The following is a 99,911-nucleotide window of genomic DNA, read 5'->3' as shown; positions in this document are numbered from 1 at the left end:
CTGCCTAATCTCGTTGCCGAGCAGCTCGTGACGCTGACCCGCAGGTTGGGTCTCGTCTTCGCCGCGATCGACCTGATCGTCACCCCAGAGCACGATCACGTGTTCTTGGAGGTGAACCCCGGCGGCCAGTGGGCGTGGATCGAACACGAAACGGGACTGCCCATCGCCTCCGCCATCGCCGACTACCTGGAGAAGCCATGACCCTCACCGCCCAACTCCGGCAGCACCTGGTGGACACGCTCACCACCACTGGCGTCCTCACCGACCGCAGCGTCACCGAGGCGTTCGCCGCCGTCCCCCGGCACCACTTCGCGCCGGCCGTCTACCGGGTCAGCGGGCAAGGGCAGATCGGTGACGTGCTCGACGGCGCGGACCTCACCCACGCAGGTGACTACCTCAGCGCCGTGTACTCCGACGAGGCGATCGTTACGCAGATTGCCCCCGACGGCCGACCCACCAGCTCATCCACCCAGCCCGGGGTGATGGCGGTAATGCTGCAAGCGCTCGACCTCGCCGCCGGCATGACGGTGCTGGAGGTCGGCACGGGCACCGGCTACAACGCCGCGCTGCTGTCGCAGATACTCGGCAGCGAGCAGGTGACGTCCGTGGACATCGACGCTGGGCTTGTCGACCAGGCGCGGGTTGCCCTGGCTGCGGCCGGCTACCGGCCACGGCTCGCTGCGGCGGACGGGCTGTCCGGGTACCGGCCGTCGGCGCCGTACGACCGGATCATCGCCACCTGCTCGGTGCGCCGGGTGCCGGCGGCGTGGCTGCGGCAGACCAAGCCCGGCGGGCTGGTCATGGCGAACATGTCGTACGGGGTTGTGCCGCTGCGGGTGCGCCCGGACGGCTCCGGCGAGGGCCGGTTCCTGTCGCAGGTCTGCGCGTTCATTGAGGCGCGGCCGGCGGACGGGCCGCTGGGTCCGACCTCCGACCGGATGATCGAGGTGTGCATGGGTGGGGAGGGCGCCACCAGCGCCGGCACCGTGCAGCAGGTGGAGTGGTTCGCCGAAGATCGGTGCGAGTTTTTCTGGAGGTTGTCGGAGCCCAGCGTCTACCAGTGCACCTTGACCGGCGACATGGGGAAGATTCACTGCCTGGTGGACGCCGGCACCGACTCGTGGGCGCGGGTGCACCACGACCAGTCGGGGGTGACGGTGGTGCAGGGCGGCAGCCGTCGGGTGTGGGACGACATCATGCAGGTCTGTCAGCGTTGGGATGACGCGGGCCGTCCGGGGCACTACCGGCTGGGGCTGACGGTGTCCCCGGAGGGTCATCATGTGCTGTGGGTGGACCGTCCGGACGGCGCGCACCGCTGGCCGCTGCGGTAGATCTCACGCAGTCGTTGCCGGCACCGATGCCCGGCGGGTGGATACGTCCCCACCCGCCGAGCATCGGCGTCGGCACCGCACCGCACCGGGCTGAGTGCCGGTCATCCGCAGGCACGGCGGCAATCGTGGTGATGCGGCGCTGCCGGTGCTGGGTGCCACACACCCGAATCAGTGTCCTGCTTGCCGAGCACGTCCAGCGTCGGCGTGAACCGGGCGCGCAACCGATCGGCGTCGTCGCGTCGCTCTGACCCGCCGGCCCGGGAGGTGATGCGCTGCCGCAGCATCTCGTGTACATCCCGGTCAGCCATCGCCGGCCCGTCAGGCATTTCGGAGGCAGCCCGCTTCGCCTCCGCCCGGATGACCGGACGCCAGACTGGATCGGCGGCGATATCGGCCAGTTGTGCATGCAAGCTCATGTCGGTTCCCGTTCGCTGGTCGCAGGCTGTGTCGTCAACCGGACAGCATTCCGGTGGGTTGCGGGGCGACCGTGGCGCGTCTGCTGCCCGAGGATCGTGCGATGCGTCTTCGCCACAGCGCTATCGCCGTCACCGCCGTTGTCATGTTCGCCGCCGGCTGCGGCACGGACACACCCGCCAGCCCCGCCAGTGCCCCGCCAGCGCCCGCAACGACGTCGGCCGTACCCAAGCCAGCCCCGGCACCCGCCGAACCGCTCACCGCCAAGCAGGTGCTCGCCAAACTGTCGGCCTCGAAAATCGGCCTCACCTCCGGCGCTGTCCAAGATGAGGACACCGACCCCAACAACCTGCTCGGACGGCCCAACGGGTACCTGTCCCGGGCGTCCGCCGACCTGCCCGGCGGCGACAAGCAAGCCGACAAGTACGACGCCGGACGGGGACTCGCCATCGAGGTGTTCCCCACCAGTGAGGACGCGGACCGGCGGGCCAAGTACATCCAGGACGCGTTGAAAGCCGCCCCGATCCTCGGCACCGAATACCACTACCGGGCCGACAGCGGCAGGGTGCTCGTCCGGGTGTCGGGGAAGGTGAAGCCGACGCAGGCCAAGAAGGTTGAGGCCGCGGTCGCCGGCATGTGACCGGGGTGAGGTCATCCGGACCTAGTCGCGGCGGCGCGGGCGGTGGTCGCTTTCAGGATTCGCGGGGCACCGAACACATGGTCAAGCACCTCACCACAACGCGGGCATTCCCGGCCGTCGTGCTCACCGCAGTCCTCGCCGTCAGGGCAGTCCACGCGTCTTTCCGCCCACTGGTCGACAGGGCTGACAACCCCGCATTCGGGGCACGTCCACGTGTCGGAGGCGGGTGCGTCCCACCAGCCGTTGGTGCGGTCCTCGGCGGTCAATTGGTCGCCCCCTGACGCTGCTTCACGATCTCGTCGACCAGTGCGGCGATCACCACCCGAGGGTCACCGGTCGGGCAGGTGCACGACTGGGGCAGTCCGGCGTCACAGGACCCGCACAACTCCATCCACGGGGCGACCTCGGCCAAGTCCAACGGCGGTGACGGCGGCTGCTGGTCGGCGGTGATCGCGAAGTAGGCGACCCGCAGCCGTTCCCGCACCACGTCCCCGTCGGAGACGATGCAGCCCTGCTGGACGCGCCCGTGGGGGATGAGTCGGAGGGCTTGCATCATGGGCAGGGACAGTGCTTGGCGAATCCGCTCACGCTCGTCACGTACTGCCGCGTTCACGGCGTCCGCAACAGGGTTGCGCTGGGTGGCAGGCAGCCCCATCCGCGCCCGAGCTGCGGCCGTAATCGGAACGCCTTTGCATGAGTGGACGACGGGCCACACGTACTTGCCGCACCGCTGGCATTCGGTGCGCCCGTCGCCGGGGTCGGTGTGCGGGTGGTCGGCGGCGGCGGTCACCGGGCTACCCCCGTCCCAAAGTGCATCTCCACCATGGTCACGAACTGTTCGGCGGCCCGCAGCATGTCGTCCGCCTCCTGCCCGGTGACCACACGCGGAATCCCGGCTTCGGCGGCGGCCCGCTTGCTGGTGGTGTCGGCGAAGAACTGCGCCCACTCGGCCAACTCGGGGGCGGTGGTGGTCAGCTGCACCCACACGCTGGGCATCCGGTGCCGTTCCTGCCGGTTAGTCACAGCGGGGGTGGTGCGGGCGGCCAGGATCGCCGCTGCGGCCCGTAAAGCGGCCAGGTGTGCTGCCGCGTACCGCAGGCCGTCCGCGTCGGTGTGGGTGGCGTCAGCGATCCCCTGCCACGCCACGGTGAGGAGTTGGGTGGGGGTGCGGTGCGGCAACAGGTGGGCGGGGGTCGGGTGTGTCGTCGTGTCCGTCATGGTCATCTCCTTCGGGTTAGCGGTGCGAAACGGCGGAGGCGGGCTGGGCATGCTGGCGGGCGACCTGAGCGGCAGGCATGTGCGACAAGGCCACCGACCAGCGATGCCCACCCCCACAGGATCGCTGCTTCTGGCCGTGCCCGAAGTCGACGAACGCAGCAGGTTTCCCGCCGCAGTCGGGGCAGCGGTAGCCCTCCGCAACCTCGATCGCGCGGGCGATTTCCTCGGCCACCTTGCGGCGCTCGTCGCGGCGGATCTCGTCCTCGTCAGTCGGCGGCATCGGCCCGCCGTGAAGTGGGCACGTGGAGGACGCCCCGTTGGACATGCGTCGTCCGCCGCCCGCGCAGCAGAACGCGCAGTCCATGGGGTCGAACACGTCGCCTTCGCGGCCAGCGTCTTCGGTCATCGCCGGCCCTGCGTTCCGTCCACGCGGGTCAGCGACGACGTCTCAATGCCGTGCTCCACCCGCCCGCCGTCCCAACGCACCGACGCCCGCCAGTACGGGTCGGCGAAGTGCCCGAACCGGTCGCAGCGGATCACCGTGCCGACAGTGTCCGGGTAGCGCCAGGTGGTGACGCGCTCGTTCAGCTCGGACTCCCACTCTCGCAGCGGGGTTTGGTCCCGGTCAGTAGTGGCCATGCCTGCCCCTTTCGTCGTTGCGGTCAGCGGGGCTCAAGATCCGTCCAAGCTCGGCCCACTCCAACGCCTTCGCGTGGTGGGTCACCCGCAGTTCGGTCACCTCGAAGTCCCGTTGCAGCCGGTCACACACGGCGGACAGGTCGGCGGCGCACGCCCACGATGTGGCCACGTCACCGATGCGGGTGATCGACCACATGGGTTCGCCGTCGCAGACTTCGCAACGGAAGGCGAAGCCGGAACCGGTTGGGGCGGTCACCGGGTCACCTCCGTGTGGTGCTTGAGGAAGTAGTCGAGGTCGGCGATGCCCACACCCTTGTCGTCGCGGTCCGGCCATGACGTCTCGTACTTGACGTTCGGCTTGCCGTTGATCGTGGTGATGCCGGTGACGGTGAGAGTGCGAGGGTCCTTGCCGGTCCACACGCTGTTCACGGGCACGCAGTCAAGCGTCTCGCTCGTGCTCCCACACCGTCCGCAGGGAAGGTGGAAGGACCAGGACAGGTCGTGGGCGGTCACCGCTTGCCCTCCGTCCACGCTGCCGACATGCCCTGAATGGCCTCGGCGATCAGCCGACTTCCCGCCTCGTCGTCTGAGCGCATGAGAGTGCCGTCCTCGTCGATCTCACCGTCGATCAAACCCGCGCGAACGAGTGCTTCGATCAGTTCGTAGTCCCACCCGCTGTTGCCGAATGGGCGCTTCCCGTTGAAGCATTCCTGCTCCCGCCACACGTCGGCGAGGAGCTTGATCAGGTATTCGCCGACTGTTGCCGCCTCGGCGTCGTTGCTCTGCATCGGGGTGGCCAGCACCTGGGCGGGGGTCGCGTTGATCGTGTCGGTCATGATGTTCTCCGTTCGTCGTGGCGGCATGTGCCGTGGCAAGTGCCGTGGGGTTTGCTGTCGGTTTGCTGCACGGTTGCTACGGACTAGCCGCGAGACACGGCGGGGGCGAGCAAGTCCATGCGGCCATGCTCGATCAGGTACGCCACCAGGCGTTGACGTGCCTCGGGGGTGTCGTTGTGCTGGTGGTTGAACAGGGGGCGCTCCGACTCGATCGCGGCCTTCTCGGCGGCCTCAGCCTCGGGGCGCGACGGGAAGCGACGGATCTTTGAGTGGTCGGCGAACTCTGACCATGACGACCGCTTGGCGTGGCTGGACTGGCGGGTCGCCAGGTCACCGGTGATGCCGATGTACAGCAGTAGACCGTCGGCGTCGTACCAGAAATAGAGAGCAGTCGGCCTGGCGGCGGGAGACAGCGGCCACGGGGACGACGGCGCTTCTACATACCACGTCTCTTCGTAGACGCCGTCCGTTTCGCTGTGCGCCGCCTCCAACGCCTTCGCCAGGCGGCTGAATGCCGCGCTCGCTGGTTGGGCGAACTCTCTCGCCTCTGCGTCATCGGCTACACGCCTTCGCGCCTCGAACTCTGCCGGGTACTGACGTACGTGTCTCTTGCTGCGCAGCAGTCGGAGCCCAGGCTTGCGGAACAGGTCGAGGTCACGGGCGCAGACTTCGGCGTACCAACGGGCGAGCGCCGCCATTGCTTCGATCGCATCACTGAGTCCGATCACTGCTTCAACCATGGCGGTGGCAGAGTCGACTTGGCCCTCGCCGACAGTGTCCGCCAGCAGCGCCGTGAAGTGCCCGATGGCGTAGGACGCCCACACCCTTTGACCGGCGGTCAGCCCTTGGCCCTGCCGCCACTGGCGTCCAAGCTCAGCAAGAACAGCAAGGGCCTCTTCGTCGCTCTCTGCGAAGCCAGCGGTTGAGGCGCGCCCCTCGAAATCTACTGGAACGTTCACGCCGATCCTCGTTTCGTCGCCGGCCCGCGTCGCGAAGCGAGGCGGGGAGAGGTCTTATGAGTGATCTGATGAGTGGTTCTATGAGTGTTGGGCGGAAGTGACTTCCGGTATCGCCGGAACTGACTTCCGGTACATGGCGGAACTGACTTCCGGCATACGCGGAAGTGACTTCCTATGGCGGAAGTGACTTCCGGTATCTCGGCGACCGTCACCACTCGTCTGCCCTCGCTTGCCGGAACAGCTTCCACACGTCGTCGCCGAGGTTGCCAAACGTCGGCTCACCGCAGGCACGCTGCGACGCATTCCACTCCGTCAAGCAGTCCACGGCGTCACGTCCCCGCTTGGCCCGAGGTGTCGGGCAGAACACCATCCGCTGCACGTGGAAGCTCACCATCTCCTGGCCGCCCTCAACACGGACGGTGGAGTTGCCCTGCGGGGTGACGAGCTTCTGGCAGTAGAGGCAGTGGAACTTGCGGACGTGCGGCCCGTAGATCGGGAGGTTCCGCCAGTGGGACGGGATGATCAGTTGGTACTCGTCGGCGAGCCGCCGATGAGGCGAGCCATAGCCGACCCGTTCAGCCATGCCGAGGCCGCGTAGCACCTGCCACCCGCTCCGGATGGTTCGCTCACTCAGCCCCGACTCCCGCTCCATGCGTTCGTTGCTTGGGTGGCAGGACGACCCGTCGTCGAAGTCGCCGAAGTCCATGGCTGAGCGTGCCACGGCTTTCACGGATGGCTCTACCAGCAGGATGCGGGCGAGGACGTTCCATCTGGCGATGAACGGCTTGTCTTCGTCGTCGGGTGCGTGGAGGCGACTCACGGGCGGGCCAGCCGCAGCTTCGCGCCATGCCGATTCACCCGCACGCCTGTACGGGCATAGGCAGGCCGTATCTTTGTCATGGGCGAGGTGTTCCTTCTGTCTTCACGGGCGGGCTGGGGCATATCGCTTCTCGGCCCCGGGCCGGCGTCGTAACCGCCGGTCTGGGGTCGCTCAGTTCCTAGGAACTGGCAACCGGTGTGGGCGGCACGTCTGGCCGCTTGGGCAGCTTGGCTCCGGGCCTGCGTGCCATCCATCGCATGAACTCAAGGATCAGTGCGGTCCGGTTGGAGCCGAGCTGCACGGCCACCCCGCCGAACTCGTTCCACAGGTCAAGCGGAACGCGAATCGGCCTGGTCGGCGTGCTGTTGTCGGTCGTCGTCTTAGTCATCTTCACCCCCCTCCTGTAGCTACGCGATCCACTATACGCAGATGCAGCCGTAGCTACAAGAATCTTGGTTGAGTTGGACGGAAGTGCTTGCGCGCCCCGACGGCTGTAGCTACGCTGTGACTACAGCAAGACGAAGAAAGCCCCCGGCGGGTGCGTCAACACCTACCGAGGGCCCGGCATCAAGGAGCGCGTCAACGCTCCCAGCACCTAGAACCGACCGCCTGATAAGAGCAGGAGTCGATCCATGCAGCACCGTACCAACCAGTCGATCGCAATCGACGAAGCGATCCCGTACACCACGCCCAACGGTCGCGTCACCGTCACGCTCCAGCGCATCAGCGCCGACGTGTACACGGTCACCACCTACCAGGGCACCCTCCGCATCGACGCGAACTGCGGCAGCTACGACAGCGAGGCAACCGCCCGCCTGGTGGCCCGGGGTTACGCGGAGATGTACCGCAACGAGAACCCCGCCCAGCCCACCGCCGGTGTTCGCCGCCGGCAGGTCCCGCCGACCATGGCCGGGGCGCACCTCACCAACCCGTCCGACGCCGGGCAGCGCGTCCTGCGGGCCGCCCACGCTAACGGTGGCACCGTCAACCGGTCCGCTGCGGCAACGATCGTGCAGCTCAAGTCCCTGGCCCGCAAGGGCATGGTCACCCTCAACTACGCGTCCGGTACGGGCCTGCGGCGGGTTGTCACCTCCGCGACCCTGACCGAGCGTGGCGTGAAGGCGGTGGCCTGATGGACACGGTCACGCTGCGGTTGTCGAACCCGGAGGACCGGGACGCCGTCAACAAGGCGGGCGACGCCGCCCAGGTCATGCAAACCCTGATCAGCCTGGCCACCAACTACCGGGGTGTTCCCGGCTATGAGGCGCGGGTGGCCGAGTTGGACGCGGCCATGGATGAGGTCGACACGGTCACGGCCGCCGACCTGGACGCGCTGGCCGCTCACATGCGGGCGGGGGTGCGCTGACCATGGGTAAAACCACCGTCGAGTACGACGCCGAGTCCGCTTGGTGGCCGTTCTACTACCCGAAGTGCGACCGCCCCGCCTGCCCGCTCCCGGAGGGTTTCAGCCACCGGGAGTTCAAGGACGCCGAAGCCGAGGCGAAGCGCCACGACAAGTTGCACGCGGACGGGGTGATCAAGTGACCTCGGAGACGAACACCAACACCCCGAACGCCCAGATCAAGCGGGTGCGGATCCGCAACCACGCCGACGGGACTGTCGCCCAGCACGTCACCTACGCGGACAACCGGCGGGTGGATGTGCGGCAGGCCACGAACGGTTCGTACCGGTCGCGGGTGTCGTACGGCTACGACCAGCCGACCGGCACGTACAACGCCCAGGGCGTGACCCGGTGACCCCCGAGGTGCGGGCGATCCTGGCGGAGCTTCACGCCGAGTTCGCGGAGGCCGACGCTGAGGGCGCGTCGTCGAACGACATCGTTCAAATGCTCGACGACTTCCTCACCCGTCACGGGTTTCCGTCGGTGCTGTACGGCGGTGGTGACCGGTGAACGGCTGGCTGCGCGGAATGCGCGCCGGGCACAAGTCCCGCAACGACGGCCCCGCCTTTCACGACCTTCAAAAGCCCGACCAGGACACCCTGCCTGCCGACTGGGGCTTGCATCCGCTGTGGTGCCACCGGGCACCGCACGACGGCCCGTGTGTCGACTCAACGGCGGTCACCGACCCGAACGGCCGGCGGATCAAGTTGACGGTCACCGTCGACCGCGACAGTTCGGAGCCGCCCACCGTCACCGTGGAGGTTGGCGGTCAGGTGGCCACGCTGGACGCGGAAACGGCGAACGCCGCCGCAGGTCGGCTGGCGGGGCTGCTGTCGCCGTTCCAGCTGCCGCAACGGCATTGGGTCAAGCGGTGAGCCGGCCTGCCGAGGTGCGCAGCATCAAGGCGCAGGGGGACCGCAATCAGCGGTTCGCCGACAACCAGTTGCTGGACGCCGTGAACGAGGTGCGCGCCGACCTGGACAAGCCGGCGCCACGCACCGACAAGCAGCGCAACAACCGCAGGTAGCTCCCTGCCGGCCCCGTCGAGGGACGGGGCCGGCATCGCACCACTTCGCACCTACTTCGAACCCACTTCACACCTTTGGAGCACGCCATGTACGCCAGCGCCACGATCGCCCACACCAGCCGCGAGGTTCGCCGCCCCATCACCGTCGACTCGGGCGACGGGCAGCGCACCATCCGGGTTCGCACCGGCCGGTCCACGGCCCGCCGCGCCGCCATCAACGCGTCGTACGGGCTGGGACGCTGATGGCCCGCTGCGGACGGTGCCGTGTGGTCACAGTGCCCGACAACCAGGCGTGGTGCGCGGACTGCAACGAGAACGACGACCCCCGCGACTACGTGGGCGGGGTGCACATCTCGCAGGTCGAGTTGCCCGACACAGACCCGTGGGCGCCTGCGGCCGACTTCGACTTGGACGCCCTTCTCGATCGAGTGGCCGCCGACACGCTGCGCGAGCTGGAAGCCACCACCGACCTAGACGCCCGGTTCGCTGCCGTCATCGCCGGCGATGCGCCCGGCGCGGACGGGCCGCCCACGGACAACCCGGAGTTGGCCGTCCTGGAAGCCGTCTACTTCGACACGCCCATTGACCGCACTGACGAACTGGTCAACTTCGACGTCGTCAACGCGGTGAAGGCCGCATCTGCGGCAGGGCTGATCCGTGCGGACTTCGACCACACCGAGTTCGGGTGGCGGATTACCGAAGCGGGGGAGAAGCGTCTCGCCGGCCTGTGGGGTGATGACCGGGTGCCGCCGGGCAAGGGTGGGCACGTGGACTGCTGGATGCACGGCGTCTACATCGCAGCACCGGGCGACCTTTGGACGTGTCCCGAAGACACCCGCACCGACGATGTGGTGCTGCGGGACCTGGCGGCCGACCCGGTGATCGGCGGGGCGATGGTGCTCGCCGACGCGGAGGCGCAACGGGCGGTGGTGGAGCCGAAGCTTCGCCGGTCCGAGGCGTCGCGTCGGCGCCGCAAGGCGATCCGGAAGGCCGCCCGGATGGGTGTTCTTGCCGCCGCCGTCCTGACCGTGCTGTGGCTGCTCGCCACGGCCGCCCTCTGACCGTCTGCACGTGAGCCTGCCGGGCTCGGCCGATCCGCTGTCCGAGCCCGCGCAGGGTCACCACAGGCCCGCAACCGCTAAGGAGAGCCCATGAGCAACAGGTTCGAGTCCGACTCGGTCATTCCGTCCGTAACGGAAACCCTGCGCATGCAGGACCAGGAGCAGCGAGACAAGGCCGCCGGTATCGAGACCCCGGCGTCCCGACTCACCGCGCAGAAGATCGCCGAGCAGAACAACAAGCGCTGACCTTCCGAACAGCCGACATCGAAGGAGCACCAATGCAGATCACCGAAACGAAAACCACCCACCCCACCGACGGCTCGCCCCGCTGGATTGTTGCCGGACCCGCCGGGCAGGTCGTCTACGACGTGCTCGGCAACCACCTGGCGCTGATCTACCCGGACGGGGAGGTGGACGCGATGGGCAAGGAGTACGCCGACGAGGCCCGCAACGTCTCCGAGTACTTCGACGACAACACGGTGTTTCGGCTGCTCGGCGACCACTACGACAAGGTGCTGTCGAGGCGGGGCGGGAGCCGCTGACCTGTACGTGAGCCTGCGGGGCCGGACCTTGCTTTCCCGGCCCGCGCAGGGTCTTCACAGACCAGCACCGACGGATAGGGAGAGCGCCAATGCATTTCAAGCGATACCGCGACCTGCTCAGCGGCGATCAGGTGGTGACCAAGGACGGTGCCTGGGACCGGGTCCACGGTGTGAATCACGAGGACGGACCCCCGGGGAAGGTGCTCGTCACCACGGACCGTGAGTACCGCGTCGAGCACGACGCCAACGCGACCGTGGAAGTGGTCTGACTGATGTTCGCCCCAAGCGACCCGCCCCGGCCGATGCCCACCCCGTGGCCGCCCGGCGGCGGACACATCTGAACGAAGGGAGAACCGTCATGGGTTTGTTCAGCCGCACCCCGCAGCCGGAGCCGGTACGTCGGGACACCGTCATGAACCTGATCAAGCTGGGGATGGCGGAGACGGACGCCGCCGACCGTGACATCGACAGCACCGACTTCGACCAGGCGAAGGAACGCTTCGAGCTGGCGATGCGCGACGCCACCCCGGCGGAAACCACCGCCGCCTTCGACGCGCTACGCAGGCACGGCTACTGATGGGCCGCACCTACACGCACCCGAGCGTCCTTGCCGGCATCGCAGCCGGGGCGTCCTGGGCTGACCCGGAGATGGACCCGACCCGCATCGACTGGGCTGAGCGTCAGCGCCGGGCCGCGATCCCGTTCCCGGTCGTCGACGGCCGTCCGGTCAACCCATACGCGCCGACCGGCATCCGCTACGGCCGAAACGAGTTGGGCCACTGGGGTGAGGCTCAGGCCGCCGACGCCATCGTCATGGCGACCACCTTGCACGGGTGGCGGTGGCTGGTCATGGTCGAGCGCGACGACAACCACGGGTGGGCGCTGCCCGGCGGGCACATCGACCCCGGAGAGACAGCCCTGGCCGCCGCGGTGCGGGAGTTGGCCGAGGAAACCGGCCTGACCATCGACCCCGACCGGGAGCCGTACGAGGTGCTGCCGGCCCGGTACGTGCCCGACCCGCGCGCCTCCGATGAGGCGTGGATGGTCACCACCCCAGTCGTGTTCGACATGGGCACTTACGTGGGCGCGTTGCCGGACGTGACGGGCATGGACGACGCCCGGCGCGCCGTGTGGGTGCCCGCCGCCGACTACCGGGCGCTCACCCGGCACCTGGACATCAGCTACGGCGGCACCGTGTTCGCCGCCCACCGCGACCTGCTCAGCGACCTGCTGGGCTGAATCCGCCGATCCCGGCGCAACCGAATGGAGCACCGCATGGCCAACCAGACGCCCACCAGCCCGACCACCAGCAACCCGCTGGGTGACCTGTCGATCCGCACCCAGCAGAAGATCGGCGCGGCTAACGCGTCGGCTAGCGCCAGCAGCAACCGCAAGTAGCTGTACGCGGGGGCGGCCAACTTGTTCAGGGCGGGCCGCCCCCGCTGGACCCCAACCACGGAATCCACACCCGGCCAGGAGCACCACCTCCACGGCCGGGCCAGTCAACCCCCGAAGGAGGCCGACCATGGCCATGTTCTCGCAGAAGGCACGCGATTTCCAGGACGCGCAGGCGTACGCCAAAGCCAATCCGGGTAGCGCCGCAGGCCGTCGGGCTCTCGCCGACGCTGCGCAGGCGTTGCGGCAGTCGCCGGAGGTTGCGCAGGCGCGCGACGCTCACCGCCGGCAGGCGCAGCAAACCCCGACCGGGCAGAGCCGGTGAGCGCCCCGCAGCGCGTCGACCCGGCGCGGATCCGCCGAGCCAACCGGGCGCAAACCGTCGCCAACATCGCCACCGCCGTCATCTGGGCGGGCCTCGCCCTGATGGTCGCTGGCCTACTCGCGAACGCCGGCGCCATCAGCGGCAAGTGGATTCCGGCGGCTCCGCTCGGAATGCTGGTCATGCTGCCCTCGTTCGTCGTGTCGCTACTGGCCGGGCAGCTCGCCGACCGGTACCGGCAGCCGGTCAACGATGGCGAGGGCGAGCAGTGAGCAGCCAAAACGCCGACATCCACGCGTACGTCGTCAACCGGGCGCGGGAGGCCCGGCTGGCGCAGATGGCCGAAGCGCAGCGCCTGGCCGAGAAGCGCAACGCTGATCGGGCGGCACGTCAGGCGGCAAGATGAGCCGCCTGTTCGTCACCAACGACGCCAGCGCCGCCACGGCTGAACTGGTGGTCGACGACGACGGCAACTGGTCGGGGCGCTGCGACGCCAACGACTGGCGGTCGGAGTCGGGCCGCTGGTACGAGCTGCGGGACCTGGTCGAAGAGGCTGGCACCCACATGGATCAGGCGCACCGATGACCGCGGGCGAGCAGATCGCGGGGGTGTCCACATACGGCCGCCCCCGCCGCCGGCCGATCGTCGCACCACCCGAGCCGGTACCGACCGTCTGCCTAGTGTGCCTCACCGACCTGGCCGTCACCCAGTCATGCCCGCAGAACTGCCTCACCAGGAAGGACAACCAGCGATGACGCCACCCCTGCTCAACGCCGTCAAGCCGACCATTCACCACCGGCGGCTGCCGACCACCGTCGGCCGCACGAGCCCGCCCACGATCGTCAGGAGTTCCCCCATGCCCGCCAGTGCCACGTCCAAGCTGCCCGTTGATCCGCGTAAGGCGGCGGCTGGGGTGCAGGTCGGTGATCCGCTGATCGTTGATGTGGACGGGCACGGGTCCGGGTGGGCGATCATCGCCGTGTACTCGGACGCGTACGACCTGTACCGGAACGGCCGTGACCTGTTCGCGGTGCCGCACCACCTCGTGCACCAGGTCCGCTAGGAGGGCTGCCCATGCCGCTGCGACCGCATCACACCCTGTGTTGGATCGTCACCGCCGACCACCTGTGTGGGGACACGCAGGATTTTCACTCCGACGATGTGGACCGGTTCTTGCCGATCATCGCCGAAGTGTGGGCGCGGTTCCCGGACCGGGATCCGCTGGTGCCGTGGCAGCACGACGGGCGGTGTCTGCTGGTGGTGTGCCGGTGGTGTGGTGTGGCGGTGGGGGATGGGGATCATTTCGCCGACGCGGAGCATGCGTGGGCTGCGGCGGAGGAGGGCGGCTGGCTGGGGGATGTGTGCCCGTTCTGCCGGCCAGCGAACACGCCGGAATGATTACCCATGAGTGTTGACACAGTCATGACCCACGGGTAATGTTTGGGGTGTCGGAAACGACGCCAAACAACTCCACAGCGGACCCGCGCGAGCGGGACATGGGGCCTCCCCAGCGCCAAGGGCGCGAAGGGACGCGAGCACACACACCCAACCCAGGGAGGCGCCCATGTCCATCACCATCACCCCCGCCGCCACGCAGGCGCCCACGGTCAACATGGCCAACGGCAACGCCGCCCAGGTTTTCGACCTGCTCGGCCTCACCTACGACGGCGACTGGGGAACCACCACCGGCCAGGACTTCCTCGGCCGCGTACTGCTCGCACTCGCCTTCCTCAGCGAAGCCACCGGCGACAACGAGGGTCGACCCGCTGTGGTCGACGGCAACTGGGTCGAATGCGGGCGGCGCCCCGGCTACCTAGCCGAACGGCTCACCGACCTGCACGACCTGGCCGTTTGGGCGTGCGCGAACGGTGCGGACGTCGAGTGGTTCTAACCGTCCCGACGCGCGGGTCCGCTGTCCAGAAATCAACCACCCGGAAGGGGCGCAACCATGAGCGACGGCCAGGTCACCGCAGACCAGCTCGCACAGCTCGTGCGGGAACTACCTGCCGGCACCTACACGCTGTGGGGTGTGGAGTACGAAGGGCTCCGCGGCACTCACGTCACCGTCGCCCGTGACGGGCGCTGTGGTGGTGCGTCGACCCGCGAGGCCGCTGAGCGTGATCTGGCCGAGCTGACGAGCTGGCGGAAGGTGCCCGCTCGTGTTGTGTCCCGCACTGTCGTTGTCAGTGACGGCGGGTGGCAGTGATGGCACTGACGCCGGTGGGCGGTGACGAGAGTTCCCGGCTGACCACCGTTGAGGCGTACGCGGCCGATGAGCTGCGCCGGCATGTCCTGCGCGTCGCGGATCGGCTCGCTGAGCTTGCCGTCACGGTGCGGCGGTCTGCCCTGGATTTGGACCGCGCAGACGATGCGGCCCGGGTCCGCTATGCGGGCGTTGCTCATCGGGTACAACACGAGGTCATCACGGCCGTCATGAACCTGCACATGGGTTCGCTAATTACGGCTGCGGCGGAGGCTGATGTTGCACGAGCGAAGGGAGAGTGATGTGGCTGACATCAGCGCGGTTGACCGGGTGCGGGTTGCGCACGCCTGCGAGGACTACGCGGGGAGTTGGGCTTGCAATCCGGCGACTGGCGGTTCGGTTGGCTCGGTGGGCCGGTATGTGGCTGAGGGCAACCTGGCGAAGTTGTGCGACCGGTGCGGGTTCAAGACGGTCTGGGCTGCGGTTCGTGGGCACCTGGACGCCCATCCGGAGATCCTTGCCGCTGGTCGACTCACTGACGCCCAACGTGCGGAGCGTCAGGCGGGGCGCGATGCGGACTCTGCCGCGCTGCTCGCTGATGCTGAGGTGCCGTTCCGTGAGGGTCGGTGGGATGAGGCGTTGGCGCTGGTTGACCGCGCCGAGTTGGCGTCGCCGGGGCATGCCCAGTTCGACCGGTACCGGGAGATTGTGCGGTCGAAGATGACCGACTCGGTTGCGGCCGAAACGACCTGATCAACACATACCCTAGGGCAATGGAGAAGAGGCCGATGGACACGAACGAGTTGGCACGGATGATCGCCGGGTTGCCGAAGAAGCCGCCGATTGAGCGGGCTCGCCTTGCCCGGGACTTGGTGGATGAGGCGAAGCGCCTGCTGTCGACGTTGGCTGATGAGGCGATCGAGGAGGCGACGCGTTCGGAGTCGTATGCCTCGGTGGCGGAAAAGTTGGGCAAGACGGTGGCGACGGTGAACAAGGCGGTGTCTCGGCATCGGAATCCGGGGATGCGCGACCGCAAAAAGTGATTACCCAAGAGTGTTGACTTGGGCCATGACCCTTGGGTAATGTTTGTGGTGTCAGGGACACCAACCCGAGGGAGTTAAGATGCAGGCCAACACGAAGTACGCCGAGGCCCTGGCCCACGACATCGCCGACACCCTTAACGGCCCGCTCGGCGAGAACTACGCCCGCGCCGCGTACGACCACGACGCCGGCACCTGGGCGGTCAGCGTCACCCACCGGGGCAACCGGTACGACCTGCTCATGCCCGCCCCCGGTGCCCGGTACGGCCTGTTCCGCAACGAAGCGTGGTTGGGCGGCGTCAACCTCACCGCCGACGCGACCCCGGCTGAGGTGACGGTTGCCCTGCTGCGGCGCATCGGCGAGCAGGTTCCGACGCCGGTCGACTTCCGCGCCCGCCTCGCCGCCACCCCTTTCAACTCCTGATCGGAGCGCACACCATGCAGCCCAAGTCCACCAAGCACGACTGCACCGTCTGCGGGTTCACGTTCAGCGGCGGTCGGGTGCAGATCATCGGCGGGAAGGCGTACTGCTACGACGACGCACCCACCACCGACGCGGACCGCTACGCCCGCGCCTTCACCGCCCTCATCAACAACCGCTGACCGGAAAGGCCAACAGTCATGAGCGACACGACCGCCCGCAGCATCATCGATCAGATGAAGGACGCCGCCTACGAGCGAGAGAACGAGCAGCGCAAAGTCGAGCACGCCGTTGCAGAGATCGTTCTCGGCAAGAACCCGGGCGGCCGGAAGCGGGTCACCGCCGTCATCCCGCTCGGAGACGACCACCTCGTGGAGCTGAGCGTTGAGGGCAATGTTTGGTGGACGTTCGTCGCCAACGACATGCGCGGCAGCAGGTACCACTTCACGCAGGAGCAGGCGATCCTGCACCTGATCGCCACCCGCTACGACCACAACCCGGACACCAGCTACGCGATGGCTATTGCCGCCGGCCGCGTTCTCGACATCCCTACCACAACCGCCGGCAACTGAGCGCACCGCCGGTCGGCCGCCGAAGGCCGCAAGCCCGGACGTCATGGTCCGGACCGGCGACAACACCAAAACCCCGACCAGCAGCAGGGAGCCCCGACATGAACACCTTCCCGACCAAGTCGGCCGCCGACCTCACCCCCGGCGACGTAGTCAAAATCGCCGTCGGCGACTGGCGAACCGTCGCCATCGTTGCCACCGAGGCCGGCACTGTTCGGGTGTGGTGGAGCGGGCACATCAACAGCACCACGTTCCCCACCGACCAGATGTTGACCCTCGCCCAGCCCCTCTACGCCTGACTGACCCCCACCGGACACGCATCCGGCTACGAGCAGCAGGGAGCCCCGAGATGGCCACCTACTTCACCACCGCCGACGTCCTCAATGCCATCGGCGACGGGCACGTCACCGTCGACCAGCTCGCCGACCACTTCGGCGTGCCCGCCGCCTCCTACAACCTGCGCGCCGACCTCCGGAACCTCACCGCCGCTGGCTGCCTCACCGCAGCCGGCCCGGACGGGGCGCGGGTGTTCACGGTCGCCGACCCGGACCTGTCCCGCCTGCCCACCGACGACTACCGCTGAACAGGGAGAACCGACATGCCCACGACCAGGCGCAGCGAATCCTCGAAGCCGACAAGGTGGAATGACATGCCCAGACCGCACCGAACCGCGCTGATGCGCGTCGGCACCGTCATCGAGGAACACGACGGCACCACCTACAAGAAGACCGTCGAATCCCGGCGTGACCCCTTCCCGTGGGTCGCCGGGGACGGCGGCGAGTACGGGGATGAGCGGATGGCGCACCTGCTCGACGATGGCGCACAGGTGGTGGAGGAACACTCCTGCCGCAACTGCGAGGGCGTCGACCCGGCGTCGTGCCCGTTCGACACGAAGGGGGATGGCCGTGACTGACCGCAGCATCATCGACCAGGCCGCCGACATCATCGAGCCGCACCTCGCCGGCACGTTCAAGCTGCGGCAACGCGCCGAGATGAACGCCCGAACCCTGTCCACCTCGGGTCTGCTCGACGGCGGGTGGGCGAAGCCGCAGCCCGGCCTGAGCTTTCGGGAGCAGGCGGTGAACGTGTTGCAGTGCCAGCAGGAGTGGAAGACCGCCGAGAACATCGCCGCCGAGCTGGACGCGGCCGGACTACTGAAAGGGGCCAACCGTGGCTGACCAAAATCCCGCCGGGATGATCCGCCTTCCCGGCCACCCTGGCTTCGCTGGCGAGAACTGGCACTACACCGATCCGATCGGCAACACCGCCGAGATCACCGTGCAGCCCAACGCGCTTGTGTCAATCTCCACGGACGGTCAGGACAGCGGGTCCGTGGTTGCTCACTTCACGCCTGGCGCGTTGCGGTGGCTTGCCAATCTCGGCCAGCGGGTCAGCGAGGAGGCCGGCCGTGGCTGACCGAACTGTCACCCGCAACGAAGACCTGACCATGCCGAGCGTGCCGCCCTCAACGTGTGGACGTCCGGGTCGGCTCCCCGTGTACACGATTACGTCCGAGCAGGAACAGGATGCGATGTGAACCGGCAACGACAGTCGTTCGGGCGGGCACTACTGCACGCCCTCGCCGACCCGTACGGCTACCTCACCGGCGGCACCACAACCACCACCAACACGTACCTCGACCTTGACGCGCCGCAGATGCCCGCCACCAGCAAGGCCGGCACAGTGACCTTCACCCCCGAGCAGATCGAGGTCACCTACCACGGTGCGCGGTTCCGGCAGATGGAAATCAGCGGCCCGGCCAATGGGCACGAACAGTTCAACATCATCCGCCGATTCGACCGGGAACGGGACGTGCCAGAGTGGGCGCGCAAGTACCTTGGGGAGGATATGACGTGAAGACGTACACCACCGTCACCAACGCCAGCGATGTCACCGACGAAATCCTCGACGCAGCCACCAGCATCTACGACGGATGGCACTCCGGCGACAACCGGATCCGCTGGGATGACCTGATCGACCGGCTCGACGGTTCGCCGCTTGCGGACGGAACATCGATCGACCTTGGCAACGACATGGCGTCGGCGGCCATCAAAAAGATCAAGCAGCATGTGTCGGCCTACCGCAAGTCGTAGCCCGCGTAGCCCGCGCGAAGCCGCCCACCCCAAGCATCGACAGAGGGTGGGCGGCTTCGTCGTCACACCGCCTGTTCCGGGAGGCTGAACCCTTCTCGCAGCAGCCAGTTGTCCAGCGCATCCCCACCCTGCTTGTCGAGCAGCGACGCCACGTAGCTGCCAGGGCGGTCGATCGGGTTCTCTGACCGCTGCCGCAGCGCGTCGTAGACGGCGTTCGTCGGGAAGGTGCCCCGGTTCCAGTGCTTGACGCCCTGCGAAATGATCTGCTCGCCGAGTGTGGCCCGGAAGTCGTCGCGGTCGTTGAGGTACCAGTTCCCTCGCTGATGCGGGATCGCAGGCTGTTCGTCAACGGCAGCGGGTTGTAAATCTGTGTCTCCCGCCCCGAAGGGAGCGAAGCGAGTGGAGGGGGAGCGATTCTCTTCTGTGCAGGGTCGATCTAGTTCACCTTGATCTAGTTGTGGTTCTTCTAGTTCGTGTGCGCTCTGGCTCACTAGGGTGGTGTGCTCCAGCGCACTAGGGGTGGTGTGCTGTGGCGCACTACCCCCGGAGGTGCTTTCCTTCGGCCAGGAGACGCACAGCAGCGTGTACCGGTTGGTGTCGTTGACGTTCTTCCGCTCGTTGCGGCGGCACTCTTTCTCGACCAAGCCAGCGTCGGTCAGCTCCACGATGTACCGGTCAACGGCGCGGGCGTTCTTGAGGTTCATCCGCTTGGCGAGGTTGGCTCGGGACGGCCACACGTGGGCGTCGCCGCGTCCGTAGTTGATGTGCGTCAGCAGCAGCGCGTACACGTAGGCCGCGTTGATGGTCAGCGTCCCGGACGCTACGAGGTCGAGCAGTTCGACGGGGAGCCGGACGTGTAGGTCCGGGGGTGGGGTGGCGGTCATCGCACACCACCGGGTCGCACAGACGTGCTGGCAAGGTAGGCTTGTACCTTGAACATGGGTCGCCTCCACGCGGCGATCAAGAGCCCGGCCGGTGCGTCCAACACCGCGTCCGGGCTCGATTCTTTGTTGAGCTGTCGCCGTCTATCTTACCCGGCGTCCGGATCTTGCTGACCAGCGCCGATGCCTGCTCTGCTAGCCTGATCGTGCAGGGCGCTTCCCGGGATGTGCGCTCCGCACCGCCTTAGGGCCCGCCTCGTGCGGGCCCTTCGTGCTATCCGGGCATCGCCCGCCCGGTCTACCCTGGTCGCAGGCTCCGCTTTCACTACCGGGAAACCGCACGGCCGAAAGCGACAGCGGGAGAAATCGTCGACCAGGGCGAGAGGTGCGTTCCCGCCGAGGTAGGAGGGGTCTACCGGCACGACGAAGCCCCGGCCGTTTCCGGTCCGGGGCTTTCGTGGTTGCCACGCAACCCGTGTCGCAACGGCAGTCTACGGCAGCAGCACGTCTCGCCACCGCCACGCCAACTCCAGGCACCCGGCCCCGGCCGGCGCGACCGACCCGGAGTCGAGCAGCCCGCGCACCCCGGCCTCCGTGAACGCGAACCGCTCGCCCTCGATCTGGCCTTCGTCGTTGCGCTCCACGAAGTCCGCCGCGAGCCGATCGAACACGTCGGCGTCGACCACCAGCACCGTCAGGATCTCCCCAACCAAGGTAAGCGCATCCAGGGCAACCCCAAGGCAATGCACCGACAGGCGTCCGTCAGCGCGCGCCTGGTCGAGCACCGCGAACGGACCGCTGCCGTAGTCGACCGGACGCCCGTGCCCATCGCACTCCGGCATGCCCAACAACTCTTCGGAAAACTCTCGCTGGATGTTGCGCCACAGAGAGAAGTCGGCCGCCCGCGCCGCCGGCAGGATGCTCGACGGCTGGAAGATGCCCGACGGGATCACCTGCAACATGCCCCCAGCGGCAGCCACCGCACGAGGGTCACGCCGGTGCATCAGGAACTCGGCCCGGTCCCCGTCACGGCGGATCGTCAACGTCGAGATGGCCGGCATCACCGGGCGGCGGCCGAAGTTGAACGGCGACCCGATCAGCTTCCGGTACGGCAGGTCACGCATGTGCGGGTGCGCCGCCGCCTGCCCGTCCGCGTCCAACGCGACGTACGCCAGCTCGTGGGCCACCGGCTCGAACACATCCACCGCCGAGAAGTAGGTGGTGTCCGCGAAACCCATCGAACCCGCGCCCGGCGACCAGTCAACCCCCGTCAACCGCCACGACACCCTGTCCTCAAACAGGCGCGGCGGCGCCAAGTCCCGAACAGCCCGGGTGTACCGGTCGTACGAGCGGGTGAGCGTCTGGTCCGGTAGCGACCGGGCGGCTTCCCGTTCCGTCCCGTCCAACGCCGGTTCGGGTGCGCCCGGCACTTCGACAAGGCTGATGTCCGCCAGGTCCACGGGCGCGTCGGGGATCCAACCCGGGCCGGCAATCAGCCCAGTGCCGCCCAGGCGGTGATCCGGGTACAAGTCGGCCGCCACCTGCGACAGGCTGTGCCGGCTGCTGTTCAGCAGCGCGCGGGTGCGCCGCCACTCATCCTGCGACTTGACCACCCGCGGATCCTGCTCAACGTCAGTCATGAAGTCCTCTGCGCTCGACCGTTGACGGGGAACCGACGCGACGGGCGAGGGCTGGATGCCGAGTTCCTGCACAGACGACACCCCCAACACCTGCGCCAGAGCGCGCCGGGTCTTCGGGACCGGAACAACAACACCCCGCTCCCACCGGGACACCTGCCCAACCGTGACAGGCGGGCCAAGCCGGTCCGCCACCTCCTGCTGGCTGAGTGAAGCCCGCTCGCGTAGCTCGGCGAGCCGGTTCGGTGGTGCCTCGGTGCTGGTCATGGTTGCCGCCCCCGGGTGGTCAGCGCATTGACGTGCTGTTGCCAGCGTATGGGCAGCCAGTGATCAACGCCCATGAGCTGCCCACGCGATGCCGTTCCGGTGCTGTGCTGCCCGGAACAGGCTGGGGTCATCAGCAGGGCAGGCAGTCATCAGGAGGTGGAGGAGTGCGTCAGGTCGGATCTTCGGACTCGCCATGGAACACGCGGCGCCGCTCGTCGAGCAGCCGCAGCACGTCCACGGGGTTGCACTCGCGTTGCGGCTTCTGGGGGGCTCCGGGGATCTTCCGATGCCCGATCACGCCCGCCTTCACGAGGCTGTGGACCTTCGTTCGGCCCATCCCGAGCAGGGTGGCGACAGCGCCAGTCTTCAACCACTCGCCAGCCCGCGCCCGTCGTTCAAGGTCGGCGACCTCGTCCTGTGGGCGCTCGGCGCGCTGTTCGTCCCCCATCACCACTGCTCTCAGCCGCTGGAATTTGCGGTGAGCGTACCCACCGTTCGAGGTGTTCGCGATCACCGCCGTGGCCATTGATGCCCTTCCGCTCCGATCGTGCTACTGTTCCATCTGTTCGCACTGCGCGAACTGTTCGCAAGTCTGACACAGGCAAGCCGATAACGCGAACAGCAGACAGGCCAAACAGGGGAGGCAAGACGTGACCGACACGGAGCGACTGGACCGCGAACTCGCGTCCCTGCGGGGGCTCGTGCGAGTCGTGTCCGCCCTCGCCTGGGCTGTCGCCCTACTGGTCATGATCTACGGGGTCCCGATCGTCTACCGGTACCTCGTCCACCACGGCGTCCCGAAAGAAACCGCCTGGATCCTCAGCCTCGCCGTAGACGGAGCCCTCGCCGTCGGACTCGTCGCCACCCCCATCCTTGCCCAACACGGAGTCAAATCCGGATGGGTTGGTGTCCTCCGCTGGGTCGCCGGATTCGCCACCTGGGCGCTCAACACCGCCGAATCGTGGTTCGCCACCAAGGGCCCCGACCTTGGCGGAGTGTTCTCCCACTCGTGGGGTCCGCTGATGATGTTCTTCGCCGTTGAGGCCGCCGCCTACTTCCAGCGGCAGATGGGCGAAGTCATCAACAAGAAGCGGACCGCCCTCGACGACGGTGCCGCGAGACGCGCCGCCGAGCTGGCCGAGCTGACCGCCCTCAAGGATCAGGTGCGTCGGCTCACCGTTGAGAAGGCGGACGTTGACCGCCGGGAACGCGAAGCCGTTGAGCGTGCTGCCGCTGTTGAGGCCGACGCGGAGCTTGAGATCGCCTCAACGAAGTCCACCAACGACGCCACGGTCGCCGCGTTGACTGCCGAGCGGGACGCGTTGCGCGCCGAAACGGTGACCCTCGAAGCCGCCCTCAACAACGCCGAAGAGAGGCACAACGCGGCACTCACTGAGACGCGCAACGCACTCAAGGCGAGGCACACCGAGGCGATGGCTCGACTGCGCGCCGAACTGTCAACAACGAACCTCAACGACTTCCGCTCAACGAAGGGTGGCGCCGGTGGCGGTTCAGGTCGCCGCGGTGCCGCCGGGGGTGTCATCAGCGACGAAGACGCAGTTCAGAAGCTTCTCGCCCACAACGGCAGCGCCGAGCATGAGTGGTCGCAGGCCGAGGTGCGGCGGGTCACCGGCGTCGGGTTTCCCCGCGCAAAAGAACTCATCAACGCGCTCGCCGAACACCACCGTAACGCCGCCGCGTTGAGAACCACCAGCCGTGAAACCGCCTCACCTGTTGAGGCTGCGGTGACCCTCACCGCCGACGACAAGGAGGACCACCAAGTTGCTTGACCTACCCGGCGAACCGGTGCTGTCCGTTGAGGCACAACGACACATTCGCTCCGACGCCGCAGCCCTGTTGCGCCACGTGTGGCGGAGCTTCCCGAAGACCCTGACCAAACCGGAGGAGGACCCCGATGAGCGTTGACCACCTACCCGCCCGCACCACGCTGGCGGCCACCAACCTGCCCGAGATCAACATCTACTTCGATGAGGCAACCAACCCGGGGGACACCCTCGACCACGCCAACATCCACGCCCACAAGGACTGGCGGCACATCGCATCCGAGTGGGTCGGCTTGGCTGCCGCGTTCACCGCCTCCGCCGCCGTCGGCGGGATGGCCACAAACACGCTGCTCGCTGTGTCCCACACCCTCGCCGTCATCACCGGCGCCCTCGTCGGGCTGCTCGTGTGGCTACTCGCCGAGAAGTACCGGGAGGGCCGCAAGTGGGTGTACGCCGAGTCCGACGAACCGCACGACGGTAGCCCCGCTCTGACCCCCTGACCAGTGCAAACGCGAGGAATTCGAACCGCTATGGCATCGAAAATCTATGAGATCAGCGTCTTCAAAGATCAGCGACAGGTGCGGGACATGCCTGCGTTCCTGGCTCCCGTCGACCTCGAAGACGGCGCGACGACCATGCGCACCCTCAACCAGCACCTGCTCGGTGCGGTGCTGCGCGCCAACGCGCACCGCACCGACATGCACCGCTTCCACCTGGAATTTCGTGACATTGATGCCGGTGGCAAGGGGCACGGCAAGGTGCTGTTCCGCTGGGTGATGCCCGCATCCGAGGGGGCGTGATGGCCGGGCGTTCAACAAAACCCGAGGTCAACCGGCACCAGTGGCATGAGCGGCGTGTCGCCGAGGCGCGCACCCCGAGGGAGAAGTTGTGGGCGCTGTGCCACTGGCTGGTGGCGGAGGCGTTCCACGCCGGACCCGACCAACTCCAGGCCGCGACCGTGATGGTCCGCGACCGGATCACCGAAATGACTGACGCCCGGAAGGAGGCGGCCCGATGACGACGACTGTCACCGAGCGTGAAATTCGATCCCCCCACAACGGGCGGATTCCCAGGTTGGACAGCCCGCCCGCGCCCGCACGTGCGGGCGCGAGGCTACCGGTCACTCTTAGTTTCGGCAAGGCGTGGGCCGTCGCGCGTTCCGCGTGCGCGTCGTGGTGGGCGTGGACCGCCCGGCCTGCGTCTCTGCGGGACATGTGGGCCGCCTCAGCGGTCGACTCGAAGCGGATTCCCGCCAACGTGGGTGCCCTGCGCATCGCGTGGCAGGTATCGAACTGGACCGACCGGCTGCTCATGTTCGGGCTCATCGCGGTCGCCCCCACCTTCCTCACTGGGCTGCTGCGGTGGCTCGCCGCCCGACCCACCCGACGGTGGGCGTTCTACCTCATCCTCGCGGCGTTCGCCGCCACCTTCGCCCTCGGAAAGGGGTGACCTGCCATGTTCAACGTGGGTATCGGCTTCGGCCTCGTCATCGTCGCCATCACCGCTCAGTTCCTCATCTCGAAGCGGCTCAAGCACGCGAAGGTATCGCGGGCGTTCTCGTGGATCGCCTGGGGTGGGGCACTGCTGGGCGGGGTGGGCATGTCCTCTGAGTTCGGCAACGCCGTGGGGATCTCTGCCGGTGGGGCTGCCATCGCGTCCCTGGCCGCGCTGCTGTTCATCGTCGTGGACGTCGCGGACCGGCGCCCGGACTGGCCAGCGTTCATCCTGATCTGCCTCGCGCCAACGCTGATGCGGATCTCCGGCGGTGGCCTCGGCAACGTGTACGACGCGGTCCTGACCCCGTTTGACGGCATCATCACGGGGCTGCGCGCCTTCATGGGGATGTGACCTGTGAGCATCCTTCGCGGCGGCGTCACCGCGGCAGTTCATCGCGCGCTGTGCGGCAGCACGGCAGTCCGTGTGCCGGAGGACGGCTGCGTTGGATGCGGTGCCCCGGTTGCTGACGCCTACGTAACCAGCGGATGCGACCACTGCTCGGCCCCTGGCGAGGGGTTCTGCTGGGCGTGCATCGACAGATCATCGATCAGCCTGACCGACCTGACGGTCTTCGCAGGCCGTGGGCGGAAGGAGTAAGAGATGGATCCGATCTCAATCGCCGTGACGATCCTCGCCATCTACGGCATGTTGAAGCGGTCGCCGCAGTGGGCTGGGGAGATGGCCGAGGAATGGCGGGCCGCAAAGCGGGGGGACACATCCCCGGCGGCGCAGGCCCGCCGGCAACGGCTCATCGCGGCGGGTGTGGACCCGGCGGCGGGCGGACCGATGCGCCAGTACGTGGGTAACCGGTGGCGTGAGCATTGGCTTGACGCCGACGCGAAGGCAACCCAGCGGCGAGCCGGCCGTCTCGACAAGGAAGCCGCCGGGGAGGCACTGTCTCGGCGGGAGCGGTTGCAGTCGCGCCTGGACGACGAAACGACCCGCCTGGCAGAGCGGTGGCGGACCCGTGAGCCTTCTGATGTTGTTCCGCCGGTGTCCACCAACAAGGGTGGTGACAAGCCGGACCCCGGTACCCCGGATGGTGGCGGGGCCTCGCCTTCCGGGGACGTCGACCCGCCGAGCACCACCCCACCGGGTGGCAGCGCTGGGGGCACCAACACCCGCACCGACGACGGAGATCCCGACCCGATCCCCGACGGTTTCGACGGCGTGTTCAGCAGCACCGTCCACGACGACGACTGCTACACCAACCCCGGCCGCCCTCGGGAGCAGCCGCCTACCGCGAACCCCGGTGGCAGCACTCCCAACGACCGTGACCCGATCCGGGTGGACGCCACCGTTGGCGCACCCGCCCGCAGCAACACCCAACCCGCCGCAGTCGCGGCGATCACCGCAGGAGGAACCATGTCCAACGCCGTCGCACAGCAGGCCGTCACCGGTGTCGTTTCCGGCGCCGCTGAGGCCCGCGCCATACAAGCCGCTCTGATGCACGCCACGGATGAGTACGTGGCGCAACTCAACCGGCTGCGTGCCCGCATCTACTCCCTGGGCGAACAGACCCTGGGCACCGTTCAGATGTCCGGCAAGTCCCACGTCATCGCCAACACGGCCGCCGCCGCCGAGGCCGCCGCAGCAGCCACCGCGAACGCCCGCGCCTGCACCTCCGAAGTGGAGCCGCTGCTCGGCAACGTCGCCCGCGCTTTCGACCGCATCAACAGCTGACCCGCCGAGAAACGAGGAGGACGCCATGGCAGTGACGACGCACCGGCCGACGGCGCTGCCCACCAGCGCGCCCACCCCGACGATGACGAAGCCGAACCCCACGCCGGTACCTGTGGGGGCGGCGGCAATGCAGCCGTGGTTCATTGACGCCACGGACGACCGACGTAAGCGCATGCCTTACTTGGTGCCTGTTGACCACGACAACCACCGCACCGCTCACGTTCGCCACCAGTGTCCGAAGATGCGCAACGTCAACGGCGGCGGACGTGAGCGGTGCGCCGAGTTCGCGTGGCTGCTGCCCACGGACCCCCCGCTGCACTGCCAGCGGCACGGGGACAAGCTGGAGCCGCCGCAGGAAGCGCCGAAGGCGGCGCAGTTGTTCGCCGAGGCGAAGCGGCTGCACGGGCGCACCGCCGCGACGTGGGGGCTGCCGGCCGTCGCGGCAGCCACGGACCTCATCGCCGCGCTCGCTGACCTGCCGCCCTCGCACGTCGGCCTCACCGCCCCCGCAGCCGCCGTCGGCGTGTTCGTTGTGACGAAGCGGAAGCTGACCAAGCGGGCCATCGCCCGCAACCGCATCGAGAAGGGTCAGCGCACCGGCAAGCGGATCCAGGCCATCACCCGCCGGGCCCAGCGCGCCGCGCTCACCGCCGGGGAGACTGGCCTGTGGGCGACGGCCCTGGCCGCCACCGACATCAACACCTGGGCGGGACGCATCGTCGCCGCCGCCGGCATGGTCCGCTGGGCGTTCAGCATGCGCTCGTGGTGGGCCGCCGCCGAGGTCCGCCGCGCCCCCGCGCCCGCCCCCGCGCCGGTGACCGTGGACGTGACTGCGGTGGACCAGCCGGTGGAGGCACCCAACCCGCTGCGGCTGCGCGCCGTCACCACCTGGGCGATGCTCATCGGCCTCACCGGAGGCCCCCTCGCCGGCACCGAACTAGTCGACTACGAGCGGCTGCCCGCCTGCGAGGTTGGCGCCGCGACCCGCACCCGGCTGCCGAACTGGACGGCGAAGGTTGTCGCGAAGGTCCCCGGGTCGATCAACATGCGCGAGTCCCGCCCGAACCTGCTGGGGCGGATCGCCGCTGCGTACGGGTGTACTTACGCGGATGTGTCGTTCGCCGCCGACGAGTCGGACCTGTCCATCGGGTGGCTGCGGGTGCAGCCGGACAACCCGTTGGCTGAGACGAAGCTGTGGCCCGGCCCGAAGGTCGCCAGCGACTGGCGCAACGGCCGGTCCCGGATCGGCCGCTTCAACGACGGTCTTGACATCCAGTACCAGTGGTGGACGAAGCAGGGCGCCGTTCACGACCTGATCTCCGGGTGCACCGGTTCCGGCAAGTCGGAGTTGGTGGCGCAGCTGCTGCTCGCGTCGCTGCACTCTGAGGGCCTGGTCATCGACTGGGTGGGAGACCCGCAGGGCGGGCAGTCTTACGGGCAGTTGAAAAACGCCGTCGACTGGTTCGCCCGCGACACCTCCGAGATCCGGTTGATGCTGCTCGCGGCGCTCAAGGAGATGCTGCGCCGCAACGACGAGCTGTCCGAGCAGGACGTCAAGACGTGGCGTCCCACCGTGGACATGCCGCTGCTGGTCATCACCCTCGACGAGGTCCAGTCGGTCATCGAAGACCCGATCATCCTGGAACTGGTGGAGAAGCTGGTCGGGATGGGCCGCAAGTGCGGCATCAAGATGCGGCTAATCACCCAGATCCCGGCCGCATACAACCTGGGCGGCTCTACCTATATCAAGGAGCAGTTGAAGGCCGGTCAGACGCTGATCTTCCGGGCGATGACTGATGTCGCCGGCCGGTCCGCCGTCGACAGCGACTGCCCCGTCGACCCGACGGAACTTCCCTCGGTGTGGGGTGCGAACACCTGCGCCGGTGGGGAGACCACCGCCGGGCTGATGTTCGTGCAGGGCGTCAACGGCCGTGACGTGTACGGCCGCGCCGACTACACCGGCGACGACATGGGTGTGTGGCTGGTTGACGGCGCCGGGCAGGCCACCCTGACACCGGGGGTGTTCGGGCCGGAGGCGCAACAGGAGTCCGGCGTGCTGTGGGGCGACCGCAAGGAACGTGCCCGGCGACTGCTGGCTGCGGGCCGCTCCGACGCGGACCTGCTCTCGGGCGGGAAGGCCCTCGAACTGCTGGAGGCGGCGGCGATCACCCAGGTCACCCCGAAGGCTCAGCAGCCGGTGAAGGATCCCACCGAGCAGGCCACCGCCGAGAAGGTGGCGAAGGTGTCCCGCGATGTGGTGCGGGAAGCGGCGAAAGCCGCCGCGAACGCGCAGGGCATCGTCACCCGCGAGCAGGTGCTGGCGGAACTCGCGACCCGGAGCGAGGTGATGCCGCAGGGCACGTTCAACAAGGCGCTCACCGACTTGATGGCGGACGGGAAGCTGCGCCGCATCAAGAACGCCCTGTACGAGGTGCCCGGCCACCGAGGGGCACCCGACGCGCTGTTCGAGCCGGCGGAGGCGGGGAAATGACGACGCAGCGGCAGCGGCAGCCGCGGGTGCCCCGCCAGCGTCCGCCCGCAGGTGAGCGCCGCCAGCGTGCCGTGTACGGGATCATGACCCTCGACGTGAACAGGCAGGGTATTCCGATCCCCGGCGCCGCCCCGGTGGTCGGCTACATCGGGCAGTCGAGGCAGACGGTGTGGCAGCGGGAGCAGCAGCACCGCGATGAGCAGCCGTTCTCGGACCTGATCGTCGGCGGGTCGTGGACGATCGAAGAGGGCTTCTGGACTCAGCAGCAGTTGGATGAGCGGGAGCAGCACTACATCCGTCAGGGGGTGTCGTTGCTGCCCGGACAGAAGCGGCAGCGCCCGAAGTACAACATTGACTTCAATCGGGAGAACCCGGATCGGATCCCGCCGTGGGATGCGGTGACTCACCGTCAGGCCCGCGAGCCGGGTTGGCAGCCGGTGAAGGACGCCCATCGGCCACGGCAGCGCAGTGCGGGTTCGTTTGCTGGGCCAATCACCGTGCCAGCGTGGTCGTGGGAGTGGACCCCGCAGCGGATCCGGATCGCGGCGTGGGCGGCAGGGTGGCTGGTGATCGCCTGCGTGGTGGGTTGGCAGGCCGCCTCCGGCCCGGTCGCGACCGCCGGGGATGGGCTCGCCTACGGGTCGGGTGTCGCCACCACTGCTGTCGGGTTGCTGCTGCCGGGGAAGCGCCGCCGTCGCCGTAGGTCCCGCCGGTGATGACCTGGCGGTGGGAGGCGTTCGACCCGGCCGGGGTGCGGCAGGTCGCCGACGTTCTCTCCGACCCGTGGGCGATGACCGCTGATGTTGCAGCGGACACGGCCATGGCGCACCTGATGGTGCGGGTGCGACCCGAGTTTGGTCGGCTGGCCGGGTGGCGGGTGCGGGCGTGGGCGGCGGGTGTTGGTGAGGCATGGGCGGACGCGGACGAGTGGTTGCGCACGGTGGAGGGTGTGGGCGGCTAGCCTGCGAGGATGCAGCCGCAGCATCCGTTGGCGCCGGGGGTGACGTGGGTGGTGACCGGGCATCTCGGCCCGTTCAAACGGTGCGCGTGGCGGATGATCGGCCTGGCCGAGGCGGCGCAGCGGTCAGCGGCGTTGGACCGGCGTCGCCGGCAGGGTGAGAATTAGCAAATCCATCGGGGTTCCGTCCGGCATGTGCGACCCGGCGACCTGCTGCCATCCGGCCCGCTCGTACACGCGGCGCGCGGCAGCTAGCGGGTTCGATGCGAGGGTGGCGTAGGGCTCGGGTCGCCCGTCGAGCAGCCGGCGCATTAACTCTGAGCCGATGCCTTCACCGCGGCGGCCGGAGTGCACGATCCATTCCATGACGGCGAACTTGTCAACGTTCAGCAGCTCGGCGGGCGGTTCACGGTCGGCGCGGGTCCACCACCGCCCGGCGGGCATCGTCCACCCGTAGGCGGCCCCGACCAGTGTGCCGGCGTCGTCGGCGGCGACCAGCGTGAACCCGGGCCGGGCCGCCTCACCTGGTAGCCCGTCAGCGAACCCGGCCACCTGCTCCGGCCCCTCCCCGTACGGTGGTTCGGCGTACACGAGGGCGTACAGGTCGACGAGCGCCGGGAACAGGGGCGCGGCGGTCGCCCCCGCCCGCAGCGTGAACGTGACAGCCATCCCCGGATGGTAGGCGGCGGTCCGCGTCACTGGCGGGTCGGCGGCGGTGCGGGCAACCATGTGTACAGCCATGGCGGTCCCGTCCCGGCGACCGGCTCCAACTCGTACACGCCGTCAACGTCGGCGTCGAGGAGTTCCCCGCTGTAGTCGATCCACAGCCACGACTGGTCGATCACCGGTGGGGGAAGGCCGTCGTCGTCGAGGGGCACCAGCAGGGACCGTCCGTCGACTGGGCCGCCGACGGCGGGCACATCGAGGCGATCCCACACCGGTCGATCCTTAGCCGGGCGCCGGGCGCCGGGCGGGTCAGGCGGGTTTCACATATCAGGCGGTGACCCGGTCGGCGAGTTCCCCGAACACGGGCCGGCGCCGCTCCGCCGCTGGCACGGCGTCCATGGCTTGCCGGGCGACGGATCGGACCAGCGCGTTGTGCTGCTCTGGGGGTAGCCCGTCCAGCAGGTCGGCGGCCAAACGCAGCCCATCGGGAACATGCCCGCCCCGGATGAGACACGCCGCCCGGTGCAACTGCACTTGTGCGCGTAGCCGGCCCTGGGATTGGGGGTACAGCTCCAACGCCCGATCCTGCGCCTGCTCGGCCCGGTCCAACCGGCCGGCGTGCGTGAACACCCACGACTCGGTGTGCCGCAGCCGGTGCTCCGGCCACCCCCACAACGATTCGACATCCCCGACGATCGTGGCCGGCAACTGCTCGGCCAAGTCGGCGAGTTCCCGCACCGTCGCCACCGCCTCCGCATGCCGGCCAGCCAGGGACAGGGCTTGCGCCCTGCCGGCCAGCAGCCCGCACGCCGCCGACGTGGCCTGCCCGTGCAGCAGCGGCAACACCTGCTCCGACATCGCCACCACTGCGGCGGGGTGACGCCCGTCGTAGCAGCCGTTCACCACATCCCACGCCCGCACCAACACTCGCGTGTCCGGATCGCCGGATTCGTCGGCGACCCGCTGCGCCGTCTGCCACCAGCGGCGGCCCATCGCCGCCTGCCCGGACGCGACCAGGCTGAGGGCGACGATCACAGACAGTCGGCCGGCGGCCCGCAGTAGTCGGGGGCGTCGGCTGCCGGTGTCGGCGGCGAGCTGGTGTTGCAGCACTGTCATGTCGGCGCCCAACTGCGCCATCAACTCTGCCTGGGGCTGCCGGTAGTAGCCGTGGCCGTAGTCGGCGACGATCTGCTCCCACTCGTCGTGCTCCACGTCGACGGCGGCGCCCAGCCCGTGGCGCAGCGCCTCCAACCCGACCAGGGGAGCGACTGCGGGGGCCGCAGCGAGTGCGCCCATGGCCCGCAGCATGGTGCGTCTGTGCATGTCGGTGTCGCCTGCCTGACGGTCGTACGCCTCGGTGAGCGCACCGCCAGCGTTGAGCGCCCGGTCCACGGCGTCGGCGAACGACTTCGCGGGGCGGCGGGCACCTCGCTCCACCTGTGAGATGTAGCTGAAATCGAGGTGGGCGGTGTCGCCGAGGTCCCGCAGGGACAGCCCGGCAGCTTTGCGGTGCCGCTTGAGTATGTCGCCGAATCCGTCCATTCCGCCCCCCAGCGTGTGGGCTGCCGTGTGGGCCCACTGCTCACGGCTGCCGTATCCCCAGCTTATCGGCCATGGTGAACATGTCAGTACATGGTTGCTGACCGAATGGCGCAGTAGCTCGTGGCCGGGACGGCGGGGGCCGCTGCTGCCGACCCGAGGTGTGGCGGCCGGGATCAGACCCCCAGCCTGTTCCGGTCGCCACCCCACCCACCCGCAAGGGGGCGCATGTGGACGTGTGGCGGATACGCAACAGTGGGGCGGTGCGCGGCGACAGCCCACCGCCGAAAGGCTCAGGCGTGAACAGTCGCCTCGACGCCGACCACCCATTCGCCTGCGGAACGTCCGGCCGTCTCGCCGGCAACCAGGGCCGCCGCTACCCGAGGGCCAGCCGATGATCGGCGACCTGAACGTGCCAGCCGGGCAACTTTTGCACCTGCTCGCCCACGAAATTCGACCCAACCCGACGCACCGCGACGAACTGGTGCGTGCTGTCGCCGTCTATCGGGCCGAGATTGGCGGCATGGTGTGGATGCGGGGGCATGTGTGCGGCGGGGATGTCGTGCCGGACTGTGCGGCCGGCTGGTGTTTCGAGGCGCAGGTGTCAGTGGATGCGATCCGCGCGAACCTGGCCGGTGCGCGGTGAGCCGCCTGGATGAGCCGACCGACCCGGCGTTCGTGGCGCACATCGCCCGGCAGGTGATCGCCAGCCACAAGCAGGGTCACCGCTGTCAGCGGTGCACCGATGAGGGCTGCACGGAGCCGGGGTGGGCAGATTCGATGCTGCGCCGGTTGGCGGCGGCGCCAGCGGCGCAGCGTGCGGCGATAGCCGATGGACGTCCGGTGGACCCGACCGCCGGCGAGGTAGAGGGAGCACGGTCATGACCCAGCTTGGTCAGTGGTTCAAGGCGAGCCGGTGCGACAACTCCGGCCCGAACTGCGTGGAAGTGATGTTCGCTGGCGGGGGCCAGGTGCAGGTGCGGGACAGCAAGAACCCGGGCGGCCCGGTCCTCACGTTCGACGCGGCGGAGTGGGACACGCACGTCGCCGGGGCGAAGGGCGGCGAGTTCGACCTGCCGGAGCACGCCCGCTGATCTTTCCTCCACCCGACAGAACCGGCCCGGACTCTCCCCCGTTGAGTCCGGGCCGGTTCTGCATGCGCAGGCCACGGGTATAGGACGGTGTGGATCGTGAGCATTGGCGGGCGCTCGCGGCACGGCATACCCGCTGCGATCAGGAGCCCCGCCGATGCCGTGACTGCGGGTACGCCTACTGGCCGTGCTGGTACAGGCTGCGAGCCGACAGCGAACTCGCCCCTGAACGCGAAAGAGAGGCCGCCCTCCCACTCCAGCCCGCGTGGCGGCAGGGCATGAAGTGGAAGGGCGGCCAAGGCGTCGCCGCTGGGGAGTAGGGAACGACGCCAGATCGTGGGGGCGGACGGTCAGACGTTGGGCTCCGACAGCGGCCGGTCCTTCACCACGCTGTTCTGCGCGGCGGACGCCACACCCGTCGGCCGGTAGAAGCCCAGGTGCACGGCCACCGCGATACCGAAACTCACCGCAGTCGTGTACACGACGGGAATCCACTCGAACACCGCGCTCGTGTTCTCGGCCTGCAACCACGCCGACAGCACCGAGTTGACGGCGGACAGGGCCAGCAGCAGCACCGCCTTCACTCCGGCCGAGGTGGACTGGCGGGTGACGAGGCCGACGAGGATCGGCAGCAGAACCGTGATGGACAGGGACAGCAGACCGCCAAGGTTCGGCGCGAAACCGTAGATGGGCAGCTCAGGAACGTCGTTCATGACCCCTCCTCAGGGTTCTTGTGTGATCTCGATAAGGGCGCTGCGCGGCCCGGGATAGCGTTCGTTCGCGTGGGAGGCAGATTGGATCTGAAAGTCGATCGGCAGCCCGGTCATCTGCTGGCCAAGCGTGGCGAACGCCAGGGTGATCGCAGCGAGCTTCGGATCGGTCTCGCTGCTGCGGAAGATGTCGCCGAACCGCTCGGTGAACTCTTCGTCCGGCAGGATGAGGCGCACATCCACGTCCCGCCAGTCCTTCCGGTCGAGTGATGAACCGACGTGGTACGGGACGTGGCCGAAGTAGTCGGCGACTATCACGCCGAACTTCGTCAGCCAGATCCCGGCGGGCATCCCTGTGCTCACGACACCTCCCCAAATGACCTGTGGCCCTACGCTGGGCGGCGTGACGGATGACGGTGAGGTGGTGGTGCCGTGGCGGCTCACCGGCCTTCAACGGGTACGCCGCTGGCAGTTCGGGCACAGCTCCGGGTTCGGCTCCCGACACGTCACCCTCGGACACACAGCCGACGGCCGGTGGTTGGCTGAGGACTCCGACACCGCGCGTGGCAGCCGCGCCTACCGCACCCGGGAACGCGCCGAACGCGCACTGGCCGAACTTATGTGGGACGGCGAGTGGCACGAAGCGCCCGCCGTGCTCGACGCCAACGGGCAAGCCGACGGGTGGGTGCGCTGCGGTGGGACGTGGGTTCGTGGCTCAGAGGATGCAGCCGAGGATCGGTAGACAAATCAGCCCATCGTCCGGCGCTTCCGCCGGCGGGGCGGCCGGCGGTGACGGTTTCGGACCCGACGGGCCAGGACGCCCCGGTGGACCCGACGGACCCGGCGCCGGAGACGGCACCACCCGCACACCCTGCCCCTGCCCTTGACTGCCACGCCCAGCCTGCGGTGAACCCCCGCCGGCCGACGGTTTCACCCCAGCCGGATCAGCGGTGCACCCATACCGACGGCGAGCATCCAACACGGCCGCATCGCGGGGTTGCACCCGGTCCAACACCACGCAGTAGTCGGCACGCAGCCGCTGCAACGCCGCATCCTGTGCCGCTTTCTCCGCGTCCCGGCGCAACCGGCGTTCCTCCAAATCGGCGCTGACCTGCCGCTCCAACGTGGCCACCCGCGCCCGGGTGTCCCGGTCGGCGTCCGCCCGGACAGCCTGCCCGATCAGATAGGAGGTGACGTTGGTCAGCAGAAACGCGACCAGCATCGCCAGCAGCACAATCCGCAGCCTTCGGGTCAGATTCTCCCCGACCAGCGGCTCATCGGACAGCACCGGGGACAGCAGTTTCCGCTCATGCTGGCGGGTCATCGAACCTCCGCCCCGTCTCAGGGTCGATGCCGGCGCGGATCAGCCAACCCTCGTAGCGCAGGCGGATCAGGTGTTCTTTGTCGAGGCTGTCGCGGAGGATCACGTTCGCGGCGAGCGCGTCGTCGAGTTCCTTATCCACCCGGGCGTCGAAGCGCGCCCGCCGGTTTTCGTCTACGTCCACACGTTTGGTGCGCAGCGCAAACCAGCCGGTGACCATCGCCACCCCGAGGGTGACGGCCTGGGTGAGGTACAGCAGTTGTACGGGTGGGCCACCGGTGGCGGCTTCCGCCGCACGGGGAAGGATCATCGTGAAGGCGAAGCACACTCACTCGCCGCCGATCTGTTTTGGGGTGGCCCGCGCCGCAATGAACGCCAGCACCGCGACCACGAGAACGGACGCCGGGGCACTCCACGACAACACCCGCCCGTGATACAGCCACGCGGAGGCGATACCGGCAGCCCAAGTCATGTACCAGACGGCGTACAGGCCGAGACACAACCGCAGAGGTTTCTCCCGGCCGGTGAGGGCGGCCCGGTGGGCGGCGATAAACGCGGCGATGGTGAGCGCAGCCAAGAACACTCCGCGCAGTCGCATCCCTCCGACCGGTGGGATGGAACGGAGCACGTCGTAGGACTGCGCCTGGTAGGCGACGTCCCCCGCCAGCAGGCCAACCGCATCCCATGACGCTTTCGCCAGCACGATCACGACGACGGTGCGCCACGGGATGCTGGGGTTGTCGGGTAGCCGCAGCAGGGAAAGGGTGACCATCGGCTACTCGGCCACCAGCCGTCGGGCCAGTTCGTCGGCGACCTGCCGGGCGAGGGTGGGCGGGATCGCGGCGGCGATGGCGGTCGGATCCAGACCGGCCAGCACGCCCTGGACGATGGCCGGCTCGTCGGTGAAATCCCGGCCGGACAGGGTCACCAGTTGCGCCTCGATTCGGGCGAGCGACTCGGCGATCCGGTTCGGTTCGGTGCGGCGGGTCTTCTCGCCCTCAATCTGGTAGCTGGCCGGCTTGCCCGACAGCAGCGCCTCCGTCCGGCTGGTGGTTGCCCACGCGATGGCCTTGTCGCCCTTGTCTAGCGCCATGTCGTCGTCCGCCTTTACGGTGAGTCCCAGCACGATCGCCAGGATGCGTTCCATCAGCTTCCGGTTGCGGCAGTGCCGCCGGTCGATCGTCAGATGCCAATGCCACAGGTGTGAGCTGTCCGAACTGGCAGCCCGATCGCGCACGTTGTCCCAGCCGTCCACAACCTGATCGCCGTCGACGTTGCCGAAAAACTCGACGACCTCATCGAGTAGCCCCGCCTTCATCGCCGCCAACAGCCGCTTGCACTGGGCGATCATCTGCGTGTCCGAACCGGGCGTGAAGTCGACGCCGGCAACATGCCGCGCCTGCTCGGCCGTCAACCCCGACTGCACCGTGTAGGTGCGGCTCGTCGAGAAACGGGACTTGAGCAGCCATTCCTGCGAGCGGTGCGCGCCGCGAAGGTGCGCGGTGTCGCCCTTCGACCCGAACGCCGCCCGCGGCCGGTTGGTACGACGGCACAACTCGTCACCCAACCAGTCGATTTCGGGGGTGACGATCTCCCGAGCCCAATACGACTCGGCCTGCAACTGGGTGTACGTAGCCATCAGCCCTGCCCTCCCGTCACGGTCCGATCCGGTAGACCGCGATCGCGGCCCCGGACACTGCCGTCCCCGTCGTCACATACAGTTCGGCGCGGATCACCGCACCAGCCGTCAACCTGCGGATTCCGGTCGCACTCCAACCGCTCTCGGCGGACCCACCGAACGGCGTCCGAAACTCGCGACCCGCCATGACCACCTGCGCGAATGCTCGACCGGGCTGCGCGCTCGTCACCAGGCCCTGCACCGTCGTCGAATACACCCCGTTCGACGGCACCGTCCACTCGGTTGCGTTCGGCTTACCGAACGGGCCCACATTCGACGTCGCCGCCTGCCAGCGGACCGCCACGATCGTTGTCACCGCCACCGACTGCGGGCTGACCTCCGACGCCGCCTCGAACCCGATCGTGGCGCTGTCCAGCCGCACCACCTCATCCTCAACGGCCTGCGCGAGGGCTTGGGTCGCGCCGGCGATGTCCGGTGGATCCTCCAACTCCAGGTAGGGAAACCCGTAGACGGATGTGGTGCCGGGCATGCGCGCCTCCTGTCACAGCTGGCGTGGGGTCGATACCGTCAGTCCCGGCATCAGATCGGGGAGTGACAGTGAGACGGACCGTTGGGATGGTTATCGGTGCGGCGTCGACGGCTCTTGCCGTCGCAGCGGTGACCATGTGGGTGGGGGCGTTCACCGAAACCCCCACGGCACCGTCGCCGGCATCCGTGCCCGTGGCGGCGCAGCGGTACAAGCCACCCGCCGTTGTCGTAGCCGACGGTCTACACATCAACCGGGTTGAGGTCGCCGAATTTGTGGAGCGGGTCGTTAACGATCCGCGCGGATGGCGAACCGACCTCGGCCAGTTCACGGTGCGGATCGTGCCTGCCGGGGCAGAGGGAACCCAGCCCATGCCGGGGCGGATCGGCCAGGCCAACCCCGCAGACGCGACTGTGGTTGTCAGCGATCAGGCGTGGACCACGTTGGGTCCACGCTTCGCCGCCGTCGGGGGCACCCTCACCGACCAGCGCACATGGGTGGTGTTACACGAGGTGGGGCATCTCCTGGGGCATGAACACCAGCCATGCCCAGGGTTGGGTCCGTCACCAGTCATGAGGGACACCAACTACATGCTGGGGGTCGGCTGCACCTTCAACGTGTGGCCCAACCCGTAAATCACAGTGCGAACACGGCTATCTCCCGCTGCTGAAACTCGACCGCACCCTCACCAGCCCACGCACCCGCATGCCGATATTTGAGGGTGAAAGTGTTGATGCCCGGGTTGAGGCCGGTGAACAGGTGCATCATGGCCGCTTGGAGGCCACCGGCGACCACCGCCGCCCCCGGGTCACCCGACACTGGATGTTCAAGGTATTGGCCGAGTGAGAACGCTGCGTTCGCGGCGATGGTGGTGGCCCCGGACACGGCAACGGACGTACCACCGGTGGAGATGCGACGCCACGCGATCTTCCCCGCGTCGGCGGACCAGAACACCAGAGCCATCCCCGAGGATGAGATCCGCACCGACACGGATGGGCCGACGCTTGCCCCGGACAGGTCACCGTACGTGTCGGAGTTGCGGGTGCCCATCGCATCGTCGCGGGCGGCGACGATCCGCGACGACACCATGCGCAGCGCCGACGCGGCGGCATCAGATCCGGGGATGGTGAGCCGACCGAGGATCGCCCACGACGACACTGGCCCGCCCGTCGACAGGATGCCCACCACATCACCCGGGGCCAGCAGCACAGCCTCGTTGGTGTTGAGGATGGGCAGATTGGTGACGAGGGTTCCGCCGACGTCCACCGTGTTCTCGGCGGTCTGCGTGTTCCACGACCGGATCACACCCTGCCGGTAGCCGACGCCGGGTGCGGGTTGCGCCGCCAAGACCGGCGTCAAATCGTCTGAGCCGTACGACGCCATCAGTCACCACCCAGCAGCACAGTTGTCTGCTCGCGTGTCGACGCTGACATGGCCGCCTCAACGGTCAGCGGAATGGTCATGCGGTCGATGATGTGCATCTCCGACCGGCGAGGGAAGGTGACCCGGATCGGGTCGTACGGCTCCAGCGCCGGGTTCGGTACCGCCTCCAAATCCACCGAATACGGCAAACCGATCAGCCTGGACAAGGTGGTGGATGCTGCTGCTCTAGCCCGCGCGGCCGTCGTCAACAGCGGTGAGTTGTAAAAGTAGGGGACCTTCCCGAACGGTCCACCCCAATAGGTGGGCGACGCCGGGTTCAGGTCGACGACGACGGCGCGCGCCGGGTATGCGGTGTCGGCACCTTCACCACTCGCTACGACCGCGTTGTATGCGCCCTCACGGGTGATACGCCGATCCACCGACACGAGCACCCCGTTCGCGCCGTGGTTGACCTCCCACACGGGGCTACTGGTCGACGGTGGGGTGCGCACCACCAGGACGCCACGGTGATCCCAGTACCAGATTTTGCCCGCCGACGTGATGATCTCGTTCGCGGCGGCGTACCGGTCTTCTTCGGCGATGATCTGCCGGCCGATGGTCGCATCCCGTTCGGCGGTGTCATCCCACTCGATGGTCGCCCACGGGTAGATTTCTGTGACCAGCGCGGTGATCGCCGATCCGCGTGTGGTGGATGCGGGGAACGGCACGGCGGCGGTCAGCCGTCCATCAACGATGCCTGCCATCCGGTCCCGGGCTGACACGCGGATTGGTCCGTCGGGGGCGTCGTCCTGTTCGGCGGTGTCGATGCGGTGGTAGCCGAGCGACACCCATTCGGTGGTGCCGTTGCCGTAGCGGATGCCCCGGCGGACAAAAATCTCATTGCCGTACGGGGCGAGCGGCGATGACGTTCGGGTGGGCCACATGCCCGCCCCGGCGACGGTGACATCCAGGGTGGATCGGATGTCGGCGGTGCCGTCGATTTGCACATCGCCGTCGAGGATCGAAGCGGTCGTGCCGCTCGGGTTGACGCCGGTTTGGCCGGGGGGGACGATGCGTGCCTCGAACACGGCTTGGTGTGAGCCGCGCAGTGTGGCGAGGAAACGGTCGCTGACGGGACGCACCAGCACACCTCCAGCCCTATCGAGACGGGAGAAGGGGATGCGTGGGTCAGTCGACGATCACATCGGAGGGGGAGCCGATCAGCTCCAACACGCTCGCGCACGTCGGATGGGCGGTCAGCACCGCCGCGCACGACGTGTACACATTCAGCAAACCCTGACACGACGTCGTCGCGCCCACCACATCCGGGCCGGGCGCGGCGACTTCCGTCAACGGCAAGCTGAACACCCGCCACACCAGTTCAGCTGTCGGTGGGGTCGCCTCCCGGCTGTCGCCAACCGCCACATAGCCGCCCGGGGTCGCCGACAGGCGGCCCGCGTCCGGCGGCACATGCACGAACAGAATGTCGCCTGCCGCCAGGAGTAGATCCAGGTCGGAGCGTTCCTGCTCCGTATACGTGTTGACGTCCAACGCCCACTGGCGGGATCCACGCACATCCGTCACCGCCACCGGCATGCTGCGGCCCTTCACGTCGAACACGCCAGCCCGCGACCGGCGGGTGATCTCCGAATAGTCGCGGACAACGACCTGCCGGTTCAGAAATGGGCGGGCCAGGGACTTCAGCCACACCCCGTCAATGACGGGAGTGATCGTGCCCGCAAACAAGGTCACCTCCGGTGAGGTGACCGCGAAACTGTCGTAGCTGAACGTGAACGGCAACGTGTTGGTAGTGCCAGCCGCGAGCACTGACCGAACCCGCAGTAAACCCGTGGCCGTCCAAGTGGCTGTCATGCTGACGGAAGGCTGCGCCGGATCGGGCGCCGATGTCAGCCATGCCCACGCTTGCACTGACGATCCCGCTGCCCGCAGTCGCAGTGATATCGCCGATGTGGCTACGGCGCCCGAAACCACGGGGAACGCGCTAAGAGTTTCTATCCCGCCAACCACCTGCCGGGCGTTGACGGTGATAGTTCCATCGACGTTGTAAAACAGTCGGGCCTCCACCCGATCGTTCGCTACCTGCCGGCCAGCGATAGTGACCGTCGTGTTGTTGTCCGCACCCGTAGGTGTGGCGGAGGCGGTAATGCCTCGCAGGGTGATGTCAAAGTTCGCAAGACTGACATCCTGCCGTGACTCCAGCGTGACGGCTCTCACGGTGTGCGTGTGCACTGCCGCCGTGCCGTTGGTGCTGTACGCCGAGGCGGTGCCGGTCTCCACCCACGTCGGCCCGAAGTTTGGTGTACCCCAACCGTTGGACGCGACACGGGTAAACCCGTCCGCCGGCGACGGCCCAACCACCCGATACCAGTTGGCGATGTTCGGCGCGAACTCGTAGTCGTCGAGGCGGACCACACCGCCGACAGGATTGAGTGCCGCCCCGCCTCGCACCGTCGTCCACGACACCTGATTGGTGGACCGCTCAACGCGCACCGTGAAGCCGTCGACTAATCCATCCACCGTCAACCTGACCCGCGACAACACGGGATCGTAGATGATCGGCCCAGACGTCGGCGGGGGCGGTGGTGTGCTACCTGCGGGAACCGGCACGGCGGATCACCTCACATCACGCCAAGGAGGTAGCAGAGCCGGTCTGGTGCCACCCACGACCCGGGGAAGATCGGCGTCGCCATGTCGGTTTGCCCCGACACCATCAGCCCCGCCGGGTGCCCGTAGGTGGCGTCGCGCATCAACGCCGCATTGTTGTTCCCTGCCGTGACCAGCGCGGGCATGGTCGTGCCAATGAACAGCACGGCCAGGGCGTACACCTTGCCAGTAGGGTCAGCCACGCACCGGTACGGGGACGTCAACGCCTGCTCGTAGCGGGTGTTCGTGGCTGCGGCGAGAGCGGTGTTGCTGGCCGACTGGGCGCGCAACGTCAACTGCGCGGACGCATACTCGTACAAAGCGACCTTCGCGAGGGTCAACCCTGACGCGGCCGTGCCGCCGGTGTAGAAAGCCACCTTGCTGACGGTGATCTCTTCCTGCGGCTGAAACAGTGTCAGGTAAATGCGCCCCGAGGTGAGCGCTTCCGAACCTCGGGCACCCCACATCGGGATCGGCTCGATAGCGGACGCTGAACTGCGGCGCACCTGCCGGGCGGGCCCGATGTGGGTGTACCGCTGACCGGCGGTGATCGGCCATTCCAGTCCAGCCTGGTTGCGCAGCCTCGGCGGTGCCAGGTCGGAGCGGGAGTACCACGCGCCGCTCACCTGGATGTCGCTGGGAAACGGCCCGTCGTCGCGAATGAAGTACGTTGCCTGCGTGCCGGTCACCCGGATCGACGGGTTGGCAACCCGCAACGCCTGATCGCCGTTGTCACCCAACAGCCGGATGCACGTGTCGTAGTTGTCCCAGGCGTTGTAGAAGTCGCAGTCCGACAGCACCAGCACCGGCCGGTCCACGGAGCCGCGACGGTCCAGCAGGAGTAGTTCCGCGCCGCTGCCACCGTACGTGGTGGTGGCCTCAAAGTGGCAGTGGGACATGAATACCTGCCCGGCGCGCTGGTGGAGTGACTGGGCGTGGTAGTCGAATGAGCAAGAGTCGAAGTAGAACGATGCGCCTGGCTGGTCGATGAACACGGCTATTCCGGGCCCGTCAGCGAAAATACATGACGTGAAAGCGACGTTTTCGCCGGCAGTGGTGGCGAGTCCCATCTTCACGCCGTACGTTTGCGGGTTGACGAAAAAGCACCGGTCAAACCCCAGCAGGTAGCTGTTCGAGGTGATGTCGACCTGGACGTCGAAACCCTTGATGCCCACGTCTCGGAAGGTGAGGCTGTGGGCACGTCCATTCGCCGATGCGTTGTATAGCCGCAGGCAGGAAGCCTGCCCTGCCCCACCGGGGCCGAGGAAGCCAACACCGCGAATAGCGTCGTACGGTTCCGGTTTGAGGCCAGTTTCGACGTTGTTGTCCCACCCCAGCGTGAGCGCATACTGGCCGGCAGTCAGCCCTGTGGGCACGATCGTGGTGGCCTGCGGGCCGGCTCCGACGATTGACACCCGGCGGCTGTTCACCGACCACGGTGCGGTCAGCTTGTAGGTGCCAGGGGGAATGACAAGCACGGCGCGTTGAGCGGCTTCGGCGGCGGCGGTGGCGGCGAGGAAGGCGCCGGTGTCGTCAGCAGTTCCGTCGCCGACAGCCCCGAACGCCCGCACGTTGAACAGTCCGGACTGCGTGACGGTTATGGCGTCGAGCCGCCGGTTGTTGTCGGCGTCCACTGGGAACACCGGACCGCCGTCTACCGACACCCACACCCGGTCCACCAGTCCGTCTGGGAACCAGTACAGCTCGGACTGCCCCCACGCGTCGTATGCCACCTGCGAGCCGAGCACTGCCCCTGACGGCGTCTCCGACCCATCGAATGCGTGAATATCTGCCAGCACCGTGCCAGCGCTGTCGGCGTACACCACTGCGGTGGCATTCGCCGCAGGGGCACCGTTTTCCCGGTACCCGTACCGGGAGCCCGCATCGGGGCCGAGGAGCCGAGCCATCACATCCTCCCGACCCCAGCGCTGACACGCCGTTTCAGTTCGCGGTTCTGGTCGCGTATCACCTTCACGATGCGGCCCTCCAACTGCTGGCCGTCGATCTCCACATAGACGTGGGTGTCGCCTTGGCTGACCTGCACTTGGCCGCCGCCGCCGGACTGCTGGTAGGGCTGCCCGGTGATCGCCGAACGGGGCACCACCGCCATGCCGTACCACTCCATCGCCCGCCTGCCGATCGAGATGGAGCGGGCCGCGTCGCCGACTCGCGGGATGAACGCCTCACCCTGCGTTTCAGGTTCGGCGATCATGTATCGGCCGGGGTTGCGGGGTGTGAACACTGCCGCTTCACGCAGCAACCCTGTCGCCGCCTTCGCGTACGGACCCTCATGGACCCCACCCCAACGGTCCCGACGGATGGTTCCGCCGGGAACTTTCAGATCACCGCTGCTGGTCCAGCGCACCGAGCCCTCAACGTAGATCTTCTGATTCTTCAGCTCATCGATCTTTGCCTTGAGGACGGCGATGGCCGCTTTCGCCTCCTGGACGTCAGCCCTAAACGGAACCGTCTTGCTGGGCGGAACCGTCTTCACCACGAAGTTGAAGTCCTCCACCTGCTTTTTCGCAGCCGCCGCCCCTGGCGCCGACACTGCCGTCTGCTTGAGCGGCGGCATCTTCGCAAGCGAGGCGAGCAGAGCCTCAATTTCGGCGTCGGTGAGGTTGGTCTGCTGCAACACCCCCCGCAAGATGTCGATATGCCCGTTGTAGGCGGCGGTCGCCTCCTGCACCGACTGCGTTTCGTCGTACCGCTTCTGGGCGGCCTCGGCGGCAGCCTGCGCGGCCCGGCCGACAGCGATCCGGTTTTCGATGGCAGCCCGCGAGTTCCCGGCGACCGTATCTTTGTTCCGTTTGAACGCCTCGCGCACGTCATCGATCGCGTCGATCGCGGACAGGGCGGCCTCGTCGGCGTCCAACTGCACACCGTTGAGGGTTTGCCACGCCCGCGTGTACGACCCCATCGTGGTGAGGGCGTCTTCCATGGTGCCGTTGAGGAGCTTCTGCTTCGCGCCCACCGAGCCGGCGGCCATGTCGGCGTCCTTCAACGCCTGCTCGTAGGCAGGAAACAGTTTGATCAGTTCGTCGGCGTTCATGCCCGACTCGGACAAGATTCGGTTCCACGCCTCGAACGACGCCGTCTTACCTGAGGTTTCCACTAGGCGGGCCAGCGACTCATCGAGGGCTTTCACGTTCTCGGTGCCGCCGGTCCACGACCCGCCCCAGAAGACCTCGTTCAGGTCCCGAGCCCCAGGGATGATCCCCTCAATGGCCCGGCCCAGCTTCGGGAACCACGAGTCACCGGCGGCGCGCACATCTTGGCCCACGTCGCCCAGGCCGTCACCGAAGATTCGGGTGGCCTCACCGGTCACCTTGCCGCTGACCGCGTACTCCTGCAACGCCTTCGTCAGCCGCTCCACATCGGGGGCAGCGGCCCGGAACTGGTCGAACACCACCCCAGCAGCCTGCAACGCGATGAACGCCCCAGCGGCCCGGCCCGCCCACTTCGTGGTCGACTCCAACCCGCGACCGGCCGTCGCACCGGCAGGGCCGAGCCCACCCAGTTTGTCGCTGAACTTCCCCACGGCAACCTGAGCCCGCCCGAACACGGTGACGACCCGGCCGCCCAGCATGGTCAGGGCGGCACCGGCCAGGATGACAGCCTGCACCCCGTCCGGCAGGTGACTGAACAACTCCGCCAGGTCGCCGACGGTCTGCGCGCCCACCTTCAACACGTCGAAGAAGATTTCCACGGCGGCGCGGGTACCCGGATCGGCAAGAGTCTCGCCCAGGGTTTCGCCGAGCACCAGCAACACCTCAACGGTGCCCCTGATGGCGGCGTTGCCGGTAGCGATGATCCCCTCTACCGAGCGCATGTCGTGGGCTTCGTCGTTGAACTCCGCCACCGCGTCGGCCATGTCCCGCAGCAGCGTCGAACCCTGCCGCATTCCGCCGATCCGGCCCACGAGGACGAACACCTCACGGGTCAGGTCGAGCAGCGCGTCAGCCTGCTCGGCGGCGTCGGCGAAGAACGCTTCCAGGTTGCCGTTGCGGGCCGACCGGTCCACCCACGTGTTGAAGTCGTCCACGTACTGCAACAGGCTGTCGCCGAACGCGTCCACGAACGGGGCGCTGCCGGTGAACAGGTGCGCAAGCGCCTGACCTGTGGCGGGGATCCGGGCGTTCACCTTGTCGAAGAAGCGGTCCGACGACGCCAGCGCCGCATCCAGGCCAGTCAGGAACCGCTTGTCCCTGCCCAGCCGGAACACCTGCGTGAACGTGTCGTTCCATGTGTCGCCGAACCGGATGACCTGCCGTCGGGCAAACGGCAACGCCACCTCAGCGGTCTCCCGCAGTTCCGTGTTCAGGCCGGCGAACACCCGATCCTGGGCGAGTTGCTGCAACCCCACCAGTTCCGGCTTCAACCGGGCGATCTCATCCACGAACAGCTTCGCGTTCTTGGACAGCTTGTCGTAGGCGGTGGCAACAGCGGCCCCACCTGATGCCCCACCAGCGGCAGCCGACTCCTGCGCCGCCGCGAGGGCGTCCGTGGCGTCGATGACCGCTTCGGCGGCGTCCTGCTGCCGGCGCAGGGCGGACTGGACCTGCTCGGAGCCCTCAACACCCGCCTTGGCGGCCTCAGCCTGGTCTTGGCGCAGGTCCTTCGCCCGCACCGACACCTCAGTCATCGATTGGACGGCCTCGTCGTATGCCAGCTCGGCGCGGCGCATGTCCTGCTCAGGTACCAGCCCGGGTGATTCGGCGTTGACCTCCCGCAGGTGGTTCAACTCCTGCTGCGCCTCTTCCAAAGACAGCGCCGCTTCGCGCTCATCCAGGGCAACCCGGCCCAAGGCGATGCGCATGTCCCGCAGTTCGCGGGTGGCATCGCGGCGGGCCCGGTTCACATCGAGCTGGGCCAGCCTGGATTCGCGCTGGGCGCGGGCCAAACCGCGTTCGGCGGAAGCGATGGCGCGGGTGTTCGCCGCCCCACCACCGCCACCGCCACCCCCACCACCACCACCGCCGGCCGGCGGGTTGAACACCTCACCGATCGCCGACCCAACCCCGGCACCACCGAGCGCCAAGGTGGCCAGGGACGCGGCGGCACCAGCGGCCAGGCCTGGGATCGCGGCCAAGCTGCCGCCAATGGCGGACAGCACCGGGGGGACACCCTGCAACGCCGCCGTGGCAGCGGTCGCGCCACCAGCGAGGATGAGGAACGCCCGACCGCCGGACGCCACCGAGCCCAGGTTGCCCAGCGACCCGGCGATGCCACGACTCGCCGACGCACCGAGGCGGCGTCCTTCGGCGGCGAACCTGCCGTCGGCGGACCGCATCCGGCCCAAAGCGTCCCGGGTGAGCCCGTCACCGAACGCCCGGCCCGCGTCCTGCCCGGCCGCGGCGAACCGGCCCCGGGCGTTGCGCAGCCTGCCGTCGGCACCGCGCACCAGGCCGTCACCCAAACGGCGGCCGGCGTCGTCGCCGGCCTTACCGAGGGCAGCAACCTCAGCCTGCGTGGCCTTGGCTTCGTCGCGCATCCGGCGAACCTCGTTCGCCCCGTCGCGCATGTTCCGCTTGAACGTGGCCATTTCGGCGACGAACTGCACGGCAATCCGCCGCATGCCGCCACCCCCGCCCGGTCAGATGGCGTTCTTCGGTTTGGGGGAGCCCCGTCGTACCCGCACCACCCGGGGGATCAGGGCGCGTTTGTCGTCGGGGTCTTGCTTGTGCAACCGCATGGCGGTGGTCACTGCACATTCGGCGGGGGTGATGGGCCAGTAAATCCACGACGCCCGGGGGTTGTTGCGGTCGGCGTCCTTCGACTGGCACACCTCGGACGGGCCACCACAGTGGGGGCACACGTCGGCGTCGTACTCGGCGAGGGCGAGCATCCACCCGCGTTGCTGCTCATCCCACGCCGACTCCACCCACTCGGTGGAGCGGATGACCCTGCCAGCGTCGTCGTACTCGTAGTCGGTGACCCGCTCGGCCACCCACCCGTCGAACTCGCGCAGCGTGATGTGCTGCCGTCTCGCGGCACGGACCCGAGCTAGGAGGCCCGGGTCTGCCGTGAGACGGCGAACGAGTTTGGGACGTCAACCTTGCGGATGTTCAACGCGAGGGCAGTGTTCTGCAACTGGGCGAACTGCCATTCGGTGATCCGCTCGTCCAGCAGGTCCGCCCACGTCTCATCGTCCAGGTCATCCGGCGAGTAGGTGGACGCCCGGATCAACGCGACCATGAACGTGTCGACGTTGTAGCCCAGTTGCTGGTCTTCGTCGTTGTCCTTACGCGCTGGGTGCTGCTTGATCAGCTCAGCCCACACCTTGCGGGACAGGGCGCGCATGCGGAACACGATGGTGTCGGCGCGCATCTGGTCCTGCACGGCGGTGATCTGATCACCGATGGCCTGCACGGCACCGCTGCTGTTCAGCCGCTTGTCCTTGCCCGCCGCCGCCTCAGCGTCGGCCAACTGGCGGTGTAGATCTTCCCACTCGGCTTGCAGGTCACCGCGCAGGCAGATGTCGACGGTGCGCTCGGGCAGTCGCGCCGCCTGCAACCGGTCCTTGGTGCTCGGCGGAGGTGGTGCCGCCTTGGTGGTTCTGGTGGTCATGTGGTCAGCCCTTTTCAGATCAGCCCTTGGACACGGTTTGGTGGCGGTGTGGGCTAAGGGCTGAGAAAGCCCACACCGCCAGCTCGGGGGGTTGAGAGGGTCAGGCGACGACGACGGCGTCCTGCACGACCGGGCCGATAATGAACGGCTTCTGCTGCACCGTCAGCACCGAGTTCGCGCTACCTGGCTGCTTACGCCGGTAGCCCATCTTCGCCGGGTACACATCCACGATGTCCCCAACAGCGAACGCCTGGTCGTATGGCACACCAACCCGGGACACGAAGTAGCCGGTAGTCAGGCGGGTGAGCGTCAGGTACAACTCGTTGTCCGCCGGGGAGTCCGGGTTGTGCACGTACGAGATCATCAGCGAATGCTGAATGCGGCCCGGCTGCTCATACGACGCCACCGAACACAGGCGATCGTCGGCGACAGTCTGCTCGTCGGTTTCCGGCGTCCACCCCTCGGCGGTGAGGTAGCAGGACGCGTCGACCACAGACCCGGAGGTCAGTTCACCGACGGTGGGGTGCTCGGGGTCGGCGAGGGCGGGCACCCACAGGACGGCCTGGTGACCATCGGCAGGCACGGACAGAGGTTGACTCACTTCGATTTACTCCTTTGGTGCGTCGGTGTCAGCCGGCGCATCGGCCGGAGTGCTAGTCGTCTTGGTTCGGCGGGTGCGACCGCCATCGGCGGGCGGTGGGCCGCTGGTATGTGGACTGGTCGGGGCGTCGGCATCCTGGCCATAACCGCGAGGGATGAACGCCTCACCGCCGGGCTGCGTCTCCGTCACCACAAACTGCGCTGGGATGGCAGCGCCCCCGCCCTTGCTGGTGAACGGCTTCGGCGGGCGCGGCCGGGCCAGAGCGCCCTCCACATCCGGCCACCGCTGCGGATCGTTGACCGGCTCCACGCCCCGGCGGCGCTTCAACGCACTCGCCTCCACGTCGAACTGGTGCCCCGTTTGGGTGTCCCGCACCCGAATCCACTTCGGCACGACGCCCCCCTACCGGCTCACGACGGCACGGGTGACCGTCGTTGTCGACGACCATGTGATGTGCGCCAGCCGGTCCGACGGATCCCGGTACACCTCCAGCAGCGGAATCTCCCACAACTGGCCGGCAGGAATCGTGAACACCTTGTCGGGGGCGGCCACCCCATACGACGTGTTGCCAGGAACGGCGATCGTCACCGTGATCGGCGCACCAGAACCGTTGAGGACCAGCAGCGAATATCGCCCGCATTGGGCGGTGTCGTTCGCCGCAGCAGCACCCAACGCGAGGTTGACGCCCTCATAGGAGGCGGTACGGACAGGGATCTCAGCCATCGGGGCTCCGTGATGAGTGCAAGGTGAATAGGGCGAACGTGAAGTACGGGGGGCGGCCGTCGGGGGTGCGGGCCTGCTCATCGCGCTGCGGCTGGGGTGGGCCTGCCGCGCCCGGCTCGTAGCTGATGACCGAGCAGCGGCGACCCGGGATAGTCGGCCGGCGACGGTGTAGCAGCGCGGACGCCCGATCCAAAGCGGTGATCGCCTCGCGGGGATCCCGGCCCACCGCCGTGATCTGGGTGGTGGTGGTGACCTCGCCGCCGTACCCGTTGAGGGTGACCGTGGTCCGGGTTGCGGGGGGCGGCCACAGGATCAGGTGCGGGTACTCAAGCGTGTCATCAGCGTCGATGACCTCACCCATGTAGGTGACGTACGGCAACGGCTCCAGCAGGGCTGCCAGCCCCTGCGCGTGCGCCCAGCCGACATCGCTATCAGCCATCAAGCACCTGCCCCGCCAAGGCGGCAGCAGCGGCATAGAACAACGGCTCCACCACATCCGCCGCTGGCCCCATGAACGGGCGCGGCGCCATGCGCGACGTGCCATGTTCGAGGAAATGCGCGTATGAGGCGGTCGGCCCCGTCTCCCCGGTGATCACATCCGAGCCCGGCCCGCCACTGAAGTCCGAAGAGATCGACGACCGCAGGTGCCCGGTGCGCACAGGTGCGCGGGCCTTACCCAACTGCTCCGTTCGGAGAGTGGATGACCGCACCAGGGCGTGCACCTCGCGGCCCAACTTGTTCCCGGCGCCGTCCATGTCGTCAGCTAGGCGGTCGAAGTCGTCCACCAGTGCACCCCCTGTTCAGCGGGTGGTGGGCTGCCTCAACTGGCACACCAGGTCGCGCTGCCACGAGATGGAACTGCCCGACACGGCAGTCACCGTCAACGTGCGGGCCACCAAGTCAGGGTTCGTGGCAGTCGCTGTCACCGTCACCAGGTCATTGATCTGATAGACGACTGCCCCCACCGGCAGGGTGATCCGCACGTCAGCCAACGGGGTGGTGGTGTCCGCGACTACCGGTTGACCTGCTGCGGACAGGTGCTGGTAGCGGCACGGACCCTCGTACAACACGTCCGGCGGCGGGTACGTGTTCTTTCCTGCGGCGTCATCCCACACCGCCTGTTGTGCTGGCCGTTCCACCCGGCATGTCGCGGTGGCTTGCCGGTCGGCGACCGGGCGGTGGTGTGCCTCGAACCGGGGATGAATCAGGTGCGTGTTAGCAAGGGGCACCGGTCACCGCCTGTCACAGATACGAGTCGCCCCACGAAACCGGGGCAGGGAAGGAGTAGCGGGGCAGCAGCGCCTGTGATGGATCAAGCCCATCATCGGAGCGATCCTTCGCAGCCTGTTCCCGTAGAGCCTTCGCCGTCGCGCGCAGTTCGGCGGCGACCGCAGGCCCGTCGGTGCTGAGATCCTGAGTGGTGATCTTCTTCGAGATCAGCAGTTCTGAGCGGGCGATCGTCTCCAACGCCGAAGCGGCAGCCCGCTTCACCCCACTCTCAAGGGTCAGGAACGCCTCGATCTCGGTGTCGGTGAACAGGGGGTCGGCTTCGTTCACGTCGGTGATCAGCAGCCGCACCATGCCGACATTGGTGGTCGGGTCCAACTCGAACGCGCTCTGATCGCCGCCGTCACCTGCGATTCCCGACATTCGGGCTGCCCCCCTTGTCAGGCTCGCCGGTAGGCGATGCGCGGTGTGGGCAGTTGGTGGGTGCTCGACAGGGTGATCGCGCCGAGCGCGCCCGACACGCCGGTCGCGAAGTAGCCGAATCGGCCGGCGGACATGCCGGCCGAGCTGGTGCCGATGTTCAGCGGGCCGGAGGCCAAGCCTGCGGTGTGCACGCGCAGCGTGGGCGCGGTCGTGTTGGTGACCTGCCACACCTGCCCGTACCAGTGCCACCCGGCCGGCAACGTGACCACCGGCGGTGGGTGGGGTGTGGCCTCCACGGCAGCCCCAAACCCGAATCCAGGGGTGGGGCGCTGGGGGAGGTGGTAAGCGCCGGCCGCCCGCGAACTAGTGGTGCGGGCGGCCGGGGCTCACAGTTGGGTTAGGACTGGCGGGACTGCGCGAGCTTGATCAGCTCCGCCTTGTCCTGCTTGGCGAGGTCGTCGTAGTTGCCGCCCTGGGCGACGTGGTACTCCACCCACACGTCCTGGCCGTGCGACGACTTCGGGGCCGACCCGTCCGCAGGCAGCTTCGCCCGCGCGGCGGCACGGCGCGTCTCCAACTCCGGGTCGGCAACCGGTTCGGTGGGGGTGTTGACCGTGCCGTTGTCCGTCTCCGACTTCGGTACGAGTCCGGCGTCGCCGACGGTCACCGGGTCGCCCTTGTCGCCGGTGTCGGTGTCCTCGGCGAGCACGAACGACTCACCCTTGCGCACCACCACGTCGAGGAAACCCTCATCGATGAGGCGCTTTCGGTCGTCGGCGTCCACGGTTTCCGGGTCGAGCAGGCCACCCCGGTACAGGTGGCCTCCCGCCGCGCCGTTGGCGCCCTTCCACAGTGTCAGCGGCGCCTTGCCGCGCAAAAGCTTCTCAGCCATGGACTGACCCCCGATCAGGTTGAGATGATCTTCACGGCGGCACCAGGCTCCTGCACGATCGGCACACCGATCCGCCGGCCCTGGATCTTCCAGCCGTCGTTCTCGTCCAGCCGGATCCGCTTCGACTGGACACCGTCGGCGCTGCCGAGGTAGCCGCCGCCCTGGTCTTCCCAGCCGATGGAGCCGAGCTGCCGGGAGTCGATCAGCATGACGTCCACACCGGCCGGCATGTTGGTGGTCTTCCAGATGTTCAGGCCGGCGATGCGGGCGAGACGCCCGGTGAGCAGCAGCGAGTCGTTGGACTCACGCGGCGCACGCTCGATGATCTTCGCAGAGGCGATGAGTCGAGCCCACCGCGTCGGGGTGGCAAGAACAGTGTCCACCTCGTAGCCCTGGTTCAGGGAATCCACGACGGCCGCGCCGAGGGTGATGTCAGCGAACGGGTCCGCGTTGGTGGTGTTCCATGCCGCCGTGGCGGTGCTGGTCTGCGTGACCGCCGACGCGACCGCCGACAGGATCAGGCTGTCGAAACCGAACGCGATCCGGTTCGCCAGCTTGATCATCTTGCGGTTGACGATGTCGACCCGGTTGCGGGCCACCAGCTTGTCGGAGATCAGAGTCGACAGACCCCAGTTCTCCGCAGCCGCCATCTGGCTCACCGCCGACGGCTCCGCCGACAGCGGGTACTCCATCAGGTCATCGATGCGCTCCGCGAGGGACGCAGCCATGATGGCCTCGGACACCTCGTAGTTGACCGCACCCGTACCCGTCAGGTCCACCGACCCGGTCAGGATCTTGTCACCCACCAGACGCATCTGCGCGAGAGTGCGCAGCGCCCGCTGGATCAGCACCGGCGAGTTGACCAGCCGGTTGACGGTGATGTTGTCGCCGGACACCGTGGGGGCGGCCGGCGCGTAAACGTTAGGCATCTGTCAGGGCTCCTATCGGGCCAGCTTGACGGCGATGACGTCACCGTCGGCCGCCGCCGCTTCGAGGGCGATACCGACCAGCCGGTCGTAGGCATCCGAGCCTGCGGTGAGGGTGGCGATCTTCCCGGCAGCCGCGCACTTCACGCGGTCACCGACGGCGATGGCAGCCGACGCGATGAGGCGCTGCACGCCATCGGCGTAGGCGCCCACCGTCTGACCGGACACGGCGTCGTGGGACGCCACACCCAGCCAGGTGGTGGAGTCGGCGACGGCCACGGCACCGGCGACGGTGATCATCTGACCGGCGGTAATCGTGGCGGTGGCGGTGCGGGTGATGGCCTGGCCGGGCTTGAACTTGGGCAGGTAGTCGTTAGCCACGGGTCAGCTCCTTCACGTCCACACCCAGCTGCTGAGCCCAGGCGTTCGCGGCGGTCTCGTTGATGCCGAGTTCATCGGCCTCCGGCTCACCCGGTCCGGCGGTGCCAGCGGCCACGACGGGAACGATCAGGCCGGGCTCCAGCGCCGACAGGGTCGCCTTGGTGCCCTCCGGGTCGGCTTCCCACGCCTTCACCCAGTGGTCCTTGCGGGCCGGGGCGAACTTGCCGTCGTTCATGGCGGCGGCGATGACGGCGTCGCGGTCAGCGACACGCTGCCGCTCGTGTGCGGCGGCGCCGAGGGTGGCGTTGCGGCGTAGCTCAGCCAGCGCCTCACGGTCGATGGTGACGACACCGTCCGGCAGGGCCGGGCCGGTGGACGCGGCGACCGGGGTCGGCTCGGCGGGCGTCTCCGGTTCGGTGACCGCCTCCGTGGTGGTGTCGGTGGTGGGTTCGGTCGGCTGCCCGCCGATGGCGGCGAGGACAGCGGCGGAAACCGTCGCCTCATCCGCGTCGTCGGGCAGGCCGAGCCGGGAGCGGACATCGCTCAGGGTGGACACAGGGTCCTCCTTCGGTTCGGTTTTGGGCTCCGGCTCGGCGGCCGGGAGTTCGGGGTCCGCCAGCGGTTCGGCGGGTACGGGCTCGGCCGGCGGTGCGGTCGGCTCGGGGGTGGTGGCGGCGGGTTGCTGGCCGGGCCGCGACTCGGCGCGGGACGCGTAGACAATGGGCTGGCCTGCGGATGCGGCGACCTGTTCGGGCTTGTCCACGTAGCGGACGAGCACCTTGACCGGCTCACCGAACGTGAACGTGTCCTCGCCGGTCACATCGACTGGGACACGCAGGCGCTGGCCGGACTCGTCGTCGACCACGATCAGTTGCAGCGGGTCCAGGTGCACTTCGGTGATCCAGTGCGACCAGGGCGCCTTGTCGTAGTAGTCGCGGCGCACGTCCTCCACGGACACGCTCGCGGCGACTTTCGCCGGGCGCGGGTTCGGCATGATGCTCCTTCCATTAGCCACCGCGGCGGCGACTGGTTGACCGAGCGGGAAGTCGGTGGCCTGTCCGGCGAACGCGACGCGCAGCCGGTCGAAGGTGACGGGCCCAACCCGGTCCACAAGGTCGGTGAGGGCGGTCGGGTCGTCGGTGTAGGCCAAGGTGATGTGCGGCTGCCACGGCTGGTGCTGCTCCGGCACAGGCCCGGCGACATTGGTGGCGGTCTGGTCGTGCAGGTCGGTGAGCCCGTCACCGGACAGGGCGAGCACCACGCACGTGTCGCGGTCGGGGTTGCCAGGGTTGAACAGCGACAACCCGAACCCGTCAACGGTCAGCGGCGCCACCTGGGCGGCGAGGCTCGCCAGCGCGTCCCGTGCCGCCTGCTGCTGGGTGTCGTCCCAGTCGGCTGCCTCGCCGAGGAACAGGAGGGTGGTGTGTAGTTGCTCGGCCGGTTCGCCGCCGTCCACGACCAGCCGGGCGATATCCGCTTCGGATGGGACCAGGGCCACCATCGCCCCGGTGTGCACAGGCGTAGAAAGGGTGACGGTCACCTGCGTGCCGGTGGGGGTGCTGCCGTCGGCGAGTTCCACCCCGTACACGGCGGCGAGGTCTTGTAGTGACGGGAGGGTGCCGACACCGGGCCGGTCCACCCCGAGCAGCGCCACGGCGTGGACTACGAACGGGTGGTTGTGGCCCAACTGGCAGCGGTAGTCGAACTCGCCCTCAATGGACCGGTCCGGGTAGGCGGAGGTGAGTACCGAGTTGCCGTTGGCGTCGGCGGTCGCCAACCAGGCGGGCATGCCCACAAAGTCGCCGACCAGTGAACCGCCGTCGTCGTCCAGGGCCAGGTTGTCGACCCAGCCGATCGCCGGATCCCCGGCGCCGTGGTTGCCGTCGTGCCCGAACTTGAGCACCGGGCGTCGCACGGCGGGGCAGTCGAACGCACCCACTGCTGAGGCGAGGTCGTCGGGGGTGAACGTCACCGGCCCGGACTTGGCGTTCCACGACCCGGTGTGCACCAACTCCACCCGGTTGATCCGGGCCAACGCGGGTGGGGCAGGAATGGTCAGCGGCAAGGCACCCACCCCTTCCCGGTCATCCGGCGACGATGGGCAGTAGCGGTGCGATAAGGCCGCGGCAGCGGTGTCCGCCCGCGCAGTCCTTGAACCGCAACCCGGTGGGGTAGTCGGCGAGGGCGGCGGTGAGGGTGTCGTATTCGGTGCCGGTCACATCCCCGCAGGGCTGGCACCGGTTGCCGTCGTCCAACACTTCGTTGGCCACGAACCGGGTGCCCACGGGTGCCTGTTCGAGAACAGCCCGGCGGGCTTCGGCCTGCGCTGAGGTGACCGCGGCGGCCAGGTTCCCGGCGACCAGCCCGGACGTTTTCGCCTCGGACAGGTCCGTGAGGTGATCCCGCACCGCCTGTTCCACCGCCGACGCTGGGGTGTCGGGTCCGGTGTTCGCCATGGCGACCCGTCCGGCACCGGATGCGTACCCGGCGGTGATCAGACCGACGGTGGCTTCGGCGATCTGCTCAATGCGGGTGGTGTGCTCATCCCCAAGCGCCGTGCTGGCGGTGATACCGAGGGCGGCCAGTTCGGCTGTCGCCCCGGTGGCCGCAGCCGTCGCGGCGCCGGACAGGGTGGCGATGATTGCCGCCGTTAAACCGGCAGTCACCGCAGGTGGAACCACCAAAGAGCCGAACCCAACGAGCATCCCGGCGGACACCTCGGCTGAGGTTGCCGCAGCCAATGCGTCCACCAGCGGCGGCGATTCCTGCTCCCACCGGGCGGACAGGTCCGTGACCGCCTGGGCGTGCTGGTCGGCGAGATACTGGTAGCCGGAAGGCTCGACAGGCGCTGCCGCCGCCACAGGGCGTGGACGGCGCGCGCCCGCCGCAACAGGGCGCGGCACTGGTTCGGGGGTGGCCTGCCGCTCCGGTAGCCGCCACTCGCGGCGAATGTGCGCCTCCAACGCTGGGTCCGCCGACAGTGCGCCGGAGCGCAGCAGCAAATCCAACGCCTCAGCGGTGATCTCCCGCCGGTCCCCGATCCCCGACACCGTCACTGCGGGGACGGGTTCGTCTTCGCCAAAGTTCCAGCCCACGACGCGGGCTGCGGCCTGACGGGTGATGGTGTCAGCGACGGTTTCCGCCACCGACGTGATACCCATCATCAGCACGTCCACGAACGCCTCCGCGAGCGCCCGCGAACCAGACTCGGAGGTGCCCAAGTCGAGGTGGTTCATCAGCGACATGCGGGACATTTGCTGGTCGAGGTAACGGATGAACCCCAACGTGTCAGGGGTCGACCCGGTCATTCCCACCAACTCGAAGGTGAACCCGGGCGGGACAGCGGCACCGCCCTGATCCCCAACCCGCGCCGACGTGGCCAGGCCGAGAGCGGCGGTCATCTGCCCCTCGGTGGGGCTGGTACCCGGGAGGGCTTTCACCGTTGGAACGCCCATGCCGAAACGCCGCGACGATGTGGCCAGCACCCGCTGGAGTTCCCGCTTCAACAGCCACGGCCCGTATGCGGGGCGCAGCAGCGACGTGCCCTGCCACGAGTTGCCTTCGCGCTCGTGGCAGTACCACACCATCCGGTCCGCTTTGATCTGTGGCACATCCAACCGGCCCGGTATGTCCTGGGTGACGCCCTGGAACGCGCCCGAGCGTTCGTCGGCGTAGATGGCGGTGATCGTGTGCGCCGGGCGTTCCGCCAGCATCGACAGCCGAGCGAGCCCGTTGCGCATCTCCGCCAGGATTTCGAACCCCGAGTGCCCGTAGGTCAGGCACGCCAACGCCGCCCGTAGGTGCTCCGCCCACGACACGCCCCGCACCCGGGCGGCACGCGGCTTGTCATCCCCGGCCACCGGCAACCCAAGGTCGTCGGCTACAAGCTGCGCCACCTCCGGGCGGCACCCGGCAGGGTTCACCGACCACGACGCCCGGCGGATCTGCAACGTGTACCCGGCGAGGATCGCCGCCAACTGCGGGTCGCGGCGCATCTGCGCGTACGTCTCCACCGACAGCGGGTACACCAGCGCGGGCACCTGCTCCAGCGCCTCACCCAGCCACGCGTCATACGTGCCATCGGAAACGCTGCCGTGCAGGCGGGTAGGGAGGGCCATCACGACCACCCCCGGCGACTACATCGGCTCGTTCATCAGGTCGATGGGTCGCTCAGCGGTACGCGATTCGGGGCGGGGTTGCCGTTTCGGGGCTGGCGGCGCCCACCTAGTGATCGCCACCCGCACGGCGAGGCTGCCCACGTCAACCATGTCGTCGTGGGCTGCCGCCGGGAACGACGCGTGCTCGGCAACAAACGCGTCCAGCCAGTGCCGGCCGCTGGGCAGCCACACCCTGCCCTGCCCAGCCCACGCCGAGTAGGGGAGAGCCCGGGAGAACTTGTCCGCCTCGGCCTGCACGGCGGTGATCGGCACCCCAGCACCGACCGCCTCACGCACAAGAGTTGTCCCGTACTGCGAGCCCTCCACGAACAAGCTGTCCAGCTTCCACCGCTCAACCAGCGGCCGGGCATGCGTGAAGTGCTGCTCGTCGCCGATCTTCGCCCGCACCAAATCCAGCAGAACGAGATCACCGGCAGTGGTACGCGCCCACGCGGCAATCACCGTGTAGTCGGCGGACGTGCGCGTCGAGTTGGCGAGGTCAATGGTGGCGAACCGCCAACAGTCGGCGAGGTCAACGCCTCGGTCGCCGAGCTGAATGCGCTCACCTGAGGCGACCGGTAGCGCCGTCGACCAGTACCGCCACCAGATCCGCTTGAACAAGCCGCCCTCGGCAGGTGCCGGCCGCTGCTGAAACAGTGCCGCCCAGACGTAAGGGCCCGAATCCCGCTTGCGTTCCTCCCAGTCCGCTCGGGTTCGACCCCGTGCGGAAATCATGTACTCGCCCTCTTTCCGGCCCAGCGGGTCCGTTGCCTCGTCCTCGCACTGGGCCGGAATCGAAATGACCCGCCACTTACCACCCTTGGCGCGGTCCCCTTCGGTAGCGAGCAGGCGACCCGCCAGATCATCTTCGTGCCAGCGGGTCTGGATCAAGACCGTCTTGGTGTTGGGGCCCATGCGCGGAATGGCGACGCCCTGCCAGAACCTGTGCGCCCGGTCGCGATACTTGATGGACTGGGCTTGCTCAAGGTTGGAGATCGGATCATCAAGGCAGAGCAGATCGACCGGGCGGCCAGTCAATGAGCCGCCGATCGATACGGCATAGACCCCGCCGCGGCGGCCGTCGACGTTCCAGCGCCCCATGGCCTTCGAGTCGGTACGGAGCCGCAACCCGAGGTCAACGGTGTCCTCGTCCCCGTTGAACGTCTCCACGTCACGTTTGATCGCCGCACCCCACGCGCGGGCCAGCTCGGCATCGTGGCTGACGATGGCGATCCGCAGATCCGGGTTGTTGACCAACGCCCACAGCGGAAACCAGTGCGACGCGCGTTCACTCTTGCCCTCTTGCGGTGCCATAAAGATGGCCAGCCGCTGCTGGCCCGGCCCGTCCGCCAGCGCAACAAGCGCCTCGTCGATCAGGTCCAACGCAGGCGTTTGCACGGTGCGCCCGTCCAGGTCGAGCGCCATGGCACCCGGCGTTTCCCACCGCCGGACCGGCTTCTCAAACAACCGGGCGGCCGACTCCCACGGCGACACGGGGGCGATCATCACCGCGCCACCCCCGTCAGGACACCGCCCGCAAATGCCGGGGAACAACCTCAGACACCAACGCCGACTGCTCAGCCGTCAGGTTCAGGTCACCGAGGATCCGCCGGATCACATCCGCCAACAGGGCACCCTGAGATTCGGCCAGGCGCACCCGCCGTTCCTCAATGCCGGCAGCGATGGCGGCCTTGCACACATCCAGCAGGTGTTTGCGTTCCCGCTGGTACAGGTCGAGCAGGACGGGGGGTGCGGCGGCCTCGGTGGTGTCAACGCCGGGGAACTCCCCGCCCTCTTTGTCGACCACCGACCGGATACCCCACGACAGGGCTGCGGCTTCCATCTCCTGCACACGGGCCCGCAACCACGTGACGTGCCCTGCGGTCCACTTCACTTCGTCGAGCAGTGCATCGGTGGGTGACACGTCGAGTTGGAGGCCGTACGTCTGAACGGCTGCTTCCAACTTCACCTCAGCTAGCCGGCGGTCGGCGGCGGCGCGAACCTGCTTGGCTTTGCCGCCGTGCTTGATGCACACCTTGCCGCCACGAATCGGCCAGGCGGTGCACTGTTTTCCGGTGCTTTTCGCGTGGCCGTTGCACTTGGTGGGGTCGTGGGGTGTGTTGCAGCTTGGGCAGGTCATGGGGTTGGTCATGGCCCGCCCCCACTTCCGTGCTGGTTTCCGGTGGCCCCGGGTGGCGTGCTGGGGATGACGCGCACCCGGGGCCGGTCTACCGGGGGTCAGCGGAAGGTGTCAGTGCCCGGCTCGGTGGGCTCGGTCGGCTCCTCCGGGGTGGTCGGCTCGTGGCCGTCGTCGGCGCGCTCGGCGTCGTCCTTCATCTGGGTGAAGCCGGCGGTGAGCTGGTCGACGTCTGGGCGGGCGGCGTCTTCGGCCCGTGCCGCCTGCCACGCGCCGAGGTGGTCGACGATGACGGTGTAGATGCTGATGAACACCAGCCAGGTGATTGATTCGCGCCACCAGACGACGGTGGGGATGACCAGTAGCGCCCACAGGGCGGCGCCGATGGCGTGGGCGCGACGGAGGCGGGCGGTGTTGGTGCGGGGTTTCCGGTCGGCCATGTCGCCTCCGGAAATGCCGAACGCCCGCCGGAACCGGTTGGGTTCGCAGGCGGGCGTGGCGGTAAGTCGAAGCTGAACGAAGAGAGACTTCGGTCAGTGGCGCGAGCGTAACTCTTTCGCGTCGATCTTTGCAACAGTGTCGCGTGGTCGGGCGTGTTGCAGATTCCGCAGGTCGGCAACCTTGTACCGCCAACCACTGTCGGTGTCGTGGCCGTTGAGCCTGCCGGCGAGGCGCAGCCGGCGGATGTTGGCGGTGGATGTGCACAGGAAGTCGGCAGCGTCGGCGGGGTCTAGTAGGTCGTCGTCGTGGGCGGTGACAACTTTGGGCACCACCCACGTTTCGCCGAACTGGTGGGCGGTGGTGTCGGCTTGGTCGCAGGCGTCTTCGTCGAGGGCTCGTAGGCGAGCCCGGTACATCTGGGCGACTTTGCGGGCACGGACGAGCGGGTTGTCTCCGGGGTGGGGCCAGCGGTTGCGGCCGGGTTGTTTGTCGAGGTCGGGGTTCACGCCGCCACCTGGGCACGGATGGGCCAGACGAGTTGGGTGACGTACTGCTGGTAGTCGGTGTGCGGCCAGGCGGTGTGGCAGTTGTTGCAGTACACGTCGCAGGGGTCGTCGGGCTCGCGCGGGTCGTCGCGGTGCAGTTCGTCCAACCCGCAGCCGGAGCAGGTGCCGGGTAGGTGGGTGGTGCGGTGGGTGCGCCCGAGCATGCCTCGGGCGCGCTGGTGGAGGTGTTGCAGGTGGTGGATGGCTTCCCAGCCGGCCATGTCGGTGACGGGGTCTTCGCAGCCGGTGGGGTACACATCGGTTGCGCCCAGGTTGGCGAGTTGCCGTAGGCGGGGGAGTAGGACGCGGATGGCGTCGTCGAGTTGGGCACCGGGCCGCCGGGGTTGGGTGTTGCGGGCGGACAGCCGGGCGTGGTCGCGGATGACGTCTTCCCATGTGGTGGCGACGTGCACGATCTCAGCTTGTAGCGCTTCGGCGCCGCCGTTCAACGGCATGGGTGGGGCGGCTTTGCCGCTGGGCTGCATGTTGAGTGCCTGCGACAGGGACGGTGCTTGGAGTTGCTCCAAGTCCACGTAGTCGTAGACAAGGTTGCTGACGTCGCGTTCAGCAGCGGTCAGGCAGTCGTCGCAGAGGGGGCTTGTGGTGACGGGCGCGGCGGCCGGCGGTTTGGCTAGCCGGTCGTAGGCGCGGCAGCGGGTGTCGGAGACGCAGTGCCGTCCGCTGGTGGTCAGGTCGTCGTGCATGTGCTGGTCTCCGATCGGCGCGGTTACGCTGGCGGGGACCTCGTGGGAGTTGGGGGCGGCGGGAATGGCGGCGGTCGGATGGCAGTCCGGCCGCTGCTGCCGTTAGCGGGGCGGTAGCCCTGCCCTGATGAAGGTGGCGTGACTGTTGGCGTCGAGTTGGGTGCGCAGCCAGGTCGCCAGTGACGCACTGTCACCGTCGTTGCCGTCGGTGGGGGTGTCAGGCCCGCGATTGGAGATCATCAGGCATTCCCGCCTTCCGAAACGGTCACACTGCGTACACCGTCAGATTGGCTGCCGCGCTGCATCGGCAACACCGGATCGTCGTCCCACTCCGCGTCGCACACATCCGCCGCTTCCCGCTCGTGACTGTCGCACAAGTCCAAGGCGTCACCCGTGCGCCGGTACTGGCCGAACAGCATTCCACCCCGGAGCACCCGCCACCGAACGTGCGGCGGCAGTGAACAGTCGGAGGCGGCGCACAGGCGGGGCCGGTACCGGTGGTCGATGACGATGCGCGGCGGCGGTCCGACTGGTGTGGTGTTGTCGTGCGGTGTGGTCATTGGCCCCCCGACCTTTGTGTCCCCGGATTCATCTTGCCTGATCACCGGCACCACCTGCCGACCTGCCGTGCCCGTAGCCGCCGCCGGTACAACCGCCTGTGCTGGGCGACGATCTCGGCGTGCCGCCACCGGGCCGCCTCATCCCGCTCAACCACCGGTCAACCCCCGTCGCTGTTGTGCCGTTCGTACGGCTTCGTGTTCGTCGTCGGTGCGCTGCCGGCACACCACGTTGCCCGGCGACCCGATCACGGGGCGGGCGAGCAGGTCGAGCAGGGTTGGCCCATTCTGCCCGTCGGCACGTGGCCGGGGAATGGACGGCGCGGTGACGCCGTGCTCACGTGCGCAGCCCGAGCCGAGCCCTTTCACCAGCGGCCCTTTGGGCACGGGACGGCCGCAAGACTGGCAGTGGCGGGGCTCGGGGATATCGAGCGGCAGCGGCAGGGTCATTGACCTGGCGTTGTTTCAGAGGTTTGGGCGGGCAGGAGTCGGCCAGCCTCAGCCAGCCGGTCTCGTTCGTCCTGTCGGATTAGCTCTGCCATCGCGTCGTACGCCGCGCGGGCGTAGGTGCTCTCTGGCCGCATGTCAATGCGGGCGAAGTGATCTAGGGCGGCGCTGACCGCACGTTCGCGGAAGCGCACGGCTCGGGCGAAGGCGGCCATGTCCGGCTTACGCGGCAGGGCGGGGTCGGGGGTGGTGGTGTCCGGCATGGGGTCGTTGTCCTCCTCGTTGGTGCCGCTCAACACGGCTGGTTCCTCTGGTTTGGGATCTTGCGCGGTTGCTGGCCGCGCCCGTTGTGCTGAAACCCGGCCTTACGCAGGTCACGCCGCAACGCGTTCAGACTGTTCGTGTCGGATGCGCTCGACGGGGTGGTGGTGATCAGCAGCCCGCGCGGGTTCCAAATCTTCCAATGGCCGGACTTGCCCATTTCGACCCGCCACCGGGCGCGGCGTAGGGCTTTGAACAGGCGCAGGCGGGCCGACCCGTCCCGGCTACTCACCGGCGGCCAGCATCACGATCAGCACCAGAACGGCCACGAGCGTGAACAGCCCAAGCCACTCCCACGGAACGGGCTTCTGCGGGCGCGGCGTCGTGATGAACCCTGTGGCCACCGGCACGCCCATGTTCTGCCGCGCCAACCACTGGTTGTGTACGTCGGCGATGTGCTCGGCCAGCTCGCGGGTCATCACCAGGTCGGCGGCCATCCTGCCCCCGTCGAGCGGGCCGAGGCCGTTGATGCTGACCGCCCACCCGCCAATGTCGTCGTTGAGGACAGCCGTCCATCGGGCGTTGACCGCTTCGGCGTTGTACGCGGCTTCGGCGGCCCGCGCCCGCAGGCCGTCGATGCTGTCGGGTGCTTCTGCCCGGTCGGCGTTCGCCACGGACTCGGCCAGCATCGCTGTCAGGGACGCTGCCAGCTCAGGGCTGTTCGGCCGGTACGTGGCGCACTGCCCATTCACGTGATCGGGTTCGCCCTGCCCGCAGAAGAAGCAGGGGGTGTCAGCCACCGTCGCCCTCCCCGACGTCAGTAGCGACCTGGGCAGGCTTAGCAACTCGGCTCGGCCGCCGCATGTACGCCCCCCACTCGGTGACCCCAGAACGGTGCCAGCCAGCATGACCGGCAAGCAACTCGCATACGATCGGGGTGGCGTCCCCGAATGCCTGGATCGGGTTAGGCATTTGATGCCCGCAGCGTCCGGTGACCGCAGCTCGCGGCTGCCAGCCTGCGGCAGTCAGGGCGTCGAGCACCCCTTTGGCAGCACCCTCGTACTGCCACGTCTTCTGCTCGACCTCCCACGACCCCGACGAGTCGTCGAAGAAGGCGCTCACCATGCCGGCCTCGCGAAGAACTTCGGCGACCTTCTGCACGTCGGTGTCGGTGTACGGCTGCCCGGTCACGACGGGAACTCCCTGACTGCCGCCGAGGTGGCAAGCACCGTCTCGCAGGGCCACAGCTTGTCGCAGGCACACCACACGTTGCCCTCAGTGGCCGGGTCGCCGATCGGGTAGTGGACGCGGTGAATGGCGGCCTGAACCTCGGCGAGGTCGGCGGCGGCCAGCAACTGCGCCGCATAGACACGGGTGTTGTCGGGGTCGCTCTGCCCCTCGGAGCGGTGAACCCAACGGCCTCGAACGTGCGGGCCGACGAGTCGACTCTCGTCGTGCTGGATCTTTGGCACGGTCCAGGCGTTGAGTGCGGGGATGGCAGCCAGGAGAATCATGGCCAGGTAGTCCTGCTCGAATCCCGTGGGGAGGAGCCGGCCGGTTTCAGGGTGCCGAATAGCATCCCATCCGGCTTGGATGGCCTTGCGGGCGTTGTCGTCGCCGACCAGGGCGGCGAGCTGCTGCGCGGGCGTAGTCGTGTCGGTCATGGGTGCCTCCTCAGGCGTCGATCAGGGGTTGGGGTCGGTTCGGGTACAGCAGGTCGACCAGCCTCGCCGGGCTGGGCATCGACGTGGTTCGGGGTGATGCCGCAGGTCATGCCGCGCTCGTCACGCAACCACACCGCGCCCGCGTTCAGCTTGTCCTGCACCCAACCGTGGACGTCGTCGGGAATGTCCTGCGGACGGTGGCCGGTCACCATCACCGTCGGCCACGCCGGGGCTGCCACGTCAGTCCTCCGCCTGCGCGGTGAGGGCGGCGATCCGCTCCTCAAGCCCGGCGATCTTCTCAGCCGGAGTCAGACCGGCGCAGCGCTGCACCGTCAACGCGTACCGCTCGCCCCCAGGATGCGTCAGCGTGAACGTGACGTAGTTCGCTGCCCCCTCCGTCTGGGTCAGCAGGTTGGCCATCCACTGCGTCATCACCTTCACCCCGTCCTCCGTGCTGGTGGTGGAGTCGAACGCGAAGGCGAACAGGTCACCCACCTCGTCCCGACCCAAAGCGACCTCACCGGGCGCACCGGCGGCTAGGCCGCGTCGGCGTCGCCCCTTCTTCGCGGGCTGCGGGGCGTCCGGGTCGTAGATGATGGCCATGCCGCCGTCGTAGCTGCTCGACAGCGACAGGGTGTGCTCCGGGTAGCAGCCAGCCATCCCGCGCATCGCCGCAAGGGCGGCGTCGAGGGTCCTTCCGGGCAGGATGGTCGCCACGATTTGCTTGGTCATCGGCTTGCCTCCATTCGGTACAGGTCGAAGGCGCTCACGCAGCGGCCCCCATCCAGGCGGCGCAGCCCGCACAGCGCGGCAACCCAAACCGGTCACAGTCACCGGTCGCGTCCTTGCAGGTAAGGCACACATCGGACACGCCGTCCGGTCCGAGGAACACGGCGTGTTCCTGAGCCGTCCACGCAAACGCGAACGCCAAGCTGTACCGGTCCGGCATTTGCAGGTACGGGGACCGCCACGGCGACGAGGCGGTGCAGTACAACGGCCTCCACCCGTACGCCATCAGGTACGCCACCCGCTGTGCACGATCCACATGCCGGGCCATCCGGTTCGGCGGAATGCCGGCAGCAAGCCGGTCGGCGATGATGCGTGCGGCGTCGGCCGCACGGTCCGCCTCCACCAACCGATCGCAGGTGACCCGCTCAGCCAAGGCAACCCGGGTTGGGTGCGCGGCAACACTCCGACCATCGGCGAGGCACGACCGGCGGGGGTCAGCCGAACAGGCCGGGCAGTGAACGCCGAGCGGGCCGACCGCGGACAGGACTGTGAGGTAGGCGGTGCGGGTCGCGGCGACGTAGTCACCGGCTCTGGTCAGCGTTCCAGTCGTCATGCGGCAGCCCTCCGGCTCAGGTAGACACTGTTGGTCGCGAACACCAGCACCGGGCCGACCTGCCCCACATGCTGCGCAGCGGACTCGCGGTGCAGCTCGCACACGTACCGGGTCATCCCGTCACCGGGGGTGCCCGTGGTCACCTCCCACCGAGCAGGAACGCCGGTGGCAAGACCGCAGTAGTCGCAGCTCATGCGGCCAGCCCGTCCGTGCCGTGGCGCTGACCCGACCACCACACCCAGCCCGTGAACCAGGTGTGCCCAGACGGGCAGACGTAGTCGGCGACCACGCCCGTCCCGCGCTCGTTCTCCCGCACCATCAGCGGGGGAAGTGGCGTCCGATTGAAACGGCAGCGAGGGCAACAGTCGGAGTACGGCGGGCGGTCATCGGCGTCAGTCATTACGGCTCGCCCCCTCAGACAATCGCGGTCGAAACGAAACGGGACAGGTGCAACTGGGCGGCGACGGTGATCGTGTCCTGCCGTCCGTGGCGGTTCTTGGCGATGATTAGGTCGCACTCGCCAGCCTTTGGGGAATCCGGATTGTCGGCGTCTTCCCGGTGCAGCAAGATCACCTGGTCCCCGTCCTGCTCAAGCGACCCCGATTCACGAAGGTCCCCAAGCTGCGGCTTCTTGTCCGCGCGCTGCTCCGGGCCACGGTTCAACTGGCAGGCGGCAATCACCGGGGCACCGATCTCCTTCGCGAACAACTTCAACCCGCGCGACAACTCCGACACCTGCTGCTCGCGGCTCTGCCGGGGGTTCGCCGGGGGCATCAACTGGAGGTAGTCGACCAGCACCAAATCCACGCCGCCGTGCTCCTCAGCGATGCGCTTCGTCGTCGCCCGAATGTGCGCCAACCCGGCTTTCGGTGAGGGGTCAATGTGTAGCGGTGCCGCGTCCGTGTCGCCGACGTAGCGACCCAACTTCGTCCAGTCCTCATCGGTGAGCTGCTTCGCCAGGCGGATCCGGGTCAATGGCACGCTCGTCCCGGCGGAGAACATGCGGGTCACGACCTCGGGCTCCGACATTTCGAGGGAGAAGAACACCACCCGCTTGCCCAACTTGAACGAGGCGTGCTGCGCCACGTTCAACAACAGCACCGACTTGCCGACCCGAGGGCGTGCCGCCACCAACGTCAACTGGCCTGGCCGGAGCCCTTCCAGCACCTCATCCACGTCGTGCAGCCCGGTGGGGATACCAACCGGCTCGTCGGGTGCGTCGGCGATCTCGCCCATGTCGGTGAGAGTCCGAGCGGCGGCGTCTTGCCACAACGCGTCCGTCCGGTTCACCGTCGACACGGTCAGCTCAGCCAGCCACGACCGTGCCTGGTCGAGGATCGCGTCGGCTTCCTCATGGTGGGCGGTCTGCGCGACGCGGGCGATCCGCAAACCCTCCCGCTCCAAGAACCGCAGGGCGGCGAACTGGGCGACCTTCCGAGCAAAGTGCCCAGCCTGAGCGTCGATCGGCGCCAACGCCATGCACTCGTGCAGGTAGGTGGCACCACCCACCTTGTTCAGGTCCCCGGTGCCGAGCAGGTGGGCGGCGAGGGTGATCGGGTCGGTGGGCTCCTGCCGGTCCCGCAACTCCAACAACGCCCGGTAGATGGTGGCGTGCTGCTGCCGGTAGAACACGTCCCCCTTGCCCAACAGTGGTTCCACGTCGGCGAACGGCCGCTGCGACTGCATGAGGCAGCCCAACACCACCTGCTCAGCTTCCAAGCTGAACTGCTGCTGCCGGATGTCGTCGCTCACCGGTTGAACCGCCGGTCCGCGCCGCCCATCTCCACCCGAGTGGCGTCCGCCAACCGGGACAACGCCCGCTCACCGATCGCCGCTTCGAGGGTGTCAGGGTCAAGGTTGGTGGTGTACAGGGTTGCCATGCGCCGCGACCACCGGTGATCGATGAGCCGGGTGATGTGCTCGTTGGTGAACTCCGACGCCTTCCCGGCCGCCAGGTCATCCACGATCAGGAACTCCACCTCCATGTACGGCTCCACCGCGTAGGCGTGGGAACCGTCCGGCTTGATGCGGGCGGCAGCGTTCAGGTCGGGGTGGGTGACGGTCAGCCACCGGAAGTCCCGGTTGGCGCGAGCGGCCACCCCAGCGAGGTACCGCAGCACCCCGAACGACTGGTGGGTCTTGCCGGTGCCGGTGTTGCCCGACAGGAACAGGGAGGGGAACGCCGCCGGGTCGGCAAGGTGCTTCGTCAGCCACGCTCGCACCTCGGCGTGGTCGGGCTGAGCGTCCTGGAACATGGCGGGAATGTCGGCGGCCAACTTCGCCGCGTAGTGCTCCAACCGCCACGCGATCGGGTCGAACGGCGGATCCTCCGGAACCGGGGCGGACAAGTCGATGCCGCGTCGGGCAAGAAGCTCCCGCACGTCCGGGCTACTGCTGCTGTGCATGGGCGGCTCGTCTCCTCTCCCAGGCGGCGGTGTGGCTGCCGGGTTCGCTGGTGTTGACCCTCTTGGCGGTAAACCCACCCTGCTCGCTGCCGCGATACAGCTGCATGTTCAAGTCCTTCCAGCCCTGACGGCCCATCTCCCGGGCTGCGTTCAGAAGCTGCTCCTGCGGCACCGAGCCATCGGCGATGAGCTTTTTTGCCTGGGCGCCGACTTGCTTGGTGATGTCGGGAGGGACCGTGCGGTTCTTCTCCTTGGCACCTTCATGGAAGGCCGCCACGACGTGTCCGGCGTGAAATGCTTCCTCGCCCTGCTGTCCCCGCCGCCCCTGCTCGTTGCGGGTGGCTGACCGATTTCCGGACGGGGCGGCGGCAGCCGCCGGTGCTCCCTCTTCCGAAGGAAGAGGTATCTCTTCTCCTCTCCTCTCCTCTGCCATAGGTTTGCCATCGTTTTGCCATAGGTCTTGCTGACCATTTGCCATGGCACTTGCTATGGCACTTGCCTTGGCACTTGCCATCGGCTTGCTGCCGGGGGGCCGCGCGGACGGCTTGGTCTTCGGCTTCGCCCACCGGCTCTCGGCACCCTTGCGACCGGCGGCCCGACGCTTCTCCGTCAGCTCGTGAACCTCGGCAGCGGACCGCTGATGCTGTAGGTAGTCGTGAACAACCGCGTGCCCGGCCTTCGGCTGGTCGCAGTCGGCGCAGTCGTGGCCTGGCAAGTGCCACAGCCCCTGCTCGGCAAGTGCCGTGGCAACTGCCATCTCGACGTTCGCGATCCGGCAGACGCCTTTCAACGGGAAGTGCCCGTCGGTGAACGACTGAGCGCTGTAACACAGCGACACCACGTACGCCCACCCTGCGGACGGGTTGTCGATCGCCTCCAACTTGGGGTGCGTCGGCAGGTCGGTCGACACGCGGACGTACGGCCGTGGATCGGCGGGTGCTTCGCTGCGGTCAACCATGCAGGTGCTCCTGGTGCTCGGTGAGGGCGGGCGGTCAGGCGGCGGCGATGTTCGCCCACCGGTCCTGCGGATCGGGCTCGTTCGCGGCGGCCGGCAGGTGCGCCTCGAGGGCATCGGAAACGACGCGGTAGAGGCTGACCTTCTGCCGGTCGGCGACACGCTGGGCGGCCTCCCACAGGGGCACGTCGCGGTCGGGGATGTAGAGGGTCTTGTTGGGCATGCGTGGTGCTCCGTTCTGTCGATCTCTGTATATCCACGTGGATATACAAACCCTAGTCGATCGTGGATATACAAGCAAGCTGCGTGTTTGATCGTGTGGATATCCAGCGGCTACGGTGTGCGCATGACGTCCGGCGACAAACCGACCTACACCCCGCACAGGCCCATCCGGGTTGAACATGAGCTGTGGGACCTGTTCGGCAAGGTCGCGGGTTCGCGTAACCGGTCGACGGTCATCCGCGACTTCATCGCCTGGTACGTACGCAAGCCGGGCGCTGGGCTTCCCCTGCGGCCCCCGCGCCGCACGCAGAGCCCTGCACCCGACGCGGACGACTAGCCCTCTCACGCCACCGCCCCCGGCTTGCACTGCTCGCACCGCCACCCGCACGGGTACAGCCGTGCCGGCTCAGCCCCGCACGCGGTCACCCCGGCAGCGCACGGCCTGGTGGACGGTGCCGGACGGCGTCGGGAGTCGAGCTGGATTACCTTGGCGGCCATCGGGGGTCACCTCCGGTCAGGGATGGGGTGGCGCGGCCTGCCCCCTCGACAGGCCGCGCCAAGATCAGCGGGGGAGGATCAAAACGGAGGCTCTTCCTCGAACCCGCCACCAGCGCGGGCCGGGGCGGGTGCCGACGTCGACCACGGGTCGTCCATGCCCCCGGGCCCGCCACCGTTGCCCGAGCTGCCGCCGGAGCGCGACGCCTTCTGCACCTTCGCCGTCGCGTAGCGCAGGCTCGGGCCGATCTCGTCCACTTCCAGTTCGATGACGGTGCGCTTCTCACCCTCGCGCGTCTCGAATGACCGCTGACGCAGCCGACCACTGACGATCACCCGGGCTCCGCGCTGCAACGACTCCGCCACGTGCTCGGCCGCCTGACGCCACACCGTGCAGGCGAGGAACAGCGGCTCCATGTCGACGTACTTCTGCTGCTCCTTGTCGAACCGGCTCGGAGTGGAAGCGATGCGAAACTTCGCGACCGCCGCGCCGCTCGGGGTGAACCGCAGTTCGGGATCATCGGTGAGATTGCCGATGACAGTCAGGTTCGTTTCTCCGGCCATGTCAGGCCACCTTTCGGTTGGTGCGGCTGTTCGCCGCGGTCTCGTTGGTTGGGGTTTGCGTGGCATCCCGTAGGCGGCGGGCATGCCACTCGTTGATGTGGAAGTACCTGCCGAACGGTTTCGCGCCCGTCGGTTGTCCGGCGGCGGCGCGGTCGGCGTTCCACCGCAGCCACACCTGCTGTTGCTCGGGGTTGGTGAGTGCGGTCAGGGGAATCTGGCCCACGACTGCGGCGTGAACGAGGCCGGGGCTCAGGCGCCGCTCGGAGACCGCCTCGGGGAGGCTGATCGGCGACGGCCCCACCGCCGGGTCGTCGATGTCGTCCCATGCGGCCAGGGGCACCCACCCCATGCGCAGGGCGTGGGTGTGAGCGCGCGCGGACGGGCCGGGGGTGGTGGACAGCCGGTCGGCGAGTGCGGCGATGGCGTCATGCCAGGCGACGGTGATCATTGGTTGTCGGGCGGCCCGCCACCGGCGGATCACCGTCGTGTCTGCGTTCAGCATGGTGCCCAGGTCGGATGGCGCCCACCTGTTGTAGGTGAGGGCTTGGAGTCTGCGGGCGGCGCCGATGATGTAGGTGGTGCCGTTTAGTGGGCGCGGTGGGGCGGGCGCGACGGCCATGATTCGCTTGATGTTGTCGCAGCTTGACTGGGCTGTTTCGCCTGTGGCGATGCGTCGGATCGTCGGTTGGCTTAGTGCGGCGGCTGCTGCGATCCGCTGGTAGTCCATGTGGTGCTGATCGCGTAGGCGAATGATGTGGTTGCGGGCTTCTGTGGTGTCGAGGTAGGCGGGTTGTAGCCATCCGTAGGCTGCGGCTTTGCGGCGGGCGCGTAGCCGCAGCGATGTTTGCTGCTGGCAGCCACGGCAGCCGGCGGTGTAGGTGCTGTGTTGGCGGCAGGTTTCGCGGAGTCGGCCTCCGTCGCGGATGAAGCGGGCGGCGTCGAGGACGGTGGTGGCGGTCATCGGCTGACCCGGATTGGCATGATCAGGTACCGGTGTGCCGAGTTGGGCTCCCCGTCGTCGGCGGGGGAGATGACGGCCGGTTTGAACGCGTCCACGAAGTCGAACTGCGCGTGCTGGGTGCCGAGACTGTGCAAACCGTCGATCAGGTACTGGGGGTTGAAGCCGATGGTCAGCGCGTCCCCGGTGAAGGTGGCCTCCATCGCCTCGCTGGCCCGTGCCTCCTCGGAGCCGCCGGCCTCGACGACCAGACCGTCGGCGCTGAAGCTCAGCAGCACCGGGGTGGCGCGCTCGGCGACCAGGGCGACCCGCTTGACCACCTCGATGAGGGTGCTGACCGGCACGCGGGCCTCGGCGTTGTGGGTGGCCGGGAAGAGCGAGCGCACCGGCGGGTAGTTGGCGCCGTCCAACAGTCGGCTGGTGGTACGCCGGGTGCCCCCAGCGAGACCCACCATGCCCTCACCGGCGGCGCCCTGCGCGAGCGCGAGGGTGACCTCGCCGCCCAGCGGGCCGAGCGCCTTGGCGGTGTCGTTCAGGGTGCGGGCCGGCACCAGGGCGTTGATGCTCACCTCGGGGTCGTCCGGCCGCCACTGGATCTCCCGCAGCGCGAGCCGGTAACGGTCGGTGGCGAGCATCGACAGGGTGCTGCCGGACAGCTCGACACGGACACCGGTCATCATCGGCAGCGTCTCGTCCCGGCCGGCGGCGATGGCCACCTGGGCGACCGCGGTGGCGAACACGGCGGCGTCGATGGTTCCCACCGGTTCCGGCATGACGGGCAGTTGCGGATAGTCCTCCACGGGCATCGTCGGCAGGGTGAAGCGGGCACTGCCGCACACCAACTCCAGGTGCGCGCCGATGGTGTTGAGGTCGACCGGCTTGGCCGGCAGTGCCTTGGTGATTTCGGCGAACAGGCGGCCGGACACGAGCACCGAACCGGGGTCACCGCCCCCCATGATCGGCACGGTGACGCGGGTGGACACCTCGTAGTCGAACCCCTCAGCGGTCAACACGCTGCCGTCAAAGCGGAGCATGATGCCAGCCAGAACAGGCACCGACGGGCGCTGCGGAAGGCTGCGGGCAATCCACGCCACAATGTCGGCGATCTGGTCACGTTCGATGCGCAGTTTCATACGGCGGCCCCTTGATAGGCGGGAACAACAGAAAGGTCGAGCACCCCGCCCAATGCGCGGGTGTGGCGTTGCAGGGTGGACACCAGCAGCCGTCCCGGGTCCGCTTCGCGCCGGTACACGGCCGACTCGGAGCAGCCCATCCGCAGACCGGCGTCGGCGAGGCTGAGGTTGGCGGCGCGGCGAATGCGGGTCAGGTTGTTGACGACGATCAGCAGCTCAAGCCGGTCTTCGGCGGCCTCGGTGGTGGGCTGCGACGCGTCGTAGAGGGCGGCCAGCGGGTCGCCGTCGTCGGGCACCATCAGCCCGCCCAGGTCGAAGGTGAGCCGGTACCCGTAAATGCGGGCCATGGCCTGCACGGTGTGTACGTGCCAGGTGCGGCGGCGCTCCAACTGGGAGAAGGCGTACTTGTCGCACCCGTACCGTTCGGCGGCCTCGGCTTGGGTGATGTTGCGGCACTCGCGGATGACCCGCAGGCGTTCGGCGAGGGCGTGGCGGGCCACGGTGTCATCGGGGTGCAGGTCCGGGATGGTTCTCACGCCGCCACCGTCTCGGCGCGGGCGGGTGCGGGGGTCAGGCCGACGGTCAACGCCCCACCAAGCGCGCGGGCGGTCTGCTGCAACACCGAAATGCGAACCCCGTCCGGGTTCGCTTCCCGCCACAACACCGATGTGGCGTCCAAGTCGACACGCCGCCCGAACTCGGGTGCGCCCATGAGGTGGCGGCGGATGCGGGCAAGGTCGTTGACCGCTTGGCGAACCACCACCAGGTCGACGTACACCGGGTCCAAGTCTTGTGTGGCGAGGGTGGCGGTGTAGATGTGGGCGAGCGTGTCGGCGTCGTTTGGGACGGTCAGGTCGTGGAGGGTGAACGTGACCTGCTGGCCGAGTGCCCGCGCCCACCGTTGCAGGGTTGCGGCCTGCCAGGCGTGGCGGCGTTCCATCTGCCGCACCCCGGAGTGATCCCGGTAGCCGAGGGCGACGGCGAGCCGCCCGGCGGAGATGCCGGCGGCGTCGCGGGCGGCATGGAGCTGCGCGGCCAGGTGATGGCGGTGGGTGGTGTCGTCGGGGTGCAGATCCTCAGGCACGCGCATCAGGCCACCGCCGCTGGCTGGAACACGGCAGCGGGCACGGTCGGGGTTTCGTCAACGTCACCGTTGAGCCACTGCCGGCCCGCCTTGGTGGTGGTGACCTCCCCGTCGGCGTGCAGCTCGACGAACTTGCGCTGCTCGGCCTCGTACACGGCGTCGTCGATGACAGCCCGGGTGATCCGGTCGGCGTACTGCCAGTCCGGGTTGATTTCGATGCGCCGTTTGCGGATCAGCTCGAACAGGTTCCGCAGGTCGGTGTCGGTGACGGTCATGGGCGGTTCCTGGCTCTCGGGTGCGGGGCCCGCCCCGGTGGTGGGGCGGGCCATGATGCTGGCGGTCATTGGGCGGCCCGCAGGATGCGCAGGCCGCCACGGCGCTTGACGGCGCGACGCTCGTCCTCGGACATGCCGCCAGCCACGCCGTACTCCAGGAATTCGAGCGCCCACGCAAGGCATTCGTCCTTGACGGGGCAGGGGCGGCATGCCGCCTTCGCCTGCTCGGTTTGCAGCAGAGCGGGACCGGAGTTGCCGACCGGAAACCACTGCTCCGGATCTTCGTCGCGGCAGACACCACGGCTGCGCCAGTCGTCGGACGGCTCGCTGTCGATGCGCGTGCTGGCGAACTTCGCCGAGTGGCGGGTCACGAGATCACCCGTTGCGGGCTGTGCACGTCGCACGGCTCCGACTCCACCGGCATCCCGCAGATCCCACCCGGCATGTCCGCCATCGGCACGGCGCACACGAACCCGCCCGGCGGCACCGACGGGTCGAACGTCACCGGCGGGTTGCCCTCCACGCAGGTGGCGGTGTGCTCCTCCCGGATCGACTGGCAGCACGGCCACGGCACGCACTTGCCGCAGAACCCGAACCCGACCGGCTCACCCCGACGGTGACCGGACAACCAGCACCGCCACACGTCGCGGGACACACCGAGGATGTACGACCGGGAACCACGGAACCGAACACCGGTGACGCAACCGTTGTGTCCGTCGCCGTACGTGTTGCCGCCACTGCCGGTGATGCCGAGGCTGTAAGCGCGGCGGTCCAACCAGCTGGTGATGCGCCACGTCCGCCACGGCCAGTGCCGGCATTGCCGCTCCAGTCGCTCGGCTTCGGCCTGCTTCACCCACGCGCACAGGTAGCAGGGGATGCCATAGTCGTCGCGGTCATGCACCCACAGCAGGTGGCGCGGTTCGGCGTCGCAGTCCACGAGGCGCAGACCGGCCACGGCGTTAGGGGCGTGCACGGGGCACGGCTGGTCGTCGACCGGGGTGTCGCAGATGTTGCAGGCGAAGACGGTGCCGGCGGGGCCGGTGTACTCGTCGCTGTCGAGCACGAACTGCTCTTGGTAGGCGAGCGTGATCTCAGGCATGGTTGGCCTCCTTCGGTGCGGTGTGGTTGGGGTTGCCGCCGGCCCGCTGCTCACCCAGGGCGTGGGCAGCGCGGGCCAGGGCGGCGGAAACTTCCAGCGCAGCCCACGGGGCGAGCGGCTGGCAGTTCAGGTAGATGACGTCATCGACGCAGGTGACGGTGGTGCCGTTCGCGTCGTAGGGCAGGGCAGTGCGGTGGGCGGCGATCACAGCGGCGTCAGGCATCGCGCACCCCCGACAGGTCGGTGATCGTCAGGACGACCAGACCGAACGGGTGCAGCGTCTTCGCCACCACCGGGCCGATCTTCGGCGCGGTCAGATCCAGGAACTCGGCCGTGTCATCCGGGATGACACCCCAGCCGCGCTCGACCCGTAGGCCGTTGCCGCCTCGCGCCTTCACCCGCTTCTCGGGGGAGAGAGCGTCAATACACGGCTTGATGACGTCCCCGTGATAGTTCGGCGCGTCCCGGCGGCGGTTGGTGGTGAACCGCAACTCCACATCCACACGGACGCGGGTAAGCCCCTTCGGCAGGTCAGCGAGGGCGTACCGGGCGTAGGCGGTTTCCCGCCAGTCCCGACGCCGCCGAGATCCGGCCGACCAGTGCTCGTTGCGGTTGACGGTCTTCATCGGGTGCGGGGCGGGGATCGCCACAGTCCAGGTACGGGTGTCGGTCATGGTGGTCACCGGCCGCCCTCCCGAACGTCGAACCGCAGCACAACCTCGTCGTCCATCGCGTACACGCGCAGCCAACCGCCGTCATCCGGCGCCGCATCCTCGGGCAGGTTGTGCACCCGCCGGTAGGTGATCAGGGCCACCGCCCACGCCTTGTCGAACTCTTCGGCCGGGCAGCCCGTGGGAACCGCCCACTCGTAGGTGCGGGTGGTGTACTCGCGGGCGTCGAAGATGGCCATCAGACGGTCACCCGCTCGGCGCGGCGGGCGGCCAGCGTCGCGGCAACAGCCCGGATCCGGTGGTCGTCAGGCAGCCGCGAACCACACAACCGGATGTACGCGTCAAGCCCAGTCGCGGCGGCTTCGGCCTCGTCGTCGGTCAGCGCATCCAGCCGCAGCCGCGCATTCTCGGCCGCGAACGCCCGGTTGGCCTGGCGCAGCGACTCCAACTCACCGTTGAGGCGGCCAACCTCAACGCACGTGTGCGTGTGGGCGGGGGCGGTCATGCCGGCACCGGCTCTGCGGGCAGCTCGACCGTGATCACAGGCCGGGCGAGCGTTGCGTCCTCATCAAGGTCAGCGGCCGAACATCCGAGGTCGACCAGCACGGAGGCAAGGTCGGTGGTGATGTCGTTCAGCTCGACAGCATCGAGCCCGTCGCCGTTGTTCGCGGCGATGATGTAGTCGCGAACGCTGTCGACCTTCCGGATCGCGCTGGACTGGCTGGCGGTCTGCGCCTTCAAGAGGGCACGCAACTGCTCGATCTCGTCACAAAGGTCGGGCATCAGGGAGCGCGCGACGGCAACGAACAGGGCGTTCTCGCGTGGGCGATCGGAGGCCGACGCCACATCGTCCTCGATCACGGACACCACCTCGCGGCGCATTCCCACCGCCGACTGCACGGTGATGAGCGGCCACCCGTTGGGGTTGTCGTCCGACTCCGGGCATTCCACAACAGCCCACGGGCCAGGCTCAGCAGCGTCGGCGATCTTGCGGATCGCGGCGATGTTGTTGATGGTCATGCCGCCACCCCCGCACCCTGCTCGATCGCGGCGAGGTAGGCGCGGGCGATGCCGAGCGCATGCCGGTCGACGCCGTCGCCGTTGGCCACGTCCTCCAACCACTCGGCGACAAGCAGGGTGACCGTCGGATCCCACGACGCCACGTACTCCCGGTGGGCGGCCGACAGGGACTCCCCGATCAGGTGGCCGTCGTACCCACGGTCCTCGGGGAAGTCGGCGGTGGGCTTCGCGACCACACCGCCGTAACGCCCGGACATGGCGGTGATGAACCAAGGGCCGGGGCAGGCAGTTTCGGCGCGCTCACGCATCAGCCGGGCGGCGGCGCGGATGGTCTCGATGTCGTTCATGCGGGTACCTCCGTGTGGTTGGGGGAGTGCGCCGTGAACCCACCGGCCGGGGTCAACAACACCCAGCCATGGACGGCGTGAAGAACAGGCTTGAGTGCCGGGTCGTCCGACTGGCGGACCGCCCAACCGAACTCGCGGGCCTCGTCGCGGAAGCTCTCCACGTGGCCGTGGCAGAGCGTCGTCCCGGACCCGTGGAGCAGCAGAAGGTTCTGGGGCTGGTTCGCGTCCGGGCGCGCGTCACGGCCCTGGCGGGCGCGGCGGTGCTGCACGGACCAGTCCACGCCGCGCCTGCCGGTAATGACCTGACCGCATCGGGCGCAGCGATTGTGGTCGCGTTTGAAGACCAGGGCGACCGTCTCGTCCGTCGGGCCGGTGTTCTTGGTGGGCTTCCGATCCAGGGCGGCGAACCGGCCACCCTCAGTCGTGCGGTTCAGCGGGGCAGCGGACAGCGTCGAGAACGGGCGGGTGTCACCGGCGGCGGCACGCTCCTCGCGGCGCTTCTGCGACATGTGATTGATCGGCTTTTGACGCTTCAACATCAGCGCTCACCGACTCCGGCCACGGCGAACATCGCCCGCATCGACGCGCCCACGGACTGCAAAGCCCGCAACTCGTCCTGCAACGCCTTCGCCCGACGGTCCGCGTACCGGTAGGCAGCGTCAGCCACATCCCGCATCTCACGCTCACGGCCCGTCTCAAGCTCGGCGGCGTACTTCCGCTCATGAGCAGCGCCACCGTGAGCCATGTACGCGCGAGCAAACGCCGCATCGTAGGTGCGGTCAGCGGCCAGGAAAGCCCGGTACGTTTGGTCGCACACGGCAACGCCCGTGGAGATGTCGTCCGACACCCGCCGGATCTCTTCTTCTACCTGCACCGGGTTCACCTGCACGCTCACACCGCACCACCGAGCGGGCGGATCGGCCATGACGTGGAAACCCCGTCGGCCCGCTGCCGCAACTCCTCAGCGTCCGACAGCTTCGTCACCCGCTCGGCGTCGTCCAGCGCGCGCCGGGCTTCCGACTCCAGCTGGCTTGCCTCACGACGCCAGTAGTCGGCCAACCCGGCAGCCTGCCCCGCGTACCAGCCCACCTGCGCGGCATGCACCTCCGCCAACGTGAGCTTCGCGAACTCTTGGAAGCCGCGGACGATGCGGTCCGGGTAACGCCGGTCCGAGTACATGTCGACAACCGCCAGCGGGTCCGCCAACGCCTGCTGCGCCCGCTGGCCGATCCGGTACGCCACCCGGGCCGCAGCCAGAGCGTCAGCGGTGCAGTCGTGGGCATCCGTGATCCGCGCGCCGTACGTGGCGCACAGGTCGGTCAGCTTCCGCTTCCCCGGCCGGTACCGGTCCAACGCCTTGTCGATGCACATCGGGTCGATGACCGGGCCGATCGGGCGACCGTCAAGCCGCTCCGCCAGGGTAGGCAGGTTGTGGCGGCGCAACTCCCGATCAAGAAGAGTCAAATCGTAGGGAGCATTGGCTATCACAATGGGGAAGCCCTCAACGAGTCCAGCAGCAAGCGTGTTCGCGACCCGCTGTAGCTGCCCTGCTGGCGGCTGACCCTCGGCGCGAAGCCGTTCCGTTGACCACCCGTGCACCGCCACCGCCTCGGCGGGCACGTCCACGCCGGGATCAATCACCACCGAGAGAATGACGGGCGACTCGCCCGGGGCGACAGTGACCACTGACGCGGTAACGATCCGATCCGACTCGACGTCAACCCCAGTCGACTCGCAATCGAAGGCCATGAGCAGTTCCCGGTGCCACGTCATGCCGCACCACCCGTCGGCGGCTCCTGCGACGCCAACCACGCCTCGGGGTCCTTCTCCGGGTCGACAGGCTTGGCGGGCTCAGCGGCGGCAACAACCTCACCCTCCACGAACTCGGGGTGCGTCGTCGCCTCCGCCGGATCAGCCGTCGGAGTGAGATCAACCCGGATGCCCTCATCGGCGGCCAGCGCCATAGCCAGCTCCGTCGACTTCGGCATCCACTTCGCAAGCTGACGGACGCACGTCTTCGCGGCCATGCCATCGAAGTTGCTAACCCACGGCCCAACGATCTCGCCCGCGCGGTTGCGGGCCGTCGCGTGCTTGTCCCGGTAGGCAAGCATCTGCCGGTGGCTCATCACGTAGAACGCGTGGCCCCCGCCCACGAACTTGACGATCGCGTAGTAGGCGACCGGCTTGCCCTCACCGTCGCGAAACAGATCGGGCTTGTGAACGAGTCGATCCGACAGCCCGTAGTCAACGTCGAACTCGTCGCCCTCGTAGACAGTCCGGGCGATCAGCGACGCCACCTTGCCCGACCGGTGCGCTAGCTCGATGAGCCCTTGGTAGCCGATAACCAACTGCGCCTTGTGGCCACCGGACTTGCGGTCCCAGAACGGCAACAGCCACGCATGCCCCAGCACCCCCGGCCGCAGGCCGAGCTGCGCGCATGTCATCAGCGAACCCAACACCGACGGGGCGTCACACTTCGCCAAGTCTTTGGTCATGCGCAGGGCGGTGAGCGCGTCACGGACAAGCTGGGTGGCCTCCGCCCCCCGGGGCATGGCCAGCTGGTATTCCTTCTGCATCGCCCGGATCTGGTCGGCGATCGTGTTGGTGGCGACCCCACCGTTTTCCCGGCGGGTGGCCAGGGCGGTGGCGGCGTTCGGCTGCTGCTTCGCTGTCGTCATATTCAGGCGTCCTTCACATTCAGCGATCGGGTGGAGGGCTTGCGGTACTCGTCGGGATTCGGCGCCGGAACGCCGTGCTGCTCGACCAGGGCGGCCACCATGCGCGGCCAATCAACCTGGCCCTTCTTGTTCGACCAGGTGGCGACGACGTTGCCGTCGACCTTCGCCACCTCGCGGTCACCGATCAGGTTCTTGAGGGCGGCCCCGGCGGTTTCCTTCTCCGCCTTCGCCGCGGACTCCCGGTCGCGGGCATCTCGGTAGGCGTGCCACAGTTCGATGGCGTCGTCCCGGCCGGTCAGGTCAACCTCGGCGGCGGGCTTGTAGGTGGGGTAAAGCTTCGCCATGGCGGCGTTGTCGACCCTGCCGAACGGCGGCTCCACCCCGGCCACGATGTGCTGCTGGTACCAGTCGGTGACCTGCCCCACCAGCTCGTGTTCGATCGCCATGTCCCGCACGACGGTGCGGCGCTGCACACCCATCCCTGCAATCAGGGCGATGATCTCGGCGGCGGGGGCGTCCATCACGTACAGGGACCAGCGGACCTGGAACTCGTAGCCCAGCGGGATGCTGTCGTCAGCCCACCCGGCGGGTGTACCGAATCCGGATTGCAGGCCGGCGGTTTTGGCCTCAACCAACCTGCGGTCGGCGGCCAACCCGTCGGGGGAGCAGCGCTGCCAGTTGTGTCGGGCGTGCGCATAGGTGCGGTACTCAGTGATGGTGACCGGAACGCCGAGGATCCGGTTGGCCTGCGAGATCAGCCACGGCTCCAAGTCCTTGCCCAGGTCGGCGGCAGCCCCGACGTCGTCCTGCCACGACCGGACACCCGTCTTCTCCGCCCACACATCCCAGGGGGTGCGGTAGTTGGAGAAGCCGAGGACGGCGAGGATGTCAGAGCCGCCAAGGCCGTCCCGACGGGCGTGCACCCATTCGTCTTCGGTGGCGTCCCAGCCGATCACGGGGACCGGGCCGGTGAGGGTCTGCGTCATGCGTCGCACCTCGCGTCGATCGCAGCGTCGTAGTCCAGGTCGGCCGTCAAGCACTTCGGCTTGAGGCACGCGGCCAGCAGCGACCCCACCGGGGCCTTGCACGTCGGGCAGGCGACCTGCTGGGTGCTGAGGCTGGGACCGCCCGGCGTCCACGGCGGCATCGGCAGCGGCGGAACCTGCGGCATGGGGTTCGGGTCGGCGAGGGTGACGGTCATCGGGCACCCGCCTTGGCGGCAACATGACCAGCACCGGCGCTCTGCGCGTACCCGGGGTAGAAGAACGGCTTCGACTTGTACTTGCCGCACGAGCAGGAGGCCACGAACCGGCCCGACTTCACCTCAACGGTGCGGATCATGTGCCCGGTCACTGGCCCACCTCGTCGACCAGGAACCCGCCCGGCGGCAGGTCGCACGTCACGCAGCCGTCCGTGTTGCGGGCACCATCCGGGTCGACCGTGCAGGTGCACAGCCGCATGTACTTGCGGGCGATGGTTATCGCGTGCGAAATCTCAGGCGTCTCGCGGCCCGCGTACGGCGCTCGCGCTGCGACGTTGGTCAGCCAGGCGGCGATCAGCGTGGCGACGGCGGGATCCCACGACGCGATGTGCTGGGCGTTCGGCCACTTGTCGGCAAGTCCGAAGGCCTCGCAGACGTTGCCGACCTCACCGACCATGCTGACGATTTCGGCGTCGGCCTCCCACCGGCCCCGCGTCGCACCGTTGGCGCGCTCCCGCATCAGCCGGGCGGCCTCACGCAGCAACTCCACCTCGGCGGACATCAGCGCTCACCGCCCAGGCGTTCCGCCGTGCACTCGTCGCACAACGGGCCAGTCGCCTGAGCCGATTCGCACCCAGAACACTCCATTGCCAGCGCCGCAGCCTCAGCCTCTTGATCCCGCCGTAGGGCAACCTGCTGCGCTTCGTGAACCAGCCCCAAAAACAGCCGGGCGGCCTCAAGTTCGTCGCCCGCCGCGTCGTAGGACGACTGCGGGAGTGTGCCCAAGTCGACTAGGCGCTTGATGTGGTCGATACCCCGCCCGGCGTTGCCGACCCGAATCTGTGCGCGGTGCTCGGCGATCCGCAGGTCAGACGAGGGCAGCGTGTCGAGGTAGGCGCGGAGGGCTTCGGCGATCGGGTCGCCTGCGAGCGCCCGAGTCTGCGCGGCGTGCTCGGCGGCGGCTCGTTCGTCCATCTCCTGCTGGCAGAAGGGGCAGAGGCCGGGCTTGGCGAGGACGGGACTGCCGAGGACGACACCGCAGACCATGCAGAAGTAGTCAGGCTGCGGCGCGGTGATCAGGTCGAAGTCGGTCATCGCTGCGGCTCCGCATCCGACCAGACCAGCCGCGTCCAGGATCGCCACGTCTCACCCATTGCGCTGTGGCTCGACTCGTACTCGATCCAGTCCAGGCCCGAGGTGAAATCGCGGCCCACCTCCCGCATCCGGCGCAACATGCCGGTGTGCGTCTCAGCAGTCTCGGGGGTGTGGACGAATCGTTCGGTGAGTCCGCCGTCGTGGTTGATCGTCGCGGTGAGCCACTGCTTGGACATGCGCTATCGACTCCAGAGGTAGGAGGAGGTCGCTTCATGGGTTGGTGTGCGTCCCGGCGGAGGCAGTCGGTGCGGGCTTGATGCCTGCGGGTGCCGTACCGCCGGGACGTCTGTCGTGTGGGGGTCTGGTTGACCTCCTGACACCCCCAACCCTACCCTGTTCCTTACAAACTTTCTAGCAGACTTCCCAAGGAGTTTTGTATGAAAACCGAGTCGCGCGGCAGCCCTCACGGAAGTTCTGCCGAAAAGCTGTACGATCCCGCCGTGGCGAAGATGCAGCGGCTGAGCGTGGAAAACGCCCGTAAGACCTTCGGTGAAGTCCTCAGAAAGGCCGCCGAAGAGAAGCTGCACACCGTCGTCACACGACACGGCGCGGACATGGGCGTTCTGGTGCCGGTCGAGGACTACAAGCGGTACCGGGAGCAGGACGGCGACCCGACCGAGCTGTAGGCACGTCACGACGGCTCACCCGCCCCGGCCGCAGCAGCCCGCACGATCTCTTCCGCATCCCGCAGCGCCTGAAACTTCGGGTACAGCACCTCGAACGGCGGGTCGTAGTCAGACTCCCCGCAGCGATCACACGATCGCTGCCGTGCCTCAACACCGTCCCGGCTGACGTCGTACCACTCATCCCACTGGTGCCCGGTCGCCTCGCACGTGGCCTTCGCGGCGCAGTGCGAGCACAATGCCCGGCCGTCGGCGACCAGCCAGCCGCGATACTCGGCGTACTCGGTTGCCTTCTGTGCCGTGTCGAAGTGGGGGACGCCGCCGTCCTCCCCGTCCCACGGGTCGATGCAGCCGCCGTCGCAGACGATCTCGAAGCAGGTCCTCGTCTTGAAGCTCACGGCCGCTTGCCGCCGATCGGTGGCAGCAACCGTTGGATCTCCCACAGGCCGTCCATCGGCCACGACTTGAGGTGCTGCAACGCTTCTTCGGCGGCAACGACAGAGGGGTATGGACCCCATGCGCCTTGAACCCCGGATCGGTCGCCGTGGTGCAGGATGATCGCGAACTGCACGCTGTCGTCAGCCACGGCCCACCGCCCGCTGCGAGGGAATGAACACCGTCGCGTCAGGCTGATCCGCGCACCGGGGCAGCAGCTCCGTCACCGGCTCACAGCGTGGACCCTGCGACGGATGCCACCGCTGAGGCACCGGCACCACACCCGCCGCCGGCGTGACCTCGGCGACCGCCTCAGCGTCAGCGCGCCGCCCCGACAGCAGCAGCCACAACAAGCCGGCCGCGCACACGATCAGCACACCGCCGGACACAAACCCGACCACGCCCGGGTCGATCCACTGCACGTCGGCGATCACCGGCGTGCACCCGCCCGCTCAATGACGATCGTGTCGTCATCCGACCGGCGGTACTGCGGGGCGTGAATCGTCGACGTCGTGCGTGGACCAGACCGGCGCGGCAACTCCACCGTCACCACCGACTCCGGCGAATCCGCCACAACCGGCTCCGGCGGACGCGGCGGACGCATCGCCACCACACCGCCCAGGAACGCCACCGACACCAGCAGCAGCAACGCCGCGAACACCTGCATCACCAACAGGGGGGTGACCACAATCAACACCTGCTCAGGCACGATGCGCCCCCGACTCCACCGGACGGGACAGCAACGTCGTCGGTTCATCGCTGGGCGGGACGGGCTGCGCCAGCCAATGCAGCACGTCGTTGCGGTCGCGGATCTGCTCATCGAACGGGCGGTTCACCGGGGCGGCACCGCGCGCCACCCGGTCGAAAATGTCGTTCACCGTGCGTTTCGGGTCCAACACGGGCACCGTTGGCAGCTCAACCATGGGCGGTGCCGAGAGACGGGCGCGCAGCTCGTCAAGCTGCTCATTCGCCCGCGCGTCATCCCGGGCGGCTTCCGCCCGGTCCTGACGCCACAAGACGACCGCCACGCCACCGGCGAAGCCACCCAAAGCCCAGATCAGGGCCTTCGCAAGCTCAAGCAGCAGGACGTCCATCAGGCCACCTGCTGCCGTGTGAACCGGGCCGGCATCTGGTTGGCGTCGGAGGGGCGAGCTCGGCCGATCACACCGTCAGGGCGGACGTAGCTGGCACCAGCGTTGACGCCCGGGTCGCCCGGCCGGATCAGCCGCTCCGTCGGCCCATCGACCCCCTTTGCCACCTCCCACACCCGAGGCATGTTCTTCAGCGGCACGCGGGCGCGGCCCATCGCCGGCAGGACACGCGCGTTGTCGAGCAGGTCGGCGACAGCCGGTGCCGGGGGGAGGGCAGATGCCTCGTTGGGGGCGACACTGCGGCGGGTTGCGAACTGCAACATGCCGGACAACAGAGACGACAGAAACATGAGTGGCTCCCTTCGAAGGGACGGTCAGGGATTCGTGGTGCTGGCGTGGGGCTGTGAGGTGCCCTGCGCCGTGGTGGTGTCGGGTTTGCGGTCGAGCTGCGCCCAGTCGCGGCGGTCCCGCAGGTCAGGCACCATGCGGGTGTCGTCGCCGTGCAGGTCGGCGTGCCGGCGGTTGTGGTGAAAGATCAGCTCATCGCGCGCCCGGTCAGCCTCGGCCTGCCACCGCTCCACCTCGGCGCGTGCGGCCTCGCAGTCACGGCGGCGATCCCACCGACCTGCCAGATACGACACGCCCATCAGCAGGACGGCGGCGACCATCGGATGCCCGGCGTAGATCAGGGCTGCGGCGGCCGTGAACAGGGGCACGGCGGCGAACCAGGCGAGACGGACGTTCACGACGCCACCGCCGGAACGCGCGGCCACGCCGGGCGTGGGGTGGCAACCCGGTCAGTGACCTCCCGGAACGGGCTCAAACAGTTCAAGCGGTTCGGGGTGTGCAGCCACCGCGACGGACCCGAACCCGCCACCACCAGCCGCACAATCGGCTCTGAACAGTTCACACACGGGCCACCACACTCGTAGCTGGCAGGGGCATCAGCCATCGCGGTCACCGCACCCCGCCACCAGCAGGCCGCCGGGCGGGCAGCAGCATCGACAGCACCAGCGACTGCGGCACAAACACCGCACCCAACGCCGTCACCACCGCCAACTGCGGATCCCATTGCAGGTCGGCCAGCGCGGCAGTCGTCAACACGAACGCCACAGCCGCCACCAGCGCGGCCGTGCTCGCCGCCGCGAACCGGCGCACCAGACGGCGAGTCACGCGACACCAACTAAGCCGTCCAGCAACGTCGGCGCCGACGCCTTCGCCTCCGCGTCACGCAGATTCGCCGCAGCCACCCGCCAGTAGGACGGCTTCAACTCGCATCCAACGAACAGGCGGCCTTGCTCCAACGCCACGTAGCCCTCGGACCCGATCCCAGCGAACGGCGACAACACCAGCTCACCCGGGTTCGACCACAGGCGGACACACCGCTCAATCAGATCCAGCTGCAACGGGCAGATGTGCCGCTCATCGGCCTGATCCCGGGCCACCTGGACGTTGAGGGTGTTCGACTCCCGGATGCCGTGCCACACCGGCCGAGCCCACTGAATCCAGGTGTCGTTGTCCACGTCACCCCGGATCGGGACCGCATTCTCACCCGGCTTACGGAACAGCAGCAGATAGTCCGGGAGTGCCGGCCGGGTCTTCGACGAATCCCGGTGCAGCGTCGTGAACATCAACGCCTGCGCCTTCGTGCGCAGCGCCTGCACCTGCGGGTCCTTGTCCACCGTCACCCGGCCGTGATAAATCCAGCCGGCGTCAACAAACGCCCGAACCACCTCGCCCGAGAAGTCGGTGAGGCCGATAACCCCGTGCACACCCTTCGTCGTCGGCAGGTCCGCCACGTGCACCGCAGCGATACGCCCCGGCTTCGTCACCCGCAACTGCTCCCGGATGATGAAGCCGTAGTGCTCCAAGAAGTCGCCACGGCTGGCGCAGTTCCCCAAGTCCCGGTCACTCGGGGAGTACGTGTACAGCGACGCGAACGGGGGCGAGCACACCGAGAAGTCGACGCTGTCCGCGCCCAGCTCGGCCAGCCGCTCACACGAATCGCCGAGCATCAGTCGGAAGTTGTCGCCATGCGCATCGTCGGTGATGTAGTCGCTCATGCAGCCACCTGCCATTCCTGCCGCATCGCGGCCACAAGTCCGTCAACAAGGCGCGAAACTTCGCGCTCCTTTCGGGCCACGTTCTGCGCGATCTGCCCCTCAAGCGGGGACAGCACCACGTGCGCACGAACCGGCCGGGTTTGGCCGTACCGCCAGCAGCGGCGCACAGCCTGGTAGTACTGCTCCCACGAGTCGCCAAGACCCACGAACGCCATCCGGGCGCAGTGCTGCCAGTTCAGCCCGTAAGCCGCCATGCTCGGCTTGGTGATCACGTATCGGATACGGCCGTCAGCGAAGTCGAGGAACGCTTTCGCCTTGTCCTCCGGGGCCCAGTTGCCGGCAACGTTCACCGCCCCGGGAATCGCAGCGGCCAAGGCTTCGGCCTCCGCGTTCAGCCCGCACCACAACACCCACGGTTCATCAGGCTCAGCGGCGACCAACTGGGCGGCTCGTTCGACTCGCTCCGCCAACGTCTGCTTGCGCACGCTGGCCCGGCCGCCCACACCGCCAAGGTCGGCGGCGAACAGCTGGCCCTCCGGCGCGGGAATGTCCACGTGCACCGGCTCGGCGATGATGTCCAGCGGTGGCAGCGAGTAGCCGGCGTCGGCGTAACCGATGTCCGAGGGGCGGCGCAACGCCACCGCCCACGACGTCATCCACCTGTACATGGGTTCCCGGGCGTGACCCTTCAACCGCCACCCGGCGTCGTCGTGGATGAAGTACGCGGCCAGCATCTCCACCCGAGGCATCACACCCAGGAACTCGGCCTGATTGGTCAGTTCCTCAGGGTCGTTCGGTGCCGGGGTGGCAGTGCACGCCAGACGTGCCGGGACGGACGCGAAGTGGCCGATGAGGGCGGTGCGCATCTTCCCGTCGGACTGCTTGAGGATCGACGCTTCATCGAGCACCACGGCGTCAATCGCAGCCGGGTCGAATCGCAGGGCCATCTCGTAGTTGGTAACCATGACGCCCGGCAGGCCGTCATCCGTCCGGACGTAACGGGCGGCCACGCCGAGCTTCGCCGCCTCACGCACCGTCTGCTGGCACACCGCCAAGGGAGCAACGATCAACGCCCGCCCACCCGACAGGCGAGCCCACTCGGTCTGCATGAACGTCTTTCCAAGGCCAGTGTCAGCCCAGATCGCAGCCCGACCCTTACGGACAGCCCATGCGACGATGCTCGCCTGCCAGTCGTGAAGCATGGGGTTGACGTCGCTGGTGGCGCACGATGTACCGAGCAGGCCGGCGCGGCGACTCTTGCGTGCGAGAAATTCTGCGTAGGTGCTCACGCGGCGTCACCGCCCTCAACGACGATTTCCACCCGGCGCCGGCCCACCCGCACCGACTCTTCTGCCCGAAACAGGTCCCGCACACGCTCAGCCGCCGGCAACTCGCCCGCACCGAACGGCATCTGCACCTGCCGGCCATCCGCCGACACCAGCCGCAACACCCCGGCGGTCACGCCGCCACCTCGCTGTGCAGAGCAGCCCGCAGCCGCTTCGCAATCCATTCGCCCACCTGCGGCGAGACAGCATTACCGAACCCGTCCACCTGGTCCCGGGCGGAACCCCACACCTGGAAGCTGCCCTGATAGTCGGGAAAGTCGACGTCGAAACCGCAGCCCCGGCCCACCTCGTGCGGGCCGAGCATCCGGAAATAGCAGTCATCAAGGCTCAGCTCAGCGAGCGCGGCGCGCCACTCCGCCGCCAGGGCGGGCGACGCGGTACGGGTCGACGACCCACCCAGCGGATCGAACGTGGGGTGAGGAATGGGCGCAGCCGGTTGATGCCAGCCGGAGAACAACAGGCCCTGATTGGTCGAAGACGCCACCACCGCGCGCAACGGGTCGCTGACCGGGAACACCCGCCGGTCCACACCCTCGTTCTTCTGCAACACACCAACCGCGGTGAGCACCCCGGGGGTCTGACCTGACGTCACCGTCGGCATCGCCTCGGTGTGCACCGTCGGGACCGTGTTCCGGCGGAACGGGACCACGCCCGCAGACAGCAGGCTGAGAGTTTCCGAGCCGCCCTGCGTCGGCAACGAGTCATGCACACCGCGAGGGGCACCCTGGTAGTTGTTGACCGCAGCGAACAGCATCGCCTTCTCATGCGTGCTCGTGACGGTGTCCATCGGCTGGCTGACGTGCTTGCCGTCACCGTTGTGCCGGTGCGCAGCAAACACCTGACCCGTGACCGCGACCGGCGGTGCGAGCAGCGCCGTCGAACCGGGTACGCCGGTCGACAGGATCGCCGTTTCCTGCTGGCTGGTCTGGGTGGCCATTGGCTGCCAGGGGTGCCGCTCCGCACCACGCACCGCCTTCGCGGGCATGAGGATGGCGGGGAACTCCGCGAACCGCTGCCGGCAACGCTCAGCGCGGGCCGTCGTCGCGGGCTGTAGCGGCCTCTCGCGGTCTCCAATGCGGGTGCCAAGGTTAGTGAGGTCGAGCGCGTTGAGCGACGGGCTCATCGGCGGGATGACCTCGTTGCGGCAGCGCGGGCACCGGTAGTTGTACTGCTTCCCGTAGTTCACCGAGCCGGTCGGTGGGAGGCCCGTCTTCCACGACCACACCGCAGGCACGATCTCCGAGCAGTGGCCGCACCACGACGCCGGACGGTGCTCCAAGTCCGGAGCGGGCAGGCTCTTGTCCCAGAATGCGCAGTAGTAGCGGTTCCGGGATTGGCTGACCCCGAAGAACATCGAGTTCAGGTACAGCACCTTGTGCCGGTAGTTCAGCTTGTCGAACTGCTTGAGCCACCACCGGTAGGTGGACCCGTCGCCGACCTTCGCCCGCCCGGGAATGGCCGGACCCCACGACGTCAACTCGGTCGTGCACTCGACGAGGATCATGCGCGGGTGGTGCTCGGCGGCATAGTGCAACACACAGTTCGCCGTCGCCCGGTCCCGCTCGGAGCGGGTGACCCGTTCCTCGAACTCCGGGTCGTCGAGGTCGAACAGGCTCATCCGCTGGGCGTAAGCCTTCTTCGTGTTTGCCTGCGAGTGGTTGACGCAGCTGACGCCGGCAACGAGTAGATCGGCGGGCGGAAGGTCCCGGGCCGAGTGGTAATCGGCGGACTCGGGGTCGACCAGGTCGGCGATCCAGTGCTCGGCGTCCGGGTGGTTCGCCTCGTGCACCTGCACCTTGTACCGGTTGTGGTTCGCGGCCATGATCGTGGTGAATCCGGCCATCTCGATGCCCCGAGTGAGCCCGCCGAACCCCGAGAAGAGGTCCACTGCAACCAGGTCGTCGTGGGCGAACCGTCGGCGTCGGGTGGCGGGCCGGTGTTCGGCGACGCGGCGGGTGTTTGTGCGCATCAGGCGTGCACCTCGTGCCGGACCGGCGACACCCGGGCGTCCTCGATCCAGCTCAGCTCTGCGGACCGTTCGCGGTAGGCGACCTCAACCCCGGCGCACCCCCCGTACGGGCAGCCGTGCTGCGGCACCGGGTGGGCGAGCATGTGCGCCCCCAGGTCCACGCGTGCGATCTCCGCGAACTTCTCCGCCGTCCACGCCGCGTCATCCGACGGGCCGGGCAGTAGGCGGGTGGCGGTGTCAACCGTTCGGAGGATGGTGTGCTCTACTTGCGTCGTCGTCATGACCGATGTCCTTTGCTCGGATCGGTTGTGGTGGCAGAGCAGCGAACGCTCGCCGGTGGGCCCCGGCGGGCGTTCAGCTTTTTCAGGTCTTGGCGGGGAGCGTGCGGCGGGTCATGCGGCACGCTTCCCAGCGCGAGCCGAGCGGGCGGCGTTGAACTCAGCCGACCGCTGACGAGCCGCAGCCGCCTTCTGCGTCTCGGTCTGGTGCTCGACGCCGGGGCCTTCCGTGTGGCGTTCGACCAGTTCGGCGATGTGCGCCCGAGTCATACCGCGAAGCTGGCCGCGATGCACATGGCGGACGCGGCCCGCTCGGCAGTCCTTCTCGATCAGCCGCAGAGACATGCCGGTCTGCTCGGCTACCTCGGCGAGGGTGAACACCTTCGTGCGGTCTTCGGCCGCCAGGTGATCGAGAACTGCGGACAGCAGCTTGGCCAGGTCGTTGGGTGCGCCGACGGGAAGCGTCATCAGGCGGCCTTGGCCTTGGTGCCTTGTGTATGCCTGACGGCGTCGACCCACTCGCAGATGTCGGCGGCCTGTCGGATGTGCAGGCGCTTGATGTTGAGCGCGCGGGCGACAGCAAGCATGAGGGCTTCACTGCCGGGCTTACGGCCAAGCTCAACGTTGTTGAGGCCGTCGGCGGTGATCGGCACGCCCTGTTCACGAACGGCTTCGGCGACCTGCTGAAGTGTGAGGCCGACGAACTCCCGGAAGATTCTCAGGCTTACCTGAGGGGGAAGTGGTTCTGCCATGCCACTATCTAATGACAGGTAGCGACAGGAAGCAAGTATGTAGCGCTAGCTTTTTGGGTGAGAGTTGGTCATCCGACCGGGTAGCCACGGAGGGTAGGGTCAGGGATACTCGCGCACATGAATATCGGCCTGCTGGGGAGCTGGACCTGTCATGACCTGTCAGAGAAGATGTGCGCCATGGCGCTAGATCACGACACCTGGCAGCGACTCGGTGAGCACGTCACCCGACGGCGCACCGAACTCGGCATGACCCAAGGGCAAGTCCAAGCCGCAGGCGGGCCATCCGTAGCCACCATGCGACTCATCGAAGGCGCCATGCAGCGCAACTACCGCGCCCACATCCTCGGCGGACTTGAACAAGCGCTCCGATGGGAGCCGGGCAGCATCAGCCGCATCCTCGGCGGCGGCGAACCCATCCCCGCCACGACCCAACCCGACACCAGCACAGACCGATACGTTGACGCCGAAGCCGAGCTGAGAACCATCCGAGACAATCCCAACCGGGCACCGCACCTACGGGCATGGGCGCAAAGCCAGCTCGACCAGATCGCCGCCATCCGTGAAGCGGTCCGCGCCGAAGACAGCCGCAACGTCAGCTAGGCCGCCTCGTCCGCTGCGGTCGCCAACAACCGCTCCATCGCCGACAGGCGGTCATCGTCGCCCAGGTCCCACAGGTGCCCGTACACGTCCATCGTGATTTTGAACGACGCGTGTCCCACCCGCAGCTGCACCCGCTTCGGCAGCCAGCCCGCCTCGACGAGCAGACTTACGTGCGTGTGCCGCAGGTCGTGGATTCGAGGAATCCGGTTCAGCCTGCCGTCACACGTACACCGTGACACCTCGTCTATCCTGAGCTTGCGTACCGGACCCCGTGCCGGCTTCTCCGGTGTCGGCGGTGGATGCGCCTCGCAGCGTTGGGCAGCGGCGACGGCCGGCAGCCAGTACCGCATTCGTAGATTGTTGGGCTCCCACACATCCCGGGCGGGCGGGTCACCCTTGCGGCGAACCTTCCCGGCGTGCGGGGCGGGAAACAGCAATCCGTCGCTGGTCTTGCCGGACGCTCGGGCGGCCAGCACCTCCACCAGCTCCGGTGAGATCGTCACCTCCCGACGTGACTTCGCCGTCTTCGGCGGGCCGATCTCCCCATCGGGTTTCAACGCCCGCCGCACCTTGATGTGCGGCTTCTTGCCGTTCAGTACGACGTCCTCGCGGCGCAACACCACGGCCTCGCCCAACCGAAGGCCGGTCCGTACAAGGGTGAACGCCAGGTCGTGGATCCGGTCAGAGCAGTTACTCAACACCCGGTCGATCTCCCACGGCTCCAAGAACACCGCCTCATGAACGGTTACCTTCGGCAAACCCACCGCGTGACGGCTCGACCCACCCACCCGGGCCGCCGGGTTGGCCGGCAGATAGCGGGGGACCGCCTGACTGAGGCACTGATGCAAGATGGCGTGCGCGCGGCGGATCGTCTGCGGTGACAGCGGGCGACCATCAGGGTTCTTCGCCGTGCGGTGGGCTCGCTGCTTCTCCCGCATGAACGCCACCCAGTCGCGGATTGTGTCCTGCGTGATCTCGGTCAGGTGCATGTGCCGCAGCATCGGCATGGCCCGCTGTTCGAGCACCTGTACATACCGATCGAGGGTGTCCTTCTGGACGTCGCCGGTCTTACGCCGGTCCGTCTCCCACATGGCTACCCACTCGCCGAAGGTGGGAATGCCCAGCGGTCGGGCGGAGTCGGCGTCACCCCAGAGCGCGCGGCGCAACTGCTCCCGAGTCATGCCGTGCAGGCGCGCCTCGACGATCGCTTTCGCCGCGAGAACGTCTTGGTAGGTGGCCGCCGGATCGTCGCCCGGAGGGGGTAAGAAGGTGAGGGACTGTGGGGCGCCGTCGCGGCGTCCGCCGAGGCGCCACTTCAACCGCCAGCCGCCGCCACGGGGTTCAATGTTCGCCATGGCCGATACGGTAGCGGCTCCGGTGCACCCGTGGGTGCACGCGATGGGCATTTTCGGGTTGCGTTTGGTCAAGGCTGGTCGAGTTGGTTACGTCTGACCGCAGGTCAGGGCACGTACGGGCAGGTAGAGGCTTTGACGTATGGAGCACTCATAATCCCTCGGTCGCGGGTTCGAGTCCCGCCCGCCCCACTCGAGACAGATATCCAAACGGAGGGGTGCAAGGCTGCGGAAGCGCAGGCACTGGGGATGTCGTGGCCGCGGCGTGGACCCTGCCGGCCACCCGGCAGCTCCGGCGTCGTGTCCAGTGCGCGACGAACACAGCGAGGGTGCCCGGCCCCGGATCTAGCCTGATCCGGTGATGTCGACGGCAGGTACGGGCGTGCGCGTCAGGCTGCTCGGGCCGGTGGAGGTGGTCGTCACCGACACCCCGCAGGCGGTGAACGGCCTGCGCCGCAAGGCGGTGCTGGCGACGTTGGCGCTGCACGTGGGCCGGGTCGTGAGCGTCGACCAGCTCGTCGACGTGGTCTGGGGTGAACATCCACCGGCCACCGCCGCAAACACGCTGCAACGCCACATCTCGCACCTGCGCGCGTTGCTCGGCGAGCCCGGATCGATCGTGGCGCGCCAGCCCGGTTACGTGCTCGACACCGGGCCGGTATCCACCGACGTCCAGGCCGCCGAGCACCTCCTCGACCTGGCCCGGCGCACGGCGGATCGGACCGAGCGGGTGGCCCACCTGACGGCGGCGGTGGCACTGTGGCGTGGACCGCCGCTGGCCGACGTGGCCGGGTCCGCCTGGCTGGAGGAACAGGCGGACCACCTGGCACGCCTGCGGTTGGAGGCTGAACGGGCGCTCGCCGAGGCCCGGTTGTCCGTCGGCGAGCACGCCCGGCTCGTCCCCGGATTGGAACGGCTCGTCCGGCAGCAACCCTTCGACGAGCATCTGCACGCGCAACTGATGCTCGCCCTGTACCGCGACGGCCGACAGGGCGAAGCGGTCGCCACCTACCGGCGGCTGCGTGACGCCCTCCGTGACAACCTCGGCATCGACCCGAGCCCACGGCTGCGGGACCTGCAGAGCGCCATCCTGCGTCAGGACACCGCGATCGACGCGCCCACCCCGGCCACGGCGGCACGGGTGGTGGCGGCACAGTTGCCTCCCGCCGTACCGACGTTCACCGGACGCGACGCGGAGCTGGCCGCCCTCGACGCGCTCGTGGACCGGGGCGGCGCCGTGGTGGTGTCGGGCACCGCGGGCGTCGGCAAGACCGCGCTCGCCGTGCACTGGGCGCACCGCGCGGCCGGCCGTTTTCCCGATGGGCAGCTCTACGTCAACCTGCGCGGCTTCGACCCGGCGGCCACCCCGACCGAACCGGCGCGAGCGCTGCACGGATTCCTGGAGGCGCTCGGTGTGCCGGCGGCACGGATGCCGAGCGACGAGGACCTGATGGTGAGCCTGTACCGCACGACGGTGGCGGGCAAGCGCCTCCTGGTGGTGCTGGACAACGCGCGCGACGCGGAACAGGTCCGGCCGCTGCTGCCCGGTTCACCCGACTGCCTCGCCATCGTCACCAGCCGCGACCAGCTCATCCCGCTGGTCGTCACCGAGAGCGCCCAACCGGTGATCCTCGATCTGCTGAGCCGCGGCGAGGCCCGCGACATGCTGGTCCGCCGGCTCGGGGCCCGGCAGGTCGCCGCCGAGCCCGCCGCGGCCGACGACATCGCCGACCGGTGTGCGCGGCTGCCCATCGCCCTGGCCATCGTCGCGGCCAGAGCCGCCACCAACCGGCACCTCCCGCTGGCGGCGGTCGCCGGTGAGCTGGGCAACCTGGACGCCTTCCACGGCGGCGACGAAGCCACCGACGTACGGGCGGTCTTCTCCTGGTCGTGCCGGACGCTCAGCCCACCCGCGCTGCGGCTGTTCCGGTTGCTGAGCCTGCATCCCGGCCCGGACGTCTCCACCCCGGCCGTGGCCAGCCTGGCCGGCGTCCCGCCGCAGACGATCGGCCCCCTGCTCACCGAGCTGACCCGGGCGAACCTCCTCACCGAGCACGCGTACGGGCGCCACGCGTTCCACGACCTGCTGCGGGCGTACGCCGGCACCCTCGCCGACGAGGCGGAGTCACCGGCCGACCGCCGCGACGCCATCCACCGGCTGCTCGATCACTGCCTGCACACCGCGCACGCCGCCGACCTCGCACTGCACCCGCACTTCAGCGAGATCAGCCTCTCGCCATCACGGGCGGGTGTGACGCCGGAGCACCCCAGGAGCCGGTCGGCCGCCACGGCGTGGTTCACCGCCGAGATCCCCGTCCTGCTCGCCGCGGTACCGCTCGCGGCGCGGTCCGGGTTCGAGGGCCACGCCTGGCGGCTCGCCTGGACGATGGGCGGCTTCCTGCACCGGCAGGGGCACTGGCAGGACTGGCTCGGCACGCAACGCATCGCTCTCGCCGCCGCGTCCCGCATCGGGGATCGGGCCGGGCAGGGCCACGCCCACCGCAGCCTCGGTCTCGCCTGCTCCCGGCTCCGCCGCCACGACGAGGCCGACGACCACCTGCGGCGCGCGCTCGACCTGTTCACCGACGTCGGCGACGACGCCGGGCGGGCACACACCTGCCTCAACCGCGGTCAGTTGGCCGAGCGTCAGGGGCGGTACCACGAGGCACTCGAGCATTCCCGGCGGGCGCTGGCCCTGTTTCAGCGGACCGGCAACCGGGCCGGGCAGGGGTACACCCTCAACGCGGTCGGTTGGCAGGAAGCGCTGCTCGGCAACTACCACCGTGCCCTCGAGTCGTGCGGCGAGGCGCTGACGATGCTCCAGGAGGTGGACGACGTGCAGGGGCAGGCCGACACCTGGGACAGCCTCGGCCACGCCCATCACCAGCTCGGCGACGACCGGCGGGCGATCGCCTGCTACGAGCACGCGCTCGAACTCTTCACCCAGGTCAACGACCGCTACGCCGAGGCCAGCACGTACGTCAATCTCGGCGGCAGCCACCGGGCCCTCGCCGACCTCGGCGCCACCCGCGCGGCGTGGCGTCGTGCCCTGAGCATCCTCGACGACCTCGGCGACGCCGACGCCGACTCGATCCGCGCCGACCTCGCACAGCTCGACGCCACCAGGCTGCGCTGACGCTCCCCGCTTTCAGCGCGGTTTCCGGGCCGCTTCAGCGCACCCCGGCACTCTTCGGGCACCAGGTTCCTTCGAGGAATGGAGCGTTCGATGAGTCGCTTGGCACGCCGCCTCGCGGTGATCGGGGTGGTCAGCGGGACGGTGCTGGCCATGTCCTCCGCCGCCGTGGCCCAGACCGACGAACCGCCGACCAGAGGCACCGACTGTGTCGTCCAGTACGTCGACGACCGTGGTGAGGTCGTCCGCACCGGGACCGAGCCCGAGGGGCGGATGTACGGCCAGTTCCGTTGCGTCGGCGGGCAGTGGACGTTTGCCTGGGAGCCGTTCGGGGCGGACGACCTGATCGCGGCCGACGCGATCCGGATCGATCCGTCGGGCGCCGTCTCGGTGCGCCGATTCACCGGCCCCGCTCTCGGCAACGACCTCACGCTGGGCGAGATCGCCGCCATCGCCCGGGCCGTCACCGGCAGCCCGGCGGTGACGATCGACCGCGCGATCGTGGCGGTCGACGACGGCAAGGAGCGGACCCCGGAGCAGGTCGAGGCACTGCTGGCCGGCAAGGACGACACCGGCGTACGCGTGCTGGACATCATCGAGAAGCCGAATGCCGCCATGTCGACGAAGGACGTCATCGACGAGGCCGGTGGGCTGCCCGAGACGACGGTCGTCTACTTCAGTCTCTGGGGCGCGATCAAGTCGGTGTTCGCCTGGATCGTGGACACGATCAGCGACGTCGGTGAATGGATCGACGACCACTGCGACTGGGGGTCCCCGAACATCGTGGGCGACATCGTCACGTGCCGCTGGTAGCCCGTCCGACCCCGCCGACACCCGATCATCGAAATGAGGACAGCATGACAGCTCTGCGGGACATCACCAGGCGCGTCACCATCGTCACCGCGGCACTGATCGTCGGGCTGACCGCTTCGTACGCGCCGTCCCAGGCCGCCGAGGATCAGGCCCGGACGACGATCACCGACCAGCCCGGCGCTCCGGGGAGCATGCTCCACCAGTTCGAGGACCTGACCGGCCGGCCCGTCGGCGATCTGGACACGGTGCTGGCGGTCGACACCGGTGGCCGGAACCTCACCGTCGACCAGCTCGACGCGCTCGTCGCCGGCAGAGAGGTCGACGGCGTCACGGTCCTGGGCGCGATGTCCGGCGGCCGGGACATCCTCGACACGACCATGGCCGACCTCGCCGACGGCGTGTACGACGGCAGGGGTGACACCCCGACGTCCTCCCTGCTCTTCGCCTCGTCCACGCCGGACGGCCGGGAGTGGTGCCTGACCATGTGCATGGCCTCGGGCAAGTCCTTCTGGGAATGCGTCCTGTCGCGTCGCGGCGACCAGACTCTCACCCTGGACCTCGGCGGCGGCACCACGCTAGGCGGGATGAAGGCGGCCTTCGAGAAGGCCAACAACGCCGCCGCCGAGGGGCCGTACGCGGTGGAGACGTTGACCGGTGACGGCGAGCCCTCGGCGGAGGAGATGGAGACGCTCCTCGACGGCGGGGAGGTCGACTCGCTGCGCCGGGTGGCGACAGTGGAGGGACCGGACCCCGAATGGGCGCTGGGCGACGTCGCCGAAAAGTCGGGCGTCCCCTATCTGAAGACGAGGATCCACATCTTCACCCTCGGGCTTCCCATCCTCGGGAAGATCGTCGTGGTCTGCGTCTCGCACAACGACGGAAAGACCTGGAAGTGCGCGGCCAAGCCGTGGGGCGGGTTCTAGGCGGTAGGCCGACGATCCCGCTCCGCGTCGATCTTCCCGGCCGGCGCGGAGCGGGATGCGCCCTCACACATCGGCGAGCTGCGCCGGGTCGAGCCGGGAGAGGCGGGCCGCGTCCTGGCCCGGCGGCAGCCCGAACAGCCGCCGGTATTCGCGACTGAACTGCGACGCGCTCTCGTAGCCGACCGCGAAGCCGACGGCCGCCACGTCACCGGGCTCGGCCAGCAGCCGGGCCCGCGCCTGCTGTAGGCGAACCACCTTCTGGAACTGGATCGGCGTCATCGTCGTGACCGCCCGGAAGTGGCGGTGTAGCGAGGTCACGCTCATTCCGGCGACGCGCGCCACGTCCTCGACACGGAACAGGTCGGCGTGGTGCTCGCGGATCCAGCGGATCGCACGCTCGATCTGCACGACGTTGCCGTCGGCCAGCCCGATCTGCCGGACGGTGCCGCGTTGCTCGCCGGTCAGCAACCGCCAGACCAGCTCGCGTTCCAGCCCCGCCCACAGCACACGCTGGTCGTCGGGACGGTCGAGCAGGCGCAGCAGCCGCACCACCGCGTCGAGCAGCTCGCCGCTCAGGGCGAACCTGGACGCGGTGGACGTGCGGTTGTCCCCGGAGCAGACGGCACGACTCGACGAGGTGTCGGCACCGACGCTGAACTTCCCGGCCGACAACAACCGCTACCTCGCGCCGAGGCTCGCCTTCGCGGGCGCGACGGTCGACGGCCGGCCGAGCCCGGTGTCGTTCGGACTGGACAACGCCACCCGGTACTGAGCGCGCCCCGAGGGTCCACGCGGGCCGGGGGTAGCGCAGGCTGTACCGCAGGACGGCAGCAGGCGGGATCGTCCCTGTATCGGACTTCTTGCACCGTTGACGGTGTCCAGCCCGATGCCGATCCGAGGAGCGACAATGCCCCTGAACGTGAGCGATTCCGCCCGCCGCCGCCGGACCTGGAGGGTGGCGGCCGGCGCGTTGGCCGTCGTCGTCGCCACCGTGACCGCCCCCTCCGCGTCCGCCGCCGACGCGACCAGCCGGCATGTCGCCCCGCGGGACGCCGTCCAGCGGCGACTGGACCGTCTGGTCAGCGAGGACGGCTTCCCCGGCGCGCTCGCCTCCGTTCGGGGGACCAACGGGCGGGTCCGCGACTACACCGCCGGCCCGGTTCCCCGGAACGGCCAGGTCCGCATCGGCAGCAACACCAAGACCTTCACCGCGGTGGTCGTCCTGCAATTGGTGGGCGAGGGCCGCATCGACCTGGACGCCACTGTCGAGCACTACCTGCCCGGCGTCGTGCGTGACAACGGCAACGACGGCAGGAAGATCACGGTACGACAGCTCCTGCAGCAGACGAGCGGCCTGCCCGACTACGACGACGTGCTGTTCACCGAGCCGCAGGATCTCGTCGACAAGACCCACTCGTACTACCAGCCGCGCCGCCTGGTGGACGCCGCACTCACGACTGCCCCGCACTTCGCGCCCGGGGCGAAGTGGGAGTACAGCAACACCAACTACATCCTCGCCGGGCTCATCGTCGAGCAGGTCACCGAACGCCCGATCGGAGAGGAGATCACCAGCCGCATCATCACACCGCTCGGACTGCGCGACACCTACTGGCCGGGCGTCGGGGAACAGCGCCTGCGGGGCACCCATCCGCGCGGCCACGTCCGGGTGGCTCCGGACGCCCCGTGGGTGGACGTCACCGACATGGACCCGTCCCTGGGCTGGTCCGCCGGCCAACTGGTCTCGACCCCGGACGAACTGCGGACCTTCTTCGAGGCGCTCGTGGGCGGCAGGCTGCTCAAGCCGGCGCAGCAGGCGGCCATGATGGCGACCGTGCCCGCGCCCGGCTTCGAACCGACCGGCGAGTACGCGTACGGGCTGGGCATCGCCCGGCACGCGTTGCCCTGCGGCGGCGACGCTTGGGGTCACGGCGGCGACATCCAGGGCTTCGAGACCCGCAACCTCGCCACCCGGGACGGCCGGAGCGCCGTCGTGGCCGTGACCGGCCTACCGACCAGCGAGCAGATGCTGAGCGAGGTGAACAAGAGCGTCGACACGGCGCTGTGCGGCACCGACCAGTAAACCTGGCCGAGCGTTGGCTCGGGGAGCTGACCAACAAGAGAGCGCAAGGTGCCCGCTCAAGCAGTGACATCCGGCGACTGGATCGAGGACTGGAGACGACGACCCTCGGCCCCAACCTGAACCAAGGGCCGCGACCAGATCCTCGAATCCGTCGCCCACTACGTACCGTGCATCAACGACTCACCGCGCCAGCGGCTAATGGTTGATGTAGGCAGACGTGAGCACGTTGTCGTAGGAGCCGATGCGGTGATTGCCGTAACCATCGAAGATCACGTTGTCAGTTTCATTCAGGTTGACTCTCTGGTGCGGCCACACAAATACATATTTCCGAGCCGCAAGACGGGCGGTCGGGGCAGCCCGTGAGGGGTGGTGCATTCTCCGGCCATTCGAGCCAGCTCACGGATGCCCGGCTAGTACGGCAGCCGCCATTTGCTAGTTGGCCAGGGCATGGTCTCGGTTGAGTCGGGTGCGTTGGTGGAACCAGCGTGCTCGGGCTTGGTGGCGGCGTCGCCAGTTGCGCCAGTGGGTGTCGTGGTCGGTGGGTT

Annotated in this window: 167 protein-coding genes (1 of these 167 running past the window's edge); 62 read left to right on the top strand and 105 right to left on the bottom strand. The window is 68.3% G+C overall.

Going from position 1 to position 99,911, the window contains the following annotated elements:
* Both tgmB and tgmC read left to right on the top strand, forming a co-directional pair.
* Positions 1-201, top strand: partial view of an ATP-grasp ribosomal peptide maturase gene (tgmB, locus tag AB0H52_RS14085; RefSeq protein WP_357947657.1) — the end only. 759 nt of this gene lie to the left of the window's left edge; only the last 201 of its 960 coding nucleotides appear in the window; its start codon lies beyond the left edge, outside the window; the stop codon is at positions 199-201.
* Entirely contained in the window at positions 198-1,331 is a 1,134-nt protein-coding gene (tgmC, locus tag AB0H52_RS14080) for an ATP-grasp peptide maturase system methyltransferase (RefSeq protein ID WP_357947654.1), read from the top strand. The genes tgmB and tgmC overlap by 4 nt, the downstream gene beginning before the upstream one ends.
* A 101-nt stretch (positions 1,332-1,432) precedes the next feature.
* On the opposite strand, the gene AB0H52_RS14075 is transcribed toward tgmC, so the two are convergent.
* Complete coding sequence (locus AB0H52_RS14075; RefSeq protein ID WP_357947651.1) at positions 1,433-1,741, bottom strand: hypothetical protein; 309 nt, start codon at positions 1,739-1,741, stop codon at positions 1,433-1,435.
* Between the two features lie 107 nt (positions 1,742-1,848).
* Between AB0H52_RS14075 and AB0H52_RS14070 the strand changes: the two genes are divergently transcribed.
* Positions 1,849-2,385 carry a hypothetical protein gene (locus tag AB0H52_RS14070; protein ID WP_357947648.1) on the top strand — a complete coding sequence of 179 codons (537 nt, stop codon included), beginning with the start codon at positions 1,849-1,851 and terminating at the stop codon, positions 2,383-2,385.
* 262 nt (positions 2,386-2,647) lie between these two features.
* Here AB0H52_RS14070 and AB0H52_RS14065 read toward each other — a convergent pair whose 3' ends face one another.
* The 10 genes from AB0H52_RS14065 to AB0H52_RS14020 form a co-directional block, all read right to left on the bottom strand.
* Positions 2,648-2,941: a hypothetical protein gene (locus tag AB0H52_RS14065; RefSeq protein WP_357947645.1), complete on the bottom strand. Its 294-nt coding sequence runs from the start codon at positions 2,939-2,941 to the stop codon at positions 2,648-2,650.
* 230 nt (positions 2,942-3,171) lie between these two features.
* Positions 3,172-3,603 (bottom strand): SAV_6107 family HEPN domain-containing protein, encoded by a 432-nt coding sequence (locus tag AB0H52_RS14060; protein WP_357947642.1) that lies wholly within the window; start codon positions 3,601-3,603, stop codon positions 3,172-3,174.
* A gap of 16 nt (positions 3,604-3,619) precedes the next feature.
* Complete coding sequence (locus AB0H52_RS14055; RefSeq protein ID WP_357947639.1) at positions 3,620-4,009, bottom strand: hypothetical protein; 390 nt, start codon at positions 4,007-4,009, stop codon at positions 3,620-3,622.
* Positions 4,006-4,242 carry a hypothetical protein gene (locus AB0H52_RS14050; RefSeq protein WP_357947636.1) on the bottom strand — a complete coding sequence of 79 codons (237 nt, stop codon included), beginning with the start codon at positions 4,240-4,242 and terminating at the stop codon, positions 4,006-4,008. Before AB0H52_RS14050 ends, AB0H52_RS14055 begins: the two co-directional genes overlap by 4 nt.
* Positions 4,229-4,498, bottom strand: coding sequence for a hypothetical protein (locus AB0H52_RS14045; RefSeq protein WP_357947634.1), 270 nt, complete (start codon positions 4,496-4,498; stop codon positions 4,229-4,231). The genes AB0H52_RS14050 and AB0H52_RS14045 overlap by 14 nt, the downstream gene beginning before the upstream one ends.
* Positions 4,495-4,677, bottom strand: coding sequence for a hypothetical protein (locus AB0H52_RS14040; RefSeq protein ID WP_357947631.1), 183 nt, complete (start codon positions 4,675-4,677; stop codon positions 4,495-4,497). Before AB0H52_RS14040 ends, AB0H52_RS14045 begins: the two co-directional genes overlap by 4 nt.
* Before the next feature lie 74 nt (positions 4,678-4,751).
* Positions 4,752-5,078 carry a hypothetical protein gene (locus tag AB0H52_RS14035; RefSeq protein WP_357947628.1) on the bottom strand — a complete coding sequence of 109 codons (327 nt, stop codon included), beginning with the start codon at positions 5,076-5,078 and terminating at the stop codon, positions 4,752-4,754.
* Between the two features lie 83 nt (positions 5,079-5,161).
* Positions 5,162-6,037: a hypothetical protein gene (locus AB0H52_RS14030; protein WP_357947625.1), complete on the bottom strand. Its 876-nt coding sequence runs from the start codon at positions 6,035-6,037 to the stop codon at positions 5,162-5,164.
* Positions 6,038-6,245: 208 nt separating this feature from the next.
* Positions 6,246-6,857, bottom strand: coding sequence for a hypothetical protein (locus AB0H52_RS14025; RefSeq protein ID WP_357947622.1), 612 nt, complete (start codon positions 6,855-6,857; stop codon positions 6,246-6,248).
* A gap of 178 nt (positions 6,858-7,035) precedes the next feature.
* Complete coding sequence (locus AB0H52_RS14020; protein ID WP_357947620.1) at positions 7,036-7,245, bottom strand: hypothetical protein; 210 nt, start codon at positions 7,243-7,245, stop codon at positions 7,036-7,038.
* Positions 7,246-7,489: 244 nt separating this feature from the next.
* On the opposite strand from AB0H52_RS14020, the gene AB0H52_RS14015 reads away from it, so the two are divergent.
* From AB0H52_RS14015 to AB0H52_RS13840, 36 genes are all read left to right on the top strand, one after another.
* On the top strand, positions 7,490-7,990 hold the full coding sequence (locus tag AB0H52_RS14015) for a hypothetical protein (RefSeq protein WP_357947617.1): 501 nt from the start codon (positions 7,490-7,492) through the stop codon (positions 7,988-7,990).
* Positions 7,990-8,223 (top strand): hypothetical protein, encoded by a 234-nt coding sequence (locus tag AB0H52_RS14010; protein ID WP_357947614.1) that lies wholly within the window; start codon positions 7,990-7,992, stop codon positions 8,221-8,223. Before AB0H52_RS14015 ends, AB0H52_RS14010 begins: the two co-directional genes overlap by 1 nt.
* A gap of 2 nt (positions 8,224-8,225) precedes the next feature.
* Positions 8,226-8,402: a hypothetical protein gene (locus tag AB0H52_RS14005; protein WP_357947611.1), complete on the top strand. Its 177-nt coding sequence runs from the start codon at positions 8,226-8,228 to the stop codon at positions 8,400-8,402.
* Entirely contained in the window at positions 8,399-8,614 is a 216-nt protein-coding gene (locus tag AB0H52_RS14000) for a hypothetical protein (RefSeq protein ID WP_357947608.1), read from the top strand. The genes AB0H52_RS14005 and AB0H52_RS14000 overlap by 4 nt, the downstream gene beginning before the upstream one ends.
* On the top strand, positions 8,611-8,769 hold the full coding sequence (locus AB0H52_RS13995) for a hypothetical protein (protein ID WP_357947605.1): 159 nt from the start codon (positions 8,611-8,613) through the stop codon (positions 8,767-8,769). The genes AB0H52_RS14000 and AB0H52_RS13995 overlap by 4 nt, the downstream gene beginning before the upstream one ends.
* Entirely contained in the window at positions 8,766-9,134 is a 369-nt protein-coding gene (locus AB0H52_RS13990) for a hypothetical protein (protein ID WP_357947602.1), read from the top strand. Before AB0H52_RS13995 ends, AB0H52_RS13990 begins: the two co-directional genes overlap by 4 nt.
* Positions 9,131-9,286, top strand: a complete 156-nt coding sequence (locus AB0H52_RS13985) for a hypothetical protein (RefSeq protein WP_357947599.1) — start codon at positions 9,131-9,133, stop codon at positions 9,284-9,286. Before AB0H52_RS13990 ends, AB0H52_RS13985 begins: the two co-directional genes overlap by 4 nt.
* Positions 9,287-9,373: 87 nt before the next feature.
* Positions 9,374-9,529 (top strand): hypothetical protein, encoded by a 156-nt coding sequence (locus AB0H52_RS13980; RefSeq protein WP_357947596.1) that lies wholly within the window; start codon positions 9,374-9,376, stop codon positions 9,527-9,529.
* Between the two features lie 23 nt (positions 9,530-9,552).
* On the top strand, positions 9,553-10,347 hold the full coding sequence (locus tag AB0H52_RS13975; protein ID WP_357947593.1) for a hypothetical protein: 795 nt from the start codon (positions 9,553-9,555) through the stop codon (positions 10,345-10,347).
* Between the two features lie 90 nt (positions 10,348-10,437).
* Positions 10,438-10,593: a hypothetical protein gene (locus AB0H52_RS13970; protein WP_357947590.1), complete on the top strand. Its 156-nt coding sequence runs from the start codon at positions 10,438-10,440 to the stop codon at positions 10,591-10,593.
* Between the two features lie 32 nt (positions 10,594-10,625).
* On the top strand, positions 10,626-10,889 hold the full coding sequence (locus tag AB0H52_RS13965; RefSeq protein WP_357947587.1) for a hypothetical protein: 264 nt from the start codon (positions 10,626-10,628) through the stop codon (positions 10,887-10,889).
* Positions 10,890-10,978: 89 nt separating this feature from the next.
* Positions 10,979-11,158: a hypothetical protein gene (locus AB0H52_RS13960; protein WP_357947584.1), complete on the top strand. Its 180-nt coding sequence runs from the start codon at positions 10,979-10,981 to the stop codon at positions 11,156-11,158.
* Positions 11,159-11,247: 89 nt separating this feature from the next.
* Positions 11,248-11,466 carry a hypothetical protein gene (locus AB0H52_RS13955; RefSeq protein ID WP_357947581.1) on the top strand — a complete coding sequence of 73 codons (219 nt, stop codon included), beginning with the start codon at positions 11,248-11,250 and terminating at the stop codon, positions 11,464-11,466.
* Complete coding sequence (locus AB0H52_RS13950; protein WP_357947578.1) at positions 11,466-12,128, top strand: NUDIX domain-containing protein; 663 nt, start codon at positions 11,466-11,468, stop codon at positions 12,126-12,128. Before AB0H52_RS13955 ends, AB0H52_RS13950 begins: the two co-directional genes overlap by 1 nt.
* Positions 12,129-12,164: 36 nt before the next feature.
* Positions 12,165-12,287, top strand: a complete 123-nt coding sequence (locus AB0H52_RS13945) for a hypothetical protein (RefSeq protein ID WP_357947575.1) — start codon at positions 12,165-12,167, stop codon at positions 12,285-12,287.
* Between the two features lie 127 nt (positions 12,288-12,414).
* The gene (locus AB0H52_RS13940) at positions 12,415-12,609 is read left to right on the top strand and encodes a hypothetical protein (RefSeq protein WP_357947572.1); all 195 of its coding nucleotides are present in this window, start codon (positions 12,415-12,417) and stop codon (positions 12,607-12,609) included.
* Positions 12,606-12,878 (top strand): hypothetical protein, encoded by a 273-nt coding sequence (locus AB0H52_RS13935; RefSeq protein WP_357947569.1) that lies wholly within the window; start codon positions 12,606-12,608, stop codon positions 12,876-12,878. Before AB0H52_RS13940 ends, AB0H52_RS13935 begins: the two co-directional genes overlap by 4 nt.
* Positions 12,875-13,012 (top strand): hypothetical protein, encoded by a 138-nt coding sequence (locus tag AB0H52_RS13930; RefSeq protein WP_357947566.1) that lies wholly within the window; start codon positions 12,875-12,877, stop codon positions 13,010-13,012. Before AB0H52_RS13935 ends, AB0H52_RS13930 begins: the two co-directional genes overlap by 4 nt.
* The gene (locus AB0H52_RS13925; RefSeq protein WP_357947563.1) at positions 13,009-13,191 is read left to right on the top strand and encodes a hypothetical protein; all 183 of its coding nucleotides are present in this window, start codon (positions 13,009-13,011) and stop codon (positions 13,189-13,191) included. The genes AB0H52_RS13930 and AB0H52_RS13925 overlap by 4 nt, the downstream gene beginning before the upstream one ends.
* 166 nt (positions 13,192-13,357) lie before the next feature.
* The gene (locus tag AB0H52_RS13920; protein ID WP_357947560.1) at positions 13,358-13,669 is read left to right on the top strand and encodes a hypothetical protein; all 312 of its coding nucleotides are present in this window, start codon (positions 13,358-13,360) and stop codon (positions 13,667-13,669) included.
* Between the two features lie 11 nt (positions 13,670-13,680).
* Entirely contained in the window at positions 13,681-14,004 is a 324-nt protein-coding gene (locus AB0H52_RS13915; protein ID WP_357947557.1) for a hypothetical protein, read from the top strand.
* Between the two features lie 166 nt (positions 14,005-14,170).
* Positions 14,171-14,497, top strand: coding sequence for a hypothetical protein (locus AB0H52_RS13910; RefSeq protein ID WP_357947554.1), 327 nt, complete (start codon positions 14,171-14,173; stop codon positions 14,495-14,497).
* A 57-nt stretch (positions 14,498-14,554) separates the two neighbouring features.
* Positions 14,555-14,812 (top strand): hypothetical protein, encoded by a 258-nt coding sequence (locus AB0H52_RS13905; protein ID WP_357947552.1) that lies wholly within the window; start codon positions 14,555-14,557, stop codon positions 14,810-14,812.
* The gene (locus AB0H52_RS13900; RefSeq protein ID WP_357947549.1) at positions 14,812-15,111 is read left to right on the top strand and encodes a hypothetical protein; all 300 of its coding nucleotides are present in this window, start codon (positions 14,812-14,814) and stop codon (positions 15,109-15,111) included. The genes AB0H52_RS13905 and AB0H52_RS13900 overlap by 1 nt, the downstream gene beginning before the upstream one ends.
* 1 nt (position 15,112) lies before the next feature.
* Positions 15,113-15,562 (top strand): hypothetical protein, encoded by a 450-nt coding sequence (locus tag AB0H52_RS13895; RefSeq protein WP_357947546.1) that lies wholly within the window; start codon positions 15,113-15,115, stop codon positions 15,560-15,562.
* 35 nt (positions 15,563-15,597) lie between these two features.
* Complete coding sequence (locus AB0H52_RS13890) at positions 15,598-15,852, top strand: hypothetical protein (protein ID WP_357947544.1); 255 nt, start codon at positions 15,598-15,600, stop codon at positions 15,850-15,852.
* 79 nt (positions 15,853-15,931) lie between these two features.
* Positions 15,932-16,273, top strand: coding sequence for a hypothetical protein (locus AB0H52_RS13885; protein WP_357947541.1), 342 nt, complete (start codon positions 15,932-15,934; stop codon positions 16,271-16,273).
* 14 nt (positions 16,274-16,287) lie between these two features.
* Complete coding sequence (locus AB0H52_RS13880; protein ID WP_357947538.1) at positions 16,288-16,452, top strand: hypothetical protein; 165 nt, start codon at positions 16,288-16,290, stop codon at positions 16,450-16,452.
* 18 nt (positions 16,453-16,470) lie between these two features.
* Complete coding sequence (locus AB0H52_RS13875) at positions 16,471-16,842, top strand: hypothetical protein (RefSeq protein WP_357947535.1); 372 nt, start codon at positions 16,471-16,473, stop codon at positions 16,840-16,842.
* A gap of 98 nt (positions 16,843-16,940) precedes the next feature.
* Positions 16,941-17,138 (top strand): hypothetical protein, encoded by a 198-nt coding sequence (locus AB0H52_RS13870; protein ID WP_357947532.1) that lies wholly within the window; start codon positions 16,941-16,943, stop codon positions 17,136-17,138.
* Positions 17,139-17,188: 50 nt separating this feature from the next.
* Positions 17,189-17,422, top strand: coding sequence for a hypothetical protein (locus AB0H52_RS13865; protein ID WP_357947529.1), 234 nt, complete (start codon positions 17,189-17,191; stop codon positions 17,420-17,422).
* Between the two features lie 66 nt (positions 17,423-17,488).
* A complete protein-coding gene (locus tag AB0H52_RS13860) occupies positions 17,489-17,752 on the top strand; it encodes a hypothetical protein (protein WP_357947527.1) in 264 nt (87 codons plus the stop codon).
* Positions 17,745-18,017: a hypothetical protein gene (locus AB0H52_RS13855; RefSeq protein ID WP_357947524.1), complete on the top strand. Its 273-nt coding sequence runs from the start codon at positions 17,745-17,747 to the stop codon at positions 18,015-18,017. Before AB0H52_RS13860 ends, AB0H52_RS13855 begins: the two co-directional genes overlap by 8 nt.
* Before the next feature lie 16 nt (positions 18,018-18,033).
* Positions 18,034-18,255 carry a hypothetical protein gene (locus tag AB0H52_RS13850; RefSeq protein ID WP_357947521.1) on the top strand — a complete coding sequence of 74 codons (222 nt, stop codon included), beginning with the start codon at positions 18,034-18,036 and terminating at the stop codon, positions 18,253-18,255.
* Positions 18,256-18,372: 117 nt separating this feature from the next.
* Positions 18,373-18,696: a hypothetical protein gene (locus AB0H52_RS13845; RefSeq protein ID WP_357947518.1), complete on the top strand. Its 324-nt coding sequence runs from the start codon at positions 18,373-18,375 to the stop codon at positions 18,694-18,696.
* A complete protein-coding gene (locus tag AB0H52_RS13840; protein ID WP_357947515.1) occupies positions 18,693-18,932 on the top strand; it encodes a hypothetical protein in 240 nt (79 codons plus the stop codon). The genes AB0H52_RS13845 and AB0H52_RS13840 overlap by 4 nt, the downstream gene beginning before the upstream one ends.
* A gap of 62 nt (positions 18,933-18,994) precedes the next feature.
* Here the strand turns inward: AB0H52_RS13840 and AB0H52_RS13835 are convergent, their stop codons facing one another.
* The 3 genes from AB0H52_RS13835 to AB0H52_RS13825 all read right to left on the bottom strand — a co-directional run bounded on the left by AB0H52_RS13835 (position 18,995) and on the right by AB0H52_RS13825 (position 22,243).
* Entirely contained in the window at positions 18,995-19,816 is an 822-nt protein-coding gene (locus AB0H52_RS13835) for a hypothetical protein (protein ID WP_357947512.1), read from the bottom strand.
* Between the two features lie 488 nt (positions 19,817-20,304).
* Complete coding sequence (locus AB0H52_RS13830) at positions 20,305-21,717, bottom strand: helix-turn-helix transcriptional regulator (protein ID WP_357947509.1); 1,413 nt, start codon at positions 21,715-21,717, stop codon at positions 20,305-20,307.
* 169 nt (positions 21,718-21,886) lie between these two features.
* On the bottom strand, positions 21,887-22,243 hold the full coding sequence (locus AB0H52_RS13825) for a hypothetical protein (RefSeq protein ID WP_357947506.1): 357 nt from the start codon (positions 22,241-22,243) through the stop codon (positions 21,887-21,889).
* A 124-nt stretch (positions 22,244-22,367) separates the two neighbouring features.
* On the opposite strand from AB0H52_RS13825, the gene AB0H52_RS13820 reads away from it, so the two are divergent.
* The 10 genes from AB0H52_RS13820 (at position 22,368) to AB0H52_RS13775 (ending at position 30,133) form a co-directional block, all read left to right on the top strand.
* On the top strand, positions 22,368-23,507 hold the full coding sequence (locus AB0H52_RS13820) for a hypothetical protein (RefSeq protein ID WP_357947503.1): 1,140 nt from the start codon (positions 22,368-22,370) through the stop codon (positions 23,505-23,507).
* A gap of 125 nt (positions 23,508-23,632) precedes the next feature.
* The gene (locus AB0H52_RS13815; RefSeq protein ID WP_357947500.1) at positions 23,633-24,001 is read left to right on the top strand and encodes a hypothetical protein; all 369 of its coding nucleotides are present in this window, start codon (positions 23,633-23,635) and stop codon (positions 23,999-24,001) included.
* Positions 24,002-24,031: 30 nt separating this feature from the next.
* On the top strand, positions 24,032-24,301 hold the full coding sequence (locus tag AB0H52_RS13810; RefSeq protein WP_357947497.1) for a hypothetical protein: 270 nt from the start codon (positions 24,032-24,034) through the stop codon (positions 24,299-24,301).
* Positions 24,301-24,519: a hypothetical protein gene (locus tag AB0H52_RS13805; protein ID WP_357947494.1), complete on the top strand. Its 219-nt coding sequence runs from the start codon at positions 24,301-24,303 to the stop codon at positions 24,517-24,519. Before AB0H52_RS13810 ends, AB0H52_RS13805 begins: the two co-directional genes overlap by 1 nt.
* Before the next feature lie 194 nt (positions 24,520-24,713).
* A complete protein-coding gene (locus tag AB0H52_RS13800) occupies positions 24,714-24,950 on the top strand; it encodes a hypothetical protein (RefSeq protein ID WP_357947491.1) in 237 nt (78 codons plus the stop codon).
* A gap of 6 nt (positions 24,951-24,956) precedes the next feature.
* Entirely contained in the window at positions 24,957-25,349 is a 393-nt protein-coding gene (locus AB0H52_RS13795; RefSeq protein ID WP_357947488.1) for a hypothetical protein, read from the top strand.
* A 249-nt stretch (positions 25,350-25,598) separates the two neighbouring features.
* Positions 25,599-26,681, top strand: a complete 1,083-nt coding sequence (locus AB0H52_RS13790) for a hypothetical protein (RefSeq protein ID WP_357947484.1) — start codon at positions 25,599-25,601, stop codon at positions 26,679-26,681.
* Positions 26,682-26,922: 241 nt separating this feature from the next.
* Positions 26,923-29,172, top strand: coding sequence for a hypothetical protein (locus AB0H52_RS13785; RefSeq protein ID WP_357947481.1), 2,250 nt, complete (start codon positions 26,923-26,925; stop codon positions 29,170-29,172).
* Positions 29,169-29,888, top strand: a complete 720-nt coding sequence (locus tag AB0H52_RS13780) for a hypothetical protein (RefSeq protein ID WP_357947478.1) — start codon at positions 29,169-29,171, stop codon at positions 29,886-29,888. Before AB0H52_RS13785 ends, AB0H52_RS13780 begins: the two co-directional genes overlap by 4 nt.
* A complete protein-coding gene (locus AB0H52_RS13775) occupies positions 29,888-30,133 on the top strand; it encodes a hypothetical protein (protein ID WP_357947475.1) in 246 nt (81 codons plus the stop codon). Before AB0H52_RS13780 ends, AB0H52_RS13775 begins: the two co-directional genes overlap by 1 nt.
* Before the next feature lie 123 nt (positions 30,134-30,256).
* Here AB0H52_RS13775 and AB0H52_RS13770 read toward each other — a convergent pair whose 3' ends face one another.
* The 3 genes from AB0H52_RS13770 to AB0H52_RS13760 are packed head-to-tail and all read right to left on the bottom strand — an operon-like array spanning position 30,257 to position 32,338.
* Positions 30,257-30,799: a GNAT family N-acetyltransferase gene (locus tag AB0H52_RS13770; RefSeq protein ID WP_357947472.1), complete on the bottom strand. Its 543-nt coding sequence runs from the start codon at positions 30,797-30,799 to the stop codon at positions 30,257-30,259.
* A gap of 26 nt (positions 30,800-30,825) precedes the next feature.
* Positions 30,826-31,068 carry a hypothetical protein gene (locus AB0H52_RS13765; RefSeq protein WP_357947469.1) on the bottom strand — a complete coding sequence of 81 codons (243 nt, stop codon included), beginning with the start codon at positions 31,066-31,068 and terminating at the stop codon, positions 30,826-30,828.
* A 55-nt stretch (positions 31,069-31,123) separates the two neighbouring features.
* Positions 31,124-32,338 carry a helix-turn-helix transcriptional regulator gene (locus tag AB0H52_RS13760; protein WP_357947466.1) on the bottom strand — a complete coding sequence of 405 codons (1,215 nt, stop codon included), beginning with the start codon at positions 32,336-32,338 and terminating at the stop codon, positions 31,124-31,126.
* Positions 32,339-32,729: 391 nt separating this feature from the next.
* On the opposite strand from AB0H52_RS13760, the gene AB0H52_RS13755 reads away from it, so the two are divergent.
* The 3 genes from AB0H52_RS13755 to AB0H52_RS13745 are packed head-to-tail and all read left to right on the top strand — an operon-like array spanning position 32,730 to position 33,429.
* On the top strand, positions 32,730-32,981 hold the full coding sequence (locus AB0H52_RS13755) for a hypothetical protein (RefSeq protein WP_357947463.1): 252 nt from the start codon (positions 32,730-32,732) through the stop codon (positions 32,979-32,981).
* Positions 32,978-33,220: a hypothetical protein gene (locus tag AB0H52_RS13750; protein WP_357947460.1), complete on the top strand. Its 243-nt coding sequence runs from the start codon at positions 32,978-32,980 to the stop codon at positions 33,218-33,220. Before AB0H52_RS13755 ends, AB0H52_RS13750 begins: the two co-directional genes overlap by 4 nt.
* Positions 33,217-33,429, top strand: coding sequence for a DUF397 domain-containing protein (locus tag AB0H52_RS13745; protein ID WP_357947457.1), 213 nt, complete (start codon positions 33,217-33,219; stop codon positions 33,427-33,429). The genes AB0H52_RS13750 and AB0H52_RS13745 overlap by 4 nt, the downstream gene beginning before the upstream one ends.
* Positions 33,430-33,776: 347 nt before the next feature.
* On the opposite strand, the gene AB0H52_RS13740 is transcribed toward AB0H52_RS13745, so the two are convergent.
* Positions 33,777-34,139 carry a hypothetical protein gene (locus tag AB0H52_RS13740; RefSeq protein WP_357947454.1) on the bottom strand — a complete coding sequence of 121 codons (363 nt, stop codon included), beginning with the start codon at positions 34,137-34,139 and terminating at the stop codon, positions 33,777-33,779.
* A gap of 9 nt (positions 34,140-34,148) precedes the next feature.
* On the bottom strand, positions 34,149-34,499 hold the full coding sequence (locus AB0H52_RS13735) for a hypothetical protein (RefSeq protein WP_357947451.1): 351 nt from the start codon (positions 34,497-34,499) through the stop codon (positions 34,149-34,151).
* Positions 34,500-34,539: 40 nt separating this feature from the next.
* Between AB0H52_RS13735 and AB0H52_RS13730 the strand changes: the two genes are divergently transcribed.
* The gene (locus AB0H52_RS13730; protein WP_357947448.1) at positions 34,540-34,878 is read left to right on the top strand and encodes a hypothetical protein; all 339 of its coding nucleotides are present in this window, start codon (positions 34,540-34,542) and stop codon (positions 34,876-34,878) included.
* Here the strand turns inward: AB0H52_RS13730 and AB0H52_RS13725 are convergent.
* Genes AB0H52_RS13725 through AB0H52_RS13705 form a run of 5 tightly spaced genes read right to left on the bottom strand, consistent with a single transcriptional unit; the run spans position 34,852 to position 37,625 of the window.
* Positions 34,852-35,460 carry a hypothetical protein gene (locus AB0H52_RS13725; RefSeq protein ID WP_357947445.1) on the bottom strand — a complete coding sequence of 203 codons (609 nt, stop codon included), beginning with the start codon at positions 35,458-35,460 and terminating at the stop codon, positions 34,852-34,854. The genes AB0H52_RS13730 and AB0H52_RS13725 overlap by 27 nt on opposite strands.
* Entirely contained in the window at positions 35,444-35,767 is a 324-nt protein-coding gene (locus tag AB0H52_RS13720; protein ID WP_357947442.1) for a hypothetical protein, read from the bottom strand. The genes AB0H52_RS13725 and AB0H52_RS13720 overlap by 17 nt, the downstream gene beginning before the upstream one ends.
* An 18-nt stretch (positions 35,768-35,785) precedes the next feature.
* The gene (locus tag AB0H52_RS13715; RefSeq protein ID WP_357947439.1) at positions 35,786-36,229 is read right to left on the bottom strand and encodes a hypothetical protein; all 444 of its coding nucleotides are present in this window, start codon (positions 36,227-36,229) and stop codon (positions 35,786-35,788) included.
* 3 nt (positions 36,230-36,232) lie between these two features.
* A complete protein-coding gene (locus AB0H52_RS13710; RefSeq protein WP_357947436.1) occupies positions 36,233-37,078 on the bottom strand; it encodes a hypothetical protein in 846 nt (281 codons plus the stop codon).
* Between the two features lie 34 nt (positions 37,079-37,112).
* Positions 37,113-37,625 carry a hypothetical protein gene (locus AB0H52_RS13705; protein ID WP_357947433.1) on the bottom strand — a complete coding sequence of 171 codons (513 nt, stop codon included), beginning with the start codon at positions 37,623-37,625 and terminating at the stop codon, positions 37,113-37,115.
* 86 nt (positions 37,626-37,711) lie between these two features.
* Here AB0H52_RS13705 and AB0H52_RS13700 point away from each other — a divergent pair, with 86 nt between their 5' ends.
* Positions 37,712-38,257 carry a hypothetical protein gene (locus AB0H52_RS13700; protein ID WP_357947430.1) on the top strand — a complete coding sequence of 182 codons (546 nt, stop codon included), beginning with the start codon at positions 37,712-37,714 and terminating at the stop codon, positions 38,255-38,257.
* 1 nt (position 38,258) lies between these two features.
* Here the strand turns inward: AB0H52_RS13700 and AB0H52_RS13695 are convergent, their stop codons facing one another.
* The 40 genes from AB0H52_RS13695 to AB0H52_RS13500 form a co-directional block, all read right to left on the bottom strand.
* Positions 38,259-39,005 (bottom strand): hypothetical protein, encoded by a 747-nt coding sequence (locus tag AB0H52_RS13695; protein WP_357947427.1) that lies wholly within the window; start codon positions 39,003-39,005, stop codon positions 38,259-38,261.
* A complete protein-coding gene (locus tag AB0H52_RS13690) occupies positions 39,005-40,126 on the bottom strand; it encodes a DUF5047 domain-containing protein (protein ID WP_357947424.1) in 1,122 nt (373 codons plus the stop codon). The genes AB0H52_RS13695 and AB0H52_RS13690 overlap by 1 nt, the downstream gene beginning before the upstream one ends.
* Before the next feature lie 46 nt (positions 40,127-40,172).
* On the bottom strand, positions 40,173-41,546 hold the full coding sequence (locus AB0H52_RS13685; protein WP_357947421.1) for a hypothetical protein: 1,374 nt from the start codon (positions 41,544-41,546) through the stop codon (positions 40,173-40,175).
* Positions 41,547-41,623: 77 nt separating this feature from the next.
* Positions 41,624-43,555, bottom strand: a complete 1,932-nt coding sequence (locus AB0H52_RS13680) for a glycosyl hydrolase family 28-related protein (RefSeq protein ID WP_357947418.1) — start codon at positions 43,553-43,555, stop codon at positions 41,624-41,626.
* On the bottom strand, positions 43,555-46,941 hold the full coding sequence (locus tag AB0H52_RS13675; RefSeq protein WP_357947415.1) for a hypothetical protein: 3,387 nt from the start codon (positions 46,939-46,941) through the stop codon (positions 43,555-43,557). Before AB0H52_RS13675 ends, AB0H52_RS13680 begins: the two co-directional genes overlap by 1 nt.
* Before the next feature lie 303 nt (positions 46,942-47,244).
* Positions 47,245-47,598, bottom strand: a complete 354-nt coding sequence (locus AB0H52_RS13670) for a hypothetical protein (protein WP_357947412.1) — start codon at positions 47,596-47,598, stop codon at positions 47,245-47,247.
* Between the two features lie 56 nt (positions 47,599-47,654).
* The gene (locus AB0H52_RS13665; protein ID WP_357947409.1) at positions 47,655-48,218 is read right to left on the bottom strand and encodes a hypothetical protein; all 564 of its coding nucleotides are present in this window, start codon (positions 48,216-48,218) and stop codon (positions 47,655-47,657) included.
* A gap of 100 nt (positions 48,219-48,318) precedes the next feature.
* On the bottom strand, positions 48,319-48,801 hold the full coding sequence (locus tag AB0H52_RS13660) for a hypothetical protein (protein WP_357947406.1): 483 nt from the start codon (positions 48,799-48,801) through the stop codon (positions 48,319-48,321).
* A gap of 420 nt (positions 48,802-49,221) precedes the next feature.
* Positions 49,222-49,542: a hypothetical protein gene (locus AB0H52_RS13655; RefSeq protein ID WP_357947403.1), complete on the bottom strand. Its 321-nt coding sequence runs from the start codon at positions 49,540-49,542 to the stop codon at positions 49,222-49,224.
* The gene (locus AB0H52_RS13650; protein ID WP_357947400.1) at positions 49,535-49,981 is read right to left on the bottom strand and encodes a hypothetical protein; all 447 of its coding nucleotides are present in this window, start codon (positions 49,979-49,981) and stop codon (positions 49,535-49,537) included. The genes AB0H52_RS13655 and AB0H52_RS13650 overlap by 8 nt, the downstream gene beginning before the upstream one ends.
* A complete protein-coding gene (locus AB0H52_RS13645) occupies positions 49,974-50,327 on the bottom strand; it encodes an HK97-gp10 family putative phage morphogenesis protein (protein ID WP_357947398.1) in 354 nt (117 codons plus the stop codon). Before AB0H52_RS13645 ends, AB0H52_RS13650 begins: the two co-directional genes overlap by 8 nt.
* A 15-nt stretch (positions 50,328-50,342) precedes the next feature.
* On the bottom strand, positions 50,343-50,771 hold the full coding sequence (locus AB0H52_RS13640) for a DUF6093 family protein (RefSeq protein WP_357947395.1): 429 nt from the start codon (positions 50,769-50,771) through the stop codon (positions 50,343-50,345).
* Between the two features lie 13 nt (positions 50,772-50,784).
* The gene (locus AB0H52_RS13635) at positions 50,785-51,192 is read right to left on the bottom strand and encodes a hypothetical protein (RefSeq protein ID WP_357947392.1); all 408 of its coding nucleotides are present in this window, start codon (positions 51,190-51,192) and stop codon (positions 50,785-50,787) included.
* Positions 51,193-51,209: 17 nt separating this feature from the next.
* Positions 51,210-51,488 carry a hypothetical protein gene (locus tag AB0H52_RS13630; RefSeq protein ID WP_357947389.1) on the bottom strand — a complete coding sequence of 93 codons (279 nt, stop codon included), beginning with the start codon at positions 51,486-51,488 and terminating at the stop codon, positions 51,210-51,212.
* A gap of 101 nt (positions 51,489-51,589) precedes the next feature.
* Positions 51,590-52,084, bottom strand: coding sequence for a hypothetical protein (locus AB0H52_RS13625; RefSeq protein WP_357947386.1), 495 nt, complete (start codon positions 52,082-52,084; stop codon positions 51,590-51,592).
* Positions 52,085-52,098: 14 nt separating this feature from the next.
* Positions 52,099-53,013, bottom strand: coding sequence for a hypothetical protein (locus tag AB0H52_RS13620; RefSeq protein ID WP_357947383.1), 915 nt, complete (start codon positions 53,011-53,013; stop codon positions 52,099-52,101).
* A 12-nt stretch (positions 53,014-53,025) separates the two neighbouring features.
* Positions 53,026-53,391 carry a DUF2190 family protein gene (locus tag AB0H52_RS13615; protein WP_357947380.1) on the bottom strand — a complete coding sequence of 122 codons (366 nt, stop codon included), beginning with the start codon at positions 53,389-53,391 and terminating at the stop codon, positions 53,026-53,028.
* Positions 53,384-55,456 (bottom strand): 2'-5' RNA ligase family protein, encoded by a 2,073-nt coding sequence (locus AB0H52_RS13610; RefSeq protein WP_357947377.1) that lies wholly within the window; start codon positions 55,454-55,456, stop codon positions 53,384-53,386. Before AB0H52_RS13610 ends, AB0H52_RS13615 begins: the two co-directional genes overlap by 8 nt.
* 19 nt (positions 55,457-55,475) lie before the next feature.
* Positions 55,476-57,509: a DUF935 family protein gene (locus AB0H52_RS13605; RefSeq protein WP_357947374.1), complete on the bottom strand. Its 2,034-nt coding sequence runs from the start codon at positions 57,507-57,509 to the stop codon at positions 55,476-55,478.
* An 18-nt stretch (positions 57,510-57,527) separates the two neighbouring features.
* Positions 57,528-59,054, bottom strand: a complete 1,527-nt coding sequence (gene terL / locus AB0H52_RS13600; protein ID WP_357947372.1) for a phage terminase large subunit — start codon at positions 59,052-59,054, stop codon at positions 57,528-57,530.
* A gap of 16 nt (positions 59,055-59,070) precedes the next feature.
* A complete protein-coding gene (locus AB0H52_RS13595) occupies positions 59,071-59,700 on the bottom strand; it encodes a hypothetical protein (protein ID WP_357947369.1) in 630 nt (209 codons plus the stop codon).
* An 86-nt stretch (positions 59,701-59,786) separates the two neighbouring features.
* Positions 59,787-60,125, bottom strand: coding sequence for a hypothetical protein (locus AB0H52_RS13590; RefSeq protein ID WP_357947366.1), 339 nt, complete (start codon positions 60,123-60,125; stop codon positions 59,787-59,789).
* A 93-nt stretch (positions 60,126-60,218) separates the two neighbouring features.
* The gene (locus AB0H52_RS13585; protein ID WP_357947363.1) at positions 60,219-60,632 is read right to left on the bottom strand and encodes a hypothetical protein; all 414 of its coding nucleotides are present in this window, start codon (positions 60,630-60,632) and stop codon (positions 60,219-60,221) included.
* Positions 60,629-61,375, bottom strand: coding sequence for a hypothetical protein (locus tag AB0H52_RS13580; RefSeq protein ID WP_357947360.1), 747 nt, complete (start codon positions 61,373-61,375; stop codon positions 60,629-60,631). The genes AB0H52_RS13585 and AB0H52_RS13580 overlap by 4 nt, the downstream gene beginning before the upstream one ends.
* A gap of 102 nt (positions 61,376-61,477) precedes the next feature.
* Positions 61,478-61,615, bottom strand: coding sequence for a hypothetical protein (locus tag AB0H52_RS13575; RefSeq protein ID WP_357947357.1), 138 nt, complete (start codon positions 61,613-61,615; stop codon positions 61,478-61,480).
* Entirely contained in the window at positions 61,615-61,935 is a 321-nt protein-coding gene (locus AB0H52_RS13570; protein ID WP_357947354.1) for a hypothetical protein, read from the bottom strand. Before AB0H52_RS13570 ends, AB0H52_RS13575 begins: the two co-directional genes overlap by 1 nt.
* Before the next feature lie 147 nt (positions 61,936-62,082).
* Positions 62,083-62,382, bottom strand: coding sequence for a hypothetical protein (locus tag AB0H52_RS13565; protein WP_357947351.1), 300 nt, complete (start codon positions 62,380-62,382; stop codon positions 62,083-62,085).
* Positions 62,379-62,678 (bottom strand): hypothetical protein, encoded by a 300-nt coding sequence (locus AB0H52_RS13560; RefSeq protein WP_357947348.1) that lies wholly within the window; start codon positions 62,676-62,678, stop codon positions 62,379-62,381. Before AB0H52_RS13560 ends, AB0H52_RS13565 begins: the two co-directional genes overlap by 4 nt.
* Entirely contained in the window at positions 62,672-62,932 is a 261-nt protein-coding gene (locus AB0H52_RS13555; protein ID WP_357947345.1) for a hypothetical protein, read from the bottom strand. The genes AB0H52_RS13560 and AB0H52_RS13555 overlap by 7 nt, the downstream gene beginning before the upstream one ends.
* Positions 62,925-63,440 carry a hypothetical protein gene (locus AB0H52_RS13550; protein ID WP_357947342.1) on the bottom strand — a complete coding sequence of 172 codons (516 nt, stop codon included), beginning with the start codon at positions 63,438-63,440 and terminating at the stop codon, positions 62,925-62,927. Before AB0H52_RS13550 ends, AB0H52_RS13555 begins: the two co-directional genes overlap by 8 nt.
* A complete protein-coding gene (locus AB0H52_RS13545) occupies positions 63,433-63,831 on the bottom strand; it encodes a hypothetical protein (RefSeq protein ID WP_357947339.1) in 399 nt (132 codons plus the stop codon). Before AB0H52_RS13545 ends, AB0H52_RS13550 begins: the two co-directional genes overlap by 8 nt.
* The gene (locus tag AB0H52_RS13540) at positions 63,828-64,304 is read right to left on the bottom strand and encodes a hypothetical protein (RefSeq protein ID WP_357947336.1); all 477 of its coding nucleotides are present in this window, start codon (positions 64,302-64,304) and stop codon (positions 63,828-63,830) included. The genes AB0H52_RS13545 and AB0H52_RS13540 overlap by 4 nt, the downstream gene beginning before the upstream one ends.
* Positions 64,301-64,543 (bottom strand): hypothetical protein, encoded by a 243-nt coding sequence (locus AB0H52_RS13535; protein ID WP_357947333.1) that lies wholly within the window; start codon positions 64,541-64,543, stop codon positions 64,301-64,303. Before AB0H52_RS13535 ends, AB0H52_RS13540 begins: the two co-directional genes overlap by 4 nt.
* Position 64,544: 1 nt before the next feature.
* Positions 64,545-65,036 carry a hypothetical protein gene (locus AB0H52_RS13530; RefSeq protein WP_357947330.1) on the bottom strand — a complete coding sequence of 164 codons (492 nt, stop codon included), beginning with the start codon at positions 65,034-65,036 and terminating at the stop codon, positions 64,545-64,547.
* Positions 65,037-65,070: 34 nt separating this feature from the next.
* A complete protein-coding gene (locus tag AB0H52_RS13525; RefSeq protein WP_357947327.1) occupies positions 65,071-65,436 on the bottom strand; it encodes a hypothetical protein in 366 nt (121 codons plus the stop codon).
* A 206-nt stretch (positions 65,437-65,642) separates the two neighbouring features.
* Complete coding sequence (locus tag AB0H52_RS13520; RefSeq protein WP_357947325.1) at positions 65,643-65,789, bottom strand: hypothetical protein; 147 nt, start codon at positions 65,787-65,789, stop codon at positions 65,643-65,645.
* Between the two features lie 271 nt (positions 65,790-66,060).
* Positions 66,061-67,398, bottom strand: a complete 1,338-nt coding sequence (locus AB0H52_RS13515; RefSeq protein ID WP_357947323.1) for a replicative DNA helicase — start codon at positions 67,396-67,398, stop codon at positions 66,061-66,063.
* Positions 67,395-68,051 (bottom strand): ATP-binding protein, encoded by a 657-nt coding sequence (locus AB0H52_RS13510; RefSeq protein ID WP_357947321.1) that lies wholly within the window; start codon positions 68,049-68,051, stop codon positions 67,395-67,397. The genes AB0H52_RS13515 and AB0H52_RS13510 overlap by 4 nt, the downstream gene beginning before the upstream one ends.
* On the bottom strand, positions 68,035-69,009 hold the full coding sequence (locus AB0H52_RS13505) for a hypothetical protein (protein WP_357947319.1): 975 nt from the start codon (positions 69,007-69,009) through the stop codon (positions 68,035-68,037). The genes AB0H52_RS13510 and AB0H52_RS13505 overlap by 17 nt, the downstream gene beginning before the upstream one ends.
* 34 nt (positions 69,010-69,043) lie before the next feature.
* A complete protein-coding gene (locus AB0H52_RS13500; protein ID WP_357947317.1) occupies positions 69,044-69,229 on the bottom strand; it encodes a hypothetical protein in 186 nt (61 codons plus the stop codon).
* Positions 69,230-69,352: 123 nt separating this feature from the next.
* Here AB0H52_RS13500 and AB0H52_RS13495 point away from each other — a divergent pair, with 123 nt between their 5' ends.
* Complete coding sequence (locus AB0H52_RS13495; protein WP_357947314.1) at positions 69,353-69,565, top strand: hypothetical protein; 213 nt, start codon at positions 69,353-69,355, stop codon at positions 69,563-69,565.
* Between the two features lie 239 nt (positions 69,566-69,804).
* On the opposite strand, the gene AB0H52_RS13490 is transcribed toward AB0H52_RS13495, so the two are convergent.
* From AB0H52_RS13490 to AB0H52_RS13375, 24 genes are read right to left on the bottom strand one after another with little or no spacing between them, the layout of a single operon-like run.
* Entirely contained in the window at positions 69,805-70,287 is a 483-nt protein-coding gene (locus AB0H52_RS13490) for a single-stranded DNA-binding protein (protein WP_357947311.1), read from the bottom strand.
* A gap of 1 nt (position 70,288) precedes the next feature.
* On the bottom strand, positions 70,289-71,248 hold the full coding sequence (locus AB0H52_RS13485; RefSeq protein ID WP_357947308.1) for a hypothetical protein: 960 nt from the start codon (positions 71,246-71,248) through the stop codon (positions 70,289-70,291).
* The gene (dnaN, locus tag AB0H52_RS13480; protein WP_357947306.1) at positions 71,245-72,378 is read right to left on the bottom strand and encodes a DNA polymerase III subunit beta; all 1,134 of its coding nucleotides are present in this window, start codon (positions 72,376-72,378) and stop codon (positions 71,245-71,247) included. Before dnaN ends, AB0H52_RS13485 begins: the two co-directional genes overlap by 4 nt.
* Positions 72,375-72,914: a helix-turn-helix domain-containing protein gene (locus tag AB0H52_RS13475; protein WP_357947303.1), complete on the bottom strand. Its 540-nt coding sequence runs from the start codon at positions 72,912-72,914 to the stop codon at positions 72,375-72,377. The genes dnaN and AB0H52_RS13475 overlap by 4 nt, the downstream gene beginning before the upstream one ends.
* Positions 72,911-73,468, bottom strand: coding sequence for a hypothetical protein (locus AB0H52_RS13470; protein WP_357947300.1), 558 nt, complete (start codon positions 73,466-73,468; stop codon positions 72,911-72,913). Before AB0H52_RS13470 ends, AB0H52_RS13475 begins: the two co-directional genes overlap by 4 nt.
* On the bottom strand, positions 73,468-73,806 hold the full coding sequence (locus tag AB0H52_RS13465; protein WP_357947297.1) for a hypothetical protein: 339 nt from the start codon (positions 73,804-73,806) through the stop codon (positions 73,468-73,470). Before AB0H52_RS13465 ends, AB0H52_RS13470 begins: the two co-directional genes overlap by 1 nt.
* Positions 73,803-74,072: a WhiB family transcriptional regulator gene (locus AB0H52_RS13460; protein WP_357947763.1), complete on the bottom strand. Its 270-nt coding sequence runs from the start codon at positions 74,070-74,072 to the stop codon at positions 73,803-73,805. The genes AB0H52_RS13465 and AB0H52_RS13460 overlap by 4 nt, the downstream gene beginning before the upstream one ends.
* Positions 74,073-74,104: 32 nt before the next feature.
* Positions 74,105-74,836, bottom strand: a complete 732-nt coding sequence (locus AB0H52_RS13455) for a hypothetical protein (protein ID WP_357947294.1) — start codon at positions 74,834-74,836, stop codon at positions 74,105-74,107.
* Positions 74,829-75,059: a hypothetical protein gene (locus tag AB0H52_RS13450; RefSeq protein WP_357947291.1), complete on the bottom strand. Its 231-nt coding sequence runs from the start codon at positions 75,057-75,059 to the stop codon at positions 74,829-74,831. The genes AB0H52_RS13455 and AB0H52_RS13450 overlap by 8 nt, the downstream gene beginning before the upstream one ends.
* Positions 75,052-75,519 (bottom strand): hypothetical protein, encoded by a 468-nt coding sequence (locus AB0H52_RS13445; protein ID WP_357947288.1) that lies wholly within the window; start codon positions 75,517-75,519, stop codon positions 75,052-75,054. Before AB0H52_RS13445 ends, AB0H52_RS13450 begins: the two co-directional genes overlap by 8 nt.
* Complete coding sequence (locus AB0H52_RS13440) at positions 75,516-75,746, bottom strand: hypothetical protein (RefSeq protein ID WP_357947285.1); 231 nt, start codon at positions 75,744-75,746, stop codon at positions 75,516-75,518. Before AB0H52_RS13440 ends, AB0H52_RS13445 begins: the two co-directional genes overlap by 4 nt.
* Positions 75,746-76,012 carry a hypothetical protein gene (locus tag AB0H52_RS13435; RefSeq protein ID WP_357947282.1) on the bottom strand — a complete coding sequence of 89 codons (267 nt, stop codon included), beginning with the start codon at positions 76,010-76,012 and terminating at the stop codon, positions 75,746-75,748. Before AB0H52_RS13435 ends, AB0H52_RS13440 begins: the two co-directional genes overlap by 1 nt.
* Entirely contained in the window at positions 76,009-76,527 is a 519-nt protein-coding gene (locus AB0H52_RS13430; protein WP_357947279.1) for a hypothetical protein, read from the bottom strand. Before AB0H52_RS13430 ends, AB0H52_RS13435 begins: the two co-directional genes overlap by 4 nt.
* Positions 76,524-76,874 carry a hypothetical protein gene (locus AB0H52_RS13425; RefSeq protein ID WP_357947276.1) on the bottom strand — a complete coding sequence of 117 codons (351 nt, stop codon included), beginning with the start codon at positions 76,872-76,874 and terminating at the stop codon, positions 76,524-76,526. The genes AB0H52_RS13430 and AB0H52_RS13425 overlap by 4 nt, the downstream gene beginning before the upstream one ends.
* Positions 76,871-77,413 (bottom strand): hypothetical protein, encoded by a 543-nt coding sequence (locus AB0H52_RS13420; RefSeq protein ID WP_357947273.1) that lies wholly within the window; start codon positions 77,411-77,413, stop codon positions 76,871-76,873. Before AB0H52_RS13420 ends, AB0H52_RS13425 begins: the two co-directional genes overlap by 4 nt.
* Positions 77,413-77,769 (bottom strand): hypothetical protein, encoded by a 357-nt coding sequence (locus tag AB0H52_RS13415; protein WP_357947270.1) that lies wholly within the window; start codon positions 77,767-77,769, stop codon positions 77,413-77,415. The genes AB0H52_RS13420 and AB0H52_RS13415 overlap by 1 nt, the downstream gene beginning before the upstream one ends.
* The gene (locus AB0H52_RS13410) at positions 77,766-78,647 is read right to left on the bottom strand and encodes an exonuclease domain-containing protein (RefSeq protein WP_357947267.1); all 882 of its coding nucleotides are present in this window, start codon (positions 78,645-78,647) and stop codon (positions 77,766-77,768) included. The genes AB0H52_RS13415 and AB0H52_RS13410 overlap by 4 nt, the downstream gene beginning before the upstream one ends.
* On the bottom strand, positions 78,644-79,552 hold the full coding sequence (recT, locus tag AB0H52_RS13405; RefSeq protein ID WP_357947264.1) for a recombination protein RecT: 909 nt from the start codon (positions 79,550-79,552) through the stop codon (positions 78,644-78,646). Before recT ends, AB0H52_RS13410 begins: the two co-directional genes overlap by 4 nt.
* A 2-nt stretch (positions 79,553-79,554) precedes the next feature.
* Positions 79,555-80,538 carry a YqaJ viral recombinase family protein gene (locus AB0H52_RS13400; RefSeq protein WP_357947262.1) on the bottom strand — a complete coding sequence of 328 codons (984 nt, stop codon included), beginning with the start codon at positions 80,536-80,538 and terminating at the stop codon, positions 79,555-79,557.
* A complete protein-coding gene (locus tag AB0H52_RS13395) occupies positions 80,535-80,753 on the bottom strand; it encodes a hypothetical protein (protein ID WP_357947259.1) in 219 nt (72 codons plus the stop codon). The genes AB0H52_RS13400 and AB0H52_RS13395 overlap by 4 nt, the downstream gene beginning before the upstream one ends.
* A complete protein-coding gene (locus AB0H52_RS13390) occupies positions 80,750-80,905 on the bottom strand; it encodes a hypothetical protein (protein WP_357947256.1) in 156 nt (51 codons plus the stop codon). The genes AB0H52_RS13395 and AB0H52_RS13390 overlap by 4 nt, the downstream gene beginning before the upstream one ends.
* Positions 80,902-81,315 carry a hypothetical protein gene (locus tag AB0H52_RS13385; protein ID WP_357947253.1) on the bottom strand — a complete coding sequence of 138 codons (414 nt, stop codon included), beginning with the start codon at positions 81,313-81,315 and terminating at the stop codon, positions 80,902-80,904. The genes AB0H52_RS13390 and AB0H52_RS13385 overlap by 4 nt, the downstream gene beginning before the upstream one ends.
* Positions 81,315-81,848 carry a hypothetical protein gene (locus AB0H52_RS13380; RefSeq protein ID WP_357947250.1) on the bottom strand — a complete coding sequence of 178 codons (534 nt, stop codon included), beginning with the start codon at positions 81,846-81,848 and terminating at the stop codon, positions 81,315-81,317. The genes AB0H52_RS13385 and AB0H52_RS13380 overlap by 1 nt, the downstream gene beginning before the upstream one ends.
* The gene (locus AB0H52_RS13375) at positions 81,845-82,084 is read right to left on the bottom strand and encodes a hypothetical protein (RefSeq protein WP_357947247.1); all 240 of its coding nucleotides are present in this window, start codon (positions 82,082-82,084) and stop codon (positions 81,845-81,847) included. The genes AB0H52_RS13380 and AB0H52_RS13375 overlap by 4 nt, the downstream gene beginning before the upstream one ends.
* A gap of 201 nt (positions 82,085-82,285) precedes the next feature.
* On the opposite strand from AB0H52_RS13375, the gene AB0H52_RS13370 reads away from it, so the two are divergent.
* Complete coding sequence (locus AB0H52_RS13370) at positions 82,286-82,534, top strand: type II toxin-antitoxin system Phd/YefM family antitoxin (protein WP_357947244.1); 249 nt, start codon at positions 82,286-82,288, stop codon at positions 82,532-82,534.
* A gap of 5 nt (positions 82,535-82,539) precedes the next feature.
* Here the strand turns inward: AB0H52_RS13370 and AB0H52_RS13365 are convergent, their stop codons facing one another.
* The 15 genes from AB0H52_RS13365 to AB0H52_RS13295 all read right to left on the bottom strand — a co-directional run bounded on the left by AB0H52_RS13365 (position 82,540) and on the right by AB0H52_RS13295 (position 90,465).
* Positions 82,540-82,929, bottom strand: a complete 390-nt coding sequence (locus AB0H52_RS13365; RefSeq protein WP_357947241.1) for a hypothetical protein — start codon at positions 82,927-82,929, stop codon at positions 82,540-82,542.
* Positions 82,926-83,117 (bottom strand): hypothetical protein, encoded by a 192-nt coding sequence (locus AB0H52_RS13360; protein WP_357947238.1) that lies wholly within the window; start codon positions 83,115-83,117, stop codon positions 82,926-82,928. Before AB0H52_RS13360 ends, AB0H52_RS13365 begins: the two co-directional genes overlap by 4 nt.
* The gene (locus AB0H52_RS13355; protein ID WP_357947235.1) at positions 83,110-83,400 is read right to left on the bottom strand and encodes a hypothetical protein; all 291 of its coding nucleotides are present in this window, start codon (positions 83,398-83,400) and stop codon (positions 83,110-83,112) included. The genes AB0H52_RS13360 and AB0H52_RS13355 overlap by 8 nt, the downstream gene beginning before the upstream one ends.
* Positions 83,397-83,654: a hypothetical protein gene (locus AB0H52_RS13350; protein ID WP_357947232.1), complete on the bottom strand. Its 258-nt coding sequence runs from the start codon at positions 83,652-83,654 to the stop codon at positions 83,397-83,399. The genes AB0H52_RS13355 and AB0H52_RS13350 overlap by 4 nt, the downstream gene beginning before the upstream one ends.
* A 13-nt stretch (positions 83,655-83,667) precedes the next feature.
* The gene (locus AB0H52_RS13345) at positions 83,668-84,060 is read right to left on the bottom strand and encodes a hypothetical protein (protein ID WP_357947229.1); all 393 of its coding nucleotides are present in this window, start codon (positions 84,058-84,060) and stop codon (positions 83,668-83,670) included.
* The gene (locus tag AB0H52_RS13340) at positions 84,060-84,407 is read right to left on the bottom strand and encodes a hypothetical protein (protein WP_357947226.1); all 348 of its coding nucleotides are present in this window, start codon (positions 84,405-84,407) and stop codon (positions 84,060-84,062) included. Before AB0H52_RS13340 ends, AB0H52_RS13345 begins: the two co-directional genes overlap by 1 nt.
* Before the next feature lie 24 nt (positions 84,408-84,431).
* A complete protein-coding gene (locus AB0H52_RS13335; RefSeq protein ID WP_357947223.1) occupies positions 84,432-84,803 on the bottom strand; it encodes a hypothetical protein in 372 nt (123 codons plus the stop codon).
* Between the two features lie 211 nt (positions 84,804-85,014).
* On the bottom strand, positions 85,015-85,230 hold the full coding sequence (locus AB0H52_RS13330; RefSeq protein WP_357947220.1) for a hypothetical protein: 216 nt from the start codon (positions 85,228-85,230) through the stop codon (positions 85,015-85,017).
* On the bottom strand, positions 85,227-86,120 hold the full coding sequence (locus AB0H52_RS13325; RefSeq protein ID WP_357947217.1) for a site-specific DNA-methyltransferase: 894 nt from the start codon (positions 86,118-86,120) through the stop codon (positions 85,227-85,229). Before AB0H52_RS13325 ends, AB0H52_RS13330 begins: the two co-directional genes overlap by 4 nt.
* On the bottom strand, positions 86,117-87,409 hold the full coding sequence (locus AB0H52_RS13320) for a DEAD/DEAH box helicase (RefSeq protein ID WP_357947214.1): 1,293 nt from the start codon (positions 87,407-87,409) through the stop codon (positions 86,117-86,119). Before AB0H52_RS13320 ends, AB0H52_RS13325 begins: the two co-directional genes overlap by 4 nt.
* The gene (locus AB0H52_RS13315; RefSeq protein ID WP_357947211.1) at positions 87,406-87,582 is read right to left on the bottom strand and encodes a hypothetical protein; all 177 of its coding nucleotides are present in this window, start codon (positions 87,580-87,582) and stop codon (positions 87,406-87,408) included. The genes AB0H52_RS13320 and AB0H52_RS13315 overlap by 4 nt, the downstream gene beginning before the upstream one ends.
* A complete protein-coding gene (locus AB0H52_RS13310) occupies positions 87,579-89,435 on the bottom strand; it encodes a DNA cytosine methyltransferase (protein ID WP_357947208.1) in 1,857 nt (618 codons plus the stop codon). Before AB0H52_RS13310 ends, AB0H52_RS13315 begins: the two co-directional genes overlap by 4 nt.
* Positions 89,435-89,716, bottom strand: a complete 282-nt coding sequence (locus AB0H52_RS13305) for a hypothetical protein (RefSeq protein ID WP_357947205.1) — start codon at positions 89,714-89,716, stop codon at positions 89,435-89,437. The genes AB0H52_RS13310 and AB0H52_RS13305 overlap by 1 nt, the downstream gene beginning before the upstream one ends.
* 111 nt (positions 89,717-89,827) lie before the next feature.
* Positions 89,828-90,181, bottom strand: coding sequence for a hypothetical protein (locus tag AB0H52_RS13300; protein ID WP_357947202.1), 354 nt, complete (start codon positions 90,179-90,181; stop codon positions 89,828-89,830).
* Positions 90,181-90,465, bottom strand: coding sequence for a helix-turn-helix transcriptional regulator (locus tag AB0H52_RS13295; RefSeq protein ID WP_357947199.1), 285 nt, complete (start codon positions 90,463-90,465; stop codon positions 90,181-90,183). Before AB0H52_RS13295 ends, AB0H52_RS13300 begins: the two co-directional genes overlap by 1 nt.
* Before the next feature lie 117 nt (positions 90,466-90,582).
* Between AB0H52_RS13295 and AB0H52_RS13290 the strand changes: the two genes are divergently transcribed.
* A complete protein-coding gene (locus AB0H52_RS13290; protein WP_357947196.1) occupies positions 90,583-91,065 on the top strand; it encodes a hypothetical protein in 483 nt (160 codons plus the stop codon).
* Here AB0H52_RS13290 and AB0H52_RS13285 read toward each other — a convergent pair.
* Positions 91,062-92,420, bottom strand: a complete 1,359-nt coding sequence (locus AB0H52_RS13285; RefSeq protein ID WP_357947193.1) for a site-specific integrase — start codon at positions 92,418-92,420, stop codon at positions 91,062-91,064. The genes AB0H52_RS13290 and AB0H52_RS13285 overlap by 4 nt on opposite strands.
* Before the next feature lie 379 nt (positions 92,421-92,799).
* Between AB0H52_RS13285 and AB0H52_RS13280 the strand changes: the two genes are divergently transcribed.
* The 3 genes from AB0H52_RS13280 (at position 92,800) to AB0H52_RS13270 (ending at position 97,286) form a co-directional block, all read left to right on the top strand.
* Positions 92,800-95,553, top strand: coding sequence for a BTAD domain-containing putative transcriptional regulator (locus tag AB0H52_RS13280; RefSeq protein WP_357947190.1), 2,754 nt, complete (start codon positions 92,800-92,802; stop codon positions 95,551-95,553).
* A 90-nt stretch (positions 95,554-95,643) separates the two neighbouring features.
* On the top strand, positions 95,644-96,363 hold the full coding sequence (locus AB0H52_RS13275; protein WP_357947187.1) for a hypothetical protein: 720 nt from the start codon (positions 95,644-95,646) through the stop codon (positions 96,361-96,363).
* A gap of 44 nt (positions 96,364-96,407) precedes the next feature.
* Positions 96,408-97,286: a hypothetical protein gene (locus AB0H52_RS13270; RefSeq protein ID WP_357947184.1), complete on the top strand. Its 879-nt coding sequence runs from the start codon at positions 96,408-96,410 to the stop codon at positions 97,284-97,286.
* A 63-nt stretch (positions 97,287-97,349) separates the two neighbouring features.
* On the opposite strand, the gene AB0H52_RS13265 is transcribed toward AB0H52_RS13270, so the two are convergent.
* Positions 97,350-97,838: a helix-turn-helix domain-containing protein gene (locus AB0H52_RS13265; RefSeq protein WP_255473640.1), complete on the bottom strand. Its 489-nt coding sequence runs from the start codon at positions 97,836-97,838 to the stop codon at positions 97,350-97,352.
* Between the two features lie 40 nt (positions 97,839-97,878).
* Between AB0H52_RS13265 and AB0H52_RS13260 the strand changes: the two genes are divergently transcribed.
* Both AB0H52_RS13260 and AB0H52_RS13255 read left to right on the top strand, forming a co-directional pair.
* Positions 97,879-98,058, top strand: coding sequence for a hypothetical protein (locus AB0H52_RS13260; protein WP_192580136.1), 180 nt, complete (start codon positions 97,879-97,881; stop codon positions 98,056-98,058).
* Positions 98,059-98,193: 135 nt separating this feature from the next.
* Positions 98,194-99,366 (top strand): serine hydrolase domain-containing protein, encoded by a 1,173-nt coding sequence (locus AB0H52_RS13255; protein ID WP_151488307.1) that lies wholly within the window; start codon positions 98,194-98,196, stop codon positions 99,364-99,366.
* The last annotated feature ends 545 nt before the right edge of the window (positions 99,367-99,911 follow it).

Origin of the sequence: Micromonospora sp. NPDC050695 (assembly GCF_040654415.1) — a bacterium.
GTDB lineage: Bacteria > Actinomycetota > Actinomycetes > Mycobacteriales > Micromonosporaceae > Micromonospora.
This window is presented reverse-complemented; position numbering and strand designations above follow the sequence as displayed.

Coding starts and splice junctions, on each gene's coding strand:
- AB0H52_RS13485 (WP_357947308.1), bottom strand. CDS start 71,248: ATGACCGCCACCACCGTCCTCGACGCCGCCCGCTTCATCCGCGACGGA.
- AB0H52_RS13720 (WP_357947442.1), bottom strand. CDS start 35,767: ATGATCCTTCCCCGTGCGGCGGAAGCCGCCACCGGTGGCCCACCCGTA.
- AB0H52_RS13270 (WP_357947184.1), top strand. CDS start 96,408: ATGACAGCTCTGCGGGACATCACCAGGCGCGTCACCATCGTCACCGCG.
- AB0H52_RS13875 (WP_357947535.1), top strand. CDS start 16,471: ATGAGCGACACGACCGCCCGCAGCATCATCGATCAGATGAAGGACGCC.
- AB0H52_RS13850 (WP_357947521.1), top strand. CDS start 18,034: ATGATCCGCCTTCCCGGCCACCCTGGCTTCGCTGGCGAGAACTGGCAC.
- AB0H52_RS13565 (WP_357947351.1), bottom strand. CDS start 62,382: ATGACCCTGCCGCTGCCGCTCGATATCCCCGAGCCCCGCCACTGCCAG.
- AB0H52_RS13705 (WP_357947433.1), bottom strand. CDS start 37,625: ATGCCCGGCACCACATCCGTCTACGGGTTTCCCTACCTGGAGTTGGAG.
- AB0H52_RS13910 (WP_357947554.1), top strand. CDS start 14,171: ATGTCCATCACCATCACCCCCGCCGCCACGCAGGCGCCCACGGTCAAC.
- AB0H52_RS13890 (WP_357947544.1), top strand. CDS start 15,598: ATGGACACGAACGAGTTGGCACGGATGATCGCCGGGTTGCCGAAGAAG.
- AB0H52_RS13595 (WP_357947369.1), bottom strand. CDS start 59,700: ATGACCAACCCCATGACCTGCCCAAGCTGCAACACACCCCACGACCCC.
- AB0H52_RS13665 (WP_357947409.1), bottom strand. CDS start 48,218: ATGACCACCAGAACCACCAAGGCGGCACCACCTCCGCCGAGCACCAAG.
- AB0H52_RS13420 (WP_357947273.1), bottom strand. CDS start 77,413: ATGTTGAAGCGTCAAAAGCCGATCAATCACATGTCGCAGAAGCGCCGC.
- AB0H52_RS13540 (WP_357947336.1), bottom strand. CDS start 64,304: ATGACCGACACGACTACGCCCGCGCAGCAGCTCGCCGCCCTGGTCGGC.
- AB0H52_RS13715 (WP_357947439.1), bottom strand. CDS start 36,229: ATGGTCACCCTTTCCCTGCTGCGGCTACCCGACAACCCCAGCATCCCG.
- AB0H52_RS13900 (WP_357947549.1), top strand. CDS start 14,812: ATGGCACTGACGCCGGTGGGCGGTGACGAGAGTTCCCGGCTGACCACC.
- AB0H52_RS13830 (WP_357947509.1), bottom strand. CDS start 21,717: ATGACCAGCACCGAGGCACCACCGAACCGGCTCGCCGAGCTACGCGAG.
- AB0H52_RS13425 (WP_357947276.1), bottom strand. CDS start 76,874: ATGAACGACATCGAGACCATCCGCGCCGCCGCCCGGCTGATGCGTGAG.
- AB0H52_RS13570 (WP_357947354.1), bottom strand. CDS start 61,935: ATGACCACACCGCACGACAACACCACACCAGTCGGACCGCCGCCGCGC.
- AB0H52_RS13860 (WP_357947527.1), top strand. CDS start 17,489: ATGCCCAGACCGCACCGAACCGCGCTGATGCGCGTCGGCACCGTCATC.
- AB0H52_RS13920 (WP_357947560.1), top strand. CDS start 13,358: ATGACGCCACCCCTGCTCAACGCCGTCAAGCCGACCATTCACCACCGG.
- AB0H52_RS13725 (WP_357947445.1), bottom strand. CDS start 35,460: ATGACCCGCCAGCATGAGCGGAAACTGCTGTCCCCGGTGCTGTCCGAT.
- AB0H52_RS13775 (WP_357947475.1), top strand. CDS start 29,888: ATGACCTGGCGGTGGGAGGCGTTCGACCCGGCCGGGGTGCGGCAGGTC.
- AB0H52_RS13580 (WP_357947360.1), bottom strand. CDS start 61,375: ATGCACGACGACCTGACCACCAGCGGACGGCACTGCGTCTCCGACACC.
- AB0H52_RS13835 (WP_357947512.1), bottom strand. CDS start 19,816: ATGACCGCCACCCCACCCCCGGACCTACACGTCCGGCTCCCCGTCGAA.
- AB0H52_RS13490 (WP_357947311.1), bottom strand. CDS start 70,287: ATGGCCGGAGAAACGAACCTGACTGTCATCGGCAATCTCACCGATGAT.
- AB0H52_RS13880 (WP_357947538.1), top strand. CDS start 16,288: ATGCAGCCCAAGTCCACCAAGCACGACTGCACCGTCTGCGGGTTCACG.
- AB0H52_RS13795 (WP_357947488.1), top strand. CDS start 24,957: ATGTTCAACGTGGGTATCGGCTTCGGCCTCGTCATCGTCGCCATCACC.
- AB0H52_RS13970 (WP_357947590.1), top strand. CDS start 10,438: ATGAGCAACAGGTTCGAGTCCGACTCGGTCATTCCGTCCGTAACGGAA.
- AB0H52_RS13740 (WP_357947454.1), bottom strand. CDS start 34,139: ATGAACGACGTTCCTGAGCTGCCCATCTACGGTTTCGCGCCGAACCTT.
- AB0H52_RS13275 (WP_357947187.1), top strand. CDS start 95,644: ATGAGTCGCTTGGCACGCCGCCTCGCGGTGATCGGGGTGGTCAGCGGG.
- AB0H52_RS13465 (WP_357947297.1), bottom strand. CDS start 73,806: ATGACCGCCAGCATCATGGCCCGCCCCACCACCGGGGCGGGCCCCGCA.
- AB0H52_RS14020 (WP_357947620.1), bottom strand. CDS start 7,245: ATGACTAAGACGACGACCGACAACAGCACGCCGACCAGGCCGATTCGC.
- AB0H52_RS13925 (WP_357947563.1), top strand. CDS start 13,009: ATGAGCCGCCTGTTCGTCACCAACGACGCCAGCGCCGCCACGGCTGAA.
- AB0H52_RS13500 (WP_357947317.1), bottom strand. CDS start 69,229: ATGCCCAACAAGACCCTCTACATCCCCGACCGCGACGTGCCCCTGTGG.
- AB0H52_RS13700 (WP_357947430.1), top strand. CDS start 37,712: ATGGTTATCGGTGCGGCGTCGACGGCTCTTGCCGTCGCAGCGGTGACC.
- AB0H52_RS13635 (WP_357947392.1), bottom strand. CDS start 51,192: ATGTCGGGAATCGCAGGTGACGGCGGCGATCAGAGCGCGTTCGAGTTG.
- AB0H52_RS13305 (WP_357947205.1), bottom strand. CDS start 89,716: ATGACGACGACGCAAGTAGAGCACACCATCCTCCGAACGGTTGACACC.
- AB0H52_RS13625 (WP_357947386.1), bottom strand. CDS start 52,084: ATGGCTGAGAAGCTTTTGCGCGGCAAGGCGCCGCTGACACTGTGGAAG.
- AB0H52_RS14005 (WP_357947611.1), top strand. CDS start 8,226: ATGGGTAAAACCACCGTCGAGTACGACGCCGAGTCCGCTTGGTGGCCG.
- AB0H52_RS13885 (WP_357947541.1), top strand. CDS start 15,932: ATGCAGGCCAACACGAAGTACGCCGAGGCCCTGGCCCACGACATCGCC.
- AB0H52_RS13955 (WP_357947581.1), top strand. CDS start 11,248: ATGGGTTTGTTCAGCCGCACCCCGCAGCCGGAGCCGGTACGTCGGGAC.
- AB0H52_RS13495 (WP_357947314.1), top strand. CDS start 69,353: ATGACGTCCGGCGACAAACCGACCTACACCCCGCACAGGCCCATCCGG.
- AB0H52_RS13435 (WP_357947282.1), bottom strand. CDS start 76,012: ATGACCGCCCCCGCCCACACGCACACGTGCGTTGAGGTTGGCCGCCTC.
- AB0H52_RS13785 (WP_357947481.1), top strand. CDS start 26,923: ATGCGCAACGTCAACGGCGGCGGACGTGAGCGGTGCGCCGAGTTCGCG.
- AB0H52_RS13655 (WP_357947403.1), bottom strand. CDS start 49,542: ATGGCTGAGATCCCTGTCCGTACCGCCTCCTATGAGGGCGTCAACCTC.
- AB0H52_RS13340 (WP_357947226.1), bottom strand. CDS start 84,407: ATGTTTCTGTCGTCTCTGTTGTCCGGCATGTTGCAGTTCGCAACCCGC.
- AB0H52_RS13770 (WP_357947472.1), bottom strand. CDS start 30,799: ATGGCTGTCACGTTCACGCTGCGGGCGGGGGCGACCGCCGCGCCCCTG.
- AB0H52_RS13345 (WP_357947229.1), bottom strand. CDS start 84,060: ATGGACGTCCTGCTGCTTGAGCTTGCGAAGGCCCTGATCTGGGCTTTG.
- recT (WP_357947264.1), bottom strand. CDS start 79,552: ATGACGACAGCGAAGCAGCAGCCGAACGCCGCCACCGCCCTGGCCACC.
- AB0H52_RS13680 (WP_357947418.1), bottom strand. CDS start 43,555: ATGGCTCGGCTCCTCGGCCCCGATGCGGGCTCCCGGTACGGGTACCGG.
- AB0H52_RS13960 (WP_357947584.1), top strand. CDS start 10,979: ATGCATTTCAAGCGATACCGCGACCTGCTCAGCGGCGATCAGGTGGTG.
- AB0H52_RS13905 (WP_357947552.1), top strand. CDS start 14,555: ATGAGCGACGGCCAGGTCACCGCAGACCAGCTCGCACAGCTCGTGCGG.
- AB0H52_RS13915 (WP_357947557.1), top strand. CDS start 13,681: ATGCCGCTGCGACCGCATCACACCCTGTGTTGGATCGTCACCGCCGAC.
- AB0H52_RS13780 (WP_357947478.1), top strand. CDS start 29,169: ATGACGACGCAGCGGCAGCGGCAGCCGCGGGTGCCCCGCCAGCGTCCG.
- AB0H52_RS13310 (WP_357947208.1), bottom strand. CDS start 89,435: ATGCGCACAAACACCCGCCGCGTCGCCGAACACCGGCCCGCCACCCGA.
- AB0H52_RS13295 (WP_357947199.1), bottom strand. CDS start 90,465: ATGGCAGAACCACTTCCCCCTCAGGTAAGCCTGAGAATCTTCCGGGAG.
- AB0H52_RS14070 (WP_357947648.1), top strand. CDS start 1,849: ATGCGTCTTCGCCACAGCGCTATCGCCGTCACCGCCGTTGTCATGTTC.
- AB0H52_RS13455 (WP_357947294.1), bottom strand. CDS start 74,836: ATGCCTGAGATCACGCTCGCCTACCAAGAGCAGTTCGTGCTCGACAGC.
- AB0H52_RS13285 (WP_357947193.1), bottom strand. CDS start 92,420: ATGGCGAACATTGAACCCCGTGGCGGCGGCTGGCGGTTGAAGTGGCGC.
- AB0H52_RS13650 (WP_357947400.1), bottom strand. CDS start 49,981: ATGGCTGATAGCGATGTCGGCTGGGCGCACGCGCAGGGGCTGGCAGCC.
- AB0H52_RS14035 (WP_357947628.1), bottom strand. CDS start 5,078: ATGACCGACACGATCAACGCGACCCCCGCCCAGGTGCTGGCCACCCCG.
- AB0H52_RS13400 (WP_357947262.1), bottom strand. CDS start 80,538: ATGACGCAGACCCTCACCGGCCCGGTCCCCGTGATCGGCTGGGACGCC.
- AB0H52_RS13430 (WP_357947279.1), bottom strand. CDS start 76,527: ATGACCATCAACAACATCGCCGCGATCCGCAAGATCGCCGACGCTGCT.
- AB0H52_RS13530 (WP_357947330.1), bottom strand. CDS start 65,036: ATGACCAAGCAAATCGTGGCGACCATCCTGCCCGGAAGGACCCTCGAC.
- AB0H52_RS14065 (WP_357947645.1), bottom strand. CDS start 2,941: ATGATGCAAGCCCTCCGACTCATCCCCCACGGGCGCGTCCAGCAGGGC.
- AB0H52_RS13620 (WP_357947383.1), bottom strand. CDS start 53,013: ATGCCTAACGTTTACGCGCCGGCCGCCCCCACGGTGTCCGGCGACAAC.
- AB0H52_RS13290 (WP_357947196.1), top strand. CDS start 90,583: ATGAATATCGGCCTGCTGGGGAGCTGGACCTGTCATGACCTGTCAGAG.
- AB0H52_RS13800 (WP_357947491.1), top strand. CDS start 24,714: ATGTGGGCCGCCTCAGCGGTCGACTCGAAGCGGATTCCCGCCAACGTG.
- AB0H52_RS13790 (WP_357947484.1), top strand. CDS start 25,599: ATGGATCCGATCTCAATCGCCGTGACGATCCTCGCCATCTACGGCATG.
- AB0H52_RS13325 (WP_357947217.1), bottom strand. CDS start 86,120: ATGAGCGACTACATCACCGACGATGCGCATGGCGACAACTTCCGACTG.
- AB0H52_RS13865 (WP_357947529.1), top strand. CDS start 17,189: ATGGCCACCTACTTCACCACCGCCGACGTCCTCAATGCCATCGGCGAC.
- AB0H52_RS13300 (WP_357947202.1), bottom strand. CDS start 90,181: ATGACGCTTCCCGTCGGCGCACCCAACGACCTGGCCAAGCTGCTGTCC.
- AB0H52_RS13370 (WP_357947244.1), top strand. CDS start 82,286: ATGAAAACCGAGTCGCGCGGCAGCCCTCACGGAAGTTCTGCCGAAAAG.
- AB0H52_RS13505 (WP_357947319.1), bottom strand. CDS start 69,009: ATGGTTGACCGCAGCGAAGCACCCGCCGATCCACGGCCGTACGTCCGC.
- AB0H52_RS13940 (WP_357947572.1), top strand. CDS start 12,415: ATGGCCATGTTCTCGCAGAAGGCACGCGATTTCCAGGACGCGCAGGCG.
- AB0H52_RS13755 (WP_357947463.1), top strand. CDS start 32,730: ATGATCGGCGACCTGAACGTGCCAGCCGGGCAACTTTTGCACCTGCTC.
- AB0H52_RS14015 (WP_357947617.1), top strand. CDS start 7,490: ATGCAGCACCGTACCAACCAGTCGATCGCAATCGACGAAGCGATCCCG.
- AB0H52_RS13395 (WP_357947259.1), bottom strand. CDS start 80,753: ATGACCGTCACCCTCGCCGACCCGAACCCCATGCCGCAGGTTCCGCCG.
- AB0H52_RS13950 (WP_357947578.1), top strand. CDS start 11,466: ATGGGCCGCACCTACACGCACCCGAGCGTCCTTGCCGGCATCGCAGCC.
- AB0H52_RS13575 (WP_357947357.1), bottom strand. CDS start 61,615: ATGATCTCCAATCGCGGGCCTGACACCCCCACCGACGGCAACGACGGT.
- AB0H52_RS13745 (WP_357947457.1), top strand. CDS start 33,217: ATGACCCAGCTTGGTCAGTGGTTCAAGGCGAGCCGGTGCGACAACTCC.
- AB0H52_RS13590 (WP_357947366.1), bottom strand. CDS start 60,125: ATGGCCGACCGGAAACCCCGCACCAACACCGCCCGCCTCCGTCGCGCC.
- AB0H52_RS14050 (WP_357947636.1), bottom strand. CDS start 4,242: ATGGCCACTACTGACCGGGACCAAACCCCGCTGCGAGAGTGGGAGTCC.
- AB0H52_RS13945 (WP_357947575.1), top strand. CDS start 12,165: ATGGCCAACCAGACGCCCACCAGCCCGACCACCAGCAACCCGCTGGGT.
- AB0H52_RS14055 (WP_357947639.1), bottom strand. CDS start 4,009: ATGACCGAAGACGCTGGCCGCGAAGGCGACGTGTTCGACCCCATGGAC.
- AB0H52_RS13805 (WP_357947494.1), top strand. CDS start 24,301: ATGGCCGGGCGTTCAACAAAACCCGAGGTCAACCGGCACCAGTGGCAT.
- AB0H52_RS13815 (WP_357947500.1), top strand. CDS start 23,633: ATGAGCGTTGACCACCTACCCGCCCGCACCACGCTGGCGGCCACCAAC.
- AB0H52_RS13810 (WP_357947497.1), top strand. CDS start 24,032: ATGGCATCGAAAATCTATGAGATCAGCGTCTTCAAAGATCAGCGACAG.
- AB0H52_RS13385 (WP_357947253.1), bottom strand. CDS start 81,315: ATGTCCGCCGAGGTGGAGTTGCTGCGTGAGGCCGCCCGGCTGATGCGG.
- AB0H52_RS13510 (WP_357947321.1), bottom strand. CDS start 68,051: ATGCACAGCAGCAGTAGCCCGGACGTGCGGGAGCTTCTTGCCCGACGC.
- dnaN (WP_357947306.1), bottom strand. CDS start 72,378: ATGAAACTGCGCATCGAACGTGACCAGATCGCCGACATTGTGGCGTGG.
- AB0H52_RS13870 (WP_357947532.1), top strand. CDS start 16,941: ATGAACACCTTCCCGACCAAGTCGGCCGCCGACCTCACCCCCGGCGAC.
- terL (WP_357947372.1), bottom strand. CDS start 59,054: ATGATCGCCCCCGTGTCGCCGTGGGAGTCGGCCGCCCGGTTGTTTGAG.
- AB0H52_RS13980 (WP_357947596.1), top strand. CDS start 9,374: ATGTACGCCAGCGCCACGATCGCCCACACCAGCCGCGAGGTTCGCCGC.
- AB0H52_RS13675 (WP_357947415.1), bottom strand. CDS start 46,941: ATGCGGTCCGCCGACGGCAGGTTCGCCGCCGAAGGACGCCGCCTCGGT.
- AB0H52_RS13380 (WP_357947250.1), bottom strand. CDS start 81,848: ATGACCGACTTCGACCTGATCACCGCGCCGCAGCCTGACTACTTCTGC.
- AB0H52_RS13410 (WP_357947267.1), bottom strand. CDS start 78,647: ATGACGTGGCACCGGGAACTGCTCATGGCCTTCGATTGCGAGTCGACT.
- AB0H52_RS14010 (WP_357947614.1), top strand. CDS start 7,990: ATGGACACGGTCACGCTGCGGTTGTCGAACCCGGAGGACCGGGACGCC.
- AB0H52_RS14060 (WP_357947642.1), bottom strand. CDS start 3,603: ATGACGGACACGACGACACACCCGACCCCCGCCCACCTGTTGCCGCAC.
- tgmC (WP_357947654.1), top strand. CDS start 198: ATGACCCTCACCGCCCAACTCCGGCAGCACCTGGTGGACACGCTCACC.
- AB0H52_RS13255 (WP_151488307.1), top strand. CDS start 98,194: ATGCCCCTGAACGTGAGCGATTCCGCCCGCCGCCGCCGGACCTGGAGG.
- AB0H52_RS13605 (WP_357947374.1), bottom strand. CDS start 57,509: ATGGCCCTCCCTACCCGCCTGCACGGCAGCGTTTCCGATGGCACGTAT.
- AB0H52_RS13695 (WP_357947427.1), bottom strand. CDS start 39,005: ATGGCGTCGTACGGCTCAGACGATTTGACGCCGGTCTTGGCGGCGCAA.
- AB0H52_RS13760 (WP_357947466.1), bottom strand. CDS start 32,338: ATGGACGGATTCGGCGACATACTCAAGCGGCACCGCAAAGCTGCCGGG.
- AB0H52_RS13375 (WP_357947247.1), bottom strand. CDS start 82,084: ATGTCCAAGCAGTGGCTCACCGCGACGATCAACCACGACGGCGGACTC.
- AB0H52_RS13825 (WP_357947506.1), bottom strand. CDS start 22,243: ATGGCCACGGCGGTGATCGCGAACACCTCGAACGGTGGGTACGCTCAC.
- AB0H52_RS13450 (WP_357947291.1), bottom strand. CDS start 75,059: ATGCCTGACGCCGCTGTGATCGCCGCCCACCGCACTGCCCTGCCCTAC.
- AB0H52_RS13965 (WP_357947587.1), top strand. CDS start 10,626: ATGCAGATCACCGAAACGAAAACCACCCACCCCACCGACGGCTCGCCC.
- AB0H52_RS13440 (WP_357947285.1), bottom strand. CDS start 75,746: ATGGCCATCTTCGACGCCCGCGAGTACACCACCCGCACCTACGAGTGG.
- AB0H52_RS13470 (WP_357947300.1), bottom strand. CDS start 73,468: ATGCGCGTGCCTGAGGATCTGCACCCCGACGACACCACCCACCGCCAT.